The organism is Duganella rivi (genome assembly GCF_009857435.1).
GTDB classification, from domain to species: Bacteria; Pseudomonadota; Gammaproteobacteria; order Burkholderiales; family Burkholderiaceae_D; genus Rugamonas; species Rugamonas rivi.
Window position 1 is genome coordinate 455056 of sequence record NZ_WWCK01000003.1, and the last position, 114522, is coordinate 569577.

Here is a 114522-nt window from a genome sequence, read left to right on the forward strand (position 1 = left end):
CGGGCCCGCTGTTCTTCGTCGATGAAGGCGACCAGGTTGAAGTCAACGTCAACAACGTGACCGCCTTGCCGCACTCGATCCACTGGCACGGCATGCTGCAAAAAGGCACCTGGAAGATGGACGGCATCGCCGGCACCACCCAGGCCCCGATCCAGCCGGGCGAAAGCTTCACCTACAAATTCATCGCCGAGCCGTCGGGCACCATGTGGTACCACTGCCACGTCAACGTCAACGAGCACGTGGTGCTGCGCGGCATGTGGGGCCCGTTCATCGTGCGTCCGAAAAAGCCGACCGCGCTGGAAAAAACCGTCACCAAGGACTTCATCATGATGCTGTCCGACTGGGACTCGAAGTGGGCTGACAAGCCGGGCTTCGGCGGCCTGCCGGGCGACAAGTTCGACTACTTCACCATCAACGGCAAGTCCTTCCCGGATAACCAGCCGCTGCGCGTCAAGCAAGGCGATGTGGTGCGCATGCGCTTCATCGGCGCCGGCGACCTGGTGCACAGCATCCACTTGCACGGCCACGTGATGACCGTCGCATTCAAGGACGGCTTCCCGCTGCCGGCGCCGTACAAGGCCGACACGCTGGCCGTCGCCCCAGGCGAACGCTACGACGTGATCTTCACAGCCGACAATCCAGGCCTGTGGATGATCCACGACCACGTCGATTCCCACGTGATGAATGGCGATCGCCCGATGGGCGGCATCATGAGCGTGCTCGAATACGAGGGCATCAAGCCGGACGACTTCTACGACTGGAAGAAGAAAAAGTTTGAGCCGAATTTCTACTACGAGGAATCGCTCAAAAAAGGCCCAGGCATTTACACCAACGACGGTTTCAAGGGCCAAGCCGTCCAATAACCCAGGAGTACCCCATGCGATTGAGAATCCTGATTGCCGCGCTGGCGGCTTTCAGCGGGGCCGCACATTCTGCGGATCTGCTAAGCCAGCAATGCGTGGCCTGCCACGCCATCACCAAACCGTCGTCCACTTCGCTGGAACGGCTGTGGGACCGCAAGGGCCCGGACCTGTACTACGCCGGTAACAAGTTCAACAAGCCGTGGCTGGTGAACTGGCTGCAAAACCCGACCACCATCCGCGCCGCCGGCGTGATGTATGCGAAGGCGGTCAAGCCATCCGCCGACAAATCGGCCGACGTGGTCGATGCGGCCCAACTGCCGGCCCACCCGAAACTGTCGGCTGCCGATGCCGCCACGGCTGCCGATCTGCTGATGGCGCTCAAGGTCGACGGCCTGGTCACGGCCGGTGCGTTCAAGGGCGAACCGGGCGGCTCGATGGCGCCGATGCTGTTCTCCAAGCTGCGCGGCTGCACCTCGTGCCACGCCGCCAAGCCGGGCGACAAGCCGACCTCGGCGCCCGAGATGTATAGCGCCGGCGACCGCTTGCAACCGGACTTCGTGCACGCCTACGTCACCAATCCGCAGAAGTTCGATCCGCACACGTGGATGCCGACGCTCGGCCTGAACGAGGCTGACCTGCAAAAGCTGACCGCCTACATCAGCACCTTGAGGGAGAAAAAATAATGCGCTTCTCGCTCAATCATTTTTATGCGCTGGTGGCGCTGGGCATCGCCGTGTGCTCAATGGACGCGGCGCGCGCCGACGAGGCGCACGCCATCAAGGTCTACAACACCTACTGCGTGCAATGCCACGGCGTCAACCGCGACGGCAACGGCATCAACAGCGCCAGCATGGCAGTCAAGCCGCGCGATCACACCGACACCAAGGCCATGGGCGACACCCCCGACGAGACCCTGTTCAAGGCAATCAAGGGCGGCGGCCTGGCCGTTAGCAAGTCCGTATTAATGCCGAAATGGGAAGGAGTTTTAAACGACGACGAAATCAAGGAACTGGTTGCCTATTTGCGCGTGGTCAGCAAGTCCGGCGGCAAGTAAGGCAGCAAATATTTTCAACCACAAGGAAGACAAATGAAGAAACTGAGTATGAGTATCGCAGTTGCGCTGGCACTGCTGGGTTCGGCCGCTGTACAAGCGAAAACCGTGAAGATTAACCTGACCGCCAAGGAAGTCGAAACCCCAATCGACAACAAGGGCACCATGTACCGCTCGTGGACTTATGAAGGCATGGTCCCAGGCCCGGTGATCCACGTGGAAGAAGGCGACGTGGTCGAGTTCACCCTGACCAATGACAAGACCAGCAAGAACTCGCACTCGGTCGACTTCCACGCAGCACGCGTGGACGTGGTCAAGGACTTCGAGCAAGTGAAGCCGGGCGAGAAAGGCAGCTACACCTTCCGCGCCGATTACCCAGGCATCTTCTACTACCACTGCGGCGCTGATCCAATGATCCAGCACATCGCACGCGGCATGTACGGCGCCATCATCGTTGATCCGAAAGACAAATCGGCCATGCCGAAAGCGGACCGCGAGTACGTCCTGATCCAGTCGGAACTGTACGCCAACCCGGACAACCAGGCCGACATGATGGCCAACAAGTGGACCAACGTGATGTTCAACGGCGGCATCTTCAAGTACGACCCAGTACACGATCCAGATGCAACCCGCATGCTGCAAGCTAAACCGGGCGAGCGCGTACGTATCTACTTCGTCAACGCCGGTGTGAACGAGTTCTCGTCGTTCCACGCCATCGCTGGTATCTGGGACAAGGTTTACCCAAGCGGCAATCCGAAGAACGCCCTGACCGGTCTGCAGAGCTACGTGGTTGGCCCTGGCGATGCGGCTAGCTTCGACATCATCTCGCCAGTTGAAGGCGCGAACGCCCTGGTAACCCACTCGCTGCGTCAAGCACTGACCGGCGCGATCGCCATCCTGCAATACACCAAAGACGCTGATCCAAAAATGGGTCGCGGCGAAAACATCTTGGTGCGCTAAGCACTGACATGGCGGGCTGCGGCCCGCCATTTAACCGAATTCAAAAAAAGGAGAGTCAACATGGGCATCAATCGAAGAGGATTCCTTGCCGGCGCCGGCCTGACGCTGGCAGCCATCTCGGTGGTGGGCTACAAATACGGTCACGTCGCGCTCAAGCCGACGGCTGCGCCCATGGACTCTGCTCACGCTACTTACACCTGTTCGATGCACCCGCAGGTAGTGCAAGACAAACCGGGCACCTGCCCGATCTGCAATATGAACCTGGTGCGCACGCAAGGCGGCGAAGCACCTAAGCATGATCAACACGATCATCACATGGTGCACGTTGATGCCGCCACCCAGCAGCGCATGGGGGTGCAGCTGGCCGCCGTCAGCATGGCCGAGATGAACCGCACCGTGCGCGCTTACGCCACCTTGTCGGCTGATGAAAGCACCACCGTCGCCGTCAATCCAAAAGTGGAAGGCTGGCTGCGCCGCGTGCACGTGCAAGGCGTCGGCCAACCGGTGCGCCGCGGCCAGGTGCTGTACGAAATCTACTCGCCGGAGCTGCAACAGCGCCAGCGCGAATACATCGACCTGTTGACGCGCAAGGACGGCCTGCTCGGCGGCGACAGCATGACCGTGGTGGGCTCGAATGCCGCCATGGTCGGCAGCCTGTCGAAGGAAAAATTCCGTGCCCGTTCGCGCCTGCTGGCCGCCGACCTGAGCGAAGACCTGGTCGCCCAGCTGGAGAAAACCCGCCGCATCATCGACGTGGTGCCGGTACGCGCTGAGCGCGACGGCGTGGTGACGCAATTGACTCTCCACGAAGGAAACTACGTCAACCCGATGCAGCAAATCCTGACCTACGCCGACTACAGCACGGTGTGGGCCGAGGTATCGCTGTTCCCCGACCAACTGGAATGGGTGCACAACGGCGACACTGTGCAATTCCGCTCGGGCATCGACAAAAGCGCAATGCAGCGCGCCAAGATCGAGCTGTCCACGCTGCAAATTGACCCAGCAACCCGCACCGCCAAGCTGCGCATGGCGTTGAAAAATCCACGCGGCGCGTTCCGTCCCGGCGCCTTTGCCGACGTTGAAATCCTGTCCGCCCCCCAGCGCAACCTGGCCGTGCCGCGCGACGCCGTGGTTCGCACCGGCCGTGGCGACTTCGTGGTGGTGGCCGACAGCGGCGATCACTTCCGCCGCGTCAAAGTCAGCACCGGCCTCGAAACCGACGACCTGGTTGCCATCAACAACGGCTTGAAAGAAGGCGAAAAAGTCGCCGTCAACGGCCAATTCCTGCTCGACGGCGCCACCCGCACCGCCGCCGCTCCTATGCTGGCCAGCCTGGCCATGGAGATGAAGTAATGATCGCCCGGGTCATCGACTGGTCGATTCGCAACCGCCTGCTGGTGCTGGCAGCGTGCCTGTTGCTGTTGATCGGCGGCGTGGAATCGCTCACCCGCATCAAGCTGGACGCCCTGCCCGACCTGTCCGATGTCCAAGTGATCGTCCGCACCGAGCTACCGGGCCAAGCGCCGCAACTGGTGGAAGACCAGCTGACCTATCCGCTGGCCGCCTCGCTGCTGGCGGTGCCGGGCACGCGCGCCGTGCGCGGCTTCTCCATGTTTGGCGAATCTTATGTGTACGTGATTTTCAAGGACGGCACTGATTTGTACTGGGCCCGTTCGCGCATACTCGAAACGCTGAGCCAAACCACCGGCCGTCTGCCGGCAGGCGCCGTCCCAACCCTCGGCCCGGATGCTTCCGGCGTGGGCTGGGTATTTGAATACGCGCTGGTCGATAAAAGCGGCCGCACCGATCCTGCGCGCCTGCGCGCCTTGCAGGACTTTTACCTGAAACTGGAATTGCAGTCCGTGCCCGGCGTGGCCGAAGTGGCCAGCCTGGGCGGCATGGCGCGCCAATTCCAGATCGAAGCTGATCCGGCCCGCCTTGCGGCGCACGGCGTCAGCATGGAGCAGTTGGCGCAGGCCGTCACCGATGCCAATCGCTCCGGCGGCGGCGCACCACTGGATATGGCACGTGCCGAATACCTGCTGCGCGCTGACGGCTACGTGAAAAATCTGTCCGACTTCAACGACATTCCTATCGCCACCGAGGGCGGCGTGCTGCGCCTGAAACAGCTGGCCAACGTCAGCACCGGCCCGCAACTGCGCCGCGGCCTGGCTGATTTGGATGGCAAGGGCGACGTAGTGGGCGGCATCATCGTGATGCGCCACGGCGAAAACGCCATGAGCACCATCGCCGGCGTCAAGCAGCGCCTCGCCCAGTTGCAAAAGAGCCTGCCGGAAGGCGTGGAAGTGGTGACCACCTACGACCGTTCCTCGCTGATCGAGCGCGCAGTACACACCTTGCGCAACAAGTTGCTGGAAGAATCGATTGTAGTGGCGGTGATTTGTGGCGTGTTCTTGTTCCGTTTGCGTTCTGCACTGGTAGCGATTGTCACCCTGCCGCTGGGCATACTTGCCGCGCTGTGGATCATGCGCGTACAAGGTGTATCGGCCAATATTATGTCGCTGGGCGGGATTGCAATTGCGGTCGGCGCCATGGTCGATGGCGCGATTGTCATGATCGAGAATATGCACCGCCACCTCGAGCAGCACGGCCCGAGCGACGACATTTGGCCGGTGGTGCGCAAGGCCGCCAAGGAAGTCGGCCCGGCGCTGTTCTTCTCGCTGCTGATTATTACCGTCTCCTTCCTGCCGGTGTTCACGCTGGAAGGCCAGGAAGCGCGCCTGTTTGCACCGCTGGCCTACACCAAGACCTACGCGATGGCCGCTGCCGCCATGCTGGCAATTACCCTGACGCCGGTGCTGATGGGCTACGCCATCAAGGGCAAGCTGCCGCCGGAATCGGCCAACCCGGTCAACCGCGCGCTGAAGCGCGTCTACCGTCCGTTACTGAATGCGGCACTGTATCGTCCGCGTCTGACGATTGTACTGGCGGTATTGTTGCTGGCCAGTACCGCTGTACCGCTCAGCCGTATTGGCAGTGAATTCATGCCGCCGCTGGATGAAGGCGATCTGCTGTACATGCCGACCACGCTGCCGTCGGTGTCCGCCGCCGAAGCGGCCGACCTGCTGCAACGTACCGACGCCATCATCGCCGCCATGCCGGAAGTCGCGCGCGTGTTCGGCAAGGCCGGCCGCGCGGATACCGCCACCGATCCGGCGCCCCTGTCGATGATGGAAACCACCATCATGCTGAAGCCGCGTTCGGAGTGGCCGGCAGGTTCGGCTAAAAATAACGCTGAACTGATCGCCAAGCTGGATGAAACCGTGCGCCTGGCGGGACTGACCAATTCCTGGGGCTTCCCGATCAAGACCCGCATCGATATGCTGTCCACCGGCGTGCGCAGCGCGCTTGGCTTGAAAATAAGCGGCCCCGACCTGGTGGAACTGGAAAAGCAAGCGGCGCAAGTCGAAGCCCTGCTGCGCGCAGTGCCCGGCACGCGCTCGGTGTTTGCCGACCGCGCACAAGCCGGCCGCTACATCGATGTCGACGTACTGCGCGACCAGGCGGCGCGCTACGGCCTGTCGGTCGCCGAAATCCAGCGCGCCGTGCAAATGGCGGTTGGCGGCGAAAGCATCGCAACCGTCATCAATGGCCGCGAGCGTTATCCAGTCACGCTGCGCTTCCCGCGCGGTGACCGCAATGGCTTGGCGGCGCTGTCCGAAATCCGTCTGAAAGCAGCCGACGGCTCCATCGTGCCGCTGCGTGCTGTGGCACGCCTCAGCATTGTCGACGGTCCGACCGAAATCAAGAGCGAAAACGCGCGCCCAGTGGCCTATGTGTACGTCGATATCGCCGGTGCGGATGCGGGCGGCTACCTGGACGCAGCGCAAGCGGCGCTGGACAACGGCCTGCAACTGCCACCGGGCTACACCCTGAGCTGGCAAGGGCAGTATCTGAACTTCAAGGAAGCCAAGACGCGCCTGTGGACCGCTGTCGCCATGACGCTGCTGCTGGTGTCGGGATTGCTGTACCTGCACTTCCGCGACCTGCGCAAAGTGATGCTGGTGCTGGCCTGCCTGCCGTTCTCGGTCATCGGCGGCTTCTGGTTGACTTGGCTGCTGGGCTACCAGTTGTCGGTGGCGGTGGTGATCGGCTTGATCGCGCTGGCTGGCGTGGCGACGGAATTCGGCATCGTCATGCTGCTGTACCTCGATCAAGCCATGGAAGAACGGCCGGACGACGCGTACACCGCCATCCTGTCCGGCGCGCTGCTGCGCCTGCGCCCGAAAGCCATGACGGTGGCGGTGATTCTCGGCGGCCTGCTGCCGGTGATGCTGTCCGACGAAGCTGGCGCCGACGTGATGCAACGCATTGCCGCACCGCTGATTGGCGGCATGGTAACCGCGCCGCTGTTCTCACTAATCGTGATCCCGGCCGTGTACTGGCTGGCCCTGCGGCCTCGTCCAACGGCCGTCGCTGCGGGCTCTGACGCCGCCGCTGTCGCTGCAATCACACCTGCTGCCACCGGCACCGCCGTTGACGCCCCGCCAGCGCAAGAGGCACGCCTATGAACGCCCTGCTCAAACTGCTGCGCTCCATGCGCTTCGCCATTGCCATCTTGACGGTGGTTGGCGTGGCGGCCAGCATCGGCTCCATCTTGCAGCAGAACCAGCCAGCGGTAACTTACGTTAGCCGCTACGGCGAATTTTGGGCTGGCTTCTTCACCCTGTGCGGTCTGACCGATGTGTACCACGCATGGTGGTTCTTCACGCTGCTGGCCTTCATGGCCAGTTCGACCGCGCTGTGCCTGTGGCAAAACATCCCATCCATGCTGCGCGATATGCGCAGCTACCGCGAAAACAAAAGCCTCGCCAGCCTGCGCCAACTCGAATACCACGTCGAATTCGACGTACAACAGCCTGGTGCGCAAGCCAGTTTGGCCGCCTACCTGAAATCGCAAGGCTACCGCTACAAACAAGCTGCTGTCGCCGGCGGCACCATGCTGGCCGCGCGCATGGGCGGCGCGCGCCGCTTCGGCTACATGCTGGTGCATGGCGCCATCGTGCTGATCGCCGTTGGCGGCCTGCTGGACGGCAGCATCTCCTACCGCGCCAGCATGAGCATTCCTGAAGGTTCCACCAGCAGCACCGGCGTGATCCAGGACGGCGACAGCATCCGCCAACAGCAACTGCCGTTTGCCGTCAAGCTCAAAGAATTCCGCATCGAACATTACGCCAACGGCCAGCCGAAAGACTTCAGCAGCGATATCGAGATCATCGACGGCGACAAGGTGCTGCCCGCGACTTTGCAGGTCAACCACCCGTACACCTATCGCGGCGTAACGCTGTTCCAGTCCGGCTTTGCCGACGGCGGCAGCAAGGTCGTGCTCAACATGCTGGGCGCCGCACCGCAAGTCATCAACGGCACGGTAGGCGAAGCCACGCCGCTGCTGCTGAACGGCCAGCCAGCCACGCTGGAATTCTCCGACCTGCGCGCCATTAACGTGTTCGACCGCGATGCACTGCCGTCCAAGAAATGGCATACACGCGGCAAGTTAGGCGAACGTACGCGCGAAGTCGGCCCATCGGTCAGCTTCAGCCTGCGCGATCAGCAAGGACAGGCTGACGCATGGCTGCTGTACCAAAAACCGGTCGACATCAACGGCGCCAGCTACCGCCTGATCGGCCACCGCGCCGCACAGGCCGAAGAAATGGGCTACCTGCGCATTCCAGTCGATGCCGATGGCAGCATCAACACCTACACTCGCCTGATGTCGGCACTCGCCGATCCACAGCAACGCGCCCGCGCCGCTAAAGTTGTCGCCGCCAAAGCCGCCGATCCACGCCTGGCCGTCACGCTGGAGGCCACGTCCGCCGCACTGATGGAAGGCTTCCACAGCCAAGGCTACCGCGCCTTGCTGGCCCTGTCTCCGGTGCGCGGCAGCAGCGACGAAGCACTCAAGGTCGCTCGCCTGTATCAGCAACTGCTGGAACGCGCTGCCGCCATGTTGCTTGACGACGCAGATCCACGCATCGTACACGACGCGCTGGCCGCCCACGACGACGCGCTGATCATGCAGTTGCCAGCCCTGTTCACCTTCGAAAGCTACACGCAGGTCAATGCCACCGGCCTGCAAGCCACCCACGCCCCCGGCGCGGCAATGGTGTATCTCGGCTCCGCGCTGCTGGCACTTGGCGTGATCGCCATGTACTTCGTGCGCGAACGCCGCCTGTGGCTGTACGCCAATGGCAACAAGCTGCTGCTCGCCTTCAGCGCCAATCGCAACGCGCCCGCACTCGGCGCCGAATTCGACCTGCATACCGATGCAATCGCACAGCTGGTATGCGCTCCAACCATGACGAGGTAATCACATGCTTGCGTATTCCCAAAGACTGTTCACCGCGCGGTTCAACCGCAGCGGCTTATTCCTGATCCTGCTGGCGTCCGCCACCGGCTACACGCTGCTGCGCTACGACGCCTACATGGACATGTTCGACACCGCCATCCTGTTCGCCAGTGCCATCGGCTTGGCCTGCATGGCGCTGAGCTGGCCCGCGCTGCAAGTATTGAGCGTGTCGTCCGCCGCGTTGGCGCTGGCCGCCATCGGCCAGTATCGCGGCGACCTCGCGGCAGCCGATCACACTTTCCTGCTCAAGTACTTCCTGTCCAGCCAATCGGCCATCATGTGGATGGGCTTCAGCTACTGGGGCGCGACCGTGCTGTATGCGCTGGGCTGGCTGCGCCGCGAATCCAGCTGGATGCGCCTTGGCACCCGCACCGCGTGGGCCGGCAGCTTGTTCGGCCTTGTTGGCCTGCTGGTACGCTGGTACGAGTCCTACTTGATGGGTCCCGACATCGGCCACATTCCGGTCTCTAACCTGTACGAAGTATTTGTGCTGTTTAGCTTCCTCACCACCATGCTGTACCTGCACCTGGAACACCAATTCGGCAGCCGCCAACTGGGCCTGTTTGCCATGCTTCTGGTGAGCGCCGCCGTGGTCTTCATGTTCAAGTACGGCGTTGGCGCGCACGAGATCCAGCCGCTGATTCCGGCGCTGAAATCCTACTGGATGAAAGTCCACGTGCCGGCTAACTTCATCGGCTACGGCGCGTTCTCGATGTCGGCCATGTTTGGCGCGGCGTGGCTGCTGGCCGAACGCAGCTTCTTCGCCAGCCGCTTGCCTAGCCGCGCATGGCTGGACGAGCTGTCGTACAAGGCCACGGCACTGGGCTTCGTGTTCTTCACCATCGCCACCATCCTCGGCGCGCTGTGGGCAGCCGAAGCCTGGGGCGGCTACTGGTCGTGGGACCCGAAAGAGACCTGGGCGCTGATCGTCTGGCTCAACTACGCGGCATGGCTGCACACCCGGCTGGTGAAGAATGTGCGCGGCGCGCTGCTGGCGTGGTGGTCGCTGGTCGGCTTCGGCATCACCCTGTTTGCATTCCTGGGCGTGAACATGTTCCTGTCCGGCCTGCACTCCTACGGCAGTCTGTGAGGCCGCGATGAATCTGATACACGCACTCGTACTCAACCTGATGCTGGCGATGTCCTTCGCTAACCTGCCGTTCCTGCGGCTGGTGGCGGTGCGCCGCTGGTCCGTGGTCCGCAATGACTTGCTGGGCTGGGCACTCGGCTACGTCCTGTGGATGGGCGCATCCGGCGCACTCGAAAACGCCGCCGGCCAGCCGGCCGCCAAGAACTGGGAAATCTGGGCCATCACGCTGGCGCTGTTCGCCGTGCTGGCCTTCCCTGGCATCGTCTGGAGATACCTGCGCTAAGCACCAGCGCAGATTGCATCATGACCAAGCTGCTACGCAACCGGACCCTGTCGATATGGATCGCCATCTGCGCGATCCTGTCGTTCGCGCTCACCCCAGAGGTGCTGTGCCAGGTCATGCCGCGTACCGCCATGTCCCAGAACATGGCGATCTGCCACGCGCAGATGCAGTCTATGGACACCATGGAATCCATGGAATCCATGGAGTCCATGCAAGCAATGGGCGAGCAAGGCAAGCCGATGGCCAAATCGCACTCCTGCTGCAAGGTGTGCGTGTGCAATCCGGCCAGCAGCGCGCTGCCTTCGCCGCCATACTTCCACCCGCTGCCACCGGCCGCGCACGATGTACTCGCACCGCAGACCCAAGCGACCATTGCGGCCGCCGTCCACTGCAACAAGTCCAGCCCGCGCGGGCCTCCTGAGCAACTGTGAATCCAAAGTCTTTCATTCACACTAGCAAAGGAAATATGATGTCTACTCAATCGCGTGCCTTGCGAGGCTCCCTCTTTGCCCTCACCGTGGGCATGTTCAACGTACAGCAAGCCTGGGCTGCTGAAGCAGAACCGGCTGTCGAAATGGCCATGGTCACAATCAGCGCCGGCCGTCCAACCTCGCTACCGACGCAAATCCCAACTACCATCGAAGGCATCACCGCCGAACAGATCGAGCAAAGCATCAACGCTGCCGATGCTGAAGATGCGCTCAAATACTTCCCGAGCCTGAACGTGCGCAAGCGCTACGTTGGCGACTACGACCACGCCGTGCTGGCCAGCCGCGCTTCCGGCACCGGCAATAGCGCGCGTTCGCTGGTGTATGCAGACGGCATTCTGCTGTCCAACTTGCTGGGCAACGGCGCGACCTACACGCCGCGCTGGGGCATGGTGGCGCCCGACGAAATCGAACGCGTTGACGTGCTGTACGGTCCATTCTCCGCTGCTTATCCGGGCAACTCGGTCGGCGCTGTGGTCGATTATCTGACCCGCATGCCAAGCAAGCTGGAAGTACACGCGAAATTATCCGGCTACAGCCAAGGCTTCAAACAGTACGGCGGTGATGATCGCTACCAGGGCCGCCAGGGCAGCCTGTCGGTCGGTAACAAGCACGGTGATTTGTCGTGGTGGGCCAGTGTCAATCACCTGGACAATGACAGCCAGCCGATCACCTTTGCCAATAAACTGGTCAGCGCCGGTGTGCCCGGGAAGGCAGGCACGCCGGTCAAAGGCGCCATCGCCGACAAGAATCCATCGAACGCGGACTGGCTGATTCTCGGCGACACCAACCAAATCCATACGGTGCAAGATCACGCCAAGATCAAGCTGGCCTACGACATCACGCCGACCCTGCGCGCCAGCTACACGCTGGGCTGGTGGCAGAACGACGCCGACCGCCACGTCAATTCCTACCTCCGCGACAGCGCCGGCAACACCGTCACCAGCGGCACGATCAATGTCGATGGCCGCCAGTACACGCTGACCCCGTCCGACTTCGCCCCAGCCACCGGCAAGCTGGAACACCTGATGCAAGGCCTGTCGGTAAAGAGCCATACCAAGGGCGTGTGGGACTGGGAACTCGCGCTGAGCAACTACGACTACCGCAAGGATGAAGTTCGCACCGTCACCGCATTCCCGAACAAGAGCGGCGTGGCCGCAGGCAGCCTGACCGACATGAGCGGCAGCGGCTGGGACACCCTGGCAGTCAAAGGCATCTGGCGTCCATTTTCAGATAATCGCCACATCGTGGACATCGGCGCGCAGCGCGACAGCTTCCGCCTGCGCACGCTGGTTTCCGGCACCACCGAGTGGGCAGAAGGCGCAGCCGGCGCAGCCACCGCCAGCTTTAATGGCGACACCCGCCTCGAAAGCCTGTACGCACAAGATACCTGGCGCTTCGCGCCTGGCTGGAAGACCACACTGGGCGGACGCCTGGAACGCTGGAGCGCCTTCAACGGCAGCCTGGGTAACGGCAAAGTCGTCAAAACCTTTGGTGAACGCCGCGAAACCAGCTTCTCGCCGAAACTGGCCCTGTCGCACGAACTGAATGATGACTGGACCGTGAAAGCTTCGGCCGGCCGCGCGGTGCGCTATCCAACCGTGTCGGAACTGTACCAAGGCGCCATCGTCGGCGATACGCTGATGAATAACGATCCGAACCTGAAACCGGAGCGTTCGGTCACCAGCGAACTGACCGCAGAACGCAAGCTGGATAAGGGCCTGCTGCGCGCCACCTTCTTCCACGAGACCACCAACGACGCGCTGTACTCGCAGCGTAACGTCAACGTCACGCCGAACGTAACCAACATCCAGAACGTCGGCCGGATCCGCACCAACGGCCTGGAAGTCGCGGCGCAAGCCGACGACGTGCTGTGGGAAGGCTTCTCGCTCAACGGCAGCCTGACTTACGCCGATTCGATCATCGTTGATAACGCCAACTTCCCGACCAGCGTCGGTAAAGAACAGCCGCGCGTGCCACGCAAGCGCGCCACGCTGCTGGCCAGCTACCATCCTGACGATAAGTGGTCGGCCAGCCTGGGTGCGCGCTACAGCGGCAAACAATGGGGCACGCTGGATAACTCCGATCCTAACGGCTCCAGCTACACCGGCGTTTCCAGCTACTTCGTCACCGACGTGCGCGTGCGCTACCGCTTCGACAAGCAATGGAGCGCAGCGGTCGGCGTGGACAATCTCGGCAACAAGAAGTATTGGGCCTTCCACCCTTACACGCAGCGTACCTTCATCGCTGAATTGCAGTTCGACTTGCGCTAATCGGGAGTGGGCATGAAGCGATATACCTTACTCATTTCCGCGTTGCTGGCCGCATCGCCGGCCTACGCCGACCATCCGGCCGGCCACAAGGTGAAGGCGCAATTGGGCAGTTCCGCTGCGTTCGACCGTCACGGCGTGTTGTGGCTGGTCGGCCGTGGCGATCATGGCCAGTTGGAGCTGCGCCAGTCGTCCGATCAAGGCCAGCGCTGGAGCGCAGCGCAGACCATCACGCACGAACAAGTGCTGGCCGCTGGGGACGAGCGTCCGCGTATTGCCTTCGGCCTGCACGACGAAATCTACATCACCTACAGCCGTCCGCTGGACAAGCCTTACACCTCAGAGGTGCGCTTCGTCCGCTCGGCGGATGGTGGCCAGCATTTCAGCGCTCCGATGACGGTGCACAGCGACCGCCAGGTCATCACGCACGGCTTTGCCTCGCTGGCAGTCGATGCCGATGGCCGGGTGTACGTGACGTGGATCGACAAGCGCGACCTGCAAAGCGCGCGCGATAGCGGCGTGGATTACAGCGCCGCCGCCCAGTATTACGCGGTCTCCAGCGACGGCGGTATCAGCTTTGGCAGCGATAACAAAATCGCCGACCATGGCTGCGAGTGCTGCCGCAGCGCCATCGCGCTCCAGGATGGCCGCCCGGTGCTGATGTGGCGCCAGCTATTTAACGGCAATATCCGCGACCATGCAGTGGCGGAGCTACAGGCCGACGGCCAGCCGCCAGCAATCCAGCGCGCCACCTTTGATAACTGGGCGCTGGACGCTTGCCCGCATCAAGGCCCATCGCTGACGTTTAGCGCTGATGGCAGCCGCCACCAGACTTGGTTTACCGGCGAAGGCTTGTTCTACGCCGGCCCGAGTGGCACGCCAGTAAAGCTGGGTAACGAGCAAGCATCAAATGCCGATGTCGCGGTCAGCGGACAGCAAGTGCAAGTGGTGTGGAAAGAGTTCGACGGCAGCGCCACGCACATCAAGGCTATCAGCTCACGCGACGGCGGCGCAACATGGCAAGCGCGCACGCTGGCGTCAACCGGCGGCGCATCCGGCCAACCACGCCTGGCGAAAGACGGCGCACGCATTTACCTGGTATGGAGCACGGAAGCGGATTCCGTGTTGACGGTGGCGCTATGAAGCTGCGTAAACTACTGCTGGCCGCCGCGTTGCCGGCCATAGCCACGTTGAGCGCCGGCGCGGCCGCGCTGGCTGCGCCTGCCCCGCTTGCATTCGAGGCCGACGGCATGACACGTGTACTTGCTGCAAAAGCAGGCCGTCCGTTCGTCATGCTGGTCTGGTCGCTGGACTGCTCCTACTGCCACGCCAGCATGAAGAACCTGGCGGCGGCGCAGCCTGGCCTCGACATCGTTACCGTCGCCATCGAACCAGCCAGCGATCAAGCCACCACCGACGCCATCGCTGCCGCCACGTCCGCGCTCGGCCCACGCACCAGCCGCTGGGCCTTCGGCTCCGCGCCGGCCGAACAACTGCGCTACAAAATCGATCCCAAGTGGCACGGCGAACTCCCGCGCAGCTATTGGTACAACGCCCAAGGCCAGCGTGTAGCCGCCATTTCCGGCCTCATCACACCAAAACTCATCTCCGAAACCGCAACCAAAATGGGCATCCCCCAGTAACCAGAAAGGAAAACAGTGGCACGAACCGATAACTTCAGAAAACAGCACGCAGAGATCTTGCAAATCGCCCGCGACATCAATCAGCAATTGGGCCCGGTCATTTCCGAGGCCGATGCCACCACTATCCGTCGCCAGCTCAGCAAAATGCACGGCTTGGTCGGACTGCACTTGGCCATGGAAGACCAAAGCCTGTACCCATCCATGCTGAAGAGCACCGACCAGGAAGCACGCTCGCTGGCACAAAACTACATGAAGGAAATGGGCGACTTGGCGAGTGCCTTTGAACGCTATATGAATAGCTGGAAGAACGGCGGCGCCATCAGCGCCAACGCAGCCGAGTTCACAGAACAAAGCAAGGGGATTTTCAATGCCCTGTCGAAGCGCATCCACCGCGAGAACACCCTGCTGTACCCGGTAGCTGACGCCTTGCTCTAAGTCTCAGGACAAAAAAGCGGCCCGTTTTACCGGGCCGCTGTCAAGGAAGGGAATTAAACTTCTTGATGGATGTCGATGACGGTCAGCGCATCGGCAAATTCATGGTTCACATCGCGGTGGCCGACTTCGTCTTCACGCACTGCCAGCACCACGTCACGCAGGCGGGCATTCGCAGGCAGGTTCCAGTACTCGATCGCAATGGCTGGTGCTGGAACGTTTTCCACGCGGCCAGCATCGATCTCTTGCAGGTACAGCGTGTAGCTGATCACCGCTTGCTCTTCAAAATAGCCCACCAGGCGGTGTGCGGTACGTGGCGAGGTCAGGTACAGGCCGAAGAAGAACACGAAGAACAGCGCTTGCACCACCAGGATCACCAGGCGTTCAAACCAGCTAGGCTTGGCAATTTGCACAAATGTCATCAAGTGCATGCGCTCGTTTTCGGCCTCGTCCAGCAGCGTGCGGATCCAGCCGTGATCCGGGGTCATCCAGCGCAGGCAGCGCAGGTGCACCAGCATGCCGCCCACCATGCCCGGCACGGCGGCCACGGTTTCCAGTACGATCGCGCGGTTGCCGTAGCGTTTTGCAAAGAAAGTATCGGCGAAGAAGCGCAGCGTCATGGTAATGCCCAGTGCCACACGATCAGAGATATTGCGCACTTCGCGGTGTTCTTCGTGGGTTTTGCAAGGTTTCATTTTATTGCTCCCTATGGTGGTTTAAATGCATTTCTTAATTCATGCATTCAGAATACTCCTTTATGACTACGTAGGCAATGCAGTAGTTTTACGGTATTGCCTTGAGGCACGGGTTCGATGCCGATGTAAATTTGCCACTGTGACATTCGGGGAGATTTCAACCACAAAAGAGAGAGCAAAATGACAATTATGTAGGAGTTCTCCTACACGCCTCAGAATTTGCCACCTGCAAGCTAAACATTACGAGGATGCCGTCATGTCAAAATGCCCCTTTGCCGAATGGCGAGAACTCAGCGGCGCCCCGGAGGAACATCTCAGCGGCCCCACCAAGATCATCCACCACACCACCGAGGGATCAACTGCTGCAGGCGCCATGGCGGCGTTTGAGAAGAACAAGTCCAAGCCGCACTTCACTGTCGACAGCCAACACATTTACCAGCATGTCGATGCCGGTAAGAGTTCACGCGCGCTGCGTAATGAGCCCGGTGGCGTACAGACCAACCGCGCTAGCGCGATTCAGATCGAGCTGGTCGGCTTTGCCCACCTGCCGAAAGATCCGCAAGCGCTGACGAATCTTGCGCGGCTGTGCCGCTGGCTGGAGCAAACCTACAACGTACCAAATACTTGGCCGTCTGGGCCGCCGAAGCCCGCGCGCAACGGTAAAGACCCAGGCAATCACAATCGCAGCGTGACTAACTGGACCGAAAAAGGCGGCCACTATGGTCACTCCCAGGTGCCCGAAAATACCCACTGGGACCCGGGCTACTCGGCAGCCGAGGCGCAATTCCTCATGTCGGCCAAGTTCGATCAGGATGGCAATCTGCTCAACGCGTCCTTACCGCCGCTGGTCGGCCGCGCTGGCCGTGCCGGTCTCGCTGGCGAGCCGCGGTCAACGATGCCTGACCACGGTAGCAACGAGGCCACCGTCAGCACGGACAGCGCCGCGGTTCGCGAGCCACTGCCGGGGCGCAAGCTCGACGCGCGCGCGGATACACTGGACTTCCGCGACAAGATGTATGTGCCAACGCTGATCGAGGTGCCGAGCACTATTCCCCTGGAAACCTATCTGAAACATAAAATTCCGGTGCTCGACCAAGGCGCCGAGGGCGCTTGTACCGGCTTCGGCCTGGCAACCGTGGCCAACTATCTGCTAAAACGGCGCGCGGTAATGCCCGACGCCTGCCAGGTCAGTCCGCGCATGTTCTACGCACTGGCACGCCGCTATGACGAATGGCCGGGCGAAAAGTATAGCGGCTCCAGCGCGCGCGGCGCCATGAAGGGGTGGCAGAAGCACGGCGTGTGCAGCGAAGATGACTGGCCCTACGAGGCGTCCGGCGCCGAGGTTCGCTCGGACTGGACTGCCGAACGCCTTAGTGCAGCGCGCACGCGGCCGCTCGGCGCCTACTTCCGCGTCAATCACAAGGATCTGATCGCCATGCACAGCGCCATTGCCGAAGTCGGCGTGCTGTATGCGACGGCCAACGTGCATGCGGGTTGGGATGCCGTCGGGCTCAGCGGTGTCATCGAGGATAATGACAGGATACTGAGCGGGCATGCGTTTGCCATTGTCGCTTATGATCCGCTCGGTTTCTGGATCCAGAATTCATGGGGCAAGGATTGGGGACGGGATGGCTTCGCGCGCATTTCGTACGATGACTGGCTGAAGAACGGCACCGATGTCTGGGTGGCGCGGCTAGGCGCACCGGTACAGCTGAGCGAAGCCGTGTCGTACGCGACCGCGCATGCGCGCACGTCGGGACAGTCGGCCGCCTACAGCTACCTGACACTGCGTCCACATCTCATTAGTGTGGGCAACGATGGCCGGCTGCGCCCAGGGGGCGATTATGGCACTACGGCGGCCGAAGTGGCTCATATCTTCAGCAAGGACTTGCCTGATTTTTTTGCGCAATCAGCCAAGACGCCGCGGCTGCTGTTGTTCGCGCATGGTGGGCTGGTGGACGAAGTCAGCGCGGTCCAGCGTGTTGCGGAATACCGGGCAGCGCTGCTGGCCGAGGGCATTTATCCACTGGCCTTCATCTGGCGCAGCGATTACTGGACCACCGTGCTGAACATTCTGCAGGACGCCATCCGGCGCCGCCGTCCCGAGGGCATTCTGGACGGGGTTGGAGACTTCATGTTTGACCGTCTCGACGATCTATTGGAGCCAGTTGCACGCCACCTCAGCGGCAAATTAGCATGGAGTGAGATGAAAGAGAATGCGCTGCTGGCCAGTAAAGCGGGGGGCGCAGCCGACGTCGTCCTCACCCACATCGCAGCATTAAAACAGCAGTATCCAGATCTGGAACTGCATATTGCCGGACACAGCGCAGGCGCAATCTTCCAGGCCCCGATTGTGCAACGGCTGACTGCACACGGCCCAATCGATGGGGGGGCCGCTTCAGGCCTGAAGGGGCTGGGCTTGAAGATCGACAGCTGCACCTTGTGGGCACCGGCTTGCACCACCACCCTATTCCGGCAAGCCTACCTGCCGGTAATAAAGCATGAGCAGATCAAGCGCTTCGCGCTCTACTGTCTTGATGATCAAACCGAGCGGGATGACGATTGCGCAAAGGTCTACAACAAATCCTTGCTGTACTTGGTATCGCATGCGTTCGAGGAACGTAAGCGCGTACCGCTGGTGCAGGATGGGGAGCCGATCGCTGGCATGTATAAATGGTTGAGCGAGGAACTTCCAGAACTATTGGCGTTGCCGAACTGCGACGTGGTCACGGCGCCTAACAATGAGCCGGCGGGTTCGCTGCGCGCCAGCCGGGCAAAGCATCACGGTGATTTTGACAACGATAAAGACACAGTCTTATCGACACTCAAGCGCATTTTGGGCGCCACGGCACAAGACGGCCTCTCCATTGATCCCGCACAACTGAAGTTCAGCCGTTCTGCCAATAGCATCCGCCGCAGCCGCAGCAACATTGATCACCAAACCAGATAGGAGAGCAAGCAATGGAAGCCGAGACCAAAAAAAGCTTGCAAGTCTGGTTAGCTATTGTTCCAGTTATTGCCACCTTGGTCTCGACTTTACTGGTAGCGTGGGTCGGTTATACCACTAGCAAGGAAGTCGCGCTGCTGGAACGTGACGCCCACAAAGAAACCGTTCAATTGGAGCAAGTCAAGTTTCGTGAACAACAGGAGGCACGGCGTCTACAATTTCTAGAAAAGCAAATTCCTTTGCTTCTCAGTGAAAAAGAAATTGAACGCAAGTCCGCCGCAGCTATCGTACGTCTGATATATCCGAGTGAAGCAGCAGACATATTTTCTCAAGTGCTGCCGGTGGCCACCGAAGCCACGCGGCCTGCGTTGCAGCGTGACTTACAGGATGCGGAAACGCTGCGGGCAGCGACCGCCGACTGGGCTATCGTGATTTCAGGGGACAAGACGCTGGAACTCGCAAAAAAATGGACAAGCAACTTAGCCAACAAGGGCTACTCGCCTGTGAGGATCTTTTTGAGGGATGGATTCTATCGGGTAACTGCGGGAAGTTACCCTAGTAGGCTTCTTGCTGAGCAAGCTGCAATTGCATTACGTCCAATCACACGCCAAGACGCCTATGTGATTGGAGTGGGAACTTGGTGTCCAGGAGGGCGCGCCCAGAGCGCCGAAGGCCTGGAACTCACCGCCTGTCAATCAAAATAAGACGAGGATGGGACATTGCGCTGCGACCGCTGCCGTACTATATCCAAGCACCATGCGTGCGTCCGCAGGTGACTTAAGGTCTTGATTTCGCTATAATTCCCGCCTTCACAGTAAGGAATTAAGCCATGTCTCTGCTAGCCCACCAGCTCGAACTGCTGTCGCCCGCCAAAACCGCCGAAATCGGCCGCGAGGCGATTTTGCACGGCGCCGACGCCGTCTACATCGGCGGCCCGGCCTTTGGCGCACGCCATAACGCCAGCAATCCGATCGAGGACATCTCCAGCCTGGTGGAGTTCGCGCACCGCTACCGCTCGCGCATTTTCGTCACCATCAACACCATCCTGCACGACGCCGAACTGGAAGCGGCCCGCAAGCAGATCTGGCAGTTGTACGAGGCCGGCGTTGACGCTTTGATCATTCAAGACATGGGCCTGCTGGAAATGGATCTGCCCCCGATCCAGCTGCACGCCAGTACCCAGTGCGATATCCGCACCGTGGAAAAGGCCAAGTTCCTCGGCGACGTCGGCTTCTCGCAGCTGGTGCTGGCGCGCGAGCTGACCATCGAGCAGATCAAGAAAATCCGCGCCGAAGTCGATACGCCGCTCGAATACTTCATCCACGGCGCGCTGTGCGTGGCGTACTCCGGCCAGTGCTACATCTCGCACGCCGACACCGGCCGCAGCGCCAACCGCGGCGATTGCTCGCAGGCGTGCCGCCTGCCGTACACGCTCAGCGATAGCAAGGGCCGTGTGGTCGCCTACGAAAAGCACCTGCTATCGATGAAGGACAACGACCAGAGCCGCAACCTGGAGGCGCTGGTCGACGCCGGCATCCGCTCGTTCAAGATCGAGGGCCGCTACAAGGACATGGGCTACGTGAAAAACATCACGGCCCACTACCGCCTGCTGCTGGACGAGATCATGGAGCGCCGCACCGAGTTCTCGCGCGCCGCCAGCGGCCGCACCCACATCCTGTTCACGCCGGACGTGGACAAGACCTTCCACCGCGGCCACACCGATTACTTCGCCAACGGCCGTCTGGACAATATCGGCGCGTTCGACAGCCCGAAATACGTCGGCGTCGAGCTGGGCACCGTCACCCGCATCGCCACCGACCACATCGACCTGACCACCAACGCGGCCATGGCCAACGGCGACGGCCTGAACTACATGCACAAGCGCGAGACCTTCGGCATCCAGGCCAACACGGTCAAGAAGCTCGGCGAAAGCGAAGACGGCCAGCAATGGCGCGTGTTCCCGAACGAGCAGATCAGCACCCTGCCCGGCCTCAAAGTCGGCGCCACCATCATGCGCAACCGCGACCACCACTGGGAAGGCGCACTGAACAAGAAGTCGTCCGAGCGCAAGGTCGGCCTCTACATGACCCTGAGCGAACACGCCGACGGCCTGCGCCTGTCGCTGACCGACGAAGACGGCCTCACCAGCAGCACCGACGCCGCCATCGCCTACCAGCCGGCTCAGCAAGCCGAGCAAGCGGAAGCGTCGCTGCGCGTCAGCCTGGCCAAGCTGGGCAACACCATGTTCGCGTCCGAAAGCGTGGAGCTGCAACTGTCCAAGCCGTGGTTCGTGCCGTCGGCCGCGATCAACGCGCTGCGCCGCGACGCTATTGAAGCGCATGAAGCCGTCCGCCTGGCCGCCTGGGATCGCCCGGAGCGCAAGGCGCCGGCCGAGCCGCCGGCGATTTTCCCGGATACCCAGCTCAGCTACCTCGCCAACGTCTACAACGAGAAAGCGCGCGCCTTCTACCACAAGCACGGCGTGCAGCTGATCGCCGCCGCTTACGAGGCGCACGAGGAACCGGGCGAAGTGCCGCTGATGATTACCAAGCACTGTCTGCGCTTCTCGTTCAACCTGTGCCCGAAGCAAGCCAAGGGCGTGCAAGGCGTGCAGGGCCAAGTCCGCGCCGAACCGATGACTCTGGTCAGCGGCGACGAAACCTACACCCTGCGCTTCGACTGCAAGCCGTGCGAAATGCACGTGGTCGGCGCCATGAAGCCGGGTATTTTGAAATCGCCGCCGCCGTCGAACATCCCTTACAGCCCGATCACCTTCCACCGCCAGCGCCCTCGCGCCTGAGTCACTTTCATGTTGCGCGCGATGCTGCATCGCGCGCTTTCATGCACCTGTTGCTTTTGATTGCATAGTTGTTCAACTAGCTTGACAGGCAATAAAACACCAGCTATCTTCACGCCTGTTGCCATACGGCAATTCTCGCCGCGTTCACATACTTGAACCACTCGTGCGCTGCGAAAACTTTTTTTGTTGCAAAATGCGCGGCGCCACGGTGATGTACCGTTGGCAACCTTTCATACCAGCCAAAAGCCAAGGGGATAGAGCATGAAGAATCTTCCATATCGACAGCGATCAATGGAAACGTTTCAAAGACTGAAGGTAACGGGCTTGCCGCTAGCCCTGAGCCTGGCGCTGGCCGCTTGCGGCGGCGGCACCGATAATTCACCAAACGCGGAAAACCGCACCGTCAGCGCCATGAAGCGCATGGGCGGCACCTCCGTGGCAAACGAGCCGGAAGTCGCGCTGACGCCCGTTGCCGCCACTTCCAGCGGCTCCGAACGTGGCGACTTGTCGGCCGCGGCCGCCATCGACCACAACCAAGGCACCCGCTGGGGCAGCTTGTTTACCGACGGCCAGTATCTGACCCTGGATTTCGGCGTGTCCAAGCCGATCAACCGCGTCCACATCGAGTGGGAAAACGCCCACGCCACCCAGTATTTATTGCAGGTCTCTGATGATAACGCTAACTGGACGACGATTAAGACCGTCGACAACAGCCAGGGCGGCATCGAAGACTGGACGGGCCTCGGCGCCCAAGGCCGCTACCTGCGCATGCAGGGCGTGAAGCGCTCGACCAACTACGGCTATTCGATCTTTGAAATCCAGGCCTATTCGGGCGGCTCCAGCTCGACCACGCCGACCGATCCGACCACGCCAACCGATCCAACGCAGCCAGGCACGCCGGTGGTGGTTGATCCGACCAAGCCGGGCGTCGCACTGAAACCTGTTGCCGCGACTTCATCCCCAGTCGAAAACCAGGGCAACTCGGCGCCTAACGCCATCGACGGCAAACTCGGCACCCGCTGGGCCAGCGCGTTTGACGACGGCGCATGGATTCAGTTCGACTTCGGCGCCAAGACCCAGGTCGGCTATATGAAACTGGTTTGGGAAAACGCCTACGGCAAGGCCTACAACCTGCTGGTGTCGGACGATGGCCAGAATTGGACCCAGATCCGCAACGTCACCAATGGCCAAGGCGGCACCGAGGAATTCTTCAACCTCGGCGTGAACTCGCGCTTCATCCGCCTGCAAGGCGTGACGCGCGCGACCAACTACGGCTACTCGCTGTTTGAAGTCGAATTCAAGACCCCGGGCAGCGACAACACGCTGGGCAGCAGCACCACCTCGCCGTTCAAATTCCCGGCCAGCGGCGCGGGCTGGGCGCCCCTGCCTGCTTCCGAAGCCATCGAATCGCTGCAATTCACACTGCCGGACGGCACGCTGGTCACCCGCTTCGGCGCGCGCGGCCTGGGACGCCACGGCCGCGAGCGCGGCGAGGAGTGGAACGAAGCCGGCTACGGCCCGAACGAAACGGTCGATCCAGTCACCGGCCTGCCGGTCGACAAGGGCCCGGGCAATTACCTGACCTTCGTGCCGCAGTACTTCAAGAACCGCACCTGGGGCATCGAGATCATCGACAACAGCAAGGTGGCCGGCGTGACCGCGCCTCGGCTGATCGTCAACGAGTACTTTGGCCAAGCCAACCTGGCCGGCGGCATCGCCTTCTTCCGCGCCTTCGACCGCCCGGGCGCAACCGGTTACGGCTGGATGAACAACGGCGCGCTGGCGGCGGGCAACAACCAGCAAAGCTGCGCTGCGACGCCGTACCCGGCGGCGGCGAAACTGAACAGCGCCAATGGCATCAATAGCTCGTGCACTATCCTGGTCAACGACTACCCTGGCCACGCCGCGCTGAACGCCAGTGGGTTACCGAACGGTCAGACCGTGAACGCGCGCCCGCTCAAGGCCGGCGACGAGATCGAGGTCTCGCCGTCGATGTTTGCGCCTGATGGCGTAATGGCTGCCAAGGGCGACAACGGCGGCAACCGCTACTACTCGGCCGAGTTCATGTACGTCGTCGGCGTCGGCATCCGTCCATGGTACGGCGTATTCCCACGCCTTAACTCGACGCAATTGCCGGCCGAGACGCTGGCCGGTGGCCTCGGTTCGGTTTCGTACGACTACGCGGACAACGGCAACTTCATGTTCCAGCAGCCGCATACCAATATCGGCATGCAGAATATGCAGCGCTTTGTTGAAGGCCGCCGCCTGTTCCACACCAACTTCACCACTGGCGATCACAATGAGCCGGGCAATGACCGCTACGATGGCGCGGTTGGTTTGCAGGGAGCGCACTTCAATCAGTCGTCGTGCTTTGCCTGCCACGTGAACAACGGCCGTAGCTATGCACCGGCTGCGTTGAATCAGCGTCTGGATTCGATGTCGGTACGCGTAGCGACCACCAATTCGGCTGGCCAGCAGCTGCCGCACCCTGTGTACGGCACCACGGTGCAGATGAATGCCGTGTCTTCGACTGGCACTGCGCAGAACTGGGGCACCGGCGTACGCGTATCGGGCTTCGAGTCGACCACCAAGAAGCTGGCCGACGGCACTGCGGTAGAACTGCGCAAACCTAAGCTGGCGTTTGAAGGCCCAGTGCCAGATACCGTTTCGCTGCGCGCAGCCCAGCCTATCATCGGCGCCGGCCTGCTGGAAGCGGTGGCTGAAGCGGACATCCTGTCCCGCGCCACCAGCGCACCGGACGTCGATGGCGTGAAAGGCGTGGCCAACTACGTGTACGATCCAGAGACCGGCGCGGTGCGACTGGGCCGCTTCGGCTGGAAGGCGTCGAAAGCGACCCTGCGCCAACAAGCTGCTGCTGCACTGATACAGGACATGGCAGTCACCTCGCCGGTGTACCGCAACCGTTCGTGCAACAGCGATCCTGCTGGCTGCGCATCGGCTCCGGCGCAGAAAGGCATCACCGAGGCTGACCTGCAATCGCTGTCGCGCTACCTCGCACTGGTGGCGGTACCTGCCCAGCGTAGCCTGGCCAGCGGCTTCCCGAAAGGCGTAGCGCCGATCGATGAGCTGAACGTCGATCCAGCCAAGGTAGCGGCAGGCGCCAAGGTATTCCAGGGCATGCGCTGCGCGGCTTGCCACACGGCTGAAATGAAGACCGGTAACGGCCACCTGTTTGCAGAACTGCGTAACCAGACCATCCGTCCGTACTCCGACCTGCTGCTGCACGACATGGGCACCGGCCTGGCCGACAAGTTCGCGGAAGGCCAAGCCAAGGGCAATATGTGGCGTACCGCGCCGCTGTGGGGCCTGGGCTACACCGAGAAAGTCATCGGCAACGCCAGCAAAGCCGGTTACCTGCACGATGGCCGCGCACGTAACCTGACGGAAGCCATCATGTGGCACGACGGCGAAGCAGCCAAGTCGCGCCAACGCTTTGAAGCGCTGTCGAAGACCGACCGCGAAGCACTTCTGGCGTTCCTGAAGTCGCTGTAAGGTAGTTTGCCAGTCGCCCGGGGAGGACTTTAGCGCCTCCTCGGGCGCTTTCTTTTTGGGCGATTACTTCTTCATGTCGTCCTTTTTCATCTCGTCCTTCTTCATCTCTTTTTTCATTTCCTCCTTCTTCTCGTCCTTCTTCATCATCCCGTCTTTTTTCATTTCGTCCTTTTTCATCATCTTATCGTTGGCCATTTTGTCCTTGGACATGGCGTCTTGCGCGTAGGCGGCGCCGGACATCGACAGGCAGGCGGTAATCAAAGCGATAGCGATTTTGTTCATGATTGCTCCTCGTTTAAGTAGAATGGACAGTCTTGCGCAGTAGGCCTCTGCGACAGGTAATTCGCAGTCATCCTCAACGAGGTTACAGCGCTTCAAAAAAAATTTTCACGAACTGTTACCAAAGGCGTCAATGGATCGAATAACAGGGCAGGATCGCTTGCGCCACACGGAACTGCGGCTGCATGCGCTGTTTCTGCAAGGGCTGGACGGTGACGCCAAGGCCTATCGCGGTTTTTTGCAAGCGATAACGCCGTACCTGCGCGCCTTCCTGCGCCGCCGGTTAGGAAGTTGGCCAGACCAGGTGGAAGATCTGGTGCAGGAGTCGCTGCTGGCGATCCATAACCAGCGCGCAAGTTACGACACCGGCTTGCCGGTCACCGCGTGGATTTACGCCATCGCGCGCTACAAGCTGATTGACTGGCTGCGGCGCCACGCGCGGCAAGACAGCCTGCATCAGCCGCTGGACGATGAAGATGCGCTGTTCTCGACCGCCGACCAGGATGCCGGCGAGGCGCAGCGCGACGTGTTAACTCTGCTGGCCACGCTGCCGGAGAAGCAGCGCGACGCCATCATCCACACCAAGCTGGATGGATTGTCCATGCGCGAGGCGGCGGATTTACTGAATATGTCGGAAGCGGCAGTCAAGGTATCGGTGCATCGCGGCTTGAAAACCTTGGCCACCACATTGCGAGAAGCAAAATGAAAACAGATGATTTGATCGAGATGTTATCCAGCGGCGCAGACACGCAGCCGGCGCGCGATTCCCTTGCACCGCTGTGGCTCGTGGCAGGCCTGCTGGTCAGCGCGGCGCTGATGCTGGCGTTGCTCGGCGTACGAGCCAACCTGTTTGAAGAACTGATGTTGCCCGCGTTCTGGAGCAAGCTGGTATTTTCGCTGGCACTGACGGCCGCAGGCTGGCTGGCCGTCAAGCGTCTATCCGCACCCGGTGCGCGCACCACCGCCCTGCCGTTCTACATCGGCGCCCCGGTGGCGGTAGCCTGGCTGGTGGCCGCCGCAGTCCTGCTGCAAGCCGCACCTGCGGCGCGCGCAGACCTGTTCTGGGGCACCACGTGGCGCTACTGCCCATTGCTGATCGCATTGATATCGCTGCCGCTGTTCGCCGCCGCCCTGCGCATCATGCGCAGCCGCGCACCAACGCGGCTGCGCAGCGCCGGTGCAGCGGCAGGATTCGCCGCCGGCGCGGCAGCCGCCGCCGTCTACTGCCTGCACTGCCCGGAACTGAGCATCGTATTTGTCGGCTTCTGGTACTTGCTCGGCATGCTGATTCCCGCCGCCATCGGTGCGCTCATCGGGCCGCGTGTTTTAGCCTGGTAGCCAGCGATTGCGCTTCGACCTGTGGTAGGCGCTACTCGCAGGCAGCGCAAGGCGCATGGTGGTTCCGGCGCCCTCCGCTGATTCGAGCGTGAGTTCAGCGCCGATGCCCTTTGCCCGCTCGCGCATGCCGGTGAGGCCGAAATGCCCTTGGCTTTCCCCCGGCAGCTCTGCGGCCTTCGGCATGCCGACGCCGTCATCGCGCACGGTGATCGAGAATGCGTTTTTGCCGTAGTCGATTTCCATGCCGATGCTGCTGGCGCGCGCGTGCCGGAATGCGTTCAGCAGTGCTTCCCTGCCGATGTACACTACTTCGTCCTGCACATCGGCTTGTAGCAGCCGTGCCTCGCCGTTGATGCGCAAACTGAAGTTTGCCGAGCTTTGATCTTGCATCGACTCGGCCACCTTGGCAAACGCTTTCGGCAAGGCCTCAACGGAGCCACTGGAGCGTAGTCCCATCACTTCGCTGCGGCCCTCTACAATCAGCTTGTCCGCATCGTCGAGGATTTTCTCCACCATCGCCTGCGATTCGCCGTCATCCTTGACGCGAAAGCGAATGCCGTCGATCCGCAGGATTAAGCCCTGCAGGCTTTGCAGGAATGTGTCGTGCAGTCCCCGCGCGATGCGTTCGCGTTCATCCAGCCTCTCCTCCAGGCGCTCCTGCATGCGCGCCGTCAGTGCCCGCATGCGCCACAGGTATAGCAGATACAGCACGATCAGCAGCAGCACCAGGCAAAGCAGCTTGAAGCCCTCGGTCTGCACGAAAGTAGGTGGAATGTCGAACGCGATGCTGTCGCCCTTTTCATTCCACACGCCGTCCTCGTTGGCGGCAATCACGTCGAACCTGTAATTACCCGGTGCCAAATTAGTGTAGAACGCTTCCCGCGCGGTGCCGGCCTCACGCCATTGCGCGTCCACGCCGCTAAGGCGATAGCGGAACTGCACCCGCTCCGGCATGCCCAGCGACGTCGCGGTAAATTGAATATTCAGCGCGCGCGTGTTGTGCGGCAGTGTGCGGTCACCGGCGGGCAGGTAGGCTTTGTCTTCGGTGACGATAGACTTGATCATGACGTTCGGCGCCAGCGTATTTTTCAGGATATGGGCAGGGTCGATCCAGCCGACATTCGCATTGGTGGCATACCAGATGCGGCCGTCGGGTGCTTGCGTCAGTGATGGCAGCGGCGAGATTTGCGAGGCCAAGCCTTCCAGTCCGTCGAGGTGATTGAATTCCTCGACCACGCTCACGCGCCCGGCGCGCGCTACCGCCGCCTTGATCTCCGCGGCCGCAATGCGCTTGATGCCATCCACGTGATGCAGCCACAAATCGCCATCGGCCGTTTCCACGATGCCGGAGGTGCCGTTGAAACTGTCGCCGCCGGCGCGCGTCAGCTTCACGAATCGGCCGCCGTCCAGGTAGGCCAAGCCGCTTTCGCCGCCGGCCCACACGCGGCCGGAGCGGCTTTGAATCGCCAGTACATTGCCGATATCCAGCCCTTCCGCTGCGCCATAGCGGGTCAGTTTCCCGTCGCGCAGCACGGCGATCCGGCTTTTCGTGTAACCGATCCAGATCGCGCCTTGCGCATCGGCGAACAGCCAGATCGCGGTGTCCTTGCCAAGTTCCTCCACGCCGCCGCGCGCAGTCCAGACGCCGTCCTTGAAAGTGTAGATGCCGCGGCCAAGCATCGATAGCCAAAGCCTGCTATCCTGCCCCCAAGCCATGGCCTGCACCCGGCGTCCTTTCAGCTCGGCCGGAAAATCCCAGCTGCGCTGCTGATTGCCATCGCGCCGCCATAACTGGCTCTCGGTGCCGAACCACATGGCGCCGCCGGGTTCGCGCAAAGTCGCCAGCGCGGTGTTAAAGCCGGCCTGCACGCGCTGGCCGTTGGCCGCGATGCCGAACGTCTCGGAGCCGTAGCCGCCACTGATCCAGATCGTGCCATCGGCGCCGGGGCTCACCAGCGGTGAATTGAACTTGGGCGGCAACGGCACGGTGGTCAGCTTGGTCTCGCGCAAACGATCCACGCCCAAGTCGGTGGTGAACCACAGGTTCCCTTCCCTATCGTCGAAGATGTTGGCAAAAGTGTCGTCCGTGAAGCCCTGCGCCCGGGTGAAACTGCGCACCGGCTTCATGTCCCGATCCAGCAGCTGGATACTCTTGCCGGTATTAAGCCAGAAGCTGCCTCGCTTGTCGCTCTTGTAGCTGAAAATACCGGCATCGTTGCGCGGCACATCGATTTTTTTCAGCGCGCCGGTCTCGGGATCGTAGGCCGTGATGCCGGACTTTTGACTGAACATCCAGATCGTGCCGTCGGGCCGGTCGTCGCCGCCCTCCACGCCGGGCAAGGTCAGCACCCGCTTGAATTTGGGCTCGCCGGCCGGACTGCGATACACGTCGTCGCCGATATAGGTGATGACACCACCGTCGGCCGGGAAGTTCATCGCCGCCGAGCCACCCTCGGGCAGGCCTTGATCGGCGCCCGCGCGGCGCCAGCGATCACCATCGAGCCAGTACATGCCGTAGCCGGACGAGGCCCACATCACGCCTTTTTCGCTGCGGTCCACGTAGCGGATCGCGCCGGCAGGCAGGCCGTCGGCGGCCTCGTAGTGCTTGACCTTACCCTTGTTGAAAACGCTGATGCCGCCGAATTGGTAGGTCAGCCACAGCGCACCGTCGAAGTTAATCAGCGAGATGACGTTTGTCGACAGCAGCTTGTTACCGTCGATGTTGTCGATCCGCTCGAATTTTACGCCGTCGAAGCGGTGCAAGCCGTCGTAAGCGCCGAACAGCATCATGCCGTCGGCCCCCTGCGTCATAAACAGCACGTTGGACGGCGCGCCATCCTTCTTGGTCCACGCGGTATGGTGCATGGCCGTGTGCCAGAACGGCAGCAAGTCGTTGGCCGGTTTGGCAGCCCATGCCGACGCAGCGCAGGCGAGACTAATACAAGCGAATAAATACCTCAGGGGGCGACGTCGCATAATTCCTCGGCTGTTAAGTGATTCGCAACATTCAAGAGTATCACGCCCGCATTTGCACTACCCAATACAGGTTATTGTCGCCTAGGCTATAAGCGTGACACAATGAACGATATCCGCCGCATTTTGGAGCCAGCTTTGACCATCACGATCATGTCCGTGGATGACCATCCGATCTTCCTCGAAGGCGTAGCCAGCGTGATCGCCAATGCGCCGGACTTCCGCCTGGTCGCCGAAGCCACCTCCGGCCGCCAGGCGCTGGCCGAGTATCGGCGCGTGCGGCCCGACGTCACGCTGATGGATATTCGGATGCCGGACATGAACGGCATCGACGCCATCACCGCCATCCGCGCGGAATTCCCGCACGCGTGCATCGTGGTGCTGACCACCTTTGAGGGCGACACTCACGCGCTGCGCGCGATGAAGGCCGGTGCGGCCGGCTATATGCTAAAGAGCATGGTGCGCAAGGACATGCTGTCGATTGTGCGCTCAGTGTTTGAAGGACATCGCCATATTCCGCCATGCGTCGCCGAAGCGATGGCGACCCATATCCCGGCGGACGCCTTGAGTCCCCGCGAAATAGAGGTACTGGCGCAGGCCGCGATCGGCAATAGCAATCGCCGCATCGGCAGTGAGTTGAACATTTCGGAAGAAACGGTGAAGGTGCACATGAAGAACCTGATGGCCAAGCTTCAGGCTAACGACCGCACCCACGCGGTGATCATGGCACTCGCGCGCGGCATCATCGATGTGCCGATGCGATCAACTACGTGATTAGATTGCGCGCGCCGTTGACAGCGTGTGCGCGAATCTTGATACTAGAACTGCACTCCTTCCCTGCCGGTACACACTCTCCCTCGTCTCCTTGGCCGGCAGGGTTTTCTCCTTAATTCAGCGGCGTTAGTTCCACGCGGCGCAATTCGTAAGGCGTGCCTTCCAGCTGGAAGCCAATGCGGCCCGACGCAGGCGATACCTGCGACACGCGATTTTGCAGCACACCGTTCACCGTTACCTCCACTGTGCCATCGCGGCTGACGATGTCGCACGCGTTCCATTCGCCCGCAGGCTTCTCGCTATCTGCGGCCGTATGCGCCTTGATGCGGGTCTCCGCACCCGGCGCGCTGGTCAATGGTTCGGAAAAACTGCCGGCCGCCATCGGCAGTAAATCACCAACTGCGCCAAACTTGGTTTGCACTTGCAGGCTGACGGGCCACACGCGATCGAATGTACCGGGGCTAATGTGCAGCAGCACGCCGCCATTACCCGGCTTGCCGGTCCAGCGCCACTCCACGTGCAGCTTGTAATTGCGATAGCTCTCACGCGTGGCCAGGAAACCGGACGGCATGCCGGCCGAGGCGATGACGCCGTCGGGCAGCACGCGGAACGCGTCTTCAAGCGCGGCGGCCGGCGTGGTTTGTAATTCCCAGCCGCTGAAATCGCGGCCATTAAACAAAGAAACCGCGCCCGCATTGTGCGCGGACACGGCCAATATCAAGACACCCAACAACTTCTTCACCACGTCTCCTTTTCAAGCAAAGTGAAACACCTGCTGCAGAGGCCATTCGCGCGGGCGGTTGCCCGGCTCAACCTCCATCAAGTCCGCCATGTAGTTCCACCAGCGCTGCATGACCGGCTTGATCGGCAGGTCTTCGATCTTATGATCGGGCCACAGTTTCAGCACCGCGAACAGCTGCAACGACTCTTCGTCCAGGAAGATCGAATAGTCATAGATACCAGCGTCGCGCAGCGCTTTGCCGAGATGCGGCCACAGTTCATCGTGACGCCGCTTGTACTCGGCAGCTGCGCCGGGCTTGAGCTGCATCCGAAACGCGCGCATGTTCACACGATGCCGCTGCTGCTGGCGCCTGCCTTGGCTGGACGCGCCTCCGCCACTTTCGCACGGTAGCCGCTGGCACGATAACACGCCACCGGATCAATCGCACCGCCGGAACGCAGCCGCGCCATCGCCAGGATCGCGCTGACGTCGGTGCGGTAAGCCTGTTTCAGCGCTTGCGCCGATTGTAGCGCATCGTTGGCCTCCTGGTGCTGGCGCAAGGCCGCGCGGTCCACCAACTGTGCCTGCACAAACGCGCGCTGCACTTCCACCGCGCTGCTCATCAAGCTTTCTATCGGATCGGTGACGTTGTGCGATTGATCGAGCATATAGGCCGGCTTGAACGCCGCACCGCCGCGCTCCGCCGCATCGGCCAGCTCGTTAAACACCAGGAACAGCTGGAACGGATTGATGCTGCCGGAATCCAGGTCGTCGTCGCCGTACTTGCTGTCGTTGAAGTGGAATCCGCCAAGCTTGCCGAATTGCGCCAGCCGCGCCACGATCATCTCGATATTGGTATTGGGCGCGTGGTGCCCAAGGTCGACCAGGCAGCGCGCCTTGTCGCCCAAGGTTTGCGCACAAGCGAAGCTGGTGCCCCAGTCGGCGATGGTGGTGGCGTAGAACGCCGGTTCGAACAGCTTGTGCTCGATGAACATCAGCCAGTCCACCGGCAGCGCCGCATAGATATCGCGCATGCTGTCCAGGTAGCGCTCCAGCGCACCGCGCAGATTGTGCTGGCCGGGGAAATTGGCGCCGTCGCCCACCCACACCGTCAGCGCCTTGGAGCCAAGCGCCCGGCCAAGCTCTATGCATTCGATATTGTGCGCCACCGCCTGCGCGCGCGTGGCGGCGCTGTTGGCGGTCAAGCTGCCGTACTTATAGCTGTGCTCTTGGCCCGCTTGGTCCTGGAAGGTATTGGAATTGACCGCGTCAAAATACAGGCCGTGATTCTGCGCCTGCTGGCGCAACGCCACAGGATCAGTCGTTTTATCCCACGGGAAGTGCAAGGACACGCCCGGCGTAGCGCGCGTCAGTTGATGAATGACCGCGCAGTCGTCCAGTTTCTCAACCACGTTGCGCGGCTCGCCACGGCCTGGAAAACGCGCAAAGCGCGTGCCGCCGGTGCCAACGCCCCAGCTAGGTAAGGCCACGGCGAAGGTCCGCGCCGCCGCAGTCAACTTCTCGATATCCACGCCGCGCCGTGCCAGCATGCCGCCCAGCGCTTCATAATCTGCATTCAGCCCGGCGCGCAGCTGAGCGTTATGCTCCTCCGCGCGGCCGCTATCGATGATGGTGCTCACATTGTCTCCTTACTTTTTTCTTATCGCGTGAATGCGCCGGCGTTGCCGGCGTCCACGTTGAGGATATTACCAGTGCTCTTGGCCGCCTTGTCGCTGGCGAGGAAGTACACGGCTTCTGCGATATCCTCGGGCAGCACGCTGAGTTTGAGCATGCTGCGGTCGCGGTAAAACGCTTCGACATCGTCGGCATCGATTTTATTCGACTGCGCGCGCTCCTGCTTCCACTTGCCGTCCCAGATGCGCGAGCCGCGGATCACCGCATCGGGATTGACCACGTTGACGCGGATACCGTGCGGCGCACCTTCCAGCGCAATGCAGCGCGCGAGGTGAATCTCGGCGGCCTTCGCAGTGCAGTAAGCCGAGGCACCGGCCGATGCGACCAAGCCGTTTTTGCTGGCAACGAACACCATGCTGCCGCCGAGCTTTTGCTGCTTCATGATGCGGAAGGCGGCGCGGCTGGCCAAGAAGTAGCCTTTCACGAGGATGTCCTGGTTACGCTGCCACACATCCAGCGTGGTGTCCTCCAGGGGAGCAGACGAAGCGATGCCGGCGTTGGAGATCAGCAGATCGAGTCCGCCAAACTTCAATGACGCGGCCTTCAGCACCTTCTCGACGTCTTCCTCGCTGGTGATGTTGGCCACCACGCTGCCGACATTATCCTTGCCGCCTGCTTTGTCCAAGTCCTTGTGCGCCAGCTCCAAGGCTTCGCCATCGATATCGGTCAGCAGCACGCATGCGCCCTCTTGCAGCAACTGCTTCGCCACCGCCTGGCCGATACCGCCTGCGCCACCGGTCACCAATGCGATGCGGCCGGCAAGGCTTTTAGGCTTGGGCATGCGCTGAAGCTTGGCTTCCTCAAGCAGCCAATATTCGATGTCGAACGCCTCCTGCTCTGGTAGGCCAACATAGTTATCGACGCCGCTCGCACCGCGCATCACGTTAATGGCGTTGATGTAAAACTCGCCAGCGATGCGCGCAGTCGCTTTATCCTTAGCGAAGGACAGCATGCCGATGCCAGGAATCAGATAAATAATCGGATTCGCATCGCGCACGGCCGGGCTGTTTTCGTGCTTGCAGCGCTCGTAGTAAGCCACATAGTCCGCGCGGTACTGCGCCAGCGCGTCATCGAGACCGGCCACCAGTTTATCGAAATCGCCGTCGTATTCGATAACGAACGGACGAATCTTGGTGCGCAAGAAGTGATCCGGGCACGATGTACCCAGCGCCGCCAGCGGCTTCAAATCGCGGCTGCACACAAATTCCAGTACCGCCTCGCTGTCATCGAAGTGACCAAGCTTGTATTCATCGCGGCTGATCTTCCCGCGCAACAGCGGCATCAAGCGGGCCGCGAATGCACTGCGCTGCTCCGCCGGCAGCGGCACACTGGCCGCACCGCCGAACACCGGTTGTTTCACATTCGCCGCAAGCCATTCCTCCGCGCGCTTGATGATCGCCAGCGTGGTCTCGTAGCAGCTCTTCGCCGTATCGCCCCACGTGAACAGGCCATGGCCCTCGAGGATAATCCCCTTCAATTGCGGCTGCGATTGCGACAGCGCCTCCAGCTTCAGGCCGAGATCATAGCCGGGACGCTGCCACGGCAGCCATCCCAGCGCGCCTTCGAAAATCTTCTGCGTCAGCGCCTGGCTGCTGGCGCAAGCGGCGATCGCAATCACCGAATCAGGATGCATGTGGTCGACGTGCCTGCGCGCGATGTATGCATGCAGCGGCGTGTCGATGCTGGCGGCGCGCGGATTCAAATTGAAGGTGCAGTGCGGCAGATAAGCCACCATCTCATCCTCGTGCGCCAATCCGCGATAGCGGCCCTTCAGCGCTTGCAGCTTGTCCATGTACAGCGTCGAGAAGCCATCGATCTTGATGCTGCCCAGGTCACCGCCGGAGCCTTTCACCCACAGCACCTCCACCTGCGCTCCGGTCAGCGGATCGGTCATCATCACCTTGGCCGAGGTATTCCCGCCGCCGAAATTGGTGATGCGCAGATCCGATCCAAGCAGGTTGGAACGGTACAGCAGCAGTTCTGGTTCGCTCATGCTGGCTGCGGCGGCATCGTCCCACAAGGAAGCGATCGGGGGTTCTTTCATTGCTGGTCTCCGTTGTTGTGTTTTACCTTTTCAGTAGAAATCAGTGGGCCATGGGTGTCAATGCATAAGCAATCAAGTTGATGACCAAGAGCCAAATAATCACATCGATGATTAGTGCGTGAGCAAAAATGGTAGCGCATAACAAAACAATCACTAAAATGATTGAAGAGTGATTGACGATCGATTTGGAAGCGTTTAGCCTTGAAAGTTAATAAACGGGCACACCGCAGCAATGCAGGGAGTAGCCCAGAATAACAGGAGACTCAAATGGTGAATCACAAGCGTCGCAAGCGTTTGCTGAAACTGCTTGCCGAACATAATACGGCCAGCGTGCCGCAGTTGGTCGATTGGCTGAACGCCTCGCCGGCCACCGTGCGGCGCGATATCAGCTGGCTGGCGGCCCGCAGTCTGCTCACCCGGACGCGCGGTGGCGCCGCTAATCTTGAGCAGAAAAAGCGCGGTTTCACGCTCACCAGCGAGACCTTCCAGAACAATATCCAGTGCCGCGCCGAGCACAAACGCGCCATCGCCCGCTACGCTGCCGGCATGTGCAGCGAGGGTGAAACCATCATCATCAACGGCGGCACCACCACCTTCATGATGGCCGAATTTTTAGTTGACCATCACCTCAAAATCCTCACCAACTCCTTCCTGATGGCCGAGCGCCTGCTGGTCTCCAGCGAGAACGAGATCATCGTCCCCGGCGGGAAGGTGTACCGCGAGCAGAACGTCATCCTCAGCCCCTTCGACAACGACATCACCCAGCACCACTACGCCGCCAAGATGTTCATGAGCGTCTACGGGCTGTCGCTGCTTGGCCTGATGGAAGCCGACCCGCTGCTGATTCAAGCCGAGAAGCGCTTGATCTCGCAAGCAGAGGAATTGATCGTGCTGGCCGATAGCTCCAAGTTCGCCAAGAAAGCGGGCTTGATTCTATGCGGCTTAAACCGTGTATCGACCGTCATCACCGATACCGAGGCTTCCGATGCGGCCGTGCAGCTGCTGGAGCAGTCCGGCGTGCGCGTGGTGACGGTGGAGCGCGAAGCGCTGCCGCCGCAGATTGCGCCGTCGGCCTTTAATACGCCTTACGGGTTTGAGGCGGTCGGCATGTTCCAGTCGGAGGCTGCGCATTGAAGCTCAAGCACATCGTATTGGCGGCGCTTGCCGCCGGCCTGCTGGCCGCCCTCACCGGCTGCAAAGAAAAAGCGCCTGACCAGATACGTATCGCCATGGTGGTGAAAAATCTGGGCAACGGCTTTTTCGATGCTGCCCATAACGGCGCCAAGGACGCGGCCACGGAATTGAAGAACGTGGAGATCATCTACACCGGCCCCACCACGCCCAGCGCGGAAGGCCAGATTGAGATCATCAACTCGCTGATCAGTCAAAAAGTGAACGCCATCGTCATCTCGGCCAACGATCCCAATGCGCTGGTGCCGATTACGAAGAAGGCCATGGCGCGCGGCATCAAGGTGATTTCCTTCGACAGCGGCCTCGCGCCTGAAGGCCGCTTGATGCAACTGAACCCCTCCAACGCCGACTTGATCGGCTTGAAGCAAATTCAAATGGCAGCAGACGCCATTGGCGGTGAAGGCGAAATCGCTATCTTGTCCGCATCGGCGCAAGCCACCAACCAGAATATCTGGATCAGCGTGATGAAAAAGGTGCTGGAAAAACCGGAGTTCAGCAAGATGACATTGGTGGCGACCGTGTACGGCGACGACCAATCGGACAAGAGCTACCGCGAGGCCATCGGCCTTTTACGCAGCAATCCGCATCTGAAAGCCATCATTGCTCCTACCACGGTGGGCATCAACGCAGCCAGCAAGGCGGTGGTCGATGAGCACCTGGTCGGCAAGGTGTTTGTGACGGGACTGGGCTTGCCGTCCGAGATGGCAGGCCACGTCAAGAGCGGCGCGGTGCGCGAGTTCGCGATCTGGAACCCGATCGATCTCGGTTATGCGGCCACCTATGCGGCCTATGACTTCGTGCAGAAGCGGCCCACGGCACATCCGGGCGGCAGCATCTCCGCTGGCCGCATGGGTAGCATCGCTATCGACGCTAAAGGCGAAGGCGCAATGGCGCCGCCGTTCACCTACGATAAAAGCAACGTCGACAAATTCTCCAAGATCTTCTGAGCTGGAAGTCCTATGACCACGAATACCACCCCGGTTCTGCAGTTGGCCGGGATCTGCAAGCGCTTTGCGGGCATCGTCGCGCTTAATAACGTCGCATTGACGGTGTGCGCCGGTGAAGTAATGGCGCTGATCGGCGAGAACGGCGCGGGCAAATCGACTTTAGTTAAAACGCTGACCGGGATTTATCAACCGGATGAAGGCAGCGTCACGCTGGCCGGCCAGCCGGTGGCCTTCGCCAGCGTGCAGGACGCCATGCAGGCCGGGATCACCGCCGTGCACCAAGAGACGGTGATGTTTGACGAACTGACGGTGGCGGAGAATATCTACGTCGGCCGCCAGCCATGCCGTGGTGCGCGCATCGACTGGAAACGCATCGAGGCGGAAGCCGAAAAACTATTCGCGCGTCTCGAGGTGACGCTGCCGGTACGCGCCCGCGTAAAAGACTTGAGCGTGGCGCAGCGCCATTTCGTGGAGATTGCCCGCGCGTTGTCGCAAGATGCGCGCGTGGTGATCCTCGACGAGCCGACTGCCTCCCTGTCACAGCGCGAGATCCAGGAGCTGTACCGCATCATCGGCCAGTTGCGCGCTGCCGGTACGGCGGTCATCTTCATCTCGCACAAATTTGACGAAATTTTCGCCGTGGCCGACCGCTACACCGTGCTGCGCGACGGCCAGTTTATAGCGGAAGGCGCACTGGCCGATATCACTGAACCTGAGTTAGTCGCGTTGATGGTAGGCCGCGCCGTGAAGGAAGCTTATCCCAAGGCCGACGTCACGCCCGGCGACGTGGTGCTGGAAGTACGCAACTTCCGCCACCCTACCGAGTTTGAAGACGTGAACTTCACGCTGCGGCAAGGCGAGATCCTCGGCTTTTACGGCTTGGTCGGCGCGGGCCGCTCCGAGGTGATGCAGGCCCTGTTCGGCCTCACCTCGGGCGTGAGCGGCGAGGTTCGCATGCACGGCAAGCTCGCCGTTATTGACTCGGCGGCAGATGCCATCGCCCACGGCATCGCTTATGTGCCGGAAGACCGCCAGCACCAAGGCGCGCATTTAACGCTGCCGATTCTGCACAATATAACGCTGCCCATCCTGTCGCGCGTCGGTTTCTTCCTGCGCGGCCGCCGCGCGCAGGAGACAGCGATTGCGCGCCATTACGCCGAGCAGCTGGAGTTGAAAGCTGCGCATCTCACGCAGCATGTGTCCGAGCTTTCGGGCGGCAATCAGCAAAAGGTCGTGCTGGGAAAATGGCTGGCGACCAATCCCAAGGTCATCATCCTCGACGAGCCGACCAAGGGCATCGACATCGGCTCCAAGGCCGCCGTACACCGCTTCATCGGCGAGCTGGTAGCGAAAGGGCTGTCGGTAATCCTGGTGTCGTCCGAACTGCCTGAAGTAATGGGCCTCGCCGACCGCATCATCGTCATGCACCAAGGCCGTATTGACAGCGAATACGCGCGGGCCGACGCCACGCCGGAGTTGATCGTCGCCGCTGCATCCGGCTGCGCACTGCCGCTGGAGGAATGCGTATGAAGGCGCTGCTGAAAATGCGCGAGACGCAGCTGGCGCTGTGCATCGTGGCATTGATTACGCTGGTCGGCATGCGCGCGCCGGTGTTTGTCACGCCGTCCAGCCTCGCCAACCTGCTGACCGATAGTACGCTGCTCATCATGCTGGCGCTGGCGCAGATGCTGGTGATCGTCACGCGTGGCGTCGATTTATCGATGGCGTCCACGCTGGCCTTGGCGGGCATGATGTCGGCCCTGCTGGCGGCACGCTTCCCCGCCCTGCCCTTGATCGCCGTGGTGCTGGCCGCATTAGGCATAGGGCTGCTGCTTGGTCTGATGAACGGCTACTTGATCGGCTACCTTGTCCTGCCGCCGATCGTCGTCACACTCGGCACCATGAGCGTGTATCGCGGCATGGTGTTCGTGCTGTCCGGCGGCGCGTGGGTATCGTCGCACCAGATGCCTGCAGAGTTTATCGCCTTCCCCCTGGCGCGCCTGCTCGGCGTCACGCACCTGGTCTGGATCGCCGCGCTGACAGTGCTGGCAGCATGGTACGTGGCGCGGCATAGCCGCTTTGGCCGCGACCTGTACGCCATCGGCAATGCGCCATCATCGGCGCGTTATGTCGGCATTCCGATTGCGCAGCGGCTGCTGTGGACCTACGGCCTGTCCGGCGCGATGGCCGGCTTGTGTGGCTACCTGTGGGTGGCGCGCTACGCCGTGGCCTACACCGAGATCGCCTACGGCTTTGAATTTACCGTGATTGCGGCCTGCGTCATCGGTGGCGTGAGCATCGCCGGCGGTTGCGGCAGTGTGGCCGGCGCGGTGCTGGGCGGCTTGTTCCTCGCCGTGATCGGCAACGCGCTGCCGGTGGTGAAGGTATCGCCGTTCTGGCAAAGCGCGCTGACCGGCATCGTGATCCTTGCCGCAGTACTGATCAATGCCCGCAACGGCAAACAAGGCGGCCGCCAAATCCTGCCGCTGCATGGAGGGCGCACCGCGTGAATACCACGACCATGTCATCGTCCCGCTACATCATCGCAGACCGGCCGGGCCTCCGCATCCGCACAGCGCTGGGCCGGCGCGAATGCTTGCTGGCGCTATTGCTACTGGCCGCCTTCATCGCCAACGGCATCTTGCTGCCTACCTTCCTGGACCTCGACAACCTCGCCGACGGCACCTTCAACTTCAGCGAAAAAGCGCTGATCGCCTTGCCCATGGCCCTGCTGATTATCTGCCGCGAGATCGATATCTCCGTCTCCGGCATTCTTGCGCTGTCTTCGGTCGCCATGGGCCTCGCCAACGCCAACGGCGCGCCGCCGGAAGCGCTGCTGCCGATCGCCATCGCCACCGGCACGGCGTGCGGCTGCCTGAACGGCGTGATGGTCACGCGTTTCGGCCTGCCGTCCATCGTCGTCACGATCGGCACGGTGTCGCTATTCCGCGGCCTTGCCAGCGTGGTGCTGGGCGACCAGGCTTACACCGGCTACCCGCAGTTGATGGCCGACTGGGGCCAAGGCTACTTCTTTGACGCGGTGCCGCGCGAGTTCGTCATTTTGCTGGGCTGTGCCGCTTTGTTCGCGGTGGTGCTGCATGCCACCAGTTGGGGGCGACGCATCTACGCCATCGGTAACAACCCCGTGGCCGCGCGCTTCTCGGGCATTGCCGTGGACCGCTACCGCCTCGCGCTGTTCATGCTGACGGGCGCCATGGCCGGACTGGCGGGCTATCTGCTCACAGGCCGCATCGGCAGCACACGCCCCAACATCGCCATGGGCTGGGAGCTGGAAATCATCACCATGGTGATACTCGGCGGCGTGAGCATCGCCGGCGGTGCGGGCACTATCGCGGGCGTGATGCTGGCCGTGCTCACGCTGGGCACCGTCACCTATGGCCTGTCGCTGGCCAACGTTCCCGGCATCTACATGACCATCGTCATCGGCGTGCTGCTGTTGGCGACCATCGCCTTGCCACGCCTGCTGCGCGGACGAACAAAATGACACTGCCTCAAGACGCCACCATCGTGCTCGATATCGGCAAGACCAACGTCAAGTTGGTGCTGCTCGATGCCGCTGGCGAGGTGCTGGCAGAACAGCGCAGTCCCAACACCATCGTGCGCGACGGCCCGTATCCGCATCATGACACGGAGCGCATTTGGGAATGGATGCTGGATGGGATGCAGTCGTTTGCGCGGCAAGCGCATGTCAGCGGCATCGTTCCCGTCACGCAAGGCGCGACCGCTGCATTGGTTGACGATGAAGGTTTAGTACTGCCAGTACTGGACTACGAATACGAACTACCGGCATCGCAGCAGGCGCATTACGCGGTGGAGCGGCCGCCCTATTCCGCCACGCACTCACCGCTGCTGCCTGCGGGCTTGAATCTCGGCCGCCAATTGGTGTGGCAGTCGCTGGCCTTCCCCAGGCAATTCCGCCGCGTGCGCCACATCCTCATGTATCCACAATACTGGGCGTGGCGTCTGTGCGGCGTGCCTGCCAGCGAAATCACATCGCTCGGTTGCCATACCGACTTGTGGCAGCCGTCGCGCAAGCAGTTTTCATCGCTGGTCGATCGCATGGGCTGGAGCAGATTATTTGCACCGCTGCGGCCCGCATGGGCGCCGTTGAACGTGCTGAAACCGGAACTGGTGCTGCGTACCGGCCTGCCTTCCGATTGCCGGGTACTATGCGGCATCCATGATAGCAATGCATCGCTGCTGCGCCACCTGTCCAGCAGCACGCCGCCCGCCGTGCTCTCGACTGGCACGTGGGTGATTGCCGCTGCTCCGGGCCTGCCACTGGACGGCCTGCGCGAACAAGCCGACATGCTCGCCAACAGCAACGCGCTAGGACAAGCCGTGCCCTGCATGCGCTTCATGGGCGGGCGCGAATTTGCCGAACTGGCAGGCAGCGAGGTCGAACCATGCAGCATCGCCGACCTGCACTCACTGATCGAACGAGGCACGCTGGCCGTACCCAGCTTCTCCAGCGCCGGCGGCCCTTTCGCCCACCGCGCAGGCTTCATAAAAGGCCCTCCGCCAAGCAGCGCTGCACAACGCTACGCCCTAGCCACCCTGTACTGCGTCCTGATGAGCGACTACTGTCTCGATGCGCTTGGCGTCAACGCCGACGGCGCAGCCATCGTCATCGAAGGCAGCTTCACTGCCAACCCATGGTTTGCGCGGCTATTAGCGTCGCTACGGCCTCGCCAGCAGATCAGCACCACCGACGACAGCAGCGGCACCACCTGCGGCGGCTGGATGCTGCATCACTGGCGGCGCACGCCCACCAGCCGCAAGAAAATCGCCACGCCAGTCCAGCTGCCCGGCTGGGACGACTATAAGCAACAGTGGCTAAAGGTCTTACTTTAGATTCTGGCGGCATCGCGAAAAATCGCGCTAGACTATGGCTTATGGCCATCTACGACACCTTCAAGAATCGCACCGATCAGGCGCTGCCTAAACTGGCGCCGGCGGAGATCAAGCGCATACAGCGCTTTGGCAAACTTGTGTGCTTTCAAGACGGCGAACAGCTGTTCGAAGCCGGGATAAGCTACTTCGGCATGTATGTGGTGCTCAAGGGGGCGATCTGCATCAGCCGTCACGATGGCCTGGGTAACGAATCCATCATCACCGAGCATGGCCCCGGCGAGTTTGCCGGTGAAATCAGCCAGTTGGCCGGCGCGCCAACGCTGGTCAACGGCCATGCCATCGGCCAGGTGGAAGCGCTGACGCTCAGCATAGAGTCGCTGCGCGCGCTGATTATCGCGGAAGCGGAACTGGGCGAGCGCATTGTCCGCGCCTTCATCATCCGCCGCGTAGAGCAGATCGAAAACAAGGATGGCGGCTTGGTGCTGGTAGCCGCGCCAGGCCATCCGAGCATGCACGCCTTGCAAGGATGGTTAAATAGTAACGGCCTGCCACATCGCGTGCTTGATCCGCGCGAGGACGAACAGGCACGCGCACTGTGCGAGCATTATCAGCCGCAAACGCAGGACTGGCCGCTGGTGGTGTGTCCTAACGGTGACGTCAAGCGCAACCCGAGTATCGTGACGCTGGGCCGTTGTCTCGGCACCTTGCCGGAGCTGAGTCCAGATGATATCTGGGACGTGATCGTCGTTGGCGCCGGCCCGGCCGGATTGGCGACCGCGGTGTACGCGGCATCGGAAGGCTTGTCGGTACTGGTGCTGGAGACCCGCGCCTACGGCGGACAAGCGGCAGCCAGCGCGCGCATCGAAAACTATCTCGGCTTCCCGACCGGCATATCGGGCGGCGCCTTGGCTGGACGCGCGTTTGTACAGTCGCAGAAATTCGGCGTAAAGATGGCGATTCCCGCTCCGGCTGGCCGCCTGCTGTGCGACACCTACCCGCTGCAAGTGGAAATGTGCGGCAGCCTCACGCTGCTGCAAGGCCGCACCGTGGTGCTGTCCTGCGGTGCGCGCTATCGCCGCCCTTCGCTCGCCAATCTGCGCCAGTTTGAAGGTAAAGGGGTGTACTACTGGGCTTCGCCGCTGGAAGCGGGTCTATGCGGGAGCGAGGAAGTGATACTGGTCGGAGGCGGCAACTCTGCCGGCCAAGCAGCGGTGTATTTGTCCACGCATTCGGCCAAGGTGCATATGCTGATTCGCAAAGACAGCCTTGCGTCCACCATGTCGAGCTATCTGATCGAACGCATTGCGGCCACGCCGAATATCGAGCTACACACCGAATCGGAAATCGTCGCGCTGGAAGGCAGCGACGAGGAAGGCTTGCAGCAAGTGCGCGTACGCGATAACCGCAGCCGGCTCGAAACCGACTATGACATCTGCCGCGTGTTCCTGTTCATCGGCGCCGATCCCAACACCGGCTGGCTTGGTGATTGCGGCGTGGAGGTCGATGACAAGGGCTTTATCCTGACCGGCTATGACGTGCCGGGGGCTTGCGCCACCAGCGGGCGCGCCGGCCTTGAGACCAGCGTGCCGGGCGTGTTTGCTATCGGCGACGTCCGCGCCAATTCGACCAAGCGCGTGGCGGCCGCAGTCGGCGAAGGCGCTGCCGTGGTGTCGCAAATCCACGGCTTCCTTGCCAGCCGCCGTTAGGCGATATCGATGCGCTGGTGCGGTTCGAGGTCGTGGTAGATGTCTTCTTGATGCAGCGGGATGTAGAGGTGTATCGCCTTCCCGCGATGGAACACGCCGCGTAGCTGGTTGCAGACATTCCAGACGTGTTCATAAGAATCCGCTACCTCGATCACCGCCCAAGGATTATCAGCCTCGCCTTGGCGGATCATTTCGACCTGCTTGACTTGGAAAAAGCGCGTTAGTTCTTCTTCCACGCTTGTCTCGCTGGCGTCTTCGTGCAAACCGGTCAGGATGACTTGCATGCTCAATTCCCTTCAAGCGATGATGTTTAAGCCGCCGTCCACGTAGACCGTGCTGCCCGTGAGGCGCTTGGCGTATGGCGACGCGAGATAGGCGCAGGTGTTGCCCACATCAACGATGTCAACCAGTTCGCCGAGCGGCGCGCGCTGGATAGCGTCGGCCAGTAAGTGATCGAAGTCTTTCAGGCCGGAGGCGGCGCGGGTTTGCAGCGGCCCCGGTGAGATCGCGTGGACGCGGATGTCGCGCGGCCCCAGTTCGTAAGCCAGGTAGCGGCATGCACCTTCCAACGCTGCTTTGACTGGGCCCATGACGTTGTAGTTCGGGACGACTTTATCTGCGCCGTGGTAGCTCATGGCAAACATGCTGCCGCCTTCCGTCATCAGCGGCACGGCCAGTTTGGCCATGCGGATGAAGGAGTGGCACGATACGTCCATCGCTTGCAGGAAGCCTTCGAGCGAGCAGTCCAGCAGGCCGCCTTGCAGGTCAGCTTTCGGCGCGTAAGCGATGGAGTGGACGAGAATATCGAGCTTGCCCTTGTCGGCCAGCGCAGCGAAGACGGCTTCCAACTGGCCGGGCTGCAGCACATCCAGCGGCAGCAATTGCGCGTCAATTTGTTCGGCCAGCGGTGCGACGTGCGGGAGCGCTTTCTCGTTCAGGTAAGTCAGCACCACCTCTGCCCCCAGCTTGCGGAAGGCCAGCGCGCAGCCCCACGCGATGGAATGCTCGTTGGCGACGCCGACCACCAGCGCGCGCTTGCCCGTCAAAATGGGATAGACCGTTTCCGTGTTCATGCTGCCTCCACCAATTCCAATGCATGCTGAGCGATCATCAACTCCTCGTTGGCCGGCACTACCCACACCGCGACCTTGCTATCCGCCGCGCTGATGCGCCGCACGCCACGCGGAAGGCCCGGCGCCGCGCTAACCGCCATGTCGCCGGCTGCGTTGGCGGCAGTATCCAGTTGCACACCCAGCCACGCCGCATCGCGGCAGACGGCAGCACGCAAGGCAGCACTGTTTTCGCCTATGCCGCCGGAGAATACCAGCGCATCTAATCCACCCAGCGCAGCAGCCAGCGAGCCAAGTTCGCGGCCAATCCGATATACCATCAGCGCAATTGCCTCCTTGGCGCGAGGATCATCGCTCTGCTCCAGCGTGCGCATATCGGACGAGATGCCGGACACGCCAAGCAGACCAGACTCCTGGTACATCAGCTTCTGCACCGCCGCCACGTCCATGCCCAGTTCCTGCATAAGGTACAGCACCACGCCCGGATCCAGCGCACCGCAGCGGGTACCCATCGGAAGACCGTCAACGGCGGTAAAGCCCATGGTGCTAGCCATGCTGCGCCCAGCCTTCATCGCGCACATGCTGGCGCCATTGCCGAGATGCGCCGCCACGACTTTTGCCTTTGAAAGCGCCGGTTCCGCCTTTGGCAGCACGCTAGCAATATATTCGTACGACAGCCCATGAAAGCCATAACGCCGCACGCCCATATCAGTAATGCGCGCGGGCAGCGCAAACTCCTGCGCCTCGGCCGGTTGTCCGACGTGGAAAGCCGTATCGAAACAGCCAATCTGCGGCACATGCGGCGCCATCGCCAGCACCGATCGCACCGGCGCCAGATTATGCGGCAGGTGCAGCGGCGCCAGAGGCACCAGCTTCTCCAGTTCATCCACCAGCGCCGCGTCCAGGCGCTGCGGCCCGCTATGGGCCACGCCGCCATGCACAATCCGATGGCCGACTGCCACCACGCGATGGCCATCCAAATGCGTCTGCGCGAAGTCGACCAGGAAGCGCATGCCGCCCTGGTGATCGAGCGGGCCGTCGCGCCACTGGCGCTCACCAACCACCGCGCCTTGCGCATCTTGTGCGACAAAGCGCGCTACGCCGCTGTACAAATTTTCGATCTTGCCACGTAAGGTCAAGTCCAGCGCTGGCCCGCTGTACATCGAGAACTTGATGCTCGACGAACCAGCGTTAATCACAATGATGGAGTCATTGGCCTGCATGTCCTCAGCCTCCCAGAATACGCGTACCCGACAGTTTGCTATGCGCCACCAGAACAGCCACCGCACACGACGCCAACCGTGCCTGTACAGTATCTGCACGGCTGGTCAAAATCACCGGTACACGCGCGCCGAGCACGATGCCGGCCGCACTGGCGCCGGCCATAAAGGTCAAGCTCTTGGCCAGCATATTGCCGGCCTCCAGATCCGGCGCGACCAGCACATTGGCCTGTCCCGCCACCGGCGACACCAGATGCTTGATCGCCGCCGCTTCGGGATCGATGGCATTGTCCATCGCCAGCGGCCCGTCCAGCAGCGCGCCGGTAATCTGGCCGCGATCAGCCATCTTGCACAGCGCAGCGGCATCAATTGTGGACGGCATTTTCGGGTTCACCGTTTCGACCGCAGCGAGAATCGCCACCTTCACCGGATCAAAGCGCAGCACCTGCGCAAGATCGATCGCGTTCTGGATGATGTCGACCTTGTCGGTCAAAGTAGGCGTGATATTGACGGCGGCATCGGTGATGATGAGCGGCTCGGCGCGGCCCGGCACATCCATCACGAAGCAATGACTGAGGCGGCGCGCAGTACGCAAGCCGGTGGCAGTTGCCACCACGGCCCCCATCAGTTCATCGGTATGCAGGCTGCCCTTCATGAGCGCAGTGGCATGGCCTTCGCGCACCAGCTCCACCGCGCGCGCGGCTGAAGCGTGGCTATGTTCCGTATCGATGAGCGGCAGCGCCGAAATATCCAGATGCGCGGCATCGGCGGCTTGCCGGATGCGCGCTTGCGGCCCAACCAGTATCGGATTGATGATGCCCATATTGGCCGCATCGAGCGCGCTTTCCAGCGCATTGCGGTCACAGGGATGGGCGACAGCCACCGTCGCCGGGCCAGCCTGCCGCGCTGCGGCAATCAGTTTATCGTAATGCGGGTGCGATACTTCCATGCGATCTCCTCGGTAGACGGCACGGAAATAATAACAACTAATGCAAAAAAATCAATCGGATTTTGTGCGACGCGGCAAACCGAACCAGAGACATAACAGTACCGGCACACCCAGCGCTACAGCGGACACGTGATCCCAAACACCGTCGCCCACCAACGCCGAAATCAGGCCGATGAGGGTGAGGATGGCAAGCGCAATCGGCGCGCCCCACATGCGCATCAATGGGCTGCTCATGCGGTCACCTCTTCTTCCTCTTTCGCTTCAACGACAGCCGAACGTGCAGGCGCAGGTGCGCCGCGCTTCAGCCACAGGTATAAGCCGCTACCCAGCACGAAGATGGTAATCACGTCCAAAGCCGCCCACAGGAACTGCATCCATGCGCCGCCATAGTCACCGAAGTGCAGCGGCTGCGAAATCAGCAGCGCGGTCAGATACCACGGCAGTTCGCGGCGATCGGTAATCTCGGTCGTTTGCGCATCGATCAGCACCGGTTTGTACAAGCGCGAGGTCAGCGCCTCGTCGCCGCGCATGAAGATGCCGTAATGGTGAGGACTGGTGAACGGCGTGCCGGGGAAAGCGACGAAGCCGATCTTCATGCCCGGCTCCGCAGCCACCGCGTGCTCCAGCGATTTCTGCATCGAGCCCAGTTGGGTCGGCGGCGGCAGGCCTTTGTATGGCGCGACCATGTCGGCCATCTCGGTGTACTGCCAGTACTTGAGCATCAAGTCGGCCCAGGTATTAATCATGCCGGTGGCGCCAACCACCAAGGCCCAAGTCAGCGTGACAATGCCCAGCATATTGTGCAGGTCCAGCCACTTGACGCGCGGTCCACGTTCACGGCGCACTTCGCCAAATTCCAGCTTGCGCATGAACGGCGCGTACAGCACCACGCCGGAGATAATCGCGATCACCAGCAGCAGTCCCATAAAACCAAGGAACAGCTTACCCCATAAGCCCGCGTACAAGTCCACGTGCAGGTGGAACATCACGCCGAGGAAGCTGCCTTCGAAACTCGGCTCGCCCAGCACCTTGGCGGTGCGCGCATCGACGGCGATGGATTTGAATTTCTCGTCAGTCGGATTGTCGCCCATGGTCAGGAACCAGATGCTCGGATCATCGGCTTCCTGCGACAAGTACATGGCCATCTTGTTCGGATACAGCGCCTTGCCGGCTGCGATCACATCGTCCAAGCTGGCCTTCGGCGTGGTGGCCGGCATGGCTGGCGCTTCGATGGCGTTGCCCAGCAAATGGTCGATCTCATGGTGATAAATCAGCGGCAGGCCGGTCACGCACAACAGCAGCATGAACACGGTGCAGACCAGGCTGCTCCACTTGTGTACCCATGCCCAGCGGCGAACGTTGATTGGTGTCATTTTGTTATCCGATTACAGTACTCAGATTACAATGATAATGCAAATCACTCTTATTTAGCAGCGAAAAATGGCGGCGAAGGCTATAATTGGGAATCATTCTCATTTACTTAGCAAATAAGCCATGCAAAAACAGAATCTGAAGCTGTCCCCGTTCGCCCTCGCCGCCATGCTGCTGACCGCTGCCACCGCAGCACAAGCGCAAAGCCAGGCCGCTGCCGCTAACGCAGCCGATGGCGCCGACGGCAAAGTTCAATCGGTCGTGGTCAGCGCTTCCGCCGACGCCTCGGCTGAAGGCTTGTCGCGCAATTTCGCCGGCGGCCAGGTGGCACGCGGCGGCCGTGCCGGTATTCTGGGTAACGTCGACATCATGGACTCGCCTTTCAACACCCTGAACTTCACCTCCGAACTGATTCAAGACCAGCAAGCGCGCAGCGTGGCCGACGTGCTGCAGAACGATCCATCCGTGCGCGTGGCACGCGGCTTCGGCAACTTCCAGGAGCTGTATGTGATTCGCGGCTTCGCTGTGAGCTCGGACGACCTGGCCTACAACGGCTTGTACGGCGTGCTGCCGCGCCAATTCGTGGCATCGGAACTACTGGAGCGCGTGGAAGTCTTCCGCGGCGCGAACTCCTTCCTGAACGGCGCAGCACCGGGCGGCGGCGGCATCGGCGGCTCGATCAACCTGCTGCCGAAACGCGCAGGCGCTACGCCGCTGACGCAAGTGACGGTCGGCGTTGAAACCGGCGGTCAAGGCTACGCCGCCGTTGATATCGCGCGCCGCTTTGGCGCCGACGGCAACACCGGCATCCGCATCAACGCTGCACGCCGCGACGGCGACACCGGCGTCGATAAAGAACACCGTGAACTGAACGTGGCTTCGGTCGGCCTTGACTTCCAGGGCCGCGACTTCCGCCTGTCCGCCGATATCGGCTACCAGGATCACAAGCTGACCAGCCCACGTCCGGCAGTCACTGCCAGCACCGCAATCGCCCTGCCATCCGCACCGGATAGCAGCAGCAATTGGGCGCAGGACTGGACTCGCTCCAACGAGCGCGATACCTTCGGCACCTTGCGCGGCGAGTGGGATCTGAATAAGAACACCGTGGCATGGGCCGCCTTCGGTGCGCGCAGCGGCGACGAGAACAACATCTTGTCCGAACCAACCGTGACCAGCGTGGACGGCACCGCCAACGCCTACCGCTTCGACAACACCCGCCACGACAACGTGCGCACCGGTGAAATCGGCGTGCGCACCAAGCTGCGCACCGGTGACGTAGGCCACACCATCAGCGCGAGCGCGTCGAGCTACTGGCTGGAGTCGAAGAACGCCTATGCATTCAGCACGTTTGGCGGCATCGCCACCAACATCTACAACCCGGTCAACGTGACCGCGCCGCCGGCCAACTTCTTCACCGGTGGTGTGTTGAGCAATCCAGGCCTGACCAGCAAGAGTATCCTGACCAGCTACGCCATCGCCGACACGCTGTCCATGCTGGATGATAAAGTGCTGCTGACCGTGGGCGCGCGCCACCAGGCCATCAAAGGGGACAGCTACGACTACAACACCGGCGTAACGCTCACGCATTACGACGCAACCAAGGTCACGCCGGTGATCGCCGTGGTCTACAAGCCGGTGAAAGGCGTGTCGCTTTACGCGAACTATATCGAGGGCCTGCAACAAGGCGCAACGGCGCCGAGCAACGCCGAGAACCGTGGCACCATGTTTGCACCGTACGTGTCGAAGCAAAAAGAAATCGGTGTGAAGTATGAACAAGGCACGCTGGGCGCTACCGCTGCCCTGTTCCGCACCAATCAGCCAGCGGGCTATATGGAGAGCGGCGTATTCGGCATCTTCGGCGAACAGCGCAACCAAGGCATGGAGCTGACGGTGTACGGCGTGCCTATGAAAGGCCTGCGCCTACTGGGTGGCTTGACGCTGCTCGATGCTACGCAGCGTGTGACGCAAGGCGGCATCAATCAAGGCAAGGACGTCATCGGTGTGCCGGATACGCAGCTGAACATCGGCGCCGAATGGAGTGTGCCGGGCGTGAGCGGTTTGAATCTGAACGCGCGTACCGTCTACACCTCATCGCAATTTGCGGATGGCGCCAACAAGCAGGAACTGCCGGCGTGGACGCGCCTGGATCTGGGCGCGAGCTACGCTACCCGCATCTTCGACCGCAACGTCACCTTCCGCGCGCGCGTCGACAACGTGACCGACAAGAGCTACTGGGCGTCGGCCGGTGGCTACCCAGGCTCGGGCTACCTGATCCTGGGTGCGCCGCGTACCGCATCGGTGTCGGCGACTTTCGAGTTCTAATAAATCTCGCGGCGCAGGCGCTGCATTTGCTGGTCATGACGATCCACCCAGCGGCGGGCGTCATCCAACTGGCGCTCCAGCCGCTGCAGGTAGTCGCTTAACTCGCGCCGCTCTTGTTCGCGGCGGCGATCCTGTTTGACCGTTTCGTCGTTGACGGGACGGTCTTTCGCTTCCTGGTTGGCGCGGATCTCGCGCTCCAGCCGAACCAGACGACCGCGCACATCGCGCACGCGGTTGGCCAAATCATTCGCATCATCCACCGCCTGGCGATGCTTGGCCGCAGCGATTTCAAAATCCTGTCCGCTCACGTAAGCGTGTTTTAGCTGGTTCTGTGCTGCTGGCGCGCAGACTTCAATCGCCATGCCGGCATTGCCCCGGCCACGTTCAAACGCATTCTCCGGCGTACAGTAGCGCGCGTTCTCCTGGCGCCATGCGTTGGTGTAAGCGTCCTTCGTGCCCGGAATCGAGAACACACCGTCGCGGCTTGCGTTGGCGATGCGTTGATCCAGCATGAAGGGATGGCCGTAGCCGTCTGCTGCGCCGGTGTCGCGCCAGTAAGTCAGCAGGCGCGCCTCCCACGCTTCGCGATACTCGCGCTCATGGATCTTCAAGCCCTTGGCTTTCGCTTCGCGTCCACGCGTGCCGAATTCCTTGCCGCTGGTAGCGTCTTGGGTGCCGAGATTGCGCCAGTAATTGACGATTTCCGCATTCCACGCGGTGCGGTAGGACTCTTCTTGAATATCGACGCCGGCGCTGCGCGCGGCTGCGGCGCGGTTGCGGAATTCGCTGTCCGGCGTGCCGCTGCGCGCATCGGAGTAGCCAGCATCCGACCAGAAGGTGCGGTTGCCGGCGCGCCAACCGTTGGTATAAGCCTGCTCGTCAAAACGCAGTTGCGCAGCCGCAGCCTTGCTGCGATTGGCTTCCTTCTGCGTGAGCGGCATGCCGCTGGCGCCTTCGCGCTGCCCGGCCGCTGTCCAGTAGTCGGAATTCCCGGCAGTCCAGCCGGCGTTGTAAGCGGATGGATTGAGTGGTGTTTTGTGTTTGCGCACGTCTTCGCTGTTGGCGTGGCGGTCGTACTGCGCCAGCGATCCTTGCTGGCCGTCCTTGCTGCCCAAGGTGTACCACAAGTCCCAATTCCCTTGCGCCCAGCCCGCGCTGTAGCGCGTCGCTGCATCGTTGGCGGCCGGCTTGTCGGCATGGTCGTCGCAGAAGTCTTTGCGTTCGGCGTAGTTGGCCGGTTCGCCCAGCAGGCCGTCTTTGTGGCCGATGGCGTTCCAGTCGCCGACCTTGCAGTCAGCGACACGCTGCATGTGGGACTGGCAGCCGGCCAGCAGCAAAATCAGGGGAATCAGGCGCAATGAGGTTTTCATGCGCCGGATTATAATGCCAATTTACTATCCTCAGGCAGCAATTGCGATGTGGCTCTCGCGGTGCTGGATGGCGTGGGCGAGGAAGGCGCTGGCACTAAGCGGCTTGGCGAAGTGGTAGCCCTGCGCGATGTCACAGCCCCAATCGCGGATCAGGCCCAGTGACTGCGCCGTCTCCACGCCTTCCGCCACTACCTGGTAATCAAGCTCGCGGGCCAGGCCGATCAGCGAGCGCACGATGCGCTGGTCGCGCGGATTGGCGTCTACATGGCGTATCAGCGACTGGTCCACCTTGACCACCGTGGCTGGCACTTTTTGCAGGTAGGCGAAGTTGCTGTAGCCGGTGCCGAAATCGTCGAGCGCAAGGCTCATACCCAAATCGCGGATGCCGTGCAGCGTTTGCAAGATGCCCGGCCCTTCCATCCAGATCCCTTCCGTGCATTCGATTTCGACATAGCGCGGGTCGACGCCAAACTCGCGGCAGGTGGCGGCCAGGCGTTGGACAATGTCCGGCTCTTCAAAATTGTAGGCCGACAGATTGATCGCCACCTTGATCAAGTTACCGGCCGCATGCCACTCGCTAAGCTGCTTGATGGCGGTGTGGATCACCCAGTGGCTAAGCGGTCCTATTAGCGCGGTCTTTTCGATCAGCGGGATGAATTCCGCCGGCGACACCGGACCCAGTTCGGCGTGATTCCAGCGCAGCAGCGCTTCGGCCGACAGGCAGGCGCCGCTGCCCAGTTCATGCTTGGGCTGGTAGACCAGCTCGAAGTGGCCGCCAGCGATGGCGTTGCGCACATCGTTCAACAGGCGGAAGGCGCGTTTCTGCTGTTCGTCCTCGGTATTGCTGTAACAGCTCCAGCGCTGCTGGTGCACGAGCGACTGGTTGACCGCCGCCGCAGCCTTGCGCGGCGCATCCTTGGCCGAGCTGGGACACAGGTCGAATACCACGATGCCGCCAAAGCTGGGCAGCACCATCGGGATATTCAGGCTGTTGAGCGGTGCTTGCAGTTCCGGCTCCAGACTATGCAAATAGCTGATGAAGCCATCGGTGTCTTCATCCATCGACAGAATGGCAAAGCGGGCGTCGGTCAGGTGATAGACCTGTGCCCTGCCCTCGAATAGCCGCAGCAGCCGCGCGCCGACTTCGCGCACCAGTTCATCGTAGACCGGCGCGCCCAGCACGCGGATGATTTCATAGGCCTTGGCCGCGTCGGGCATGTCGATATCGGCCAGCACGCGGTATTCGCCGCGATGCTGGCGGCCGTGCGCGGTCAGGTCTTCAAACAGCTGATACCTATTGGGCATGCCGCTGACCGCGTCGACGTGGCCGACCGCGCGGCCCAGCGTAATGTGGGCCATGACCATGCCGGCCAGCCGGGTCAACTGCTCTTTTTCTGCGGCGGTGAAGCTGCGCGGCTGGGTGTCGATCACGCACAGCGCGCCGATGGCGTAGCCTTCCGGCGTAATCAGCGGCGCACCGGCGTAGAAGCGCACCGCTTGCGGGCCGGTGACCATGGGATTGCCGGCAAAGCGCGCGTCCAGCAGCGTGTCTTCGATCATCAGCACACTGGCTTGCTGGATGGTGTAGTTGCAGAAGGTCTGGTCTCGCTGCGCGTTCGGCGGGCAAAAGCCGACGCTGGACTTGAGCCACTGGCGGTCGCTGTCCAGCAGCGAGATGTAGGCGCCGGCCACGCCGTACATCTCCATCGCCAGCCGCGTGATGGCGTCAAAGTATTCGCTGGTGTTGGTGTTGAGGATGCCCAGCTGGTGCAGCGCTTGCAGGCGTTCTGTCTCGGAGTTATTGAGCACTATGTCCTGCATAGTTACGCTCCCACCGGGGCTGGCAGCAGGCCGGCCGAGGCGCGCGCACCGGACGGTGCGGCGGCTCCGCGCGCAGGCTGCGCATGCCAGCCGTCGCGCTGGGTTTTGAAGACACTGACCGCGTGGTTCAGGTGCGCGGCCTGCTCTTGCAGCACTTCCACCTCGCCGGCCGCGTGTTCGACCAATGCGGCATTCTGCTGCGTCACCTGGTCCATCTGCGCGATGGCGCGGTTGACTTCCTCGATCCCCTGGCGCTGCTCGTCGCTGGCCAGCGTGATGGCGCCGACCATGTCGCTAACCTGCTTCACGCTTTGCACGATGTCGCGCATGGTGCTGCCCGCGTGTTCCACCAGCTGGGTGCCGGCGTGGATCTTGGCCACCGATTCATCGATCAGCGATTTCACTTCGCGCGCGGCGGTCGAGCTGCGCTGCGCCAGGTTGCGCACTTCGGTTGCCACCACGGCGAAGCCGCGGCCTTGTTCACCGGCGCGGGCGGCTTCCACGGCCGCGTTCAGCGCCAGAATGTTGGTCTGGAAGGCAATACCGTCGATCACGCTGATAATCTCTTCGATCTTGCGCGACGATTCGTCGATGGCGTTCATGGTCAGCACCACTTCGCCGACGATTTCGCCGCCCTTGCTGGCGATGTCCGAAGCGTTCTGCGCCAGCGTGTTGGCGTCGCGGGCGCTGTCGGCATTCTGTTTGACGGTGGAGGTCAGTTCTTCCATGGCCGATGCGGTTTCCTCCAGTGAGCTGGCCTGGTCTTCGGTGCGGCCGGACAGGTGCTGGTTCTGTTCGGAGATCTGGTCGCTGATGCTACTGACGGCGACAGAGGCTTCGTGAACTTCGGTCACGGTGGCGCGCAGGTTGCGGCTCATTTTCACCAGCACCGCCATGATGCTGTCCTGGTCGTGGCCGCGCAGCGTCATGTCGTGATACAGCTCGCCGCGGTCCACCGCATTGGCCAGCGCCTTGACTTCGGCCGGCTCGGCGCCCAGTGCGCGCAGCAGGTATTGGGTGACGCGCCATGCCACCACCACGCCGATGGCGATCGCGATGGCGACGGCGGCCAGCGTCAGCGACTGGAAGTTGTGCGCGCCGTGGCGGGCCAGCGCCGATTCGGCCTCAGTCATTTTCTCTTCCTGGTCGATGAAACCGTTGATGCTGGCCAGCCATTCGACAAAGGCCGGCTTGGCCTGCTCCAGCATGATCTTGCGGGCGCCTTCGATGTCGCCGGCGCGGCGCGCCTCAATGATCTTGCGGATCAGCGGCGTGGCACGGGCTTCGCTCTGCTTGATGCGCGACAGCCAATCGCGCTCTTCCGGCGTGATCTTGGCGTTGGCGGCGCTGAACAGCGCATCCATAGGCCGCGCCGACTGCTGGTAATCGTTATCGAGCTTGTCGATCAGCGCCGTGACGCCGCTCATTTCGGCGTCGCCCACCAGCGTCACGTCGCGCAGCGCGATCGCGCGGTCATGCACGCTGCCGCGGAAGTTGATCGCATAGCGCTGCTTCACGTTATTGACCTCGCTGATGTGCTGCAGGCTGTTGTCAATGGCGTTGACCTTGAATACGCTCAGCACCGACAGCACCAGCATCATCGCCAGTACGATGCCAAAGCCGATGCCCAGGCGGCCGGCCACACTGATTTCGTTCTTATTGATTTCCATTGCGGTTCCTTAGATCGGATACGAGATAAACGCCATCATATTTCGGCTGAGCAATTTAGTTAAATTTATTAATTAAATTAAATTAATAGTAGTTTCCTATCGGCATAAATGCCGGGATGGGTTGAAACTTTACTACCAGCAGACAGGGAAAACACCTCCCCAAGGGGAGATGTCATGGTAAGGTTTTGCCTATGCGTATAAATTCTATCGATGCCGTTCGCGGCCTGACCGTTGCCGCGATGCTGCTGGTGAATGACGCCGGCGACTGGTCGCATATCTATCCCTGGCTGGAGCACGCCGAATGGCATGGCTGCACGCCGGCGGACCTTATCTTCCCGGTGTTTATGCTGATCGTGGGCGTATCGCTGCAACTGGCGCTTGGGCGGCAGCTTGAAGGTGGCGCGGGCCACGGCACCAATGCCAACGCCGATGCGCTGCTGATGCGCGCCGTGCTACTGCGCGGCGCCCGTATCGTGCTGCTTGGCGTGGTGCTGAACGTGATATCGCTACTGGCGATGGGCGGGCACGGCTTCCGCCTGCTCGGCGTCTTGCAGCGCATCGGCATCTGTTTCGCGCTGGCGGGCATGATCGCCATTTATCTGCGCAGCGCCCCCGCACAATGGGCCGCGTTGGCAGCGATCCTGCTCGGTTACTGGGCGCTGCTGGCGGGCAGCGGCGGCGTTGAGCCGAATGTGAATCTGGCCGATCGCATCGACACGGCGCTGCTAGGCGCCCTGTCCTATCAATACGATGTGGCCACCGGCCTCGCGCACGAGCCGGAAGGAATCTTGAGCACCTTGCCGGCGCTGGGCACCGTCATCCTTGGCATGCGCGCGGGCGACTGGCTGCGCAAGGGCCGCATCGGCATGGTGGCGCTTGGCGGCGCGGTGGCGATGCTGATCGGCGGCGCATGGTCGCTGGCGCTGCCGCTGAATAAGCAGTTGTGGACTTCGTCCTTCGTGCTATGGACTGGCGGCTTCGGCATGCTGGCGATTGCGCTGGCCTACCAGTTGATCGACATACGCGGCTGGCCGCCGCTGGGACGCTCGATGGGCGTGAACGCCATTACCGCCTATGCCGGCTCGTGGCTGGCGACCTGCCTGCTGGCGGCCAGTGGGCAAATGGGCCCGATCTACGAGAGCCTGTTCCGCGTGCCGCTAGCGCCGATATTTGGACAGGAGTTTGCCTCGATGGCGTTCGCCGCCAGCTTCACTGCCGTCTTCTGGATTGCGATGGCCTACGCTTACAAGCGCGGTTGGCGCATCTCGATTTAGAACTTCCAGCGCAGCGACAATGTGAGACTGCGTTCCTTTTGCAGCGCAGCCTCGCCAATCAAAACGCGGGCCGAGCGTTCGCTGCGCACCAGCAGCGCTTCCGTCATCAGCGACCAGCTCTCGGCCAGCGGCCAATCGTAGGCTAGCGCCACGCCGTAACCGACTTCGTTGTTTGGATCCGAGGGAATGTTATCGTGCTCCGTGGTGCTGAAACGGTCGTAGCGCACGGCCGCTGTGCCAGGGCCAAGCGGATGGCTCAGTAGCGCAAACCACGATTGAAAATCCAGTCCCACGCCGTTCCGTCCCATCAGCGTATCGCCGCGCATGGCCTGTAGCGCCAGCTCCCACTGTCCCTGCGGACGCCACACCGCACTCACATGGTCGAAGCGCGTGCGCCAGCCGTACTGGCCGTCCTTGACCACCGTGGGATCGGTCAGATTATCGTAATGCAGCGCCGCCAGCTCCAGCCGCGTGCCAAAGTTCAGATTCGCGCCGGCGTAGTAGCCAAGCTTCCCATCCAACTCGCGGAACGGGTGGATATCGCGCGATTGCCTCAACAGCCTGCCGTCCGGCGGCCGATAGACCGGCAAGTCGGCCAGCTTCAGTGTGTCGTTGCGGCCGGCGATGCGGTCGCTGATCGACCAGCCGCGCCACGCCAGCAAAGTGCCCGTCGGGTCATTGCCGGTGTAAGCCGCCACCACGAAGCCCACGTCATAAGGCGCGCCGCTGTAGCGGCCCAAGCGCCGCGCGCTCCATTCCACGCCGTTGGTGCGCAGCTCCTCGCCGATCCAGCTGTTAATTGCGGAACTGGAGATGGTGTGCTTGGGCACCCAGCCCACGCTGTCGTAATCGATTTCCACGCTGGTCGGCGCGAAGAAGAAGCCGGCGCGTACGCGGGTTTTCCACGCGCCCTCCGGCACCGGATTCCAACTGATGAAAGCCTCGCGCACATCGACCACGCCGCGATGCTGCTGGTCGGCGCTCAGTTCAACGCTGGCGCTCACGCTATCGAGCAAATCGGCATCGCCGCGCAGCACCGCCTGCCCGATGCTTAGCCGCGGCGAGTTTTCGTCGTAGCGCGTCTTGGCCAAGCCGCTGTCGAGGAAACTGCGGCCAGCGTCAGAATCGACGGCGCGCAAGTCCAGCAAGCCGCGCCACTCAACCGCCTGCGCATTCGCAGCAGTGACGGCCAGCGCCAGCATCAGCATCATCGTAGGGGTGGTTAGTTTCATCCCTGCATCATACACGGCTATAATCCATCGTCTCAACCACGACGAAGAAGGCTTCGGAAGATGATGAAAAGTTTGCGTATGACCGGCCTCGCGCTGCTGGCCTGCATGTCCACTGCGGCCCTGGCCGAGACCATCGAATCGGCGCCGCTGAATGAAGTATGGCTCAACGGCGGCTTCTACACCCACCACTTCCAACGCGACAAAGACCTGAACGGCGCCAACGGCGGCCTGGGCGCCGAGTGGCGTTTTTCGACCGTGGCTTCCGCCACCGTGGGGCGTTTCTACAACAGCGACCGCGCCTACTCCAACTACGTCGGCGTCTACTACCAGCCTTGGAAAATCGGCCCGGTGCGCGTCGGCGCGGTAGTCGGCGCCTTTGACGGCTATCCAAAAATGCGAAATGGCGGCTGGTTTCCCGCCGCCATTCCGACTTTGAGCTACGAATATGAACGCGTGGGCGTCAACATCGGCATTATCCCAAGCTACAAAGACCGCCTGTACGGCGGTATCTCTGTACAGCTGAAACTAAAAGCGTTTTAAGACTTCGCTTTGGTCACAGCGATGTGGTCGAGGATGTGCTTCGGCACCTCGGCGTAATGCTTGAACTCCATGGTGTAGGTGGCCCGGCCCTGCGTCAATGAACGCAGGGTGGTCGAGTAACCGAACATCTCGGCCAGCGGCACCGAGGCGCGGATGATCTTCCCGCCGCCGCCCGGAATCTCGTCCATGCCCTGCACCATGCCGCGCCGCGCCGTCAGGTCGCCCATGGCGTTACCCATGAACTCTTCCGGCGTTTCCACTTCCACCTGCATCACTGGCTCCAGCAGCACCGGGCCTGCGCGCCGCATGCCTTCTTTGAAAGCCATCGAACCGGCCATGCGGAAGGCGTTCTCGTTCGAGTCCACGTCGTGGTACGAGCCGAAGGTCAGCGTGGCGCGCACATCGACCACCGGGTAGCCGGCCAGCACGCCGGTACGCAGCGTCTCTTGAATGCCTTTGTCTACCGCAGGGATAAACTCGCGCGGCACCACACCGCCTTTAATGGCGTCCACAAACTCGTAGCCTTTGCCACCGGCTTCCAGCGGTTCCAGCGTCAGCACCACGTGACCATATTGACCGCGGCCACCGGACTGCTTGACGAATTTACCTTCCACGTCGGTCGCAGTCTTGGTGATGGTTTCGCGGTAAGCCACTTGCGGCTTGCCGACCGTCGCCTCGACGCCGAATTCGCGCTTCATGCGATCCACCAGAATCTCCAGATGCAGCTCGCCCATGCCGGACATGATGGTTTGGCCCGATTCTTCGTCCGTGTGCACGCGGAACGACGGGTCTTCCTGCGCCAGGCGATTCAGGGCGATGCCCATTTTCTCCTGATCGGCCTTGGTCTTCGGCTCCACCGCCTGCGAAATCACCGGCTCAGGGAAGATCATCTTCTCCAGCACGATCACGTGCTCCGGCGAGCTTAAGGTATCACCGGTGGTCACGCCCTTCAGGCCCACCGCCGCCGCGATATCGCCGGCGTAGACCTCCTTGATCTCCTTGCGCTCATTCGCATGCATCTGCAAGATGCGGCCCAGGCGCTCTTTCTGCGCCTTGGTCGGGTTGTAGACCGTGTCGCCGGAATTCACCACGCCCGAGTACACGCGGAAGAAGGTCAGCTGGCCGACAAACGGATCGGTCATGATCTTGAACGCCAGCGCGGAGAACGGATCGGTGTCGTTCGGATGGCGTTCGATCGGCTTATCGTCTTCATCGTGACCGGCAATCGCAGGCACGTCGACCGGCGACGGCAGATACTCGATCACCGCGTCCAGCATCGCTTGCACGCCGCGGTTCTTGAAGGCGCTACCGGCCAGCATCGGCACGATCTCGTTGCGAATGGTGCGCAGGCGCAGGCCGGTCTTGATTTCCTCTTCGGTCAGCACACCGCCGTCCAGATACTTCTCCAGCAGTTCCGGCGTGCCTTCTGCGGCCGCTTCCACCATCTTGTCGCGCCATTCCTGCGCCACGCCTTGCAGCTCGGCCGGGATATCCTCGTAGGTGAACTTGACGCCCAGCGTCTCGTCGTCCCAGTTAATCGCGCGCATTTTGACAAGGTCAATCACGCCGTGGAAGTTATCCTCGGCGCCCAGCGGAACCTGAATCGGCACCGCCACGCCTTTAAGGCGATTGGCAATCTGCTCGCGCACGCGGAAAAAGTCTGCCCCCACGCGATCCATCTTGTTGATGAACGCGATCCGGGGCACGTGGTATTTATTCGCCTGGCGCCACACGGTTTCCGATTGCGGCTGCACGCCGCCGACAGCGTCGTACACCATCACGGCGCCATCGAGCACGCGCATCGAGCGCTCGACTTCAATCGTGAAGTCGACGTGGCCCGGCGTGTCGATAATGTTGATGCGGTGCTCGGCAAAATTCCCCGCCATGCCCTTCCAGAAGGCGGTGGTGGCAGCCGAGGTGATGGTGATCCCGCGTTCCTGTTCCTGCTCCATCCAGTCCATGGTCGCGGCGCCGTTGTGCACTTCGCCGATCTTATGGTTGACACCGGTGTAAAACAGGATGCGTTCCGTGGTCGTGGTCTTGCCAGCGTCAATGTGGGCGCTGATGCCGATGTTGCGGTAACGCTCGATGGGGGTCTTGCGGGTCATCACAATCTCCTTACTATCTTGGGGGGAAGTCTCAAATGTGGCGCATGCGACAGAATTCAAGAGCTAGCGTGCTACATGACTAGTAGCAATTAATGTAATCTTTGCCTAACTCTACCTTTCTCTGGAACGAACTGCATGGGCTTGCCGGTCAAAACTACCTTTTTCCTATCCTTGGGCATGGCTCCGGCTATGGCTTTAGCACAGGTATCCGACCTGCAACTGCGGCTGGAACGCTGCGCCGTCCTCGGTGACGCCAGCGCCCGTCTTGCTTGCTACGACGGATTGTCCAAGGCCGCCGATCCGGTCGCTGAGGGCGAACCGGCGCGCACCCAGCCTGCCGCGCCGCCGCCCGAACCCAAGCTGCCTGCCAAGGTTGCGGAGCTCACCACCATTCCGCCCGAACCGACGGTCTCGCGCATGGTGCAGGAATGGGAGCTGGATCGCGCGTCCAAGCGCGGCGTGTTCAACTTCCGGCCGCACAAGGATACCTATCTGCTGCTGGCCAATTACAGCACCAGCTCTAATGATGCGCCTTTTCAGGAGTTTACGCCTGCGGGCATCAAATCCAAGCACGTGGAGCTGACGTATCAGATCAGTTTCAAGATGAAGCTGATTGAGCAGTTGATGAGCACGCCGGTCGACCTGTGGTTTGGCTACAGCCAGAATAGCTTCTGGCAGGCCTACAACCGCGCCGCCTCCAGCCCCTTCCGCGAGACCAACTACCAGCCGGAGATGATGCTGACCACGCCACTCAATCTCAAGCTCGGCCCGCTGGAGGCGCGCTATTTGACGCTGGGGCTGAATCATCAATCCAACGGGCAGACCTCCACGCTGTCGCGCAGCTGGAACCGGATCTATGCGGAGATGGGAGCGGAGCAAGGCAAGTTCGGCGTCTCGTTCCGCTTGTGGAAGCGGCTGGACAATGCGCGCTCGGACAACGACAACTACGATATCGTCGATTTTATGGGCCACGGCGACCTCACCGCCAGCTACCGTTTCGACGGCAACGAGCTGTCGCTGATGGCGCGCCGCAACTTCAGCACGCGCCATGGCGCGCTGCGGGTCGGCTGGGCTTTCCCGGTGGCGGCCAATCTGAAGGGGTATGTGCAGGGCTTCAGCGGCTACGGCCAAAGCTTGATCGACTATAACTACTCGCAAAAATCCCTGGGTGCGGGATTCCTGGTCGACTTTTAACGGGGTGAGCCGCCGAGGATGCGCGCCGGCAGCATGACAATGGCGCGCAGCAGCTCAAACACGCCTTCCACGCCAATGCCGATCAAGCGGAACGGCAAGGTAATCAGCCACAACAGCGGATACAGCAGCAGCGCCATCAGGGCCAGCGGCCAACACAGGAAAAGCAACACCAGCCACAGCATGAAACTCAGCATGAGACGCTCCCGATACGGTTGTTATTGTCGATGATGCCACTGTATTGGAGTGGCATCATCGACGCAATTACCGTGCGACCAGCTGCAGCTGGCGGCGATCAATCGCCGCTTTTGGGGGATAAACGGGAAATGGCCTGCGTGGCTTATTGGCCGACGCAGATGATCTTGGTGACGTATTCCTTCGCGTTGGGCTTCTTCTTGGTCGCCCACGCGATGGCTTCGTTGGCCTGCTCAATGGTCAGGATCGAGGCCTTGTCCTTCGATTTAATGAAAGATACGCCCTCGAACACGCCTTCCTTGCTGCGCATGACCTTGGCAAACACCGGTGGTTTGGTGTCGCCGTCGGCAATCTTGTTTTGTTGAACAAGGTAACGTTGGTCGATGTCAGTCATACATTTCTCGCTTAAAAGACGAGATTTTAAGCGAAGACGGGGATTTGCTGTGCAGGTTGCAGTACGGCCTCGTACAGGATCTCCGCTTTGAGCGACGCTTGCAGCGACGGAATCGCGCCGCCGGCGCGGTACTGGAAGCTCACTTGCAGCACGTCGCCTTCACGCGCCTTGACCGGGGTGGCCAGCGGCAGCGTCATGTAGTGATTGAGCCAGTCGATGGTGGTCGAACGCTCCTGCACCACGGCCAGAATGTTCTTGGTCACAAAGCGCATGGCGTTGATTTCGCCATTACGCTCGACCACGAACTTGCCCTGCCAGGCGTAGATCAGTTCGTTCGGCTGGTTGAAATCAATGATGCTGTAGACGGCCGGTTGCGACATCTCCACCGTGCCGGGATAGATCACCGTGGTTTCCTGGAACTGCACGATCGGAGCGTAGAAACCCTCGAAATCGTATTCCTGTTGCAGCGGCTGCACCGCCATGATCACGGCTTCCGGCAGGAACACCGGCAGCGGGCCGCCAAAGCGCTCGGCATAGCGGCGCTTGAAGGACTCGATCACTTCCACCTGCTTTTCACGCAGCATGCCGACATGGATCATCTCGCAGATCACCACATCGACCGGTTCCGGCGGCAGGTATTCGAAGGCGTCGGCGTGCACCACTTCCACCTTTTCGCCGTTCGGATTCTTGGCGAGGAACTTGCGGGCTTCCTTCACCATGTCGGGATTAAACTCCACGCAATAGACCTTGGACGCCTTGGCCGCCGCGAACCACGACAGCACGCCGGTGCCGCCACCCAGCTCCAGCACCTTCGCGCCCGGCTTGACGGCATAATCGATGGCCGACTTAAAGCCGTGCATACGGTTTTGATCCATCAGCATATTGTGATGGTAGTGGACTGGAATAAACTGCCCCAGATAGCAGCTCTCAATTTCGCGTTCGTTCAGCATGGTGATCCTCGGTTAATGCTCCAAGGACATTATCGTGAAGATTATTACTCCACCATACCCCGAACTAGCGAACAAACACCCGCCAATTCCCAATCAGCCCTCTAGCGCTTTTGCTTGTTGGCGAGGAAGGTGTTGATGGTTTTGGCGATCCAGGGCTTGTCGGCCTTGATGGCGAACTCGGCGGCGGTGAGGTGGAAGCCGCCGTCTTTCAAGGTGGCGTCGGCGCCTTGTTCCAGCAGCAGTGCGACCACCTCTTCTTGCCCTTCGCGGGCGGCGATCATCAGGGGCGTCATGCCGGACGGGGATTCGGCGTCGATGTAGGCGTATTTGTCGAGCAGGATGGTGGTGATTTCGACGCTGCCGGCGGCGGCCGCGTAATGTAATGCAGTCCAGCCTTTTTGGTTCACTTGCGCGCCGCGTTTGAGCAGCAGCATGACTGCTTCTTTGTTCTTGCGAAAGGCCGCCATCATCAGCGCGGTGTTGCCATTGGGCGCCTTGGCTTCGAGGTCGATGCCGGGCTGATCCAGGAGCAGGCGCGCGACCTTCAGCGATTCATAACGCATCGCGACGATCAAACCGGTTTCGCCACTGCTGTCACGGGCGTTGGGGCTGACGCCGCGCAGCAAGGCGGTCGCCACGCGGCTGGCGCCGTCCAGTTGCGCTGCGCGGAAGAAGTCCACTTCGTCGTCGCTTTGTTCGGCGGCCAGCGCCGGCGTGGCCACCACTGCGGCCATCATCAGCGACAACAGGAGACGTCGCAACTTCATGCAGGCACGTTGAACAGCTTGCGGAAGTTGGCCGTGGTTCGCGCCGCCACTTCTTCCACCGGCACGCCTTTCAGCTTGGCGATGTATTCGCCCACGTGCGCGACAAAGCCCGGCTCATTCATCTTGCCGCGATACGGCACCGGCGCCAGGTACGGCGAGTCGGTCTCGATCAGGATGCGCTCGAGCGGCAGTTCCAGCGCCACCGCCTGCAACTCCTTGGCGCTCTTAAACGTCACGATGCCGGAGAAGGAAATGTAAAAGCCCATCTCGATGGCCGCGCGCGCCACTTCCAGCGACTCGGTAAAGCAATGCATCACACCAGCCACGCCGCCCGCCTCCGTGCCTGCGCCCTCTTCGCGCATGATACGTATCGTGTCTTCGCTGGCGTTACGGGTATGGATGATGAGCGGCTTGCGGGTAATCCGAGAGGCCTTGATATGCGTGCGGAAGCGCTCGCGCTGCCATTCCAGGTCGCCTTCCAGGCGGAAGTAATCGAGGCCGGTCTCGCCGATCGCAATAATCTTGGGATCATCGGCCAGTTCGACCAATTGCTCGACCGACGGCTCCGGCGTGTCTTCATAGTCCGGGTGCACGCCGACCGAGGCGTAGATGTGCGGATACTGGTGCGCGAGCGCCAGCACCTGCGGGAAATCCGGCAAATCCACCGACACGCACAGCGCATGGGTCACCTTGTTGTGTGCCATCTGCGCGAGGATGTCCGGCATGCGAGCAGCCAGCTCGGGAAAATTGATATGGCAATGGGAATCGATATACATGCCCCGATTGTACCCGATCCGCCACGCCCTTTTAAAAAACGCTTTCCTCTTTACCAATTACCAAGTTAGCATTCATACATGTTATGTAATTACGTAATACAAAAAAGGAGACTTATGAGTACCCACATGAGCACCACCGAAATCTTCCTGTTGGCGATGCTGCTGATTTTCGTCGTTCCGTTCGCCGTTTGGCGCTTGTTCAAGACCGACTATTTCGCGCCGCTGGTCATCGTTCAAATCATCATGGGCATCATTCTTGGCCCTGGCGTGGTCGGCGCCGCCTTCCCCGAGTACCACAAATTCCTGTTCAATCCAGACGTCGTCAAGACCCTGAACGGCGTCGCCCAATGGGGCGTGATGCTGTTCGTGATGCTGGCCGGCGTTGAACTCGACCTGAAAAAAGTCTGGCAATACCGCCGCGAAAGCGCCACCACCGCCGGCCTGTCGCTGTGCATGCCGCTGATCTTCGGCTGCGGCGCCGCGCTGCTGCTGATGAACTACCAGGGCTGGATCGGCGCCAAGGCCGCCAACTGGCAATTCATGCTGGGCGTCGGCATGGCCTGCGCCGTCACCGCGCTGCCGGTACTGGTGCTGTTGCTGGAAAAACTGGACATCCTGCGCCAGCCTATGGGCCAGCGCATCATGCGCTACGCCAGCCTTGATGACGTCGCTATCTGGGGCGTGCTGGCTGTAATCATGCTGGACTTCGAACGCATGGGCCGCCAGGTCGGCTTTCTCGTGGCGTTTGCCGTACTGACCCCACTGTTCCGCCGCATGATGACGCGCCTGCAACAGAACGACCGCTGGTACATCGCCATCTTCTGGCTGCTGGCTTGCGCGTTCGGCGCCGACTGGGCCGGCCTGCACTTCATGGTGGGCGCCTTCCTCGCCGGCGTGGTGATGGATGTTGAATGGTTCGGCCAAGAACATCTGGACGCCCTGTTCAAGAACGTGCTGCTGGTGCTGATGCCGGTGTTCTTCCTGAGCACCGGCCTGCGCACCAAGTGGGATTTGGGCGGCTACTCGGTATTCTTCGTCGCTGGCCTGCTGCTGGCGGCCTCGATAGGCGGCAAACTGGCTGGCGCCCACATCGCCGGCAAAGTCCTCAAATGGAAGGATGGCGAAGCATCGATCATCGGCTGGCTGCTGCAATCGAAAGGCCTGATTGAAATCATCTTCGCCAACATCCTGCTGGACAAGCAAATCATCACCAGCGAAACCTTCACTGCGCTGCTGCTGATGGCAGTCGGCAGCACCATGTTGACGATTCCTGTCGTGCACCCTAAACTTAATCGTGCACAGAATCGCGGACTGGTGGGACAAGCCAGCTCCTAAGCTAAACAGGATGGAATCATGGCGCGTACCGGATTAACCAAGGCTCAAGTCAGAGAAACTCGTGATCAATTACTGGCTGAAGGGCGCTACCCCTCCGTTGATGCGGTACGCCATGCGCTCGGCGACACCGGCTCCAAGTCCACCATCCACAAGCACCTGAAAGAGCTCGCGGAAGAGGACAACAAGGCCGGCGCCAAGCGCGAAGATACTTCCCGCAGCTTGCAAACACTGGTCGAGCAATTGGCCGACCAGCTGCACCAGGACGCCGAGCAGCGCTTCGAAGCGCTGCGCGCCGACTACGAAGCGCAGCTGGAACAGAAGGAACGGGAACTGGCGGAACTGCGCCGCACGGTCGCGCGCCTGACCGAACGGGTGGAAGGGCTGGAAATCGACGCCTACGCTTCGCAGCCGCACGACCACGGTTTCGGCCAATTCGGCCACCTGCAATCGAGCCTGCGCTGCGGCCTCAACGACAGCACGCCGTTCAGCATGCTGATGAACGGCGGCCGCTCAGCGGTGGTCGATTTCGACAGCCCGCAAATCCAGCTTACGCCACGCGTTTTCCAAGGATAATCAGGTCGCGTTCAACGCCGTCCAGATTTGCCACCTTGGGCAGATGCGCCCAGGTTTCAAATCCAAACTTGGCGAACAGGCCGAGGCTCGGCTTGTTGTGGCCGAAGATAAAGCCCAGCAGCGTGTGCACCTTGATCTGCGGCGCGTAGGCAATCGCCTGCTCGATGCAGTAGCGGCCCACGCCCTTGCCGCGCCATGCTTCGGCGATGTAGATCGAAATTTCCGAGGTGCCTGAATACGCTGGACGGCCGTAGAAGTTCGAGTACGACATCCAGCCCAGCACTTCCGCACCAGTCTCTTCCGATTCGATAATCCACAGCGGACGCTTGTCCGGCGTGTGATCGTGATACCACTGCAAGCGCGACTCGACCGACACCGGCTCGGTATCGGCAGTCACTTCGCGCGAGGCGATGGTGGTATTGTAGATGGCTACGATGGTCGGCAAATCTTCAAGCGTGGCAAGGCGATGGCGGAAAGTCATGTGAGAGAAAAAGCGAGGTTACAGGGTATGGGTGGCGCGCGATGAGCGCAACGCGGCGCCGAGGATTTCTTCAATGCGCAGGCGGGCGCGCTGGCCGCTTTCGTCGTCCGGGAAATGCACGCCGATGCCCTGCGCCTTGTTGTTATGCGCGCCGGGCGGCGTGATCCAGGCGACCTTGCCTGCGATCGGATACTTGTTAGGATCGTCCATCAAGGCGAGGATCAAATAGATCTCATCGCCGAGCTTGTACGGTTTCTGGGTCGGCACGAACATGCCGCCGTTTTTCAGGAAAGGCATGTAGGCCGCATACAGCGCGGCCTTCTCCTTGATCGCCAGCGACAGCACCGTCGGCCGCGGCGTCATCGGCACGGTGTTCGGATCGAGTGGGCTGGCAGCGGACATTCCTTACCTTTCAGGCACAGCAGTTAGCGTACTCAAGCAGCATATCCTCCAGGAACAGCTTGGGCGACAGCGGGTGATCTGCCGTCGCGCGGCGTTCGTTGGCGCCCTTGATCGCGGCCAGCAAGCGGCTGACGTGGATCTTGTCGGCCAAGCCGGCCAGCTCTTTCTGGTAGCGAGGATAATACCGGATGTTACCTGCCAGTTTGTAGGAAAACACATCATAAAGCCAGCGCTGCAACCAGGAAACCGGCCCGGCCAGCGGGACTTTTTGCAGTTTATCAGCGACTTTCAACGCGCCCTCCACGCTTGGATGGGCTAGCAGTTGCAGCAGCGTCTCCAGATCCTCGCGGCTGCCGGACTCGGCTTGCGCCATGGCGGCCAGCGGTGCGCCGCCCTGCTCGCGCAGCCAGCTGTCGGCATCCGCCACGCCTTGCTCCTTCAGCCAGGCCAGCGCTTCGGCGTGGCTCGGCATCGGCAAGGCGAACTTGCGGCAGCGCGACAAAATCGTCGGCAGCACGCGATCCAGGCCGTTGGAGGCGACCAGGAACACCGTGCCCGGCGGCGGCTCTTCCAGCGTCTTCAGCAAGGCGTTGGAGGCCGGCATATTCAGCGCCTCGGCCGGGTACAGCACCACCACGCGCAAGCCTTGGCGGTGGGTGGAGATGTTCATGAAATCGGCCAGCGAGCGGATTTGCTCGATCTTGATTTCCTTGGAAGGCGTCTTGGACTTGGCGGCCTTCTTGGTGTCGCCCTCGCCTTCCTCGCCCTCGGCAGGAGGCTCGTCTTCCATCGATTCCGGCCGCACGCGGCGGTAGTCCGGGTGGTTCTGCTGCGAGAACCAGCCGCACGACGCGCACTGGCCGCAGGCATGGCCATCGGGCAGCACCGCCTCGCACAGCAAGCCCTGCGCAAAGCGCTCGATGAAGTCGGCTTTACCGATCCCGGCAGCGCCATGGAACAGGATGGCGTGCGGCATGCGCTGGCGCAGCGCTTGCAGCTGCTGCCACGACGATTCTTGCCACGGGTAGATGGAATTGCTCATTACTCGTTATTGTATTTCAAAAGAAGGCGTCGAGGATGGCGGCGATTTGCACCTGGATCGCGGCAATGCTCTGGGTCGAATCGATGACGCGGAAGCGCTCCGGGAACTGGGCCGCGCGGCGCAGATACTCGTTGCGGGTGGCGGCGAAGAAATCGGCTTTTTCCTGCTCGAACTTGTCCAGATCGCGGGTAGCGTCCAGGCGGGCGCGCGCCACGTCCAGCGGCACGTCGAACAGCAAAGTCAGGTCTGGTTGCAGATCGGGATGCACCCACTGCTCCAGCGCTTCCAGCTTGGCCAGGCTGGTGCCCCGGCCGCCGCCCTGGTAGGCAAAGGTGGAATCGGTAAAGCGGTCGGAAATCACCCAGGCGCCACGCTCCAGCGCCGGCTTGATGACTTGGGCGATATGCTCGCGGCGGCTGGCAAACACCAGCAGCGCCTCGGTTTCGAGGTGCATTTTTTCGTGCAGTACGATCTCGCGCAGCTTTTCGCCCAGCGGCGTGCCGCCCGGCTCGCGCGAGCTCACCAGCTCGATGCCACGCGCCTTGATGTAGTCGCTGACGAAGGCGATGTGCGTGGACTTGCCGGCGCCATCGATGCCTTCAAAGGTGATGAATTTACTCATTGTTCTTATCGTTGATACTGATTGACTGCCCGATTGTGATCGTTCAGGTTGTCCGAGAACTGGCTGGTGCCATTGCCCTTGGAGACGAAATACAGCGCAGCCGTCTTGGCCGGCGCCAGCGCCGCCGTCAGCGATTGCACGCCTGGCAAGGCGATTGGCGTCGGCGGCAGGCCGGCGCGCGTGTAGGTATTGTATGGGGTGTCGGTTTCCAGATCCTTCTTGCGGATCTTGCCGTCGTACTTGAGGCCCATGCCGTAGATCACGGTCGGATCGGTTTGCAGCAGCATGCCGATCTTCAGGCGGTTCACGAACACGCCGGCAATCATGGCGCGCTCGGATTTTTGCCCGGTTTCTTTTTCGACGATGGAAGCCATGGTCAGCGCCTCGTACGGATTTTTGTACGGCAGCGCCGGATCGCGCTTGTCCCAGGCTTCAGCCAGGCGAGTCAGCATCATCACGTGCGCCTGCTTGTAGATTTGCAGATCGCTCGCGCCCTTGGCGAACAGATAGGTATCCGGGAAGAACAAGCCTTCGGCCTGCTTGTACTCGGACGAAATGGCGCTCATCACTTCGGAGTCCGACAGCGCGATGGTGTCGTGCTTCAAGCCCTTATGAGCGGCGATGGCGGCACGCATCTGGCGGAAGCTCCAGCCTTCGATGATGGTCAATTGTTCTTGCGCGTACTCGCCGCGCGCCAGCTGGTCGATCAAGCGCAGCGGCGTCGAGCCCGGCTTCAACTCGTAGGAACCGGCCTTCAGCTTGGCGCTCTTGTTGGTCACGCGCGCCAGCAGGTTGAACAGCAGCGGCTGGATCGGCACGCCGGCCTCGGCGATCTGCTGGCCGGCCGCATGGGCGCCGCTGCCCGGCGTAATGCTGAACTCAATCGCCTCCGCATCCTCGGGGATGATGGGCTTTTGCGACCAGTACATGAAATAACCGCCGCCGAGGATGGCGAGTACGATAAACAGACTAATTATTTTTTTGATAAAAGCCATTGTTGAAGCCGAATTGGTGGATCGGGGACGATCTGACGCGTTTTGCGCGACATCACTATAATAAGCCCGTAATGATAATGCCTTCCCAGTGAAAAGATTGAAAATTATGTCTTCCTTGCGCTCTACCCAACTTGCAGACGGCTTCGTCGCCCGCATCCCCGACCTCGGTCTGATCGCACTCGACGGTGAAGAATCGGCCAACTTCCTGCACAATCAGCTGACCAACGATGTCGAACACCTCGGCCTCGGCGAAGCCCGCCTGGCCGGTTACTGCTCGCCGAAAGGCCGCCTGCTGGCCTCGTTCCTGATGTGGCGCAGCGCCTCGACGATCTACCTGCAACTGCCGCGCGACATCCAGGCGGCGGTGCAAAAGCGCCTGTCGATGTTCGTACTGCGCGCCAAAACCAAGCTCAGCGATGCGACCGAGGCGCCGGCCAACGCGGTCGTACTCGGCATCGGCGGCGCACAAGCGCCAGCCACGCTGCAAGCATGGTTCGACGTCCTGCCGGCCCGGCCTTACGCCAAGATCGACCACGCACTGGGCACGCTGATCCGCGTGGCCGACGCCTTCGGCGCGCCGCGCTACCAGTGGCTGATGTCGGCCGAGACCGCCGAAACCGCCCTGCCTGCGCTGGAAAGCAAGCTGCTGGCCGGTAATGGCAATGCATGGCAGCTGTCGGAAATCCACGCCGGCGTGCCGCAGATTGCCAAGGCCACGCAAGAACAGTTCGTGCCGCAGATGGTGAACTACGAACTGCTGGGCGGCGTCAACTTCAAAAAAGGCTGCTACCCTGGCCAGGAAATCGTCGCGCGCAGCCAGTACCTTGGCAAGCTGAAGCGCCGCACTACCCTGGTCAGCATTTCCGACCTGTCGGCTGTGGCTGGCATGGAAGTATTTGCCACCGCCGATCCTGAGCAGCCATGCGGCATGATCGTCAATGCCGCGCCGAACGGCAATGGCGGCGTCGATGCGCTGGTGGAAATGAAGCTGGCCGCCATTGAGGCAGGCTCGGTGCGTCTGGGCTCGGCCGAAGGCACGCCGCTGACCTTCCTCGACATGCCATACGTGCTGGAACCGCTCGATCTCTAGCATGGATCTCTATATTTACTACAAGGTCAAGGATGCCGACGCGGCGTCCTTGGAAGCAGCGGTCGCCTCGATGCAGGCGACGCTGGCGCAGCGCCACGGCGTTGCGGGTCAACTCAAGCGCCGCCCGGAAGCCAAGGACGGCGTGCAAACGTGGATGGAAGTGTACCCCTCCACGCCCGAAGGCTTTGCGGCGGCGCTGGACGGCGCTGTCCACGAGGCCGGTGTTCTGTCATGGATCGCCGGCCTGCGTCACACCGAAGCTTTTATGGATGTCGCCCCATGTGCCTGATCGTTTTTGCTTGGCAGGTGGTGCCGAAAGTGCCGCTGATCGCAGCGGCCAACCGCGACGAGTACTACCAGCGCGCCACCGCGCCAGCCGGCCCATGGCCCGAGCATCCGCAGATTTACGCAGGCCGCGATTTGCAAGCGGGCGGCAGCTGGATGGGCATCACCAAGCCTGCGGAAGACGGCGGGCCATCGCGCTTCGCCGCCATCACCAACATCCGCGCGCCGTCCGAGTACAAGGATGATGCGCCGTCGCGCGGCCAGCTAGTGGCCAACTTCCTTGCCTGCAGCATGACGCCGCAGGAATACGTCGACTCGATCCGCGCCACCGCGCACGAGTACAACGGCTTCAACCTCGTGCTGGCCGACCGCGATACCTTGATCTGGTACTCCAACAAGGGCGACAACGACCCGCGCAACGGCAAGCCGCTGGAGCCCGGCGTCTATGGATTGTCGAACGCGCTGCTCGATGCGCCATGGCCGAAAGTATTGAAAACCAAGGCCCAATTCGCCAGCCTGCTGTGCCTGGGCGCGCCCGATGAAGCCTACTTCGAAATGCTGGCCGACACCACGCAAGCGCCGGATCTGCGTCTGCCGGAAACCGGCGTGCCGCTCGACCTGGAGCGCGTGCTGTCGGCCGTCCGCATCGAAAGCCCAAGCTACGGCACCCGCACTTCCACCGTGGTCAAGCTCTACGCCGAAGCGCCGGCCACGCTGCAAGAAATGCTGGTGCATTAGGGGGACGCAGGATGAATACCCATTAGCGCTCGACTACCATCCTAAAAAGTACCCCGAACGAAAGGGTCTGACCCCGTACGGGGTCAGACCCTGGCCGCAGCGGTGTGCGGGTTGGGTTGGTGCCGCGAGCTTTCAAGGCGACAAGCAGCGTCAACCCCGCAGGCATATTTACCACCCCTCGCGATCGCAAAATATTTCGCATTTTCTTAAACGTTAACTCAATTTTTCTCGAAGCCTGCCGTAATCCTCGATAGGCGGGTAATGTATCCCACTTATTCGAAGGAAAACGACCATCATGGACACGAGCAGCATCAACCGTTTGGACTTGCTACCCGCAGCCGCCGCCCCGGCCACGCCAGCGGCGCCGGTGTCCGTGCCTGCGGCGAAGCCGATTGCCGCCGCCAAAGATGATGCTGCGGCCCGTGTACCGACTAAAACTGAGTTAAAAAACTCGGTCGACGCGATCAACCGCTTCCTGCAAGATAACAGCGAGGTGCACTTCAGCATCGACGAAGACAGCGGCTTGTCGGTGGTGAAGGTGATCGATACGGAAACCAAGAAAGTGCTGCGCCAATTCCCCTCCGAACAATCGCTGGAAATCGGCAAGAATCTCGGCAGCCTGAAAGGCATGCTGATTAATAGCGAAGCTTGAACCAGTTTGTGCTATTATGTAAATTAAATTTCCATAATAGCAATGGAGGCTGGGATGAACGCAATCAAGCCCATCACGCAAGCGCTGGCTGGCTTGGCGTTGGCCGCGCTGGCGGCATTGAGCGCCCAAGCGGCCGATTACGACATCCCGGATAGCGGACTGACGCAGGAATTCAACTGGTCGAACGGCATCGGCGCGGCCGATGATACCTTTAGCATCACCGTTGCCGCCCCTTCCCAAATCCACGTAGTCCTGACCGACGAATTCCTCGCCGGCGACACCTTCAAACTTAAATTGGACGGCAACTGGGTGCCGTTCACGTCCACCACCTTCGTCGGCAGCAGCAACTTCCAAGGCACGGCCAGCGGGGTTTATCTGGGCGTCGGCGCGCACACCTTCGAAATCTTCCTGACCGGCTTGTCGCCGGGCTATGGCGATGGCTCGGGCATCGCGGCGTTCAGCGCCCTCGAGGCGGTGCCGGAGCCGGCCACTTACGGCATGCTGCTGGCGGGCCTGGGCCTGCTCGGCTACGCCGCCCGCAGCAAGCAAGCCTGAGGTTTAAAAGCTGCGCTGCATATTGATGTGCGCGATGCCCGCCTCGTAGAACTCTTCCCCATCGATGCTGAAGCCGTGCCGTTCATAGAACGGCGCGGCATGCGTTTGCGCGCTCAATACCACGGCCTTGTCGCCACGCGCCTGCGCTTGCGCCATCAGCGCTTGCAGCAGCGCGCCGCCGATGCCGGTGCCGCGCCCGGCCTTGCGCACCGCCATGCGGCCGATGTGACCATCCGGCAGCAAGCGGCCGGTGCCGACCGGCGTGCCGTCTTCGGCGTAGGCGACAGCGTGCAGGCAGGCCGCGTCCATATTATCCATCTCCAGCTCGGGCGGGACTTTCTGTTCCTGGACAAAGACCTCAAAGCGAATCAGCTTGGCGTCAGCGCTCAGCGTGGCCCAGTCTCCCAACTTGATCATGGTGTTGCTCCTTTAATCCTGGCGCGCAAGGCTTCCTTGATCTGCGGCGCGGCAGCGTAAGGATCGGCCGGATTGGTGCCGGCAACGATATGCTCCATGCGCTCGCGCACGCCGGCCAAGGCTTCCGGGTGCGAATAAATATAAAACTGTCCTTCGGCGATGGCCTTGAAAGTGGTTTCCGCCACCGCCTCGGCCGATACTTTACCCGAAGAGACGGCTTTATCGGTCATCGATTGCGCGGCCAGTTGACTGGCGGTCGGGCCGGCCGACATGCGCACGTCGTCAGGACGGTTGCGGTGCGACTGGCTGATGCCGGTCGGGACAAAGTACGGGCACAGCACCGATGCACCAATCGGCGCATTCACCAGCTGCAAATCCTGGTACAGCGTTTCGGTCAGCGACACCACGGCGTGCTTGGAAACGTTGTAGACACCCATCGCCGGCGCGGTCAGCAAGCCCGCCATCGAGGCGGTGTTGACGATGTGGCCTTCAAACGCTGGATCGTTTTTGGCGGCGTCCAGCATCAGCTTGGTGAAGATGCGCACGCCATGAATCACGCCCCAGACGTTCACGCCCATCACCCATTCCCAGTCCGCCTCGGTATTTTCCCAGATCAAGCCGCCGGAGCCGACGCCAGCGTTATTGAACACCAGGTGCACCGCGCCGAATTCAGCCACGGCGGCATCAGCCAGCGCTTGCACTTGCTCGCCTTTACGTACATCGCACAGGCGGCCGATCACACTGGCGCCTTGTGCGCGCAGCTCTTCAACCGCGCGATCCAGCGCGTCCGCTTGCACGTCGGCCAGCACCAGCTTCATGCCTTCGCGGGCCGCCACGTTGGCGAATTGACGACCCAAACCACTTGCTCCGCCAGTGATGACGGCGACTTTGTCTCGGAATGTTTTCATTTTTAGATAAGCTTCACCAGTTGTTTGCCGAAATTACGCCCTTGCAGCAGGCCCATAAACGCTTCCGGTGCAGCGGCCAAGCCGTTCGCCACCGATTCGCGGTACTTAATTTGACGATTGGCGACCAGCACGGCCAATTCCTGCAAGCCCTGCTGCCAGTACTCCATGTGTTCGGTGATGATGAAACCGCGCAGCGTCAAACGATTCAGCAGCAGCGCGCGGGTGTTCTTGATTGACATATCGGCGCCGTTGAAGCCGCCGATCAAGCCGCACAGCGCGATGCGGGCGAAGGCGTTGGTGCGTGCCAGCGCCGCGTCGAAGCAAACGCCGCCGACGTTTTCAAAAATGGCGTCAACACCGTCCGGCGTGGCGGCGGCCAGATCAGCCTCCAGATTGCCGGCCTTGTAATCGACGCAGGCATCGAAGCCCAGTTCTTTGACCACGTAATTGCACTTCTCCGCGCCGCCCGCGATGCCGACCACGCGGCAGCCACGCAGCCGCGCCAACTGGCCGACTACGCTGCCGACAGCTCCGCTCGCAGCCGATACCACCACCGTTTCACCGGCCGCCGCTTCCATGATCTGATTGAAGCCGTACCACGCCGCCATGCCCGGCATGCCGACCACGCCGAGGAAGGCCGATAGCGGAATCCGCGTGGTGTCCAGCTTGCGCAGCAGCACGCCGTCGGACACGCCCATCTCGGCCCAGCCCAGCGTGCCGTTGACGTACTCGCCGACTTTGTAGAACTCATTGCGCGAGGCCACCACTTGGCCGACCGTGCCGCCTATCATGGTCTCGTCCAGCGCTTGCGAGGCGGCGTAGCTGCCCGCCTTGCTCATGCGGCCGCGCATATAGGGGTCGAGCGACAGGTAGTGGTTGCGGATCAAGACCTCGCCTTCAGCCAGTGCCGGCACCGGCACCGTCTCAAGGCGGAAATTCTCCGGCGCGACCGGGCCGCGCGGACGCGCCGCCAGCACGATGCGCTGGTATGACTCAGGAATCTCCAGCATGCTCAGACCGCCGATACGCCGCCGTCCACGGCCAGGATTTGGCCGGTGATGTGTTTGCCTGCGTCAGACGCGAACAGGACTGCTGCGCCTTTCAGGTCTTCGTCATCGCCGAGGCGGTTCAGCGGTGCATGCTGGGTCAGCTGGTCGCCCATCACCGACAGCAAGCCCTTGGTCATCTTCGACGGGAAGAAGCCCGGCGCCAGCGCGTTGACGGTGATGCCGTGGCGGCCCCATTCGCCGGCCAGCGTGCGGGTGAAGTTGACCAGCGCGCCTTTCGAGGTGTTGTAGGCGATGGTTTGCATGGTGCCCGGCGGGTTGCCGGCCAAGCCTGCAATCGAAGCGATGTTGATGATGCGGCCTTGGCCGCGTGGAATCATCGAGCGCTTGCCGACCAGTTGCGACACCACGAAGATGCTGCGGATATTCAGATCCATCACCTTGTCCCACGCTTCGACCGGGTGGTCTTCGGCAGGCGCGCCCCAGCTGGCGCCGGCGTTATTGATCAGGATGTCGATGTGGCCGAGATGGGAAATCGCGCCATCCACCAGTTGCGCGGCTTGCTCGTCGTTCGACAAGTCGGCGGCGATGGCGTGCGCGTTGACGCCGTGCTGCGTCAGGAAGGCCACCGCTTCATCGAGTTCGGATTGCTTGCGCGACGAGACCACGACTTTGGCGCCCTGCTCGCCCAGCGCCAGCGCCATTTGCAAGCCGAGGCCGCGCGAGCCGCCGGTCACCAGCGCGGTCTTGCCGGTCAGCGAAAACAGTTCTTGGGTAGTCCGCATATTGTCTCCTTCTTCGATGTTAGAACCACGCGTCTTGCATATCGAGCGTTGTGGTGTCTATGCTGGCCAGCAGTTCCAGCTGCGGGCCGATTTTGGGCAGCTCCCAACGGAAGAAATAGCGGGAGGCTTGCAGTTTGCCGCGATAGAAATCGGCGTCACCTTGCTGCAGCGATGCCGCAGCCAGCAAGGCTTGCTGTAGCCATATCCACGCGACCACCACGTGACCGCATGCTTCCAGATAGGTGCTGGCGTTGGCCAGCGTCTTGTTCATGTCGCCGACAGCATACAGCTTTTGCGTGGTTTGCTCCAAGGCCTGCCATGCCTGTTCGAGCGCGTCGGCATGGGCCAGCAGCTCCTTGCCGATGTCGGCGTAGCCCACCGGCGCCACGTCCGGCGCGCCGACGCTGCCGCGCACTTTACGTACCGTTTTGCGGATCTCGCTGCCAAATGCCTTGAACAAGGCGCCATCTTGCAGCGAAACTTTGCGGCCCAGCAGATCGAGGCCGTGAATGCCGTGCGTGCCTTCGTGAATCGCGTTCAGGCGATTGTCGCGGTAGAACTGTTCGACGTTGTACTCGCGCGTGTAGCCGTAGCCGCCGTGCACCTGGATCGCCAGCGAGTTGGCCTCCACGCACCATTGCGACGGCCAGGACTTGGTAATCGGGGTAAGGAAGTCCAGCAGCCGCGCCGCATGTTCGCGTGCCTCCGGCGTTGCCGCGCTGTTTTGCTCATCGACCAGGCGGGCGCTGTAAAGCACGAGGCCAAGGCCTCCTTCGACGTATGCCTTCTGCGCCAGCAGCATGCGCCGCACGTCGGTGTGCTCGATGATCGGCAGTTGCGGTTGGGCTGGATCTTTCTGCGCTGGATGGCGGCCTTGCGGACGATTGCGCGCATAATCCAGCGCGTGCAGATAACCGGTGTAGCCCAGCACCGCTGCGCCGAGACCGACACCGATGCGCGCCTCGTTCATCATGTGGAACATATTGGCCAAGCCGTGATGCGGCTTGCCGACCAGGTAGCCGATCGCACCGCCCTTCTCGCCAAAATTGAGCAGGCAATTGGTGGTGCCGCGATTGCCCATCTTGTGATTGAGGCCGGCCAGCGCCACATCGTTGCGCGCGCCGAGGCTGCCGTCGTCGTTGACCAGGAACTTCGGCACGATGAACAGCGAGATGCCTTTCACGCCTGGAATCAGCTTGCCGTCCTCGCCGGGAATCTTGGCCAGCACGAGGTGGATGATGTTTTCGGCCAGTTCGTGTTCACCCGCCGAAATCCACATCTTGTTGCCGGTCAGTCGATATTGATGCTCGCCGTCCGGCTCGGCGCGGGTGGTGATGTCCGACAGGCTGGAGCCGGCCTGCGGCTCGGACAAGCACATGGTGCCGAAGAACCGCCCCTCCAGCATCGGATTGACGAAGCGCTGGATTTGCTCCGGCGTACCGGTCTTGAGCAAGGTATTAGCATTGCTCATGGTGAGGAAGGTGTAGGCCGAGGTGCTGACGTTGGCGGCCGTGAAGTAGGCCGCCAGCGCTTTCTCGACCACCACCGGCAGCTGCATGCCGCCGCGTTCGAAGTCCTGACCGGCCGCCATCAGGCCGGCTTTGGAGAAGGCTTCCAGCGCCGTCTTCACCTCGGGGATGATCTGCACCTTGCCGTCGACCACGTGCGGCTCGTGGCTGTCGGCCTTCTTGTTGTGCGTGGCGAACAGCTCGGTGGCGAGCCGTTCGGCGGTATCAATGGCGGCGTCGAAGGTTTCACGGTTGTGATCCTGGAAGCGCGGGCGCTGGGTCAGCGCCTCCGCATCCAGCCATTCGTACAGCATGAACGCCAGGTCGCGGCGCGACAGAATGGTCGAGTCCATGCGGCTTACACCACTTCGAACAAGCCTGCCGCTCCTTGACCGCCACCGATACACATGGTGACGACCACATATTTCACGCCACGGCGCTTGCCTTCAATCAGCGCATGGCCGACCAGGCGCGCGCCGGAGACGCCGTACGGATGGCCAACGGCAATCGCGCCGCCGTTCACGTTCAGGCGATCCATCGGGATGCCGAGCTTGTCGGCGCAGTACAGTACTTGCACGGCAAACGCTTCGTTCAATTCCCACAGGCCGATGTCTTCAACTTTCAGGCCGGCTTTCTTCAACAGCTTAGGAATCGCAAACACCGGGCCGATGCCCATTTCATCCGGCTCGCAGCCGGCGACCGCGAAGCCGCGGAATACACCCAGAGGTTGCAGACCTTTGGCGGCCGCCACTTGCGCACTCATCACGATAGACATCGAGCCGCCGTCCGAGAACTGGCTGGCGTTGCCTGCGCTGATCACGCCGCCTGGCACAGCGGTACGGATTTTGGACACGCCTTCATAAGTGGTATCGGCACGGATGCCTTCGTCGGCCGAAATCGTCACTTCCTTGGACAGCAGCATGCCGCTGGCCTTGTCGGCCACCCCCATCACCGTGGTCATCGGCACGATTTCCGCGTCAAACAAACCGGCAGCTTGCGCAGCGGCGGCGCGCTGCTGGCTTTGCACGCCGTATTCATCCTGGCGCTCGCGGCTGATGCTGTAGCGCTTGGCGACGGTCTCGGCGGTTTGCAGCATCGGCCAGTAGATTTCCGGCTTGTTCTGCGACAGCCAGACTTCCTTGTACATATGCATATTCATTTCCTGCTGCACGCAGGAGATCGATTCGACACCGCCGGCGGCGTAGATGTCGCCCTCGCCGGCAATGATGCGCTGGGCCGCCGTGGCAATGGTTTGCAGGCCGGATGAGCAGAAACGGTTGATGGTCATGCCGGCGGTGGTGACCGGGCAGCCGCCGCGAATGGCGATCTGGCGGGCGATATTGCCGCCGGTCGCGCCTTCGGGATTGGCGCAGCCGACCAGCACATCTTCCACTTCACCGGCCTCGATGCCGGCGCGCTGGATCGCAGCTTGCAGCACGTGGCCGCCCAGCGTGGCGCCGTGCGTCATATTGAACGCGCCCTTCCAGGACTTGGCCAAACCCGTGCGGGCGGTAGATACAATGACGGCGTCAATCATGAGAGTCTCCTATGGAATGAGGTGTTATTCGACCCAGAATAGCATATTTTTAGTACGGTCGTTCGCAAATATTTATGTAAGTTTGGCGTAAGTTTGGTGAAAGAATGACGTAAGGTTAAGGGTACAGACTGAGATCAAGCTGACGAAGTAGTAACTATCTCGGCTGGGGAAAAACATCCTACAAAATCAAAGGAGACACACATCATGGCAAATACAGGAACGGCTGATCCGCGCGCAGCGGGCAAGGCCACCCCGATTACTGCCGAAGAACGCAAAGTGATTTTTGCGTCCTCGCTCGGCACGGTATTCGAATGGTACGACTTTTATCTGTACGGCTCGCTGGCGCCAATTATCGCCAAGCAGTTCTTCATCGGCGAACCGACCACCACCTTCATCTTCGCGCTGCTGGCATTTGCGGCGGGCTTTATCGTACGTCCATTCGGCGCCGTGGTGTTTGGCCGCCTCGGCGACATGATCGGCCGTAAATACACCTTCCTGATCACCATCCTGATCATGGGCGCGTCCACCTTCATTGTCGGCTTACTGCCCGGATACGCGGCGATCGGTATTGCCGCGCCTATTGTTCTGGTGGGATTACGGATCTTGCAAGGCTTGGCACTGGGTGGCGAGTATGGTGGCGCAGCCACCTACGTGGCCGAACATGCACCGCACGGCAAGCGCGGCTCGTTCACGGCGTGGATCCAAACAACTGCGACCTTGGGCCTGTTCCTGTCGCTGCTGGTGATTCTGGGCACCCGTACTGCGGTCGGTGAAGAAGCTTTCAATGCCTGGGGCTGGCGCGTGCCGTTCCTGGTATCGGTGCTGCTGCTGGGCATCTCGGTGTGGATTCGCCTGTCGATGAATGAATCGCCGGCCTTCGCCAAGATGAAAGCCGAAGGCAAAACCTCGAAGGCGCCGCTGAGCGAAGCCTTCGGCCAGTGGAAAAACCTGAAAGTGGTGATTCTGGCACTGGTTGGCCTGACCATGGGCCAGGCGGTGGTGTGGTACACCGGCCAGTTCTACGCACTGTTCTTCATGACCCAAGTGTTGAAGATCGACAGTGCTACCGCCAACATCATGACCGCGCTGTCGCTGGCGCTGGCCACCCCGTTCTTCATCTTCTTCGGCATTTTGTCGGACAAGATCGGCCGCAAATTCATCATCCTCGGCGGCTGCGTGCTGGCTGCTGCCACCTACTTCCCACTGTTCGGCGCGCTGACCCACTACGGCAACCCGCAGCTGGAAGCGGCGCTGAAAAACTCGCCGGTGGTGGTGTATGCTGATCCTGCTTCGTGCCACTTCCTGTTCAACCCGACCGCGACCAAGAAATTCCCATCGTCGTGCGACATCGCCACCGGCATGTTGTCCAACGCTTCGGTGAACTACACCACGCAAGATGCGCCAGCTGGCAGCGTGGCGAAAATCAAGGTCGGCGACAAGGAAATCACCTCCTTCAATGCCGTCATGACGGCTGACGGCCTGAACTTCGACAAAGCCTCGAAAGACAGCGAAGCGGCGCTGAAGAAAGAGGTGGCGGCAGCGGTGAAAGCGGCCGGCTACCCAGCCAAGGCGGACGACACCCAGATCAACAAGCCGATGATGGTCTTGATCCTGTTCATCCTGGTGCTGTACGTGACCATGGTGTACGGCCCGATCGCGGCCATGCTGGTGGAAATGTTCCCGACGCGCATCCGCTACACCTCGATGTCGCTGCCATACCACATCGGTAACGGCTGGTTCGGCGGCCTGCTGCCAACCATCTCGTTCGCGCTGGTGGCATTCAAGGGCGACATCTACTACGGCCTGTGGTATCCGATCATCATCGCCCTGATCACCGTCGTGATCGGCGTGCTGTTCGTCGGTGAAACCAAAGACAACAACATCTACGCGGCCGACTAAGCTCCGCCGCCAAACCGAAAGCCGCCTCCGGGCGGCTTTTTTATTCGGGGTCAGTTCTGCCAATCGCACACGACCCCGGCCGTAGACCATCCATCCGTTGGATCACGCGGCTGACTGTACGTTAGGAAATCCCGAAATGGAAGGCTATCTGAGTCATGGTGTAGGCAGTAGAGTGGTACGCCTCAAATATTGCCATGTCACGGTCGGTGAACTTGGCCTCGTACTCTGCCAGCGATAGCGCCATTGCGCGCCGATGCTCTTTCGTCACCTCACTTAGTGAAACACCCGCCTGACAACTACGATGGCGCGAAACAAATGCATCATCTCCAAGTATCAGCTGATGACGTGTCCGTTTGATTGGGCTCGCTTCGCCTATTCCCGCAAGCACGAAATGCCGGTATGCCTCCATAGCCTCTTGGCGGCTAGTGCCGAACAGCGCCAGGATCCAATCGGTTTGCAGCCAAACTGGGGGGCATGGTTGCTGCGTCATGAAGTGATAACTGCTCCAGTTCCAATCAGCAATATCAGAGACCATTCCGGCGCGAACGGGATTCAGCACGACATAGCGAGCTAGCTCTCTAAGATAGAGATCTTTCTGCACCAGGATGGCCTTATAGCGTCCTTGAAAAAGATGCCCAACCACTTGATGCCTGCGATTGAAGTACTGAGAGTAAAGCCCGTTGAGCTGGCGCATGCCTCGCGATAAATTGGCCTCACCGGTCTCCAATAGCAGATGGTAGTGATTGGTCATCTGGCAGAAACTATGGACGCTGAAGTTAAAGCGAGCGCACGTACTGGCCAGCATGCTCAGCCAGGCTAAGCGATCAGTGTCATCTCGGTAAATTGCCTGTTGCCGATCTCCGCGCGCAGTAACGTGGTAAATAGCATCGGCGAATTCTAGTCGTAAAGGTCGGCTCATAAAGACCACCTTACACCACCTAAGCCTCGCCCAATTGAGCAAGATCACAGCTCTTGACGCCAGTCTTACGCCGCTATGGACTAGCTCGTGTGCGATTGGCAGAACTGACCCCGAATAAAAAAACCGCTCCGGGAGGAGCGGTGAAATTCATACCCAAGGAGTCCCTTACTTCGGTATTGCCTTACTTCAGCTTCTTACTACTTATTGCTGCTTGCGGCGGCGCACGACGGCGCCGACCAGGACGAGGCCGCCGAGCAGCATGGCGTAGGTTCCCGGTTCAGGAACTGCCGCGATGCTCGACGAACCAAACTCTAACCGCAGACCGGTCGGATTGCCGCCGTTCTGTGCCCAGTTGCTGACCACGAAATCCAACTTGTTGAGACCGTTCACGAAGCCACTGTTGGCGCCGAAATCGGTCCAGCTGGTAAAGCCGGTGGCGTTGCCGATGATGGTGTTGTTGAGCTTAACCACGACCGAGTTGTCAGCCGCCAGGCGCCCTACAAACGACGCGGTGCTCGCATCGAAACCGCTGAGGTTGAATTTCAGGGTGTAGGTGTAGGTGCCGGCGCTCGCTGGATCAAAGCTGTCGGCCTGATTCGCGGTCGGCGTGATCCATTTCGAGACGCCGTCGTTGGCCAGCCATGGGCCGATCGGCCATTGGCTATCGTAGGTGATGATCGGGGTGGTGCTGACAGCCGAGCTCAAGCTGTAGTTGCTGTCGACCGAACCGCTGGCGCCAACGCCAGTATTTTTCAGGCCGGTGATGCTGGCAGCGTGTACGGAGGTGAATGCGGTGAACGCCAGCGCAGCGGCGGCGATAAAGGTGCGTTTCATGTGAGCCTCTAAAAAAGGTTGGTTTGTCATGTCAGCCAGCATCAGTGAGGATGCTTGGATTTCATCGAACCGTTTTTTAGGGCGTCGAAAGATGGGTGCTGTTGCAGCGAATTATAACGGGCTTTTTTAAAAAATGCCCACATGCCATTAAAATTTCTTTAAGGAACGTGGGCATTTACCACACTTTATTTCTGTTTGCGGCGGCGCGCGACTGCACCTACCAGCGCCAGGCCGCCCAGCATCATGCCGTAGGTTGCCGGTTCTGGTACGGCGCTCACGTTGGAGCTGGTGAACTCTACGCGCAGGCCGGTTGGGTTGCCGCTGCCCAGCTTGTCGTTGGTGACGATGAATTGCAAGGTGTTCACGCCGGCCAGGAACCCGTCATCGGCGCCAAACGAGCCCCAGGTCTTGAAGCTGTCGCCGCTGCCGATCAGCGAGCCGTTCAGCTTGACCACCACCGAGTTGTCCGCCGACACGCGGCCGAGGAACTCGGCGCTGGACGCGTTGTAGCCGGTCAGGTCGAACTTCAGGGTGTAGGTGTAGATGCCGTCAACCGAAGGATCCAGGCTCTCGCCCTGCGTTGCAGTCGGCGTAATCCATTTCGAATCGCCGCTATTCTTGATCCAGGTACCGTCCACCGGCCACACGTTGTTGAAAGTGACGGTAGGCTTGGTGGCGGCCACGCTGGTCGAGCTCAGCGAGTAATGCGTCTCTTCCGAACCTTCGGCGCCGGTGCCGGTGTTGTACAGGCCGTTGATGGCGGCGGCTTGGGCGGCGGAGATGCTGGCCAGCGCCAGTGCTGCTGCAAAGATAGTGTGCTTCATAAAACCCCAATTATTAGTATGAGAGAGTGCCCACCGGGACTGCCAACCGCTTTCCGGGCACGGGGAAACAAAAACGGCCGGGCTCGATTATAACGAGTCCAGCCGAAATGTGTGAGCACAATATTAATTGATGTGTCTTACTCGCAACTAAGATTGTCGTTTAATTAGCGATTAAAGACCTTTCCTTCCGCCGCCAACTGCGACAGCAGCGGCGCCGGCTGCCAGGCCGAACCTTGGTGGCCTTTGGCGTACTTGTTGATGGCGGCCAGCACGTTCGGCAAGCCCACGGTGTCGGCGTAGAACATCGGGCCACCGCGGTACAGCGGGAAGCCGTAGCCGGTCAGGTAGACCATGTCGATGTCCGAGGCGCGCAGCGCAATGCCCTCTTCCAGGATCAGCGCGCCTTCGTTGACCAGCGCGTACACCAGCCGCTCGACGATTTCCTGGTCGCTGATCTTGCGGCGGGTGATGCCGAGATCGGCCGAATGCTGGACGATCATGGCGTTGACCTGCTCATTCGGATACGCCTTTCGGTCGCCGGCCTTGTAGTCGTACCAGCCGGCGCCAGTTTTCTGGCCGTAGCGGCCCATCTCGCACAGCAGGTCGGCGGTCTTGGAGTAGCTGATCTCTGGTTTCTCCACGTAACGGCGCTTGCGGATGGCCCAGCCAATGTCGTTGCCGGCCAGATCGCCCATGCGGAACGGGCCCATGGCAAAGCCGAATTTCTCGGCCGCTTTGTCGACTTGCTCCGGCAGCGCGCCCTCTTCCAGCAGGAAGCCGGCCTGGCGGCTGTACTGCTCGATCATGCGGTTGCCGATGAAGCCGTCGCATACACCCGATACCACGCCGGTTTTCTTCAGCTTTTTGGACAATGCCAGCGCGGTGGCCAGCACGTCCTTGGCGGTTTCCTTGCCGCGCACGATTTCCAGCAGCTTCATGACGTTGGCCGGCGAGAAGAAGTGGGTGCCGATCACGTCTTGCGGACGCTTGGTGAACGCGGCGATCTTGTCGACGTCCAAGGTCGAGGTGTTGGTGGCCAGGATTGCGCCCGGCTTCATCACCTCGTCCAGCTTGCGGAACACGGCTTCCTTGACGCCCATTTCTTCAAACACGGCTTCCACCACGATGTCGGCCTGGCCGATGTCATCATAGGACAGCGTGCTGCTCAGCAGGCCCATGCGCTGGTCCAGCTTCTCCTGGGTCAGCTTGCCTTTTTTCAGGCTGTTTTCGTAGTTCTTGCGGATGGTGGCGATGCCCTTGTCCAGCGCCTCTTGCCTGGTTTCCAGCAGCTTGACCGGAATGCCGGCGTTCAGGAAGTTCATGGCAATGCCGCCGCCCATGGTGCCGGCGCCGATAATGGCGGCCGACTTGATGCTGCGCACTGGCGTATCGGCCGGCACGTCCGGCACCTTGCTGGCGGTGCGCTCGCTGAAGAAGGCGTGGCGCAGCGCTTTCGATTCGGTGGTCTGGATCAGGTGCAGGAAGCGCTCGCGCTCGAACTTCATGCCGTCGTCAAATTTCATGGTGACCGAGGCGGCCACGGTTTCCACGCATTCCAGCGGCGCCGGGAACGGGCCGGCCATGGCCTTCACGGTGTTGCGCGAGAATTGCAGGAAGGCTTCGTGGTTCGGGTAATCAACCTTGCGGTCGCGCACTTTCGGCAGCGGACGCACGTCGGCGATTTTCTCGGCGAAGGCCACGGCCGATTGCACGATGTCGGCATCGGCGGCAAAGATTTCATCAAACAGCGCCGGCAGTTTTTCCGACGCCACCGGATTGCCCGACACGATCATGTTCAACGCCGGCTCCAGGCCCAGCACGCGCGGCAGACGCTGGGTGCCACCGGCGCCCGGCAGCAAACCCAGTTTCACTTCCGGCAGCGCGATTTGCGCGCCCGGCAAGGCCACGCGGTAGTGGCAGCCCAGCGACAGCTCCAGCCCGCCGCCCATGCAGACGGTGTGAATCGCAGCGACCACCGGCTTGGTCGAGCTCTCGGCCGTCGCAATGAAGGTGTGCAGGCTAGGCTCGGCCAGTGCTGCCGGGGTATTGAATTCCTTGATGTCGGCGCCGCCGGAGAAGGCTTTGCCAGCGCCGGTAATGACGATGGCCTTGACCTCATCGTCAGCCAGCGCTTGCTGGATGCCCTTGACGGCAGCAGTGCGGGTAACCAGGCCCATGCCGTTGACCGGCGGATTGTTCAGCGTGATGACGGCAACCGCGCCGTGCACTTGGTATTCAGCAGTCATGTCTCTTCCTCTTCCTTGTGTTCTTGGTTGGAATGCTAGGCCCACTCACTATACCGCATAAAAAGAACGACCGTGTTATTTTTTTGTTCCAGACCCGCACTTTTGAATCCGGGGGTAGCACTTTGCAATGCTGAGAATAATCGCAAAGGCTGTCGCTTGCAGAGTACATTTGACTGCGATTCTATATTGCTCCACTTGCTTCGACTTTGAATAAGAGAAATAATCAAACCGCACAGCGCATATTCCCCATCCCCGAATATCAGAATAAATCTATCTAAATATCACCGCATTGAAATAATGCCTACGACATTTAGTATCTCTCAATATACGACAGGGACTCCCATGAACGCACCTAGCCAAGTGATCCAGACGCAGGATGTCGAACTCCAAGCCATACACGCAGCACTCAACCGCGTGCAAGCCGTCATCGAGTTTGACTTGGAGGGCAAGATCCTGCACGCCAACGACAACTTCCTGCGCGTGCTGGGCTACTCTTTGGCCGAAGTTCAAGGACGTCACCACTCCATGTTCTGCGAGCCGGAATTTGCCGCCTCGCCAGTGTACAAACAGTTCTGGGCCCGCCTCGCCAACGGCGAATACGAGCACGGCGAGTACAAGCGCGTCGCCAAAGACGGCCGCGAAATCTGGATCAACGCCTCTTACAACCCGGTGATGGACGCCGACGGCAAGCCCTACAAGGTAATCAAGTTTGCCACCGACATCACGGCCAGCCGCAACCGCAACGCCGAATACGAGGGCAAGGTCAGCGCCATCAGCAAAGCCCAGGCCGTGATCGAATTCGACATGCAGGGCCACGTGCTTGAAGCCAATGATAATTTCCTCGAAGTCATGGGATATTATCTCGATGACATTAAAGGCGAGCATCACCGCATGTTTTGCGATCCCGACTACGCGGCCAGTGCCGAGTATAAACGTTTCTGGCAGAAATTGAATCGTGGCGAGTTTGATAGCGGCCGGTATAAACGCGTCGGCAATAATAAGAAAACTATATGGATACAAGCCACTTATAATCCGATTTTCGATTTAAATGGCAAACCATACAAAATAGTTAAATATGCAAGCGATATCACCGCGCAGGTGCTGCTGGAAGAATCGGTGGCGGCCAAGGCGGAATCGGATGGTGCCAAGATTTCCCGCCTGCTGGAGTCGGTGGAGCGCGCCGCCAATGGCGACCTGACCAGCAAAATCGTGGTCGAGGGCGACGAGCCGCTCGATCAGCTGGCCGAGGGCATCAGCAAAATGATTGCCGACCTGCGCAAGGTCATCAGTGACGTCGTGATGTCGGCCAGCGGTCTGGCCGACGCCTCCACCACTATTGCCGAGCGCTCCAATGGCGTGGCGGTCGGCACCCAGGCGCTGGGCGCCACGGTGGAAGAAATGAACGCGTCCATCGACGGCCTGACCAGCTCGATCAACACCATCGCCGGCAATACCTCGGACGCCGACGCCATGGCCAAGTCGGCCCAGCACGAGGCGGAAGTCGGCGCCAAGGCCGTCGCCAAGTCGATCGAGGCCATGGACTTGATCAACCGCTCGTCGGAGGACATCGGCGAAATCGTCAAGGTCATCAGCGACATCGCCAACCAGACCAATATGCTGGCCTTTAACGCCGCGATTGAGGCGGCGCGCGCCGGCGAGCACGGGCTGGGCTTCTCGGTGGTGGCGGACGAGGTGCGCAAGCTGGCCGAGCGCTCCTCGCAGGCGACCAAGGAGATTTCCAAGCTGATCAACGAGTCGGTGAAGCGCGTGTCGGCCGGCAGCGAGATTTCGCGCCAGGCCAGCGATGCCTTCGACAAGATCCTGGCCGGCGTGGTGAAGACCACGGTGGCGATTTCCGACATCTCCAAGGCCACCAACGAGCAGTTGCTGACCGCGCGCGAAGTCAGCACCGCAGTGCAGTACATCGCCGAGGAAGCCGAAAAATCGGCCGCCGCTTGCGACAGCATCGCCCGCTCCACCGAGGGCTTGAACCAGCGCGCAGGCGACTTGAATAAAACCGTGTCTGGCTTTACGGTGTAATCATGGACGTTACCGGCATCACCCCGGCTACCCTGACGGCGCTGATCGCACTGGTGCGCAAGCACACCGGTATTGCGATGACGGAGCGCAAGAGCGTGCTGCTGGAACGGCGGCTGCGCCCGCGCGTGCAGGCACTCAAGCTGAACAGCTACCAAGCCTACCTCGACAAGGTGGAACAAGACCGCGCCGAGGTGCCGCACTTTATCGACCTGGTGACCACCAACGACACCCTGTTCTTCCGCACCCAGCAGGTGTGGGATTACGTCGAGCAGGAGTTTTTGCCGCAGTGGTGGCGCGAGCACCAAGGCAAGCGCCTGAAAGTGTGGTCGGCAGCGGCCTCCAGCGGCGAGGAACTGTATTCGATGGCCATGCTGTGCGAGGAATTCCAGGCTGCCCATCCCGGCTTCAGCTACCAGATTCACGCCACCGATATTTCCCAGCAAATCCTGGCGCTGGCGCGCGACGGCCAGTACAGCGGCCGCTCGGTAGAGAAGATCCAGGCCAGCCACCCTGACTGGGTCAAAAAATACTTCCGTCCCAGCGCCAACGGCCTGCGGGTGGTGGATGCATTAAAAAAGAACGTGGATTTAGCCCAACATAACTTGCTAACGCCACTCAAGCCCGCCAAGCAGTTTGATCTGGTGTTCCTGCGCAATGTCCTGATTTATTTCGAGCAGGAACAGCAGCAGACCATCCTGCAACAAGCACGGTTAAGCATGGCGCCGCACGCCGTGATGATCGTGGGCGAATCGGAATCGATCTCCGGCCTCAACACTGCCTATCAGTTCGACCGTCCAATGATTTATCGAATGGAATAGGCGGCCACCATGCAAGCGACATTACTCACCTCCTCGATCCGCCCGGCGACCATGCCGTGGGACGACCTGTACCTTGCCGATCCGGGCAGAAACGCCGGCGGGCCGCTGCAGGTAGCGATGGGACAATTGAAGATCGGCGTCCGCAACGGCCAGCTGCAAGCGCTGCTCGGGTCGTGCGTAGGCATCGGCTTTATCTGGAAAAAGCAGCGCCGCTGCGGGCTGGCGCATTGCCTGCTGCCGGAATCGGGCGATAGCTCGGGCCAGCTGGGAGCGCGCTACGTCAGCCAAGCCGTGCCTTCCTTGCTGCGCCTGATCGGCGCCACCGAGGCCGATTACGCCGATATCGAGGTGATCCTGGCCGGCGGCGCGACCATGCTTAACGGCTGCTCCAGCCGCTTGCAGATCGGCCAGCAAAACTCCGATGCGGCACGCCGGCACTTGCGCCGCTACGGCTTGAATGTCAGCTACTGCCGCGTCGGCGGGAAATGCGGCCGCACGCTGGTTATCGACTGCGCCACCTGCGATTACTCTGTGCAGGATATCGTCACCCCTAGCGCCGGAGCCCCCCATGCCTGATGCGTCCGCTGTTACATGCACTGAATTGTTTGGTTCCTTTGTCCTCGGCGACGATGAATTCGCCCTCCCGGCAAGTTGCTTCCGCGAGGTGGTCAATTACCCCGAGAAGGTCACCGCCCTGCCCTTGTCGCCGAAGTTCCTGGAAGGCGTGTTCACTTTGCGCGGCAGTGTGATCCCGGTGGTCAACCTCGGGCGCGTATTCAACCCCGAGTCGCGCGCGGCGCTGCCGACCGACAAGATCGCCATCCTCGATTATCAAGGCGTGCTGGTCGGTATCCTGTTTGACGCCACCGGCGAAATCCTGCGCGTGCGGCCCGAGCAGCGCAGCACGCTCAGCTATCCAGAAGGCGCGCAGCGCGGCGTGGTCAAAGGCACGATCTTGCTCGATCACGGCGCGCGGCTGGTGCAAATCCTCGACCCCGACGCCCTGATTCACATCGAAAACGTGCCGCAAGTGCTGGCGCTGCAATACGCCGACCAGCAAGCGCGCCGCCACCACGGCGAGCGCCGCCAGTGCGTCAGCTTCCGCGTGGGCGCATCCTCGTTTGCATTTGAGATGGGCGCGATCCAGGAGATTATCCGCGTGCCGGAATTGCAGCCATCGGTGCTGAATAGCGCGCTGTGCCTTGGCCGCATCAACTTCCGCGGCAGCCCGGTGGCAGTGGTGGACTTTGCCACCCTGCTCAATTCCGGCGGCGCCGAGCGCGCGGCCAATACGGATCAGCGCATCATCGTGGCGCGAATCGATGACGCCACCATCGGCTTCCTGGTGGACTCGGTCGATAACATCGTCAATTTCTACAGCGAAGAAATCATGCCGATCCCGATGCTGAGCAAGGCGCGCGCCGGCATGTTTGGCGGCTGCCTGTCCAAGCCGGACCTGGGCGATATCTTCTTCCTCGATCACCAGCAGATTTTCTCCAGCAACGAAATCAAGGAAATGCGCACCGGCCACGCCAACCTGTATCCCAAGGACGAGGCGCAGGCCAGCAAGATCGAGCGGCGCGAGGCCCAGCGCGGCCTGCGCAAGGTCTACATCACCTTCGCGCTGGAAAACCGTTACGCGATGGAGATCAAGCAGGTGCGCGAGATTATCGACCTCAGCATCGGCGAGATTACCCGCCCGCCCGGTCTGCCAGCTTTCATGCGCGGCATGATGAACCTGCGCCAGCAAATGGTGACGGTGATCGATCTGCGCAGCCTGTACGGCATGGCGCCCCTGGAAGACAGCTCCAAATCCAAGATCCTAGTGGTTGATCGCGGCGACGAGTGCTACGGCCTGCTGGTCGACGCGGTGGAAAACATCATGACCATCAACGACAACCGCCGCTTCTCGGCGCCCAAGATGATGCGCAATCCAAGCGCCCAAGGCGATCCGCGCGCCGAGATGGAGGAAGTGATCGACATCGAGGGCGAAGGCGACGCTCACCAAACCCTGAGCGTGTTCAACTGCGATAGCCTGCTGGCGCGGCTGGCCAAGGAGCTGCCGGCGCTGGCGGCATAGTCCCCGGTGCGGTACAGTTAAGCCTTCGCCAATCTGGAGGTTTTGCCATGCCCGTATCGCGCCGTTCCATCGCCCTGTTGATTCCCTTGGGCCTGCTGGCTACCAGCGCCTTTGCCCTGTCGCTGGCCGACCTGACCAACAAGGATGCGTCCGGCGGCCTGAAAGCGGCGCTGGAGACCGGTTCGAACGCCGCCGTGTCCAAGCTCGGCGCGGAAGGCGGCTTCCTCAACAACGAAAAAGTGCGCATCCCGCTGCCCAAGATTCTGGAGCAAGCGCGCCCTATCCTGAAAATGACCGGCAAGGGCCAGCAGCTTGATGACCTGGTGGTGCAGATGAACCACGCCGCCGAGGCCGCCGTGCCGATGGCCAAGCCGCTGCTGCTGGACGCGGTCAAATCGATGACCATCACCGATGCGAAGAACATCCTGACCGGCGGCGACACCTCGGTTACCGATTTCTTCCGCGGCAAGACGCAGGACAAGCTGGCCGGGCAATTCCTGCCGGTAGTGAAAAAAGTCACCGACAAGTCCGGCCTCGCCACCAAGTACAACACCGCCATGAGCCTGGCGCCGAAGATGGGTGTGCTGGCCAAGGAGCAAGCCACGGTGGAAGGCTACGTCACCCAGCGCGCGCTGGACGGCCTGTACACCATGATCGCCGAAGAAGAAAAAGCCATCCGCGCCGACCCGCTGGGCACGGGCAGCAAGCTGATCGGCAAAGTATTCGGCGCGATCAAGTAGTCAGTTGCGCGAAGACTTCTGCTGCTCTCGCTCTTCGCGCAACTCCTTGACCATCACTCGCACTTGTTCAACCTGCTTTTGTATCTCAGCTTGCTTGGCAGAGAAGTCTTTACCGGAATCAAAAGCAGCGACCATGTTGGAAAGGATTGTCGCATTGATCCCGCCAATAGCCAGTACTGAGGCGATAGCCGTAATGATGACCGTTGTTTTTAGACTTTTGAAGTCAGCACGCAGTTCGTGGTGGGACTGAATCAATGCCGCAATCGCGGTCTCAATGGCCGAAAATCTCTTGTCCATCCGTGCTTCGGCGGCTTCGAGTCTTGCATCCAGCAGATCAGTGGTAACGGTAGCCATCCCTGCATCGTACGAGCGTCGCGCTGCGCGCGCAACTCGCACGATTGCGGGATTTGTGCGCGATTAAATCAGTTGGTCAGTGCCAGCGTTGGGCGGCGCAGGGTGTCGCGCTGGCCGATGCGGGCGCCGGTTTGCGTGTCCAGCTTGAAGGTGCTGACCATTTCTTCCAGCTGCGCCGCTTGTTCCTGCATGGCGTTGGCGGCGGCTGCAGCCTCTTCCACCAGCGCGGCGTTTTGCTGCGTCACTTCATCCATCGAGACGATGGCTTGGTTGATCTGGTTGATGCCTTCGCTTTGCTCTTCACCGGCGATCATGATCTCGGTCATGATGCTGGTCACGCGCTCGACGCTGTTGACGATGTCGCCCATGGTCGCGCCAGCCTTATCGACCAGCTGAGTACCTGCATCCACTTGCTCCACCGACTCGGTAATCAGTTCCTTGATTTCCTTCGCAGCAGCGGCCGAACGCTGGGCCAGGTTACGCACCTCGGTTGCCACCACAGCGAAGCCGCGGCCTTGTTCACCGGCGCGGGCTGCTTCCACCGCTGCATTCAGCGCCAGAATATTGGTCTGGAAGGCGATGCCATCGATCACGCCGATAATGTCGGCAATCTTGCGCGACGAGCTGTTGATGGTGCCCATGGTATCCACCACTTGCGACACCAGTTGACCGCCCTTGCCCGCTACTTCCTGCGCGCTCAGCGCCAGCTGGTTGGCCTGGCGGGCGTTGTCGGCATTTTGACGCACGGTCGAAGTCAACTCTTCCAGCGACGACGCGGTTTCTTCCAGCGCAGCCGCCTGGTTCTCGGTGCGGCGCGACAAGTCCAGATTGCCGGCGGCGATTTCCGAGCTGGCCGTCGCAATCGCGCTGCTGCCGCTGCGGATGCTGCTGACGGTGCCCGACATCTGATCCTGCATCTTGGTTAAGCCTTGCATCAGCTTGCCCATTTCGTCATTGCGCTCCACCACAATGCGGTTGGACAGATTGCCGGTAGCGATCTCGTCAAAGTGGCCCAGCGCTTTTTCCAGTGGTCGCAGAATCGCCCCCAGCAAGCGCACCGCCGAGAACACGATCAGCGCCGCGCCCAGCAGCAGCGCAATGGTAAAGCTCTTGGTGAAGCCGGAGAAGAACGATTGACTATCGTCGTAATGGCTCTTGGCCGAGTCCAGTTGGTAGTTTTCCAGCTTGACCGAAGCCGCGTCAAAGATGCCGAACTGTGCCGACAGGGTTTTCATCGACAGTTCCTCGATCTTGGCGTGGTCTTGCGCGCGCAGCGCCGCCATCAGGGCGCGCATTTCGCCGATGTAGACGGTGCGCTTGGCGTCAAGGTCGGCGGCCAGCGCCTTCTCTTCATCGCCCAGAGGCAGCGCGAGATAAGCTTTCCAAGCCTTGTCGGCATCCTGAATGAAACCGTCAGCACGGCCCAGCGTTTTCTCAAGATCGGCTGCCTCCGGGTGAAACACGCCGCGATCGATTACGAAACGCGAGCGGTTCAGAAAATTCTTGGCATTAGCCAGCGCGATGGTCGAAGCCATCTGGTTCGAGTACACGTCCTTCAAGGCGAAGTTGACGGTATTCATGCCGAAAATGCTGAGCCCGCCAAGGGCCAGCATCAGCACGCCCAAGACCGACATGGTCAGAATCAGGCGCGTGCGTATGGTTATGCTGTTGAACATGGTTTTCTCTCGTATTCATTAGTAGAAAAATGCCGCAAGGCAATAATGTACGAGGAAACTAATTCGCAGTCAAACTATTTATTACTAAATTAACTTGGTAGTTGATAGTCACTGTACTGTTCACGCAGCTTGTTTTTCTGGATTTTGCCGGTGCCGCCGACCGGCAAATTTTCGGCAAAAACTACGTCGTCAGGCAGCCACCACTTGGCGATTTTGCCGTCGAAGTGGGCTAACAATTCCTCGCGCGTGACCGTGCTGCCGGCACGCCTAACAACAACCAGCAGCGGCCGCTCGTCCCATTTGGGATGGGGCACTCCTATACAAGCGGCCTGCATCACGCCGGGGTGCGACATCGCAATGTTTTCCAGATCGATGGTGCCGATCCACTCGCCGCCGGACTTGATCACGTCCTTGGCACGGTCGGTAATTTGCATGAAGCCGTCCGGGTCGATGGTGGCGACGTCGCCGGTGGGGAACCAGCCGTCTTCCAGCACATCGCCACCCTCGCCCTTGAAATAGCTGGCGATGATCCACGGGCCTTTCACCAGCAGGCTGCCGGAAGTGGCGCCGTCCCACGGCAATTCCTCGCCCAGTTCGTCGACAATTTTCATGTCGACGCCGTAAATGGCGTGGCCTTGCTTTTGCAGGATCTTGCGCTGCTCGGCTTTCGGCAGCTCCATGTGCTTGCTCAGCAGGCCGCCGGTGGTGCCGAGCGGCGACATTTCCGTCATGCCCCAGCCGTGGATGACTTCGACGCCGAAGTCATCGATCAAGGTGTTCATCATGGCCGGCGGACAGGCTGAACCGCCGATCACGGTGCGGACGAAGCTCGAGAACTTGAGCTTGTTCTGCACCGCGTAGTTAATCAAGCCCAGCCACACGGTCGGCACGCCGGCCGAGAACGTGACCTTCTCCTTCTCCATCAGCTCGTAGACCGACTTGCCATCCAGCGCCGCGCCGGGAAACACCATCTTTGCGCCCGACAGCGGCACCGAATACGGCAAGCCCCATGCGTTGACGTGGAACATCGGCACCACCGGCATCACGGCGTCGCGCGAAGACACGTTCAGCACATTCGGCAAGGCCGAGGCGTAAGCGTGCAGCACGGTCGAACGGTGCGAGTACAGCGCGCCCTTGGGATTGCCGGTGGTGCCGGAGGTGTAGCACAGCGTGGCGGCGGCGCTCTCGTCAAACTGCGGCCACGCGTAATCGGCCGATTGGGCGGCCAGCAAGTCTTCGTAGCACATCAGGTTGGGAATTTTCGAGTCGGCCGGCATGCGGTCAGCCGCGCCGAGCAAGATCCAGCCCTTGACCGTCTTGCAATGCGGGGCAATGGCCTCAATTAAGGGCAGGAAGCAGAAGTCGAACAGCAAGAATTGGTCTTCCGCATGGTTGCAGATGTAAGCCAGCTGCTCCGGGTGCAGACGCGGATTGATGGTGTGCAGCACCGCGCCACTGCCGGAGACGGCGTAGTAGGCTTCCAGGTGGCGATAGCCGTTCCAGGCCAGCGTGGCAATGCGCTCGCCCATGTGCACGCCCAGCGCCTGCAGCGCGTTGGCCAATTGCCTGGCGCGCTGGTGGCATTCGCGGAAAGTGTAGCGGTGCAGGTCGCCTTCGACCCGCTGCGAGACAATCTCGCTATTGGCGTAATGGCGCGCCGCAAATTCCAGAATGCCGGAAATCAGCAGCGGCTGATTCATCATTTGGCCCATCAGGGGAGCTTGGTTGGACATGCAGGTCTCCGGTTGTTTTATAGACAAAGTTTCCAACCCGCGCCGCAGCAGCGTCAATGCTTTTCGATGCTGCACTGCCGCATCCGCGCACTGCGGTAAAATCCGGGACTAAGCCCACGAGGAGTACATCATCACTGTCGCCAAACTGCCGCTGGACAATTCCTTCGCGTCCCTGCCGCCTGCTTTCTACACCCGCCTGATGCCGACGCCGCTGCCCGCTCCGTACCTGGTGGGCGTCAGCGCGCTGGCCGCGGACATGATCGGCCTGTCGCCGCAACAGGTGGCCGACAGTCTCGATATCCTGATCGGCAACGCCGTGCCGGAGCGCTCGCAGCCGCTGGCGGCCGTGTATTCCGGCCACCAGTTCGGTGTCTGGGCCGGCCAGCTCGGCGATGGCCGCGCCATCCTGTTCGGCGACGTTGCCACCACGCAAGGCCCGATCGAACTGCAATGGAAAGGCGCGGGCCTGACGCCTTACTCGCGCATGGGCGACGGCCGCGCCGTGCTGCGCTCCTCGATCCGCGAATTCCTGTGCTCGGAGGCCATGCATGCGCTTGGCATTCCGACCTCGCGCGCGCTGTCGGTGGCCGGGTCGGATCAGGGCGTGGTGCGCGAAACTATCGAAACCTCGGCTGTGGTGGTGCGCATGGCGCCGAGCTTCGTGCGCTTCGGCTCGTTTGAACACTGGTACAACCGCAAGAAAACCGACGAACTCAAGCTGCTGGCCGATTACGTCATCGACCGTTTCTACCCTGCCCTGCGCGATGCCGAGAACCCGTACGCCGCGCTGCTGGAAGCAGTGACGCGCCGCACCGCGCACATGATCGCGCACTGGCAGGCAGTGGGCTTCATGCACGGCGTGATGAACACCGACAATATGTCGATTCTCGGTCTGACGCTCGATTACGGCCCGTACGGCTTCATGGAAGCATTCGATGCTAACCACATCTGCAATCACACCGACCAGCAAGGCCGCTATTCCTACGCCAACCAGCCGCAAGTCGGCCACTGGAACTGCTACGCGCTGGCGCAAGCGCTGTTGCCGCTGATCGGCGAAATCGAGCCAACCCAAGCCGCGCTGGACGTCTACCAGCCCGAATTTGCCGCCAAGATCGACGAACTCATGCACGCCAAACTGGGCCTGCAACAGCTGGAAGCGCACGAGGAAACCGACCGCGCCCTGCTGGACGACTTGTTCGCCATCCTGCCGGGCGTCGATTTCACCCAGTTCTTCCGCCGCCTGAGCGGTCTGCGCGCCGCGGACAACAGCGGCGACGACCCGCTGCGCGACCTGTTCATCGAGCGCGAGGCGTTTGACGCGTGGGCCGAACGCTACCGAGCCCGCCTGCAAGCCGAAAACAGCGACGACCAGGCGCGCGCGCTTGCGATGAATCAAGTGAACCCCAAATATGTGCTGCGCAATTATCTAGCCCAAGTGGCGATTGAAAAAGCGCAAAATAAGGACTTTACTGAGTTGGAGCGCTTGCTTTCTGTATTGCAGCGCCCCTACGATGAACAGCCCGAGCACGAACATTACGCCGCCTTGCCTCCTGACTGGGCATCGCATCTTGAAGTGAGTTGTTCTTCTTAAGCGAGAAATAAGCCATGAGCAATAAAGTTGTCAAATCCGACGCCGAATGGCGCGCCCAATTAGACCCGATGGAATATCAAGTCACGCGCCATGCCGCCACCGAACGTGCTTTCACCGGCAAGTTCTGGGATCACCACGAGGCTGGCATCTACACCTGCGTATGCTGCAACACGCCGCTGTTCCGTTCCGACACCAAGTTTGATTCCGGTTGCGGCTGGCCGAGCTATTTCGAACCAATCGACCCAGCCAATGTGATCGAAAAAGTCGACCGTTCCCATGGTATGCTGCGCACCGAAACCATTTGCGGCGTGTGCGACGCCCACCTTGGCCATGTATTCCCGGACGGCCCGCCGCCGACCGGCCTGCGTTACTGCATTAACTCTGCCTCACTCCGCTTCGACCCACAAGACTAATAAAAGACATCATGAAATTCCTGTTCGACATGATTCCGGTACTGCTGTTCTTCGCCTCCTACAAGATAGCGGGCATGAACGCAGAGGCATCCCAGCACCTCATCAACACCTACCTGAGCGGCATGATTTCCGGCGGTTCGGTCACCGCCGAGCAATCGCCGATCGTGATCGCCACGCTGGTCGGCATTCTGGCCACCATGGCGCAGATCGCCTGGATCAAGGCGCGCGGGCGTAAAGTTGATGGCGTGTTGTGGGTGTCGCTGGCCATGTTCGTGGTGTTTGGCGGGCTGACCATCTACCTGCACGACGAGGATTTCATTAAATGGAAACTGAGCATCATCTATTGGCTGTTTGCCGTGGTGCTGCTGTTTAGCGACCTGCTGTTTAAAAAGAACTTGATGCGCCAGTCGATGAAAGAAATCATCGAGTTGCCGGAACTGATCTGGTCGCGCTTGAACTTTGCGTGGGTCGCCTTCTTTATCTTCATGGGCGCATTGAACTGGTACTTGGCCTTCGTCGTATTCAAAGGCAATACCGACGCCTGGGTCAGTTTTAAAGCTTTCGGCGCCACCGCCATCATGTTTGTGTTTATTGTTGCGCAAACGATTTATTTATCGCGTCACATGAAAGACCAGGCATGACCCAAGATACCCGCATGGCGCGCATGCGTGCCGCCTTTGAAGCCAAGCTGGCGCCGATCGAACTGGTGCTGGATGACGATTCCGCCGCCCACGCCGGCCACGCCGGTGCGGCCTCCGGCGGCGGCCACTACAACGTCAGAATTGTTTCGTTACAATTCGAAGGCCTGAAACTCGTCACAAGGCATCGTCTCGTGTATGATTCTGTGCACGATATGATGCATAAAGAGATTCATGCATTGGCCATTACAGCTTTGGCTCCGTCCGAAGTATGATGGCCGCTATCGGCTTTTAAAATAATTGAAGACAAGACATAGCCGTCCAAGCTAATTCGCTATAACTTTCCCCTGACAGGAATTAATAATGACTTTCAAGCCAGCCAAGTTGCTGATTGCACTTCTCGTTGTCGCTGTACCAGCTTTCGCACAAAACGTCGCCGTGGTGAATGGCAAGGCTATTCCGACCTCGCGCGTCGACGCGGTCGTTAAGCAAGTCGTGGCCCAAGGCCAGCAGCCTGATTCGCCACAACTGCGCGATCTGATCAAGAAAGACCTGATCGGCCGTGAAGTCATGATGCAAGAAGCGGAAAAACAAGGTTTCGGCAAGAACGCCGACGTGAAAGCGGCGCTGGAAAACGCCCGCCAAGCCATCATCATCAACGCGCTGGTGGCTGACTACGTCAAGAAAAACCCAGTGTCGGACGCCGACATCAAGGCCGAGTACGACCGTTTCGTGGCACAAGCCGGCGACAAGGAATATCACGTGCGCCACATCCTGCTGGGTACCGAAGCTGAAGCCAACGACGTGATCGCCAAAATCAAAGGCGGCGCCAAGTTTGAAGACCTGGCCAAGCAGTCGAAAGACACCGGCTCGGCAGCTAACGGCGGCGATCTGGACTGGGCCTCGCCTTCGTCCTTCCCTCCAGTGTTCGCACAGGCCTTCACCGCCCTGCAAAAAGGCCAAGTGACCGAGAAGCCAGTGCAAACCCCTAACGGTTTCCACGTGATCAAGGTCGACGACGTGCGCCAAGCCAAGCTGCCAACTCTGGAAGAAGTGAAGCCACAAGTGGCCGAAGCCCTGACCCAGAAGAAGCTGCAAGCTTTCCAAGAAGAACTGGTAAAGAAAGCAAAAGTGCAGTAATGTTATGAAAGGCGGCGCCCTGCGGGGCGCCGTTTTTGATTCAGCGTTGGTATCATGCACCTTCAGAGTGTAATTTTTTAAGGATTTAAATAATGATGTTGAAGCCAGCCCGCCTGATGTTAGCCCTGATCGCTGTTGCAGCCGCTCCAGCTTTCGCTCAGAACGTCGCGACCGTCAATGGCAAGGCCATTCCTGCCGCTAAAGTTGATCAAATGGTGAAACAAGTTGTGGCCCAAGGCCAGCAGCCAGATTCGCCGCAACTGCGCGAAGCCGTTAAAAAAGAATTGATCAGCCGCGAAGTATTGCTGCAAGAAGCGGATAAACAGGGTTACGGCAAAAAGGCAGAAGTCACCGCCGCGATTGATAATGCCCGTCAAAGCATTACCATCAACGCCATGCTGGCTGATTATGTGAAAAAGAATCCAGTAAAAGACGCTGAGATTCAAGCTGAATACGACAAATATAAAGCCACTGTGGGCGGCACCGAATATCACTCGCGTCATATTCTGGTTGCAACCGAACAGGAAGCCAAAGATATTATCGCCAAGCTGAAAGCCGGCGGTAAATTCGAAGACCTGGCCAAAGTATCGAAAGATCCAGGTTCGGGCGCCAATGGCGGCGATCTGGGCTGGATGACCCCAGCTAAACTGGTAAAACCATTTGCTGATGCAATGGTCGCTTTGAAACCAGGTGAATTGACCCAGACTCCAGTTAAATCGGAATTCGGCTACCACGTTATCAAACTGGAAGAATCGCGTCCAACCAAGTTCCCATCGCTGGAAGAAGTTAAACCGCAAGTGGCCGAAGGCCTGCAACAGCGTAAGATCGCAGCCTACCGCGAAGAACTGCTGAAGAAAGCCAAGATCCAGTAATCTGGTTCTGCTGAACAAGAAGCGCCTGCATGCAGGCGCTTTTTTTACGCCCTTCTCAAACTCAAAGCTGGCTTGTATAAGCCAACAACTAGCATGAAACCTGACTTCCTGACCGATGTAGCCATCGCCCTCGCCGCTGAAGCCGATAGCGAACGCGCTCCCGCCATGCGCGCCTACATGCGCGACCAGTTCGACTTCATGGGCGTCGGCACGCCACAGCGCCGCGCAACCTGCCGGACGCTGCTCAAGGGCTTGAGAGGCGAGACACTGCTGGAGCATGCCCGCGCCTTGTGGGAGCTGCCACAGCGCGAATATCAATACGTGGCGCTGGATCTGCTGGCCATGCATTGGAAAGAATTAGATATCGAAGATATTCCAGCGTTAATGGAATTGGTGCAGGATAAGTCGTGGTGGGATACCGTGGATTCCTTAGCCGGTATTATTGGCGACGTTTTACGCCACCGCCACGATTATATGGACGACGCATTAAAACACCGTAATTTCTGGATGCGCCGTATCGCTTTATTGCACCAATTAGGCTGGCGCGGCAAAACTGATCAGCAGCGTTTATTTGATTATTCGCTGGCGCTGGCCCACGAAAAAGAATTCTTTATTCAAAAAGCTATCGGCTGGGCATTAAGAGATTATGCCCGTCATGCGCCGAATGAGGTTCGCTTATTCACGCACAAACAAAAAGAGCGGCTCGCGCCGCTCTCCTTCCGTGAGGCGAATAAACACCTCAACGCTTAGTTACCCATTCATTAACCCACAAACTTACGGGCATTACGGAACATACGCATCCAAGGCGATTCCTCGCCCCACGATTCCGGCGCCCACGAATGCTGCACCGAGCGGAATACACGTTCTGCGTGCGGCATCATTACCGTGAAGCGGCCGTCCGCAGTGGTCACCGAGGTCAGGCCTTGCGGCGAGCCATTCGGGTTGTACGGGTAGGCCTCAGTCGCTGCGCCACGGTTGTCGACGAAGCGCATGGCGGCCACGGCTTCGGCGATATTGCCGGTTTGCGAGAAGTCGGCATAACCTTCGCCGTGGGCGATGGCGATCGGGGTCTGGGTGCCGGCCATGCCGCTGAAGAAGATCGACGGCGAGTCCAGCACTTCCACCATGGCGAAGCGGGCTTCGAATTTCTCCGACTTGTTGGTCGTGAATTTCGGCCATGCATGCGCGCCAGGAATCAGCGGTTTCAGGTTGCTCATCATCTGGCAGCCGTTGCAGACGCCCAGGCCGAAGCTGTCTTTGCGGGCAAAGAACTTGGCAAATTGATCAGACAGCGCGCTGTTGAACAGGATGGTCTTGGCCCAGCCCTCGCCCGCGCCTAGCACGTCGCCGTACGAGAAGCCGCCGACGGCGATGATGCCTTGGAAGTCATCCAGCTTGGCGCGGCCGGCGATCAGGTCGCTCATGTGCACGTCCACAGCGGTGAAGCCGGCTTGGTGCATCACGTAAGCGGTTTCGATGTGCGAGTTGACGCCCTGCTCGCGCAGGATGGCAACGCGTGGGCGAACGCCGGTCGCGATGAACGGTGCCGCCACGTTTTCCGACAGGTCGAAGGTGACTTTCGGGGTGATGCCAGGATCTTGCTCGTCCAGCAGGCGGTCGTATTCAGCGTCTGCGCAAGCAGGGTTGTCGCGCAGACGGGCGATGCGCCAGCTGGTTTCGCTCCACAGACGGTGCAGCTCGGCACGCGGCTTGGCGTAGATGATCTTGGCGTCGCGGGTGAATTCGATCACGCCACGGTCGTTCAGCTTACCGATGATGTGGCTGCAAGCACCCAGGTTGAACGAACGCAGCACGTCCATCACGGCCGATTTCTCGTCGGCGCGGACCTGGATCACGGCACCCAGCTCTTCCGAGAACAGCGCGCGCAGGGTTTGCTCGTTGCGGCGCTCGGCCACTTGAGTGGCCCAGTTCTTGGCGTCGCCTTGATCGGCGCCGTGGCCCTCTTCCAGGGTCAGGATGTCGAGGTTGATCGACAGACCAGCGCGGCCGGCGAAGGCCATCTCGGTCAGCGTACCGTACAGGCCGCCGTCCGAACGGTCGTGGTAAGCCAGCAGTTTGCCGTCAGCGTTCAATTGCTGAATCGCGGCGAAGAAGGCTTTCACGTCTTCTGGATTGTCCACGTCCGGCACCGAGTTGCCCAGCTGGCCCATGACTTGCGCCAGCGCCGAGGCGCCCAGGCGGTTCTTGCCACGGCCCAGATCGATCAGGATGATCGAGGTTTCGCCGGCATCGGTACGCAGTTGCGGCGTCAGCGATTTGCGCACGTCGTACACTGGAGCGAACGACGAGACGATCAGCGACACTGGCGACAACACGGCTTTGGACTCATCGCCCTCTTTCCAGGTGGTGCGCATCGACAGCGAATCCTTGCCGACCGGGATCGAGATGCCCAGCGCCGGGCACAGTTCCATGCCGACGGCTTTGACGGTGTCGTACAGCGCTGCGTCCTGGCCCGGCTGGCCGCAAGCAGCCATCCAGTTAGCCGACAGTTTGATGTCTTCGATCGAGCGGATCGGCGCAGCAGCGATGTTCAGCACTGCTTCGGCAACCGCCATGCGGCCCGAAGCAGCAGCGTCGATCACAGCCAGCGGAGTACGCTCGCCCATGGCCATTGCTTCGCCCTTGTAGCCTTCAAAGCTCATGGCGGTCACAGCGCAGTCAGCCACCGGCACCTGCCAAGGGCCCACCATCTGGTCGCGCACGGACATGCCGCCCACGGTACGGTCGCCGATGGTGATCAGGAACGATTTGTCGCCCACGGTCGGCAGCAACAGCACGCGCTTGGCGGCCTCTTCCAGATCCATGCCGGTCAGGTCGATGGCCGGGAAATCGTTTTGCACATGGTGTACGTCGCGCTGCATTTTTGGCGGTTTGCCGAGCAGGACTTCCATCGGCATATCGACCGGATTGTTGCCCAGTTCAGGATCGATCAGCTTCAGCTGGCGCTCTTCGGTGGCGGTACCAACCACGGCGAACAGGCTGCGCTCGCGTTCGCAAATCGATTGGAACAGCGGCAGGTCGGCAGGCGAAATCGCCAAAACATAACGCTCTTGCGATTCGTTCGACCAGATTTCTTTCGGCGCCATGCCGCTCTCTTCCAGCGGAATTTTGCGCAGGTCGAAGATCGCACCGCGCTTGGCGTCGTTGGTGATTTCCGGGAAGGCGTTCGACAGACCGCCCGCGCCTACGTCGTGAATCGAGATGATCGGGTTTTTCGCGCCCAGCTGCCAGCAAGCGTTAATCACTTCCTGCGCGCGGCGTTCCATTTCCGGGTTGCCGCGCTGAACCGAGTCGAAGTCCAGATCGGCGGTGTTGGTGCCGGTTGCCATCGACGAGGCAGCCGAGCCGCCCATGCCGATCCGCATGCCCGGGCCGCCCAGCTGCACCAGCAGGCTGCCGACCGGGATGTCGTTCTTGTGGGTGTGCTGCGACGAAATGTTACCGATACCGCCGGCAATCATGATCGGCTTGTGATAGCCGAATACGGTGTCGTGCGCGCCGGCGAACTGCTTGCCGATGTTCTGTTCGTAGGTACGGAAGTAACCGCCCAGCACCGGACGGCCGAATTCATTGCTGAAGGCAGCGCCGCCCAGCGGGCCGTCGATCATGATTTGCAGCGGCGAAGCGATGCGCTCTGGCTTGCCGTACGGGGTGCCGCTGTCGCGGTAGTCGCTTACCGGCGCGGTAACGACTGCATCGCTTTCCCATGGACGCACGGCACCCGGCAGCAGCAGGTTGGACACGGTGAAGCCGGTCAAGCCCGCTTTTGGCTTGGCGCCACGGCCGGTTGCACCTTCGTCGCGGATTTCACCGCCGGCGCCGGTCGAGGCGCCAGGGAATGGCGAGATCGCGGTCGGGTGATTGTGGGTTTCCACTTTCATCAGCGTGTGGGTCAGCTCGGTGGTCGGCGCGTATTCATTGCTGCCGGCCTGCGGGAAGAAGCGCATGACTTCCGCGCCTTCCATGATCGACGAGTTGTCGCTGTAGGCAACCACGGTGCCTTTCGGCTGCAGCTGGTGGGTATTCTTGATCATGCCGAACAGCGACTTTGGCTGCGCCACGCCGTCGATGGTCCAGTCGGCGTTGAAGATCTTGTGGCGGCAGTGCTCGGAGTTGGCCTGCGCGAACATCATCAGTTCAACGTCGGTTGGATTGCGGCCGGCCTTGGTGAAGGCGGCGTCCAGGTATTCCACTTCATCTTCCGACATGGCCAGGCCGAGGTCGGTGTTGGCCTTGTCCAGCGCGGCCTTGCCGCTGCCGATCACGTCTACCGATTCCAGCGGACGGGCTTCCAGTTCGCGGAACAGGCCGGCTGCGTCGTCAGCCGAGCGCAGTACCGATTCGGTCATGCGATCGTGTAGCAGCGCGGCGACGGCTTGCAGTTCTTCGTCGCTCAGCTTCTTGGTGGCGCCCAGCGAAGTACCCAGGATGCCGGTCTTCAGGTTGATGCGGAACGCCACGCCGCGCTCAACGCGCTTGATGTGCGCCATGCCGCAGTTGTGAACGATGTCGGTGGCTTTCGACGCCCACGGCGAAATCGTGCCGAAGCGCGGGATGACGAAGAATTCCTCGGCATGGCCCTCGGTGTTGTCGGCGTGGGCCGGTTCACCGTAGGTCAGCAGGCCGGTCAGGCGCTGGGTGTCGTCGGCGGACAGCGGCGCGGCGGCATCGATGAAGTGGACATAGCGTGCCTGAACAGCGGCTACGGAAGGCAGCACCGCTTGCAGTTGGTTCAACAGGCGTTGGCTACGGAATGCGGACAGGGCGTTGGAACCCGGCAGAATCAGCATGGTGGGAAGGTAGTTGATGCAGCTAGGCTGCGGTTTAAAGGGAGATGGGGCACAAGCTACTATGTAATGCAGAATTTTCCTTTGCGCGCATTATACCTTTTCAGCCCCTCGCCCGCCACCCGCCGCCCTTGGATATTTCGTCGCCGCAGGGCAGCAAAACGTGCCTCCGAAGCAACATTTCGAGGCAAAAAAGGCAAAAATTCCGCTTTTCGGTTTTCCTTCGAGTATGCTCTTTCGAAAGTAGCCGGTCTCCGAGAGCAAGCCATGCCAGACTATAGCAATCTGTCGGTTCTGATTGTCGATCCCAATCAGAGCATGCGTGCCAGCGTGCACAATATGCTGACCCAGGTGAATATCACCAAGGTCGACCAAGCGGTCAGCGCCGCCACCGCCATCCGCGCGCTGACCAGCAAATCCTACGACGTGATCCTGTGCGAGTACGACCTCGGCACCAGCGCCGACGGCGCCGGCCAGGACGGCCAGCAATTACTGGAGGACCTGCGCCACCACAAGGTGATCGGGCCGGGGGCGATTTTCGTCATGCTGACCTCGGAAGGCGTGTACAGCAAGGTGGTTAGCGCTGCCGAACTGCTGCCGACCGATTACATCCTCAAGCCGTTCACGGTGGACGTGCTATCGCAGCGTATCGGCCGCGCGCTGGAGCGGCGCGCCGTGTTCCTGCCGGTCTACCAGCTGATCGGCCAAGGCCGCGCGCGCGAAGCAATCGACATCTGCCTGCGTAACGAAGCGGCGCAGCCGCGCTACGCCATCGATTACGCCCGCTTGCGCGCCGAAGTGCTGGCCAGCCTCGGCCGCCACGCCGACGCCGAGCAAGCCTATACCGGCATCCTCAATCTTAAGACACTGGGCTGGGCGCAGCTGGGTCAGGCGCGTGCCGTCTACGCGCTGGGCCGGCTGGCGGATGCCGAGGCGCTGCTGCGCGAACTACTGGCCGGCAACCCCAAGTTCATCGCGGCCTACGACCTGCTGGCCCAGCTGCTGCGCGATCAAGACAAGGACGCCGACGCCAAGCAAGTGCTGGAAGACGCCGTGGCGCTATCACCGCACATGGTGCGCCGCCTGCGCAACCTCGGCGACGTGGCGCTGGCGTCCGGCGACGTCGCCGGGGCTGAAAAGGCCTATAAGCAAGTCGTCGCCAAGGCCAAGTACTCGGAATTCCGCGACCCGGCTGACCACGTCAACCTGGTGCGCGCGCTGGTGCACAAGGGCGATGCGGCCGGCGCAGCCAGCGTGGTGCGCGACCTGGAACGGTCGATGCGCAGCACGGCCAGCGTGGAAGTGTGCCGCTGCTATGCCTCGTCCATGGTCAAGCAGCTCAATGGCGACACCGACGGCGCAGCCGCCGAACTGGCCAAGGCCATGGAAAAACTGGCCGAAGCTACCGGCATGTCCGCCAACCTCAAGCTGGGACTGGCGCACAGCTGCCTGGAAACCCGGCTCGACGAGCAGGCCGAAGCGCTGTTCAACCAGCTGATCGCCAACCCGAATAGCGGCGTCGATGCCGAACAAGTCACCGCCCTGTGCAAGCAAGCCGGCCGCCAAGACATCGCCAAGCGCTACGTTCAAACCCAGGAACAGGCCGTGGACGGGGCGGTGCGCGAAGCCGCCGCCCTCAGCCGCAGCGGCGACATCCGCGGCGCAGTCGCAGTGTTGCAGGACACGCTGCAACGCTATCCCGACCATACAGACCTGTGGTCGGTCAGCGTCACCACCATGCTGCGCCTCATCGGCGAGCTTGGCTGGGACGCACAATTGGCCACGCAATGCACGATGCTGATGCGGCGCATGCGCGAACACAATCCCCAGCACCCATTATTGCCGGGTTTGCTGGCACAATATGCGACAGCGCGCCAGAAGGCCGCTGCCAACCCAACGCCCTCGCCGGCAGAAAGCTCCTGATGTCCGATTACGCCGCCCTGTCCGTCCTGCTGGTCGACCCTAACCAAAGCATGCGCGCCAATTTGCGCAACATGCTGAGTCAGGCCGGCATTACCAGCATCGATGACGCTGTCAGCGCCGGCACGGCTATCCGCCAGATCAACAAGAAAAGCTACGATGTGATCTTGTGCGAGTACGACTTGGGCAGCGGCGCCGGCGACAGCGGGCAAGACGGCCAGCAATTGCTGGAAGATCTGCGCCACCACAAGCTGATCGTGCCGTGGACTATTTTCATCATGCTGACCTCGGAAGGCGTGTACAGCAAGGTGATCGGCGCGGCCGAGCTGACCCCGACCGATTACGTGCTCAAGCCGTTCACTGTCGACGCGCTGCTGCAACGCGTCCGCAAGGCCGTGGACCGGCGCGAGGTGTTCATGCGCGCCTACCAGATGATCGAGTTGGGCAATCTGCGCAAGGCGATTGCCGAATGCGTGACCGGCGAGGAAAAGAATCCCCGCTACGCCGCTGACTTCGCCCGCCTGCGCGCGGAGCTGCTGTCGCAATTGGGCGATTTGGCCGAGGCCGAGCGCGTCTATCAATTGCTGCTGATGACCAAGCCGATCGCGTGGGCGCATTTGGGGCTGGCGCGCTGCCAGTTCGGCCAGCAGAAATACGTCGAGGCGCAATCGACGCTGCAAGAACTGCTGAACCACAACACCCAGTACATGGCCGCCTACGACCTGCTGGCGCGCACGCACCAGGCACTGGGCCAGCAGGAAGCAGCCAAGAAAATCCTCGAAGACGCGGTCGCCATTTCACCGAATATGGTGCACCGGCTGCGCCACCTCGGCGATGTGGCGTTTGAAACCGGCGATGTCGGCGTGGCCGAGAAGGCGTTCAAACAAGTGGTCGCCAAGGCCAAGTATTCCGAGTTCCGCAATCCCGAGGATCACGTCAGGCTGGTCAAGACGCTGGTCAAGAAAGGCGACGCCAACCAGGCCAGCGGCGTGATCCGCGATATGGAGCGCTCGCTGCGCGCCAGCGCCAACGTGGATGCCTGCCGAGCGATTGCATCGGGCCTGCTGCAGGAAATGATGGGCAACCTCAGCGGCGCAGCCAACGAGCTGACCAACGCGGTCAACGCCGTCGGCGCCAGCCGTGGCCTGTCGACCGACTTGAAAATCGGTCTGGTGCACAGCTGCCTGAATATCAAGCTGGATCAGCAAGCCTCGGATCTGATGCTGAACCTGATGAACGATACCGAAAGCGGCGTCTCCATGGACGACGCGGTGCAAGTGTTTGAAAAAGCCGGCCGCCACGACTTGGCCGAGGGCATGGGCGAACAGATCAAGCACCAGGTGGACGAGCTGATCGCGCACGCGGCCGAGCAGCGCGGCCAAGGCGATCTGCGCGCCGCGGTCGATACGCTGAGCGCGGCGCTGCGCAAGGCGCCGGGCAATATGTCGCTGCTGCCGGCGGCTGCATCGGCCATGCTCAAGCAGCTGGACGATCTGGGCTGGGAGGCGCCGCTGGCCGAGCAGTGCCAGTTCCTGCTGGAGCGCATGCGCCGGCTCGATCCCGATCATCCGACGCTGGAAACGCTCATGGCGCAGTACCAGCACACCCAGCGCAAATATGGTATTTCGGTGGTGGCCTAAGTTTATTCCGGGCTGTCGACCTGATATCCCTTGGCCTTCAACGCAGCCAGGTAGCTATTCGGGCCGAGGATGTCGGACAGCCGCAGCGTGGCAAAGCTGCTGTTGTTGGTACTTAGCGCCTGCTCGGCGGCGGCCAGCCACGAATCGCGCACGCGCTGTTTCACGTTCTGGAAGTTCGGCGTGTTCTTGACGAATTCGGCGTTGCGCATGGCGTCGCCACACTCGGCTTCCTGATCGGCGTAGCTGAGCTTCTGGATCGCTTCAAGGTCGCCCTTGGCCCACGCGTTGGCGCGCAAGCGCATGGCGTCGAGATCGCTTTCCAGCCGCATTAAAGTTTTGTCGAAGCAGGCAGTGTCGGCCAGTTGAGACTTTTTGAACTCCTTGATCATCTTGGCCGGACTGTCCATTTCCAGCTGAATCGCGGTGCGGGTGACCTTGATCTTGCGCTTCTTGGCGATGTTGAAGATCTTCTCTTCCACCTCGTGTCCCTTGCCCAGGCCGGCCTGGCGCAGGCCGGCGTCGTACAGCGTGTCCGCCACGAAGATCGGACGTTCGCGCTCGATGTCGTCATTGTCAGGCAGGTATTTGGCTTTCAGCGGCTGCCAGCGGGCGTAGACATCGGCGGGCAGCACGTCTTTCAGCGTTGCGCCATCGGGATTCTTTTTCACGCCGATCAGGCTAGGCAGCATGCCGAGGCCGCCGAAGAAGCCGACGTGCGCTTGTGCGCCCGGTGGCGACAGGTATTCCTGCGTTTGGCCGAGGATGGTTTCTACTTGCTGCGAGCGCCACTCCATCTTTTTCGGCAGCGGCGAATAAGTACCGAAGATCCAGAGCACGTGGTCGTCCTTGCTAACTTTCCACAGGCCGGGGCCGGGACGCTGGCCGACCAGCAGCACTTGCTCTGGCGCGGGCTCAGTTTCGGTGTCTGATTGCGCCAATGCGGCGCTGAGTTGAAGGGAAAGGCAGATTGCAGTCAGCAGGCGTAGGCGCATGGTTTAGAAGCCGGTCAGGCCGGCGGTCAGGTAATGGCTGATCACGTACCACGAAACGAAATACAGGCCGCAGAGCGCGAAGGCAGAAATGATCGCGGCGCGCGACGTGCTGCGGGATCGAAAGATCCTCAGTATCGTACGCATGATGTGTTCCCCCGGCCTGTTAAAAATCAAACTTTACGTCGGCGGCCGGAAGCTGGACAAGTGATGTCTGGGCGGTAGCGGATGGCGATACCTCGGGTATCGCCAAATGCGCTTATCAAGAAGGCATGGCGGCGCGTAGTTCGGCTTCAGCGGCGCTGCCGAGGGTTTGCAGGTCGATGCCGATGGCTTTGAAAGCGCGGCCGGCGGCACTGTGCGCCATGCTCGCAGCAGCCAGCAGCACGTGCGCGCCGCACAGCGGGGCCGGCAAGCGGCGCTGCAACTCGGGCAGGCTTTGCATCAGCGCTTGGCCGGATGGCTGGACGTCGAATAGCAAGGTCGATTCGGCCGGCGGCGCTGCCTCGACAGCGGCATCGTAAAAACCGATCGCATTCAGCGCCTCGGTGTGGCGGTTGTTGAGAGCTTCGCGATACGCATCAGGGTCGGCGCCGATGCGGGCGAACACGCGGCGCGCGCTGCCGTCGGGCAGATCGAGCGCGGCCAGCGTGTAATGCTCCGCGCCCGGATGCTGCTGCCCTTCCTGCAAAGCGCGCTGCTCAGCACCGAGCGACAACGCCATAATAGTTCGGGTGTCCTGCCAGCGCTGCTTTAGTTTTGCAAACATGGTTCGTCTCCGGTCAGCCGCGCGCCAGATTCGCTGCGTGCTTTTTGTGGGCGGCTTGCTTGCTGACGCCGAGCGCCTCGGCAATCTGGGCCCAAGTCCAACCGTCCGCCAACGCCTGCCGCACCGCCTTGCGCTCGACCTGATCGGCCAGCTCGCGCAAGGCCAGCGCCGCCGCCATGGCGTCGCCGGGTTCAGTGGGAATTTTCAGGTGATGGAGATCAGTCATGCGTCAACTTTAATTGACGCACCAAAGACTGTCAACTTAAATTGACGAACCAAATCCGCCACCACCCGGCGTCTCGATGATGAACACATCGCCCGGCTGCATATCGGTCTTGCCGATGTGGCCCAGCACCTCCACGCTGCCATCGGCGCGCTGCACACTATTGCGGCCCAGCGCACCGGGCTCGCCGCCGGCCATGCCGAACGGTGCGTAGATGCGGTTGTTGGACAGGATCGCCGCCGTCATCGGTTCAAGGAAGCGCACTTTGCGCACGCCGCCATTACCGCCGTGCCACTGCCCCGCCCCGCCACTGCCGGCCCGGATCTCGTAGCTGTCCAGGCGCACGGGGAAGCGGAACTCCAGGATTTCAGGATCGGTCAGGCGCGAGTTCGTCATATTGGTCTGCACCACCGACGTGCCGTCAAAGCCCTCGCCCGCACCGGAGCCACCGCTAATGGTCTCGTAGTACTGGTACTTCGCGTTCCCGAAGGTGAAGTTGTTCATGGTGCCCTGCGCCGCTGCCATCACACCGAGCGCGCCATACAGCGCATTGGTAATGCAGGTCGAAGTCTCCACGTTGCCCGAGACGACCGACGCCGGGTAGCGCGGATTCAGCATCGAGCCTTGCGGGATCAGCACCTTCAGCGGCTTGAGGCAGCCGGCATTAAGCGGGATTTCGTCATCCACCAGCGTGCGGAACACGTACAGCACTGCCGCCATGCACACCGCGGACGGCGCGTTGAAGTTATTCTCCAACTGCGCGGAGGTGCCGGTGAAATCAATCTCCGCGCTGCGCGAGGCTTGATTCACGCGCACAGCAACCTTAATCTGCGCGCCGTTATCGAGCGGCAGCGTGAACGCGCCATCCTTCAACGCGCTAATCACACGGCGCACCGCTTCTTCAGCGTTATCCTGCACGTGGCCCATGTAAGCCTGCACTACATCGAGGCCGAAGTGCGCCACCATCTTATGCAGCTCTTCCACGCCTTTTTGATTGGCGGCGATTTGTGCGCGCAGGTCGGCCAAGTTCTGATCAGGATTCCGCGCCGGGTACTGCGCACTGGCCAGCAATGTGCGCGTTTCCTCCTCCAGCATGCGTCCACCATCAACCAGCTTGAAGTTATTGATTAACACGCCCTCTTCTTCGATCACGCGCGAATCCGGCGGCATCGATCCCGGCGTGGTGCCGCCGATATCCGCGTGGTGGCCGCGCGAGCCGACGTAGAACAGGATATCCGCGCCCGCTTCATCAAACACCGGCGTAATCACCGTCACATCAGGCAAGTGCGTGCCGCCGTTGTATGGATCGTTGAGCATGAACACGTCACCGGCGCGCATGCGGCCCGCGTTCTCGCGCATCACCGTCTTGATACTCTCGCCCATGGAGCCAAGGTGCACCGGCATGTGTGGCGCGTTGGCGATCAGATTGCCATCCGCGTCAAAGATGGCGCAGCTGAAGTCCAGACGCTCCTTGATGTTGACCGAGTGCGCCGTGTTCTGAAGCCGCAGCCCCATTTGCTCGGCAATCGACATAAACAGATTATTGAAAATCTCCAGCATCACCGGATCTGCCGTGGTGCCGATGGCGCGCCGCTCCGGCAGCGCTGTCACGCGGCGCAGCACCAAGTGGTCATGCGGCGTGACCTCCGCCTGCCAGCCGGATTCCACGATGGTGGTGGCATTGGCCTCCGCGATAATCGCCGGGCCTTTCACGATGTCGCCGATGCGCGTGTTGGTGCGCTGGTACAAGCTGGTTTGCCGCCATTTGCCGCCGGTGTACATCGGCACTACCGCGTGCGGCATCAGGCCGGACACGCGGCGCGGCGCCGGCTCCACCGACTCCGATGGCGCGTCGGACTTGCCGACCGCCTCCACCGACACCGCCTCCACGATCAGCGCGCGCGATTGCATCAGGAAGGAATAGCGCTTGCGATATGCGGCCTCGAATTGCTGCTGCATGCTTTCCACCGTATCGAACAACACGATCAGCGCAGTATCCGTACCCTCGTAACGCAGATGCACACGTTGAATCAGCGAGATACGCGCATCATCCACCTGCTGATGATGCAGATCGGCGCGTGCCTGCCGGCCAAGCGCATGCAGGCGCGCTTCGAGGTCGGCGTGTGCGCCGGCACTGAGACGCAGCTCCACCGCCGCCTCGCGCATCGCGGTTTGATCGGCCAAGCCCATGCCGTAAGCCGACATCACGCCCGCCAGCGAATGCACGAACACGGTCTTCATGCCCAGCGCATCAGCCACCAGACAAGCGTGCTGCCCGCCCGCGCCGCCAAAACTGGTCAGCGCATATTCCGTCACATCGTGCCCGCGCTGCACCGAGATTTGCTTGATGGCGTTGGCCATATTGCCGACCGCGATATCGAGGAAGCCCTCGGCCACTTGCTCCGGCGTGGTCTCCTTGCCGGTAGCGGCGGCGATGTCTTCGGCCATCTCGGTAAAGCGCTGACGCACCGTGGCCGCATCCAGGGCTTGCTTGCCGTCCGTGCCAAACAACTGCGGGAAATGCGCGGGCTGAATTTTGCCCAGCATGACGTTACAGTCTGTGACCGCCAGCGGCCCGCCACGGCGATAACTGGCCGGCCCGGGATTCGCGCCGGCGCTATCCGGCCCCACGCGATACCGGCTGCCGTCGAAATGCAGGATCGAGCCCCCGCCCGCTGCCACCGTGTGTATGCTCATCATCGGCGCGCGCATGCGCACACCGGCGACCTGCGTTTCAAACACGCGTTCAAACTCGCCCGAGAAGTGCGACACGTCGGTCGAGGTGCCGCCCATATCGAAGCCGATCACCTTATCAAAGCCCGCCAGTTTGGAAGCGCGCACCATGCCGACGATGCCGCCGGCCGGGCCGCTCAAGATCGAGTCCTTGCCCTGGAACGCGCGCGCATCGGTCAAGCCGCCGTTGGACTGCATGAATTGCAGGTTAACGCCCGGCAGTTCTTGCGCCACTTGATCGACATAGCGGCGCAGAATCGGCGACAGATAGGCATCGACCACAGTGGTATCGCCGCGCGCCACCAGTTTCATCATCGGGCTGATTTCGTGCGACACCGAGACCTGCGTAAAGCCCATCTCGCGCGCCAGATCGGCCACCTTGGTCTCATGCGCGTGATAGCGATAGCCATGCATGAACACCACCGCCAGCGAACGCAGGCCCATATCGTAAGCTTGCGCCAAACCAGCGCGGGCTGCGGTGAGATCAAGCGCAGTCACCGTGTCGCCATGCGCGCCAACGCGTTCA

The 114522-nt window shown here is 61.1% G+C and carries 101 protein-coding genes and 1 pseudogene (2 of these 102 cut by a window edge); 55 read left to right on the top strand and 47 right to left on the bottom strand.

Going from position 1 to position 114522, the window contains the following annotated elements:
• The 14 genes in view from GTP45_RS10755 to GTP45_RS10820 are tightly spaced (at most 60 nt apart) and all read left to right on the top strand, a layout consistent with a single transcriptional unit that may run on beyond the window.
• A protein-coding gene (locus tag GTP45_RS10755; protein ID WP_161013860.1) for a multicopper oxidase domain-containing protein crosses the window boundary here: on the top strand, positions 1-863 show its 3' portion. The gene continues 184 nt to the left of window position 1, outside the view; the window shows 863 of its 1047 coding nt (coding positions 185-1047); the start codon falls outside the window, past its left edge; its stop codon occupies positions 861-863.
• A gap of 14 nt (positions 864-877) precedes the next feature.
• Positions 878-1546 carry a c-type cytochrome gene (locus GTP45_RS10760; protein ID WP_161013861.1) on the top strand — a complete coding sequence of 223 codons (669 nt, stop codon included), beginning with the start codon at positions 878-880 and terminating at the stop codon, positions 1544-1546.
• Complete coding sequence (locus GTP45_RS10765) at positions 1546-1917, top strand: c-type cytochrome (RefSeq protein ID WP_161013862.1); 372 nt, start codon at positions 1546-1548, stop codon at positions 1915-1917. The genes GTP45_RS10760 and GTP45_RS10765 overlap by 1 nt, the downstream gene beginning before the upstream one ends.
• A gap of 48 nt (positions 1918-1965) precedes the next feature.
• A complete protein-coding gene (locus GTP45_RS10770) occupies positions 1966-2874 on the top strand; it encodes a multicopper oxidase domain-containing protein (protein ID WP_229258409.1) in 909 nt (302 codons plus the stop codon).
• 60 nt (positions 2875-2934) lie between these two features.
• A complete protein-coding gene (locus tag GTP45_RS10775) occupies positions 2935-4227 on the top strand; it encodes an efflux RND transporter periplasmic adaptor subunit (RefSeq protein ID WP_161013864.1) in 1293 nt (430 codons plus the stop codon).
• Complete coding sequence (locus tag GTP45_RS10780; RefSeq protein WP_161013865.1) at positions 4227-7406, top strand: efflux RND transporter permease subunit; 3180 nt, start codon at positions 4227-4229, stop codon at positions 7404-7406. Before GTP45_RS10775 ends, GTP45_RS10780 begins: the two co-directional genes overlap by 1 nt.
• Complete coding sequence (locus tag GTP45_RS10785; RefSeq protein ID WP_161013866.1) at positions 7403-9202, top strand: cytochrome c biogenesis protein ResB; 1800 nt, start codon at positions 7403-7405, stop codon at positions 9200-9202. The genes GTP45_RS10780 and GTP45_RS10785 overlap by 4 nt, the downstream gene beginning before the upstream one ends.
• Positions 9203-9206: 4 nt before the next feature.
• The gene (gene ccsB / locus GTP45_RS10790) at positions 9207-10331 is read left to right on the top strand and encodes a c-type cytochrome biogenesis protein CcsB (RefSeq protein ID WP_161013867.1); all 1125 of its coding nucleotides are present in this window, start codon (positions 9207-9209) and stop codon (positions 10329-10331) included.
• A 7-nt stretch (positions 10332-10338) separates the two neighbouring features.
• Positions 10339-10614 (top strand): DUF2818 family protein, encoded by a 276-nt coding sequence (locus GTP45_RS10795; RefSeq protein WP_161013868.1) that lies wholly within the window; start codon positions 10339-10341, stop codon positions 10612-10614.
• A gap of 20 nt (positions 10615-10634) precedes the next feature.
• Positions 10635-11045: a DUF2946 family protein gene (locus GTP45_RS10800; RefSeq protein ID WP_161013869.1), complete on the top strand. Its 411-nt coding sequence runs from the start codon at positions 10635-10637 to the stop codon at positions 11043-11045.
• Positions 11046-11080: 35 nt separating this feature from the next.
• A complete protein-coding gene (locus GTP45_RS10805; protein WP_308494599.1) occupies positions 11081-13375 on the top strand; it encodes a TonB-dependent receptor in 2295 nt (764 codons plus the stop codon).
• A gap of 12 nt (positions 13376-13387) precedes the next feature.
• A complete protein-coding gene (locus GTP45_RS10810; RefSeq protein WP_161013870.1) occupies positions 13388-14515 on the top strand; it encodes a sialidase family protein in 1128 nt (375 codons plus the stop codon).
• Positions 14512-15015, top strand: a complete 504-nt coding sequence (locus tag GTP45_RS10815; RefSeq protein ID WP_161013871.1) for a TlpA family protein disulfide reductase — start codon at positions 14512-14514, stop codon at positions 15013-15015. Before GTP45_RS10810 ends, GTP45_RS10815 begins: the two co-directional genes overlap by 4 nt.
• Positions 15016-15030: 15 nt before the next feature.
• Complete coding sequence (locus tag GTP45_RS10820) at positions 15031-15450, top strand: hemerythrin domain-containing protein (protein ID WP_371874432.1); 420 nt, start codon at positions 15031-15033, stop codon at positions 15448-15450.
• A gap of 53 nt (positions 15451-15503) precedes the next feature.
• On the opposite strand, the gene GTP45_RS10825 is transcribed toward GTP45_RS10820, so the two are convergent.
• Positions 15504-16142 carry an alternative oxidase gene (locus GTP45_RS10825; protein WP_161013873.1) on the bottom strand — a complete coding sequence of 213 codons (639 nt, stop codon included), beginning with the start codon at positions 16140-16142 and terminating at the stop codon, positions 15504-15506.
• Between the two features lie 256 nt (positions 16143-16398).
• Between GTP45_RS10825 and GTP45_RS10830 the strand changes: the two genes are divergently transcribed.
• The 4 genes from GTP45_RS10830 to GTP45_RS10845 all read left to right on the top strand — a co-directional run bounded on the left by GTP45_RS10830 (position 16399) and on the right by GTP45_RS10845 (position 25402).
• Positions 16399-19092 (top strand): N-acetylmuramoyl-L-alanine amidase, encoded by a 2694-nt coding sequence (locus tag GTP45_RS10830; protein ID WP_161013874.1) that lies wholly within the window; start codon positions 16399-16401, stop codon positions 19090-19092.
• Positions 19093-19103: 11 nt separating this feature from the next.
• Positions 19104-19793: an SPOR domain-containing protein gene (locus GTP45_RS10835; protein ID WP_161013875.1), complete on the top strand. Its 690-nt coding sequence runs from the start codon at positions 19104-19106 to the stop codon at positions 19791-19793.
• Between the two features lie 125 nt (positions 19794-19918).
• Entirely contained in the window at positions 19919-21889 is a 1971-nt protein-coding gene (locus GTP45_RS10840) for a peptidase U32 family protein (RefSeq protein ID WP_161013876.1), read from the top strand.
• Between the two features lie 291 nt (positions 21890-22180).
• Positions 22181-25402: a di-heme oxidoredictase family protein gene (locus GTP45_RS10845; RefSeq protein WP_161013877.1), complete on the top strand. Its 3222-nt coding sequence runs from the start codon at positions 22181-22183 to the stop codon at positions 25400-25402.
• 63 nt (positions 25403-25465) lie between these two features.
• Here the strand turns inward: GTP45_RS10845 and GTP45_RS10850 are convergent, their stop codons facing one another.
• Positions 25466-25684, bottom strand: coding sequence for a pentapeptide MXKDX repeat protein (locus GTP45_RS10850; RefSeq protein WP_161013878.1), 219 nt, complete (start codon positions 25682-25684; stop codon positions 25466-25468).
• 130 nt (positions 25685-25814) lie between these two features.
• Here GTP45_RS10850 and GTP45_RS10855 point away from each other — a divergent pair, with 130 nt between their 5' ends.
• Complete coding sequence (locus GTP45_RS10855) at positions 25815-26387, top strand: sigma-70 family RNA polymerase sigma factor (RefSeq protein WP_161013879.1); 573 nt, start codon at positions 25815-25817, stop codon at positions 26385-26387.
• The gene (locus GTP45_RS10860; protein WP_161013880.1) at positions 26384-27019 is read left to right on the top strand and encodes an NrsF family protein; all 636 of its coding nucleotides are present in this window, start codon (positions 26384-26386) and stop codon (positions 27017-27019) included. The genes GTP45_RS10855 and GTP45_RS10860 overlap by 4 nt, the downstream gene beginning before the upstream one ends.
• Here GTP45_RS10860 and GTP45_RS10865 read toward each other — a convergent pair.
• Positions 27008-29995 (bottom strand): sensor histidine kinase, encoded by a 2988-nt coding sequence (locus tag GTP45_RS10865; protein ID WP_161013881.1) that lies wholly within the window; start codon positions 29993-29995, stop codon positions 27008-27010. The two genes, GTP45_RS10860 and GTP45_RS10865, sit on opposite strands and share 12 nt — an antisense overlap.
• A gap of 135 nt (positions 29996-30130) precedes the next feature.
• Between GTP45_RS10865 and GTP45_RS10870 the strand changes: the two genes are divergently transcribed.
• A complete protein-coding gene (locus GTP45_RS10870) occupies positions 30131-30766 on the top strand; it encodes a response regulator (protein ID WP_229258410.1) in 636 nt (211 codons plus the stop codon).
• A gap of 112 nt (positions 30767-30878) precedes the next feature.
• Here the strand turns inward: GTP45_RS10870 and GTP45_RS10875 are convergent, their stop codons facing one another.
• The 4 genes from GTP45_RS10875 to GTP45_RS10890 are packed head-to-tail and all read right to left on the bottom strand — an operon-like array spanning position 30879 to position 35226.
• A complete protein-coding gene (locus GTP45_RS10875) occupies positions 30879-31508 on the bottom strand; it encodes a 3-keto-disaccharide hydrolase (protein WP_161013883.1) in 630 nt (209 codons plus the stop codon).
• Positions 31509-31520: 12 nt separating this feature from the next.
• Positions 31521-31829: an L-rhamnose mutarotase gene (locus tag GTP45_RS10880; protein ID WP_217363342.1), complete on the bottom strand. Its 309-nt coding sequence runs from the start codon at positions 31827-31829 to the stop codon at positions 31521-31523.
• A 2-nt stretch (positions 31830-31831) separates the two neighbouring features.
• Positions 31832-33127 carry an L-rhamnose catabolism isomerase gene (rhaI, locus tag GTP45_RS10885; protein WP_161013884.1) on the bottom strand — a complete coding sequence of 432 codons (1296 nt, stop codon included), beginning with the start codon at positions 33125-33127 and terminating at the stop codon, positions 31832-31834.
• A 20-nt stretch (positions 33128-33147) separates the two neighbouring features.
• The gene (locus GTP45_RS10890; protein ID WP_161013885.1) at positions 33148-35226 is read right to left on the bottom strand and encodes a bifunctional rhamnulose-1-phosphate aldolase/short-chain dehydrogenase; all 2079 of its coding nucleotides are present in this window, start codon (positions 35224-35226) and stop codon (positions 33148-33150) included.
• Between the two features lie 267 nt (positions 35227-35493).
• On the opposite strand from GTP45_RS10890, the gene GTP45_RS10895 reads away from it, so the two are divergent.
• The 7 genes from GTP45_RS10895 to GTP45_RS28990 are packed head-to-tail and all read left to right on the top strand — an operon-like array spanning position 35494 to position 43945.
• Positions 35494-36360 carry a DeoR/GlpR family DNA-binding transcription regulator gene (locus GTP45_RS10895; protein WP_161013886.1) on the top strand — a complete coding sequence of 289 codons (867 nt, stop codon included), beginning with the start codon at positions 35494-35496 and terminating at the stop codon, positions 36358-36360.
• Positions 36357-37364: a rhamnose ABC transporter substrate-binding protein gene (rhaS, locus tag GTP45_RS10900; protein ID WP_217363343.1), complete on the top strand. Its 1008-nt coding sequence runs from the start codon at positions 36357-36359 to the stop codon at positions 37362-37364. The genes GTP45_RS10895 and rhaS overlap by 4 nt, the downstream gene beginning before the upstream one ends.
• 12 nt (positions 37365-37376) lie before the next feature.
• Positions 37377-38894 carry a sugar ABC transporter ATP-binding protein gene (locus GTP45_RS10905; protein ID WP_161013887.1) on the top strand — a complete coding sequence of 506 codons (1518 nt, stop codon included), beginning with the start codon at positions 37377-37379 and terminating at the stop codon, positions 38892-38894.
• The gene (locus GTP45_RS10910) at positions 38891-39874 is read left to right on the top strand and encodes an ABC transporter permease (RefSeq protein ID WP_161013888.1); all 984 of its coding nucleotides are present in this window, start codon (positions 38891-38893) and stop codon (positions 39872-39874) included. The genes GTP45_RS10905 and GTP45_RS10910 overlap by 4 nt, the downstream gene beginning before the upstream one ends.
• 11 nt (positions 39875-39885) lie before the next feature.
• A complete protein-coding gene (locus tag GTP45_RS10915; RefSeq protein ID WP_161014196.1) occupies positions 39886-40869 on the top strand; it encodes an ABC transporter permease in 984 nt (327 codons plus the stop codon).
• Positions 40866-42239 (top strand): FGGY-family carbohydrate kinase, encoded by a 1374-nt coding sequence (locus GTP45_RS10920; RefSeq protein WP_161013889.1) that lies wholly within the window; start codon positions 40866-40868, stop codon positions 42237-42239. Before GTP45_RS10915 ends, GTP45_RS10920 begins: the two co-directional genes overlap by 4 nt.
• 41 nt (positions 42240-42280) lie before the next feature.
• Positions 42281-43945: an FAD-dependent oxidoreductase gene (locus GTP45_RS28990; RefSeq protein ID WP_161013890.1), complete on the top strand. Its 1665-nt coding sequence runs from the start codon at positions 42281-42283 to the stop codon at positions 43943-43945.
• On the opposite strand, the gene GTP45_RS10930 is transcribed toward GTP45_RS28990, so the two are convergent.
• From GTP45_RS10930 to GTP45_RS10955, 6 genes are read right to left on the bottom strand one after another with little or no spacing between them, the layout of a single operon-like run.
• On the bottom strand, positions 43942-44229 hold the full coding sequence (locus GTP45_RS10930) for an RNA-binding protein (RefSeq protein WP_161013891.1): 288 nt from the start codon (positions 44227-44229) through the stop codon (positions 43942-43944). The two genes, GTP45_RS28990 and GTP45_RS10930, sit on opposite strands and share 4 nt — an antisense overlap.
• Before the next feature lie 12 nt (positions 44230-44241).
• Positions 44242-45018: an enoyl-ACP reductase FabI gene (gene fabI, locus GTP45_RS10935; protein ID WP_161013892.1), complete on the bottom strand. Its 777-nt coding sequence runs from the start codon at positions 45016-45018 to the stop codon at positions 44242-44244.
• The gene (locus tag GTP45_RS10940; RefSeq protein WP_161013893.1) at positions 45015-46238 is read right to left on the bottom strand and encodes an acetate/propionate family kinase; all 1224 of its coding nucleotides are present in this window, start codon (positions 46236-46238) and stop codon (positions 45015-45017) included. The genes fabI and GTP45_RS10940 overlap by 4 nt, the downstream gene beginning before the upstream one ends.
• 4 nt (positions 46239-46242) lie before the next feature.
• Positions 46243-47184: a phosphate acetyltransferase gene (locus GTP45_RS10945; RefSeq protein WP_161013894.1), complete on the bottom strand. Its 942-nt coding sequence runs from the start codon at positions 47182-47184 to the stop codon at positions 46243-46245.
• 51 nt (positions 47185-47235) lie between these two features.
• The gene (locus tag GTP45_RS10950; protein WP_161013895.1) at positions 47236-47418 is read right to left on the bottom strand and encodes a hypothetical protein; all 183 of its coding nucleotides are present in this window, start codon (positions 47416-47418) and stop codon (positions 47236-47238) included.
• A complete protein-coding gene (locus GTP45_RS10955; RefSeq protein WP_161013896.1) occupies positions 47415-48557 on the bottom strand; it encodes a PepSY-associated TM helix domain-containing protein in 1143 nt (380 codons plus the stop codon). Before GTP45_RS10955 ends, GTP45_RS10950 begins: the two co-directional genes overlap by 4 nt.
• Before the next feature lie 121 nt (positions 48558-48678).
• On the opposite strand from GTP45_RS10955, the gene GTP45_RS10960 reads away from it, so the two are divergent.
• The gene (locus GTP45_RS10960; RefSeq protein ID WP_161013897.1) at positions 48679-50877 is read left to right on the top strand and encodes a TonB-dependent receptor; all 2199 of its coding nucleotides are present in this window, start codon (positions 48679-48681) and stop codon (positions 50875-50877) included.
• On the opposite strand, the gene GTP45_RS10965 is transcribed toward GTP45_RS10960, so the two are convergent.
• From GTP45_RS10965 to GTP45_RS10975, 3 genes are read right to left on the bottom strand one after another with little or no spacing between them, the layout of a single operon-like run.
• The gene (locus GTP45_RS10965; RefSeq protein WP_161013898.1) at positions 50874-52247 is read right to left on the bottom strand and encodes a DUF2799 domain-containing protein; all 1374 of its coding nucleotides are present in this window, start codon (positions 52245-52247) and stop codon (positions 50874-50876) included. The genes GTP45_RS10960 and GTP45_RS10965 overlap by 4 nt on opposite strands.
• A 30-nt stretch (positions 52248-52277) precedes the next feature.
• Complete coding sequence (locus GTP45_RS10970; RefSeq protein WP_161013899.1) at positions 52278-54068, bottom strand: sensor domain-containing phosphodiesterase; 1791 nt, start codon at positions 54066-54068, stop codon at positions 52278-52280.
• A gap of 2 nt (positions 54069-54070) precedes the next feature.
• Entirely contained in the window at positions 54071-55738 is a 1668-nt protein-coding gene (locus GTP45_RS10975; RefSeq protein ID WP_161013900.1) for a methyl-accepting chemotaxis protein, read from the bottom strand.
• 191 nt (positions 55739-55929) lie between these two features.
• Here GTP45_RS10975 and GTP45_RS10980 point away from each other — a divergent pair, with 191 nt between their 5' ends.
• Complete coding sequence (locus GTP45_RS10980) at positions 55930-57012, top strand: acyltransferase family protein (RefSeq protein ID WP_161013901.1); 1083 nt, start codon at positions 55930-55932, stop codon at positions 57010-57012.
• Here the strand turns inward: GTP45_RS10980 and GTP45_RS10985 are convergent.
• Positions 57009-58244, bottom strand: a complete 1236-nt coding sequence (locus tag GTP45_RS10985) for a hypothetical protein (RefSeq protein ID WP_161013902.1) — start codon at positions 58242-58244, stop codon at positions 57009-57011. The genes GTP45_RS10980 and GTP45_RS10985 overlap by 4 nt on opposite strands.
• A 60-nt stretch (positions 58245-58304) precedes the next feature.
• On the opposite strand from GTP45_RS10985, the gene GTP45_RS10990 reads away from it, so the two are divergent.
• Positions 58305-58784, top strand: coding sequence for a hypothetical protein (locus GTP45_RS10990; RefSeq protein ID WP_161013903.1), 480 nt, complete (start codon positions 58305-58307; stop codon positions 58782-58784).
• On the opposite strand, the gene fusA is transcribed toward GTP45_RS10990, so the two are convergent.
• Positions 58781-60892, bottom strand: coding sequence for an elongation factor G (gene fusA, locus GTP45_RS10995; protein ID WP_161013904.1), 2112 nt, complete (start codon positions 60890-60892; stop codon positions 58781-58783). The genes GTP45_RS10990 and fusA overlap by 4 nt on opposite strands.
• A 189-nt stretch (positions 60893-61081) precedes the next feature.
• Between fusA and GTP45_RS11000 the strand changes: the two genes are divergently transcribed.
• The gene (locus tag GTP45_RS11000; RefSeq protein ID WP_161013905.1) at positions 61082-62086 is read left to right on the top strand and encodes a phospholipase A; all 1005 of its coding nucleotides are present in this window, start codon (positions 61082-61084) and stop codon (positions 62084-62086) included.
• Here the strand turns inward: GTP45_RS11000 and GTP45_RS11005 are convergent.
• From GTP45_RS11005 to GTP45_RS11025, 5 genes are all read right to left on the bottom strand, one after another.
• A complete protein-coding gene (locus GTP45_RS11005; RefSeq protein WP_161013906.1) occupies positions 62083-62280 on the bottom strand; it encodes a hypothetical protein in 198 nt (65 codons plus the stop codon). The genes GTP45_RS11000 and GTP45_RS11005 overlap by 4 nt on opposite strands.
• Positions 62281-62423: 143 nt before the next feature.
• Complete coding sequence (locus GTP45_RS11010; protein WP_161013907.1) at positions 62424-62672, bottom strand: hypothetical protein; 249 nt, start codon at positions 62670-62672, stop codon at positions 62424-62426.
• 26 nt (positions 62673-62698) lie between these two features.
• Positions 62699-63622, bottom strand: coding sequence for a class I SAM-dependent methyltransferase (locus GTP45_RS11015; RefSeq protein WP_161013908.1), 924 nt, complete (start codon positions 63620-63622; stop codon positions 62699-62701).
• Positions 63623-63723: 101 nt separating this feature from the next.
• On the bottom strand, positions 63724-64389 hold the full coding sequence (locus GTP45_RS11020) for an ankyrin repeat domain-containing protein (protein ID WP_161013909.1): 666 nt from the start codon (positions 64387-64389) through the stop codon (positions 63724-63726).
• A complete protein-coding gene (locus tag GTP45_RS11025) occupies positions 64386-65165 on the bottom strand; it encodes a TatD family hydrolase (protein ID WP_161013910.1) in 780 nt (259 codons plus the stop codon). The genes GTP45_RS11020 and GTP45_RS11025 overlap by 4 nt, the downstream gene beginning before the upstream one ends.
• A 126-nt stretch (positions 65166-65291) precedes the next feature.
• Between GTP45_RS11025 and GTP45_RS11030 the strand changes: the two genes are divergently transcribed.
• Together GTP45_RS11030 and GTP45_RS11035 are read left to right on the top strand one after the other, a co-directional pair.
• The gene (locus GTP45_RS11030) at positions 65292-66500 is read left to right on the top strand and encodes a cation:proton antiporter (protein ID WP_174821651.1); all 1209 of its coding nucleotides are present in this window, start codon (positions 65292-65294) and stop codon (positions 66498-66500) included.
• 18 nt (positions 66501-66518) lie between these two features.
• Entirely contained in the window at positions 66519-67073 is a 555-nt protein-coding gene (locus tag GTP45_RS11035; RefSeq protein WP_161013912.1) for a DNA-binding protein, read from the top strand.
• Here the strand turns inward: GTP45_RS11035 and GTP45_RS11040 are convergent.
• From GTP45_RS11040 to mltG, 5 genes are read right to left on the bottom strand one after another with little or no spacing between them, the layout of a single operon-like run.
• Positions 67048-67554, bottom strand: coding sequence for a GNAT family N-acetyltransferase (locus GTP45_RS11040; protein WP_161013913.1), 507 nt, complete (start codon positions 67552-67554; stop codon positions 67048-67050). The two genes, GTP45_RS11035 and GTP45_RS11040, sit on opposite strands and share 26 nt — an antisense overlap.
• An 18-nt stretch (positions 67555-67572) precedes the next feature.
• Positions 67573-67956 (bottom strand): PilZ domain-containing protein, encoded by a 384-nt coding sequence (locus tag GTP45_RS11045; protein ID WP_174821652.1) that lies wholly within the window; start codon positions 67954-67956, stop codon positions 67573-67575.
• Between the two features lie 10 nt (positions 67957-67966).
• Positions 67967-68998, bottom strand: coding sequence for a DNA polymerase III subunit delta' (locus tag GTP45_RS11050; protein ID WP_161013914.1), 1032 nt, complete (start codon positions 68996-68998; stop codon positions 67967-67969).
• 16 nt (positions 68999-69014) lie between these two features.
• Entirely contained in the window at positions 69015-69620 is a 606-nt protein-coding gene (gene tmk, locus GTP45_RS11055) for a dTMP kinase (protein ID WP_161013915.1), read from the bottom strand.
• 5 nt (positions 69621-69625) lie between these two features.
• Positions 69626-70615 carry an endolytic transglycosylase MltG gene (gene mltG / locus GTP45_RS11060; protein WP_166454586.1) on the bottom strand — a complete coding sequence of 330 codons (990 nt, stop codon included), beginning with the start codon at positions 70613-70615 and terminating at the stop codon, positions 69626-69628.
• Between the two features lie 106 nt (positions 70616-70721).
• Between mltG and ygfZ the strand changes: the two genes are divergently transcribed.
• The 5 genes from ygfZ (at position 70722) to GTP45_RS11085 (ending at position 73935) form a co-directional block, all read left to right on the top strand.
• Positions 70722-71705 (top strand): CAF17-like 4Fe-4S cluster assembly/insertion protein YgfZ, encoded by a 984-nt coding sequence (ygfZ, locus tag GTP45_RS11065; RefSeq protein WP_161013916.1) that lies wholly within the window; start codon positions 70722-70724, stop codon positions 71703-71705.
• 1 nt (position 71706) lies between these two features.
• A complete protein-coding gene (locus GTP45_RS11070) occupies positions 71707-71994 on the top strand; it encodes a DUF4936 family protein (RefSeq protein ID WP_161013917.1) in 288 nt (95 codons plus the stop codon).
• On the top strand, positions 71985-72728 hold the full coding sequence (locus GTP45_RS11075; RefSeq protein ID WP_161013918.1) for an NRDE family protein: 744 nt from the start codon (positions 71985-71987) through the stop codon (positions 72726-72728). Before GTP45_RS11070 ends, GTP45_RS11075 begins: the two co-directional genes overlap by 10 nt.
• Before the next feature lie 295 nt (positions 72729-73023).
• Positions 73024-73380: a flagellar protein FlaG gene (locus GTP45_RS11080; RefSeq protein ID WP_161013919.1), complete on the top strand. Its 357-nt coding sequence runs from the start codon at positions 73024-73026 to the stop codon at positions 73378-73380.
• Positions 73381-73434: 54 nt separating this feature from the next.
• Entirely contained in the window at positions 73435-73935 is a 501-nt protein-coding gene (locus GTP45_RS11085; protein ID WP_161013920.1) for an FxDxF family PEP-CTERM protein, read from the top strand.
• A gap of 3 nt (positions 73936-73938) precedes the next feature.
• On the opposite strand, the gene GTP45_RS11090 is transcribed toward GTP45_RS11085, so the two are convergent.
• From GTP45_RS11090 to GTP45_RS11115, 6 genes are read right to left on the bottom strand one after another with little or no spacing between them, the layout of a single operon-like run.
• The gene (locus GTP45_RS11090; protein ID WP_161013921.1) at positions 73939-74352 is read right to left on the bottom strand and encodes a GNAT family N-acetyltransferase; all 414 of its coding nucleotides are present in this window, start codon (positions 74350-74352) and stop codon (positions 73939-73941) included.
• Positions 74349-75260 (bottom strand): SDR family oxidoreductase, encoded by a 912-nt coding sequence (locus tag GTP45_RS11095; RefSeq protein ID WP_161013922.1) that lies wholly within the window; start codon positions 75258-75260, stop codon positions 74349-74351. Before GTP45_RS11095 ends, GTP45_RS11090 begins: the two co-directional genes overlap by 4 nt.
• A gap of 2 nt (positions 75261-75262) precedes the next feature.
• The gene (locus GTP45_RS11100) at positions 75263-76270 is read right to left on the bottom strand and encodes an NADP-dependent oxidoreductase (RefSeq protein WP_166454587.1); all 1008 of its coding nucleotides are present in this window, start codon (positions 76268-76270) and stop codon (positions 75263-75265) included.
• 2 nt (positions 76271-76272) lie between these two features.
• Positions 76273-77052 (bottom strand): SDR family oxidoreductase, encoded by a 780-nt coding sequence (locus GTP45_RS11105; RefSeq protein WP_161013923.1) that lies wholly within the window; start codon positions 77050-77052, stop codon positions 76273-76275.
• Positions 77053-77071: 19 nt separating this feature from the next.
• Positions 77072-78913, bottom strand: coding sequence for an acyl-CoA dehydrogenase (locus GTP45_RS11110; protein ID WP_161013924.1), 1842 nt, complete (start codon positions 78911-78913; stop codon positions 77072-77074).
• A 5-nt stretch (positions 78914-78918) separates the two neighbouring features.
• Positions 78919-80097 carry an acetyl-CoA C-acyltransferase gene (locus tag GTP45_RS11115; RefSeq protein WP_161013925.1) on the bottom strand — a complete coding sequence of 393 codons (1179 nt, stop codon included), beginning with the start codon at positions 80095-80097 and terminating at the stop codon, positions 78919-78921.
• 204 nt (positions 80098-80301) lie between these two features.
• On the opposite strand from GTP45_RS11115, the gene GTP45_RS11120 reads away from it, so the two are divergent.
• Positions 80302-81996 (top strand): MFS transporter, encoded by a 1695-nt coding sequence (locus GTP45_RS11120; protein ID WP_166454588.1) that lies wholly within the window; start codon positions 80302-80304, stop codon positions 81994-81996.
• Between the two features lie 121 nt (positions 81997-82117).
• Here the strand turns inward: GTP45_RS11120 and GTP45_RS11125 are convergent, their stop codons facing one another.
• The 4 genes from GTP45_RS11125 to GTP45_RS11140 all read right to left on the bottom strand — a co-directional run bounded on the left by GTP45_RS11125 (position 82118) and on the right by GTP45_RS11140 (position 86819).
• On the bottom strand, positions 82118-82915 hold the full coding sequence (locus tag GTP45_RS11125) for a transposase (protein ID WP_161013926.1): 798 nt from the start codon (positions 82913-82915) through the stop codon (positions 82118-82120).
• A 201-nt stretch (positions 82916-83116) separates the two neighbouring features.
• Positions 83117-83749 carry a PEP-CTERM sorting domain-containing protein gene (locus GTP45_RS11130; RefSeq protein ID WP_161013927.1) on the bottom strand — a complete coding sequence of 211 codons (633 nt, stop codon included), beginning with the start codon at positions 83747-83749 and terminating at the stop codon, positions 83117-83119.
• A gap of 185 nt (positions 83750-83934) precedes the next feature.
• Positions 83935-84573 (bottom strand): PEPxxWA-CTERM sorting domain-containing protein, encoded by a 639-nt coding sequence (locus GTP45_RS11135; RefSeq protein ID WP_161013928.1) that lies wholly within the window; start codon positions 84571-84573, stop codon positions 83935-83937.
• A 164-nt stretch (positions 84574-84737) separates the two neighbouring features.
• Positions 84738-86819, bottom strand: coding sequence for a 3-hydroxyacyl-CoA dehydrogenase NAD-binding domain-containing protein (locus GTP45_RS11140; protein ID WP_161013929.1), 2082 nt, complete (start codon positions 86817-86819; stop codon positions 84738-84740).
• Positions 86820-87161: 342 nt separating this feature from the next.
• Between GTP45_RS11140 and GTP45_RS11145 the strand changes: the two genes are divergently transcribed.
• The 6 genes and pseudogenes from GTP45_RS11145 to GTP45_RS11165 all read left to right on the top strand — a co-directional run bounded on the left by GTP45_RS11145 (position 87162) and on the right by GTP45_RS11165 (position 92497).
• Complete coding sequence (locus GTP45_RS11145; protein ID WP_161013930.1) at positions 87162-88859, top strand: methyl-accepting chemotaxis protein; 1698 nt, start codon at positions 87162-87164, stop codon at positions 88857-88859.
• 2 nt (positions 88860-88861) lie between these two features.
• Positions 88862-89677: a CheR family methyltransferase gene (locus tag GTP45_RS11150; RefSeq protein WP_161013931.1), complete on the top strand. Its 816-nt coding sequence runs from the start codon at positions 88862-88864 to the stop codon at positions 89675-89677.
• Positions 89678-89686: 9 nt separating this feature from the next.
• Positions 89687-90253: a chemotaxis protein CheD gene (locus GTP45_RS11155; protein WP_229258411.1), complete on the top strand. Its 567-nt coding sequence runs from the start codon at positions 89687-89689 to the stop codon at positions 90251-90253.
• A pseudogene (locus GTP45_RS29300) lies at positions 90246-91166 on the top strand (chemotaxis protein CheW); the annotation flags it as partial. The gene GTP45_RS11155 and the pseudogene GTP45_RS29300, both read left to right, overlap by 8 nt.
• Before the next feature lie 135 nt (positions 91167-91301).
• Positions 91302-91757 (top strand): chemotaxis protein CheW, encoded by a 456-nt coding sequence (locus GTP45_RS29305; RefSeq protein ID WP_371874446.1) that lies wholly within the window; start codon positions 91302-91304, stop codon positions 91755-91757.
• A 47-nt stretch (positions 91758-91804) separates the two neighbouring features.
• Positions 91805-92497 carry a DUF4197 domain-containing protein gene (locus GTP45_RS11165; protein ID WP_161013933.1) on the top strand — a complete coding sequence of 231 codons (693 nt, stop codon included), beginning with the start codon at positions 91805-91807 and terminating at the stop codon, positions 92495-92497.
• On the opposite strand, the gene GTP45_RS11170 is transcribed toward GTP45_RS11165, so the two are convergent.
• The 3 genes from GTP45_RS11170 to GTP45_RS11180 form a co-directional block, all read right to left on the bottom strand.
• On the bottom strand, positions 92498-92851 hold the full coding sequence (locus tag GTP45_RS11170; RefSeq protein WP_161013934.1) for a hypothetical protein: 354 nt from the start codon (positions 92849-92851) through the stop codon (positions 92498-92500).
• A 68-nt stretch (positions 92852-92919) separates the two neighbouring features.
• Positions 92920-94527, bottom strand: coding sequence for a methyl-accepting chemotaxis protein (locus tag GTP45_RS29175; protein ID WP_161013935.1), 1608 nt, complete (start codon positions 94525-94527; stop codon positions 92920-92922).
• Between the two features lie 89 nt (positions 94528-94616).
• The gene (locus tag GTP45_RS11180; protein WP_161013936.1) at positions 94617-96260 is read right to left on the bottom strand and encodes a 3-(methylthio)propionyl-CoA ligase; all 1644 of its coding nucleotides are present in this window, start codon (positions 96258-96260) and stop codon (positions 94617-94619) included.
• A 127-nt stretch (positions 96261-96387) separates the two neighbouring features.
• Here GTP45_RS11180 and GTP45_RS11185 point away from each other — a divergent pair, with 127 nt between their 5' ends.
• From GTP45_RS11185 to GTP45_RS11215, 7 genes are all read left to right on the top strand, one after another.
• On the top strand, positions 96388-97851 hold the full coding sequence (locus tag GTP45_RS11185) for a protein adenylyltransferase SelO (RefSeq protein WP_443093279.1): 1464 nt from the start codon (positions 96388-96390) through the stop codon (positions 97849-97851).
• A gap of 14 nt (positions 97852-97865) precedes the next feature.
• The gene (gene msrB, locus GTP45_RS11190; protein WP_161013937.1) at positions 97866-98264 is read left to right on the top strand and encodes a peptide-methionine (R)-S-oxide reductase MsrB; all 399 of its coding nucleotides are present in this window, start codon (positions 97866-97868) and stop codon (positions 98262-98264) included.
• A gap of 11 nt (positions 98265-98275) precedes the next feature.
• The gene (locus tag GTP45_RS11195) at positions 98276-98905 is read left to right on the top strand and encodes a septation protein A (protein ID WP_161013938.1); all 630 of its coding nucleotides are present in this window, start codon (positions 98276-98278) and stop codon (positions 98903-98905) included.
• A complete protein-coding gene (locus GTP45_RS11200) occupies positions 98902-99177 on the top strand; it encodes a BolA family protein (RefSeq protein ID WP_161013939.1) in 276 nt (91 codons plus the stop codon). Before GTP45_RS11195 ends, GTP45_RS11200 begins: the two co-directional genes overlap by 4 nt.
• An 88-nt stretch (positions 99178-99265) precedes the next feature.
• Positions 99266-100042 (top strand): peptidylprolyl isomerase, encoded by a 777-nt coding sequence (locus GTP45_RS11205; protein WP_161013940.1) that lies wholly within the window; start codon positions 99266-99268, stop codon positions 100040-100042.
• Positions 100043-100134: 92 nt separating this feature from the next.
• Positions 100135-100914 (top strand): peptidylprolyl isomerase, encoded by a 780-nt coding sequence (locus tag GTP45_RS11210; protein ID WP_161013941.1) that lies wholly within the window; start codon positions 100135-100137, stop codon positions 100912-100914.
• A gap of 93 nt (positions 100915-101007) precedes the next feature.
• Positions 101008-101664 (top strand): DNA alkylation repair protein, encoded by a 657-nt coding sequence (locus GTP45_RS11215; RefSeq protein WP_161013942.1) that lies wholly within the window; start codon positions 101008-101010, stop codon positions 101662-101664.
• 11 nt (positions 101665-101675) lie between these two features.
• Here GTP45_RS11215 and purL read toward each other — a convergent pair whose 3' ends face one another.
• On the bottom strand, positions 101676-105725 hold the full coding sequence (gene purL / locus GTP45_RS11220; RefSeq protein ID WP_161013943.1) for a phosphoribosylformylglycinamidine synthase: 4050 nt from the start codon (positions 105723-105725) through the stop codon (positions 101676-101678).
• Between the two features lie 264 nt (positions 105726-105989).
• Between purL and GTP45_RS11225 the strand changes: the two genes are divergently transcribed.
• Together GTP45_RS11225 and GTP45_RS11230 are read left to right on the top strand one after the other, a co-directional pair.
• Positions 105990-107645 carry a tetratricopeptide repeat-containing response regulator gene (locus GTP45_RS11225; protein ID WP_161013944.1) on the top strand — a complete coding sequence of 552 codons (1656 nt, stop codon included), beginning with the start codon at positions 105990-105992 and terminating at the stop codon, positions 107643-107645.
• The gene (locus tag GTP45_RS11230; protein ID WP_161013945.1) at positions 107645-109282 is read left to right on the top strand and encodes a tetratricopeptide repeat protein; all 1638 of its coding nucleotides are present in this window, start codon (positions 107645-107647) and stop codon (positions 109280-109282) included. The genes GTP45_RS11225 and GTP45_RS11230 overlap by 1 nt, the downstream gene beginning before the upstream one ends.
• A 2-nt stretch (positions 109283-109284) precedes the next feature.
• Here GTP45_RS11230 and GTP45_RS11235 read toward each other — a convergent pair whose 3' ends face one another.
• The 5 genes from GTP45_RS11235 to GTP45_RS11250 form a co-directional block, all read right to left on the bottom strand.
• Positions 109285-110274 (bottom strand): TraB/GumN family protein, encoded by a 990-nt coding sequence (locus GTP45_RS11235; RefSeq protein ID WP_161013946.1) that lies wholly within the window; start codon positions 110272-110274, stop codon positions 109285-109287.
• A 3-nt stretch (positions 110275-110277) separates the two neighbouring features.
• Positions 110278-110418, bottom strand: coding sequence for a hypothetical protein (locus GTP45_RS27950; protein ID WP_166454589.1), 141 nt, complete (start codon positions 110416-110418; stop codon positions 110278-110280).
• Between the two features lie 115 nt (positions 110419-110533).
• Complete coding sequence (locus GTP45_RS11240) at positions 110534-111040, bottom strand: Clp protease N-terminal domain-containing protein (RefSeq protein ID WP_161013947.1); 507 nt, start codon at positions 111038-111040, stop codon at positions 110534-110536.
• Positions 111041-111053: 13 nt separating this feature from the next.
• On the bottom strand, positions 111054-111266 hold the full coding sequence (locus tag GTP45_RS11245; protein WP_161013948.1) for a helix-turn-helix domain-containing protein: 213 nt from the start codon (positions 111264-111266) through the stop codon (positions 111054-111056).
• Between the two features lie 36 nt (positions 111267-111302).
• Positions 111303-114522, bottom strand: partial view of a hydantoinase B/oxoprolinase family protein gene (locus GTP45_RS11250; RefSeq protein WP_161013949.1) — the 3' portion only. Its footprint extends 377 nt past the window's final position; the window shows 3220 of its 3597 coding nt (coding positions 378-3597); its start codon lies off the right edge, out of view; it ends in the stop codon at positions 111303-111305.

Excerpts from the sequence above, each read along its gene's own strand:
- GTP45_RS10760 (WP_161013861.1), top strand. The coding sequence starts at position 878 with ATGCGATTGAGAATCCTGATTGCCGCGCTGGCGGCTTTCAGCGGGGCC.
- GTP45_RS10765 (WP_161013862.1), top strand. The coding sequence starts at position 1,546 with ATGCGCTTCTCGCTCAATCATTTTTATGCGCTGGTGGCGCTGGGCATC.
- GTP45_RS10770 (WP_229258409.1), top strand. The coding sequence starts at position 1,966 with ATGAGTATCGCAGTTGCGCTGGCACTGCTGGGTTCGGCCGCTGTACAA.
- GTP45_RS10775 (WP_161013864.1), top strand. The coding sequence starts at position 2,935 with ATGGGCATCAATCGAAGAGGATTCCTTGCCGGCGCCGGCCTGACGCTG.
- GTP45_RS10780 (WP_161013865.1), top strand. The coding sequence starts at position 4,227 with ATGATCGCCCGGGTCATCGACTGGTCGATTCGCAACCGCCTGCTGGTG.
- GTP45_RS10785 (WP_161013866.1), top strand. The coding sequence starts at position 7,403 with ATGAACGCCCTGCTCAAACTGCTGCGCTCCATGCGCTTCGCCATTGCC.
- ccsB (WP_161013867.1), top strand. The coding sequence starts at position 9,207 with ATGCTTGCGTATTCCCAAAGACTGTTCACCGCGCGGTTCAACCGCAGC.
- GTP45_RS10795 (WP_161013868.1), top strand. The coding sequence starts at position 10,339 with ATGAATCTGATACACGCACTCGTACTCAACCTGATGCTGGCGATGTCC.
- GTP45_RS10800 (WP_161013869.1), top strand. The coding sequence starts at position 10,635 with ATGACCAAGCTGCTACGCAACCGGACCCTGTCGATATGGATCGCCATC.
- GTP45_RS10805 (WP_308494599.1), top strand. The coding sequence starts at position 11,081 with ATGATGTCTACTCAATCGCGTGCCTTGCGAGGCTCCCTCTTTGCCCTC.
- GTP45_RS10810 (WP_161013870.1), top strand. The coding sequence starts at position 13,388 with ATGAAGCGATATACCTTACTCATTTCCGCGTTGCTGGCCGCATCGCCG.
- GTP45_RS10815 (WP_161013871.1), top strand. The coding sequence starts at position 14,512 with ATGAAGCTGCGTAAACTACTGCTGGCCGCCGCGTTGCCGGCCATAGCC.
- GTP45_RS10825 (WP_161013873.1), bottom strand. The coding sequence starts at position 16,142 with ATGAAACCTTGCAAAACCCACGAAGAACACCGCGAAGTGCGCAATATC.
- GTP45_RS10830 (WP_161013874.1), top strand. The coding sequence starts at position 16,399 with ATGTCAAAATGCCCCTTTGCCGAATGGCGAGAACTCAGCGGCGCCCCG.
- GTP45_RS10835 (WP_161013875.1), top strand. The coding sequence starts at position 19,104 with ATGGAAGCCGAGACCAAAAAAAGCTTGCAAGTCTGGTTAGCTATTGTT.
- GTP45_RS10840 (WP_161013876.1), top strand. The coding sequence starts at position 19,919 with ATGTCTCTGCTAGCCCACCAGCTCGAACTGCTGTCGCCCGCCAAAACC.
- GTP45_RS10845 (WP_161013877.1), top strand. The coding sequence starts at position 22,181 with ATGGAAACGTTTCAAAGACTGAAGGTAACGGGCTTGCCGCTAGCCCTG.
- GTP45_RS10850 (WP_161013878.1), bottom strand. The coding sequence starts at position 25,684 with ATGAACAAAATCGCTATCGCTTTGATTACCGCCTGCCTGTCGATGTCC.
- GTP45_RS10855 (WP_161013879.1), top strand. The coding sequence starts at position 25,815 with ATGGATCGAATAACAGGGCAGGATCGCTTGCGCCACACGGAACTGCGG.
- GTP45_RS10860 (WP_161013880.1), top strand. The coding sequence starts at position 26,384 with ATGAAAACAGATGATTTGATCGAGATGTTATCCAGCGGCGCAGACACG.
- GTP45_RS10865 (WP_161013881.1), bottom strand. The coding sequence starts at position 29,995 with ATGCGACGTCGCCCCCTGAGGTATTTATTCGCTTGTATTAGTCTCGCC.
- GTP45_RS10880 (WP_217363342.1), bottom strand. The coding sequence starts at position 31,829 with ATGCGCGCGTTTCGGATGCAGCTCAAGCCCGGCGCAGCTGCCGAGTAC.
- GTP45_RS10890 (WP_161013885.1), bottom strand. The coding sequence starts at position 35,226 with ATGAAAGAACCCCCGATCGCTTCCTTGTGGGACGATGCCGCCGCAGCC.
- GTP45_RS10895 (WP_161013886.1), top strand. The coding sequence starts at position 35,494 with ATGGTGAATCACAAGCGTCGCAAGCGTTTGCTGAAACTGCTTGCCGAA.
- GTP45_RS10905 (WP_161013887.1), top strand. The coding sequence starts at position 37,377 with ATGACCACGAATACCACCCCGGTTCTGCAGTTGGCCGGGATCTGCAAG.
- GTP45_RS10910 (WP_161013888.1), top strand. The coding sequence starts at position 38,891 with ATGAAGGCGCTGCTGAAAATGCGCGAGACGCAGCTGGCGCTGTGCATC.
- GTP45_RS10915 (WP_161014196.1), top strand. The coding sequence starts at position 39,886 with ATGTCATCGTCCCGCTACATCATCGCAGACCGGCCGGGCCTCCGCATC.
- GTP45_RS10920 (WP_161013889.1), top strand. The coding sequence starts at position 40,866 with ATGACACTGCCTCAAGACGCCACCATCGTGCTCGATATCGGCAAGACC.
- GTP45_RS28990 (WP_161013890.1), top strand. The coding sequence starts at position 42,281 with ATGGCCATCTACGACACCTTCAAGAATCGCACCGATCAGGCGCTGCCT.
- GTP45_RS10930 (WP_161013891.1), bottom strand. The coding sequence starts at position 44,229 with ATGCAAGTCATCCTGACCGGTTTGCACGAAGACGCCAGCGAGACAAGC.
- fabI (WP_161013892.1), bottom strand. The coding sequence starts at position 45,018 with ATGAACACGGAAACGGTCTATCCCATTTTGACGGGCAAGCGCGCGCTG.
- GTP45_RS10940 (WP_161013893.1), bottom strand. The coding sequence starts at position 46,238 with ATGCAGGCCAATGACTCCATCATTGTGATTAACGCTGGTTCGTCGAGC.
- GTP45_RS10945 (WP_161013894.1), bottom strand. The coding sequence starts at position 47,184 with ATGGAAGTATCGCACCCGCATTACGATAAACTGATTGCCGCAGCGCGG.
- GTP45_RS10950 (WP_161013895.1), bottom strand. The coding sequence starts at position 47,418 with ATGAGCAGCCCATTGATGCGCATGTGGGGCGCGCCGATTGCGCTTGCC.
- GTP45_RS10955 (WP_161013896.1), bottom strand. The coding sequence starts at position 48,557 with ATGACACCAATCAACGTTCGCCGCTGGGCATGGGTACACAAGTGGAGC.
- GTP45_RS10960 (WP_161013897.1), top strand. The coding sequence starts at position 48,679 with ATGCAAAAACAGAATCTGAAGCTGTCCCCGTTCGCCCTCGCCGCCATG.
- GTP45_RS10965 (WP_161013898.1), bottom strand. The coding sequence starts at position 52,247 with ATGAAAACCTCATTGCGCCTGATTCCCCTGATTTTGCTGCTGGCCGGC.
- GTP45_RS10970 (WP_161013899.1), bottom strand. The coding sequence starts at position 54,068 with ATGCAGGACATAGTGCTCAATAACTCCGAGACAGAACGCCTGCAAGCG.
- GTP45_RS10975 (WP_161013900.1), bottom strand. The coding sequence starts at position 55,738 with ATGGAAATCAATAAGAACGAAATCAGTGTGGCCGGCCGCCTGGGCATC.
- GTP45_RS10980 (WP_161013901.1), top strand. The coding sequence starts at position 55,930 with ATGCGTATAAATTCTATCGATGCCGTTCGCGGCCTGACCGTTGCCGCG.
- GTP45_RS10985 (WP_161013902.1), bottom strand. The coding sequence starts at position 58,244 with ATGAAACTAACCACCCCTACGATGATGCTGATGCTGGCGCTGGCCGTC.
- GTP45_RS10990 (WP_161013903.1), top strand. The coding sequence starts at position 58,305 with ATGATGAAAAGTTTGCGTATGACCGGCCTCGCGCTGCTGGCCTGCATG.
- fusA (WP_161013904.1), bottom strand. The coding sequence starts at position 60,892 with ATGACCCGCAAGACCCCCATCGAGCGTTACCGCAACATCGGCATCAGC.
- GTP45_RS11000 (WP_161013905.1), top strand. The coding sequence starts at position 61,082 with ATGGCTTTAGCACAGGTATCCGACCTGCAACTGCGGCTGGAACGCTGC.
- GTP45_RS11005 (WP_161013906.1), bottom strand. The coding sequence starts at position 62,280 with ATGCTGAGTTTCATGCTGTGGCTGGTGTTGCTTTTCCTGTGTTGGCCG.
- GTP45_RS11010 (WP_161013907.1), bottom strand. The coding sequence starts at position 62,672 with ATGACTGACATCGACCAACGTTACCTTGTTCAACAAAACAAGATTGCC.
- GTP45_RS11015 (WP_161013908.1), bottom strand. The coding sequence starts at position 63,622 with ATGCTGAACGAACGCGAAATTGAGAGCTGCTATCTGGGGCAGTTTATT.
- GTP45_RS11020 (WP_161013909.1), bottom strand. The coding sequence starts at position 64,389 with ATGAAGTTGCGACGTCTCCTGTTGTCGCTGATGATGGCCGCAGTGGTG.
- GTP45_RS11025 (WP_161013910.1), bottom strand. The coding sequence starts at position 65,165 with ATGTATATCGATTCCCATTGCCATATCAATTTTCCCGAGCTGGCTGCT.
- GTP45_RS11030 (WP_174821651.1), top strand. The coding sequence starts at position 65,292 with ATGAGCACCACCGAAATCTTCCTGTTGGCGATGCTGCTGATTTTCGTC.
- GTP45_RS11035 (WP_161013912.1), top strand. The coding sequence starts at position 66,519 with ATGGCGCGTACCGGATTAACCAAGGCTCAAGTCAGAGAAACTCGTGAT.
- GTP45_RS11040 (WP_161013913.1), bottom strand. The coding sequence starts at position 67,554 with ATGACTTTCCGCCATCGCCTTGCCACGCTTGAAGATTTGCCGACCATC.
- GTP45_RS11045 (WP_174821652.1), bottom strand. The coding sequence starts at position 67,956 with ATGTCCGCTGCCAGCCCACTCGATCCGAACACCGTGCCGATGACGCCG.
- GTP45_RS11050 (WP_161013914.1), bottom strand. The coding sequence starts at position 68,998 with ATGAGCAATTCCATCTACCCGTGGCAAGAATCGTCGTGGCAGCAGCTG.
- tmk (WP_161013915.1), bottom strand. The coding sequence starts at position 69,620 with ATGAGTAAATTCATCACCTTTGAAGGCATCGATGGCGCCGGCAAGTCC.
- mltG (WP_166454586.1), bottom strand. The coding sequence starts at position 70,615 with ATGGCTTTTATCAAAAAAATAATTAGTCTGTTTATCGTACTCGCCATC.
- ygfZ (WP_161013916.1), top strand. The coding sequence starts at position 70,722 with ATGTCTTCCTTGCGCTCTACCCAACTTGCAGACGGCTTCGTCGCCCGC.
- GTP45_RS11070 (WP_161013917.1), top strand. The coding sequence starts at position 71,707 with ATGGATCTCTATATTTACTACAAGGTCAAGGATGCCGACGCGGCGTCC.
- GTP45_RS11075 (WP_161013918.1), top strand. The coding sequence starts at position 71,985 with ATGTGCCTGATCGTTTTTGCTTGGCAGGTGGTGCCGAAAGTGCCGCTG.
- GTP45_RS11080 (WP_161013919.1), top strand. The coding sequence starts at position 73,024 with ATGGACACGAGCAGCATCAACCGTTTGGACTTGCTACCCGCAGCCGCC.
- GTP45_RS11085 (WP_161013920.1), top strand. The coding sequence starts at position 73,435 with ATGAACGCAATCAAGCCCATCACGCAAGCGCTGGCTGGCTTGGCGTTG.
- GTP45_RS11090 (WP_161013921.1), bottom strand. The coding sequence starts at position 74,352 with ATGATCAAGTTGGGAGACTGGGCCACGCTGAGCGCTGACGCCAAGCTG.
- GTP45_RS11095 (WP_161013922.1), bottom strand. The coding sequence starts at position 75,260 with ATGAAAACATTCCGAGACAAAGTCGCCGTCATCACTGGCGGAGCAAGT.
- GTP45_RS11100 (WP_166454587.1), bottom strand. The coding sequence starts at position 76,270 with ATGCTGGAGATTCCTGAGTCATACCAGCGCATCGTGCTGGCGGCGCGT.
- GTP45_RS11105 (WP_161013923.1), bottom strand. The coding sequence starts at position 77,052 with ATGCGGACTACCCAAGAACTGTTTTCGCTGACCGGCAAGACCGCGCTG.
- GTP45_RS11110 (WP_161013924.1), bottom strand. The coding sequence starts at position 78,913 with ATGGACTCGACCATTCTGTCGCGCCGCGACCTGGCGTTCATGCTGTAC.
- GTP45_RS11115 (WP_161013925.1), bottom strand. The coding sequence starts at position 80,097 with ATGATTGACGCCGTCATTGTATCTACCGCCCGCACGGGTTTGGCCAAG.
- GTP45_RS11120 (WP_166454588.1), top strand. The coding sequence starts at position 80,302 with ATGGCAAATACAGGAACGGCTGATCCGCGCGCAGCGGGCAAGGCCACC.
- GTP45_RS11125 (WP_161013926.1), bottom strand. The coding sequence starts at position 82,915 with ATGAGCCGACCTTTACGACTAGAATTCGCCGATGCTATTTACCACGTT.
- GTP45_RS11130 (WP_161013927.1), bottom strand. The coding sequence starts at position 83,749 with ATGAAACGCACCTTTATCGCCGCCGCTGCGCTGGCGTTCACCGCATTC.
- GTP45_RS11135 (WP_161013928.1), bottom strand. The coding sequence starts at position 84,573 with ATGAAGCACACTATCTTTGCAGCAGCACTGGCGCTGGCCAGCATCTCC.
- GTP45_RS11140 (WP_161013929.1), bottom strand. The coding sequence starts at position 86,819 with ATGACTGCTGAATACCAAGTGCACGGCGCGGTTGCCGTCATCACGCTG.
- GTP45_RS11145 (WP_161013930.1), top strand. The coding sequence starts at position 87,162 with ATGAACGCACCTAGCCAAGTGATCCAGACGCAGGATGTCGAACTCCAA.
- GTP45_RS11150 (WP_161013931.1), top strand. The coding sequence starts at position 88,862 with ATGGACGTTACCGGCATCACCCCGGCTACCCTGACGGCGCTGATCGCA.
- GTP45_RS11155 (WP_229258411.1), top strand. The coding sequence starts at position 89,687 with ATGCAAGCGACATTACTCACCTCCTCGATCCGCCCGGCGACCATGCCG.
- GTP45_RS11165 (WP_161013933.1), top strand. The coding sequence starts at position 91,805 with ATGCCCGTATCGCGCCGTTCCATCGCCCTGTTGATTCCCTTGGGCCTG.
- GTP45_RS11170 (WP_161013934.1), bottom strand. The coding sequence starts at position 92,851 with ATGGCTACCGTTACCACTGATCTGCTGGATGCAAGACTCGAAGCCGCC.
- GTP45_RS29175 (WP_161013935.1), bottom strand. The coding sequence starts at position 94,527 with ATGTTCAACAGCATAACCATACGCACGCGCCTGATTCTGACCATGTCG.
- GTP45_RS11180 (WP_161013936.1), bottom strand. The coding sequence starts at position 96,260 with ATGTCCAACCAAGCTCCCCTGATGGGCCAAATGATGAATCAGCCGCTG.
- msrB (WP_161013937.1), top strand. The coding sequence starts at position 97,866 with ATGAGCAATAAAGTTGTCAAATCCGACGCCGAATGGCGCGCCCAATTA.
- GTP45_RS11195 (WP_161013938.1), top strand. The coding sequence starts at position 98,276 with ATGAAATTCCTGTTCGACATGATTCCGGTACTGCTGTTCTTCGCCTCC.
- GTP45_RS11200 (WP_161013939.1), top strand. The coding sequence starts at position 98,902 with ATGACCCAAGATACCCGCATGGCGCGCATGCGTGCCGCCTTTGAAGCC.
- GTP45_RS11205 (WP_161013940.1), top strand. The coding sequence starts at position 99,266 with ATGACTTTCAAGCCAGCCAAGTTGCTGATTGCACTTCTCGTTGTCGCT.
- GTP45_RS11210 (WP_161013941.1), top strand. The coding sequence starts at position 100,135 with ATGATGTTGAAGCCAGCCCGCCTGATGTTAGCCCTGATCGCTGTTGCA.
- GTP45_RS11215 (WP_161013942.1), top strand. The coding sequence starts at position 101,008 with ATGAAACCTGACTTCCTGACCGATGTAGCCATCGCCCTCGCCGCTGAA.
- purL (WP_161013943.1), bottom strand. The coding sequence starts at position 105,725 with ATGCTGATTCTGCCGGGTTCCAACGCCCTGTCCGCATTCCGTAGCCAA.
- GTP45_RS11225 (WP_161013944.1), top strand. The coding sequence starts at position 105,990 with ATGCCAGACTATAGCAATCTGTCGGTTCTGATTGTCGATCCCAATCAG.
- GTP45_RS11230 (WP_161013945.1), top strand. The coding sequence starts at position 107,645 with ATGTCCGATTACGCCGCCCTGTCCGTCCTGCTGGTCGACCCTAACCAA.
- GTP45_RS11235 (WP_161013946.1), bottom strand. The coding sequence starts at position 110,274 with ATGCGCCTACGCCTGCTGACTGCAATCTGCCTTTCCCTTCAACTCAGC.
- GTP45_RS27950 (WP_166454589.1), bottom strand. The coding sequence starts at position 110,418 with ATGCGTACGATACTGAGGATCTTTCGATCCCGCAGCACGTCGCGCGCC.
- GTP45_RS11240 (WP_161013947.1), bottom strand. The coding sequence starts at position 111,040 with ATGTTTGCAAAACTAAAGCAGCGCTGGCAGGACACCCGAACTATTATG.
- GTP45_RS11245 (WP_161013948.1), bottom strand. The coding sequence starts at position 111,266 with ATGACTGATCTCCATCACCTGAAAATTCCCACTGAACCCGGCGACGCC.